90 protein-coding genes, 3 rRNA genes and 2 pseudogenes (2 of these 95 only partly in view) are annotated in these 115,343 nt (G+C 73.2%); 19 read left to right on the top strand and 76 right to left on the bottom strand.

Going from position 1 to position 115,343, the window contains the following annotated elements; genetic code table 11:
* On the bottom strand, nucleotides 1-217 hold the 5' portion of the coding sequence (eccD, locus tag ACFCLZ_RS13735; RefSeq protein WP_380285183.1) for a type VII secretion integral membrane protein EccD. 1,247 nt of this gene lie to the left of the window's left edge; 217 of the gene's 1,464 nt are visible here — the first part of the coding sequence; its start codon is at nucleotides 215-217; its stop codon lies beyond the left edge, outside the window.
* A gap of 384 nt (nucleotides 218-601) precedes the next feature.
* On the opposite strand from eccD, the gene eccCa reads away from it, so the two are divergent.
* Together eccCa and ACFCLZ_RS13745 are read left to right on the top strand one after the other, a co-directional pair.
* The gene (gene eccCa / locus ACFCLZ_RS13740; protein WP_380285184.1) at nucleotides 602-4,549 is read left to right on the top strand and encodes a type VII secretion protein EccCa; all 3,948 of its coding nucleotides are present in this window, start codon (nucleotides 602-604) and stop codon (nucleotides 4,547-4,549) included.
* 472 nt (nucleotides 4,550-5,021) lie between these two features.
* Nucleotides 5,022-6,434: an APC family permease gene (locus ACFCLZ_RS13745; protein WP_380285185.1), complete on the top strand. Its 1,413-nt coding sequence runs from the start codon at nucleotides 5,022-5,024 to the stop codon at nucleotides 6,432-6,434.
* Nucleotides 6,435-6,512: 78 nt separating this feature from the next.
* Here the strand turns inward: ACFCLZ_RS13745 and ACFCLZ_RS13750 are convergent, their stop codons facing one another.
* The 6 genes from ACFCLZ_RS13750 to ACFCLZ_RS13775 all read right to left on the bottom strand — a co-directional run bounded on the left by ACFCLZ_RS13750 (nucleotide 6,513) and on the right by ACFCLZ_RS13775 (nucleotide 12,396).
* Nucleotides 6,513-7,805: a hypothetical protein gene (locus ACFCLZ_RS13750; RefSeq protein ID WP_380285186.1), complete on the bottom strand. Its 1,293-nt coding sequence runs from the start codon at nucleotides 7,803-7,805 to the stop codon at nucleotides 6,513-6,515.
* A 75-nt stretch (nucleotides 7,806-7,880) separates the two neighbouring features.
* Nucleotides 7,881-8,423, bottom strand: a complete 543-nt coding sequence (locus ACFCLZ_RS13755; RefSeq protein WP_380285187.1) for a SigE family RNA polymerase sigma factor — start codon at nucleotides 8,421-8,423, stop codon at nucleotides 7,881-7,883.
* Between the two features lie 109 nt (nucleotides 8,424-8,532).
* Entirely contained in the window at nucleotides 8,533-9,768 is a 1,236-nt protein-coding gene (mycP, locus tag ACFCLZ_RS13760) for a type VII secretion-associated serine protease mycosin (protein ID WP_380285188.1), read from the bottom strand.
* A gap of 89 nt (nucleotides 9,769-9,857) precedes the next feature.
* The gene (locus ACFCLZ_RS13765) at nucleotides 9,858-10,151 is read right to left on the bottom strand and encodes a WXG100 family type VII secretion target (protein WP_380285189.1); all 294 of its coding nucleotides are present in this window, start codon (nucleotides 10,149-10,151) and stop codon (nucleotides 9,858-9,860) included.
* 77 nt (nucleotides 10,152-10,228) lie between these two features.
* Nucleotides 10,229-10,534, bottom strand: a complete 306-nt coding sequence (locus ACFCLZ_RS13770; RefSeq protein ID WP_380285190.1) for a WXG100 family type VII secretion target — start codon at nucleotides 10,532-10,534, stop codon at nucleotides 10,229-10,231.
* 185 nt (nucleotides 10,535-10,719) lie between these two features.
* Nucleotides 10,720-12,396, bottom strand: coding sequence for a type VII secretion protein EccB (locus tag ACFCLZ_RS13775; RefSeq protein ID WP_380285191.1), 1,677 nt, complete (start codon nucleotides 12,394-12,396; stop codon nucleotides 10,720-10,722).
* 332 nt (nucleotides 12,397-12,728) lie between these two features.
* On the opposite strand from ACFCLZ_RS13775, the gene eccE reads away from it, so the two are divergent.
* From eccE to ACFCLZ_RS13790, 3 genes are all read left to right on the top strand, one after another.
* On the top strand, nucleotides 12,729-13,982 hold the full coding sequence (gene eccE, locus ACFCLZ_RS13780) for a type VII secretion protein EccE (protein WP_380285192.1): 1,254 nt from the start codon (nucleotides 12,729-12,731) through the stop codon (nucleotides 13,980-13,982).
* Nucleotides 13,982-14,752 (top strand): hypothetical protein, encoded by a 771-nt coding sequence (locus ACFCLZ_RS13785; protein ID WP_380285193.1) that lies wholly within the window; start codon nucleotides 13,982-13,984, stop codon nucleotides 14,750-14,752. The genes eccE and ACFCLZ_RS13785 overlap by 1 nt, the downstream gene beginning before the upstream one ends.
* Nucleotides 14,753-15,476: 724 nt before the next feature.
* Nucleotides 15,477-17,234, top strand: coding sequence for a MinD/ParA family protein (locus tag ACFCLZ_RS13790; protein WP_380285194.1), 1,758 nt, complete (start codon nucleotides 15,477-15,479; stop codon nucleotides 17,232-17,234).
* 79 nt (nucleotides 17,235-17,313) lie between these two features.
* On the opposite strand, the gene ACFCLZ_RS13795 is transcribed toward ACFCLZ_RS13790, so the two are convergent.
* The 10 genes from ACFCLZ_RS13795 to rimP all read right to left on the bottom strand — a co-directional run bounded on the left by ACFCLZ_RS13795 (nucleotide 17,314) and on the right by rimP (nucleotide 30,727).
* A complete protein-coding gene (locus ACFCLZ_RS13795) occupies nucleotides 17,314-18,258 on the bottom strand; it encodes a bifunctional riboflavin kinase/FAD synthetase (protein ID WP_380285195.1) in 945 nt (314 codons plus the stop codon).
* A gap of 65 nt (nucleotides 18,259-18,323) precedes the next feature.
* Entirely contained in the window at nucleotides 18,324-22,040 is a 3,717-nt protein-coding gene (locus tag ACFCLZ_RS13800) for a serine protease (protein ID WP_380285196.1), read from the bottom strand.
* Nucleotides 22,041-22,230: 190 nt separating this feature from the next.
* Complete coding sequence (gene truB, locus ACFCLZ_RS13805) at nucleotides 22,231-23,172, bottom strand: tRNA pseudouridine(55) synthase TruB (RefSeq protein WP_380285197.1); 942 nt, start codon at nucleotides 23,170-23,172, stop codon at nucleotides 22,231-22,233.
* Nucleotides 23,173-23,239: 67 nt separating this feature from the next.
* The gene (locus ACFCLZ_RS13810; protein ID WP_380285198.1) at nucleotides 23,240-24,346 is read right to left on the bottom strand and encodes a bifunctional oligoribonuclease/PAP phosphatase NrnA; all 1,107 of its coding nucleotides are present in this window, start codon (nucleotides 24,344-24,346) and stop codon (nucleotides 23,240-23,242) included.
* 2 nt (nucleotides 24,347-24,348) lie between these two features.
* Entirely contained in the window at nucleotides 24,349-24,792 is a 444-nt protein-coding gene (gene rbfA / locus ACFCLZ_RS13815; RefSeq protein WP_355372127.1) for a 30S ribosome-binding factor RbfA, read from the bottom strand.
* 155 nt (nucleotides 24,793-24,947) lie between these two features.
* Complete coding sequence (locus tag ACFCLZ_RS13820; protein ID WP_030397729.1) at nucleotides 24,948-25,244, bottom strand: DUF503 domain-containing protein; 297 nt, start codon at nucleotides 25,242-25,244, stop codon at nucleotides 24,948-24,950.
* A gap of 134 nt (nucleotides 25,245-25,378) precedes the next feature.
* The gene (gene infB, locus ACFCLZ_RS13825; RefSeq protein WP_380285199.1) at nucleotides 25,379-28,561 is read right to left on the bottom strand and encodes a translation initiation factor IF-2; all 3,183 of its coding nucleotides are present in this window, start codon (nucleotides 28,559-28,561) and stop codon (nucleotides 25,379-25,381) included.
* A 212-nt stretch (nucleotides 28,562-28,773) separates the two neighbouring features.
* Nucleotides 28,774-29,019, bottom strand: coding sequence for a YlxR family protein (locus ACFCLZ_RS13830; RefSeq protein WP_380285200.1), 246 nt, complete (start codon nucleotides 29,017-29,019; stop codon nucleotides 28,774-28,776).
* Nucleotides 29,020-29,146: 127 nt separating this feature from the next.
* Complete coding sequence (gene nusA / locus ACFCLZ_RS13835; RefSeq protein ID WP_380285201.1) at nucleotides 29,147-30,148, bottom strand: transcription termination factor NusA; 1,002 nt, start codon at nucleotides 30,146-30,148, stop codon at nucleotides 29,147-29,149.
* 57 nt (nucleotides 30,149-30,205) lie between these two features.
* Nucleotides 30,206-30,727, bottom strand: a complete 522-nt coding sequence (gene rimP / locus ACFCLZ_RS13840; protein ID WP_380285202.1) for a ribosome maturation factor RimP — start codon at nucleotides 30,725-30,727, stop codon at nucleotides 30,206-30,208.
* 286 nt (nucleotides 30,728-31,013) lie between these two features.
* Here rimP and ACFCLZ_RS13845 point away from each other — a divergent pair, with 286 nt between their 5' ends.
* Together ACFCLZ_RS13845 and ACFCLZ_RS13850 are read left to right on the top strand one after the other, a co-directional pair.
* Nucleotides 31,014-32,069, top strand: a complete 1,056-nt coding sequence (locus ACFCLZ_RS13845) for a ferritin-like domain-containing protein (RefSeq protein WP_380285203.1) — start codon at nucleotides 31,014-31,016, stop codon at nucleotides 32,067-32,069.
* A 50-nt stretch (nucleotides 32,070-32,119) separates the two neighbouring features.
* Nucleotides 32,120-33,034, top strand: coding sequence for an aminoglycoside phosphotransferase family protein (locus tag ACFCLZ_RS13850; RefSeq protein WP_380285204.1), 915 nt, complete (start codon nucleotides 32,120-32,122; stop codon nucleotides 33,032-33,034).
* On the opposite strand, the gene ACFCLZ_RS13855 is transcribed toward ACFCLZ_RS13850, so the two are convergent.
* The 5 genes from ACFCLZ_RS13855 to dxr all read right to left on the bottom strand — a co-directional run bounded on the left by ACFCLZ_RS13855 (nucleotide 33,007) and on the right by dxr (nucleotide 38,557).
* Entirely contained in the window at nucleotides 33,007-33,591 is a 585-nt protein-coding gene (locus ACFCLZ_RS13855) for a GNAT family N-acetyltransferase (RefSeq protein WP_380285205.1), read from the bottom strand. The two genes, ACFCLZ_RS13850 and ACFCLZ_RS13855, sit on opposite strands and share 28 nt — an antisense overlap.
* A gap of 17 nt (nucleotides 33,592-33,608) precedes the next feature.
* Nucleotides 33,609-34,484: a GNAT family N-acetyltransferase gene (locus ACFCLZ_RS13860; RefSeq protein ID WP_380286159.1), complete on the bottom strand. Its 876-nt coding sequence runs from the start codon at nucleotides 34,482-34,484 to the stop codon at nucleotides 33,609-33,611.
* Between the two features lie 155 nt (nucleotides 34,485-34,639).
* Complete coding sequence (gene ispG, locus ACFCLZ_RS13865; RefSeq protein ID WP_380285206.1) at nucleotides 34,640-35,800, bottom strand: flavodoxin-dependent (E)-4-hydroxy-3-methylbut-2-enyl-diphosphate synthase; 1,161 nt, start codon at nucleotides 35,798-35,800, stop codon at nucleotides 34,640-34,642.
* Nucleotides 35,801-35,943: 143 nt separating this feature from the next.
* Entirely contained in the window at nucleotides 35,944-37,248 is a 1,305-nt protein-coding gene (locus ACFCLZ_RS13870; RefSeq protein ID WP_380285207.1) for a M50 family metallopeptidase, read from the bottom strand.
* A gap of 79 nt (nucleotides 37,249-37,327) precedes the next feature.
* A complete protein-coding gene (gene dxr, locus ACFCLZ_RS13875) occupies nucleotides 37,328-38,557 on the bottom strand; it encodes a 1-deoxy-D-xylulose-5-phosphate reductoisomerase (RefSeq protein WP_380285208.1) in 1,230 nt (409 codons plus the stop codon).
* A gap of 89 nt (nucleotides 38,558-38,646) precedes the next feature.
* Between dxr and ACFCLZ_RS13880 the strand changes: the two genes are divergently transcribed.
* Nucleotides 38,647-39,312 (top strand): NAD(P)H-binding protein, encoded by a 666-nt coding sequence (locus tag ACFCLZ_RS13880; protein WP_380285209.1) that lies wholly within the window; start codon nucleotides 38,647-38,649, stop codon nucleotides 39,310-39,312.
* Between the two features lie 60 nt (nucleotides 39,313-39,372).
* Here ACFCLZ_RS13880 and ACFCLZ_RS13885 read toward each other — a convergent pair whose 3' ends face one another.
* From ACFCLZ_RS13885 to ACFCLZ_RS13895, 3 genes are all read right to left on the bottom strand, one after another.
* Nucleotides 39,373-40,815 (bottom strand): aldehyde dehydrogenase family protein, encoded by a 1,443-nt coding sequence (locus ACFCLZ_RS13885; protein WP_380285210.1) that lies wholly within the window; start codon nucleotides 40,813-40,815, stop codon nucleotides 39,373-39,375.
* 153 nt (nucleotides 40,816-40,968) lie between these two features.
* Nucleotides 40,969-42,534 (bottom strand): PucR family transcriptional regulator, encoded by a 1,566-nt coding sequence (locus tag ACFCLZ_RS13890; RefSeq protein ID WP_380285211.1) that lies wholly within the window; start codon nucleotides 42,532-42,534, stop codon nucleotides 40,969-40,971.
* Nucleotides 42,535-42,682: 148 nt separating this feature from the next.
* A complete protein-coding gene (locus ACFCLZ_RS13895) occupies nucleotides 42,683-44,755 on the bottom strand; it encodes an ATP-binding protein (protein WP_380285212.1) in 2,073 nt (690 codons plus the stop codon).
* A 240-nt stretch (nucleotides 44,756-44,995) separates the two neighbouring features.
* Here ACFCLZ_RS13895 and gabT point away from each other — a divergent pair, with 240 nt between their 5' ends.
* Together gabT and ACFCLZ_RS13905 are read left to right on the top strand one after the other, a co-directional pair.
* Nucleotides 44,996-46,336, top strand: a complete 1,341-nt coding sequence (gabT, locus tag ACFCLZ_RS13900) for a 4-aminobutyrate--2-oxoglutarate transaminase (protein WP_380285213.1) — start codon at nucleotides 44,996-44,998, stop codon at nucleotides 46,334-46,336.
* Between the two features lie 457 nt (nucleotides 46,337-46,793).
* On the top strand, nucleotides 46,794-47,441 hold the full coding sequence (locus ACFCLZ_RS13905; RefSeq protein WP_380285214.1) for a phosphatase PAP2 family protein: 648 nt from the start codon (nucleotides 46,794-46,796) through the stop codon (nucleotides 47,439-47,441).
* On the opposite strand, the gene ACFCLZ_RS13910 is transcribed toward ACFCLZ_RS13905, so the two are convergent.
* The gene (locus ACFCLZ_RS13910; RefSeq protein ID WP_380285215.1) at nucleotides 47,438-47,776 is read right to left on the bottom strand and encodes a DUF2218 domain-containing protein; all 339 of its coding nucleotides are present in this window, start codon (nucleotides 47,774-47,776) and stop codon (nucleotides 47,438-47,440) included. The genes ACFCLZ_RS13905 and ACFCLZ_RS13910 overlap by 4 nt on opposite strands.
* Nucleotides 47,777-48,016: 240 nt before the next feature.
* Here ACFCLZ_RS13910 and ACFCLZ_RS13915 point away from each other — a divergent pair.
* Nucleotides 48,017-48,259 (top strand): annotated as a pseudogene (locus ACFCLZ_RS13915) (MarR family winged helix-turn-helix transcriptional regulator); the annotation flags it as partial.
* A gap of 103 nt (nucleotides 48,260-48,362) precedes the next feature.
* Here ACFCLZ_RS13915 and ACFCLZ_RS13920 read toward each other — a convergent pair.
* Nucleotides 48,363-49,316, bottom strand: coding sequence for an EamA family transporter (locus tag ACFCLZ_RS13920; protein ID WP_380286160.1), 954 nt, complete (start codon nucleotides 49,314-49,316; stop codon nucleotides 48,363-48,365).
* 121 nt (nucleotides 49,317-49,437) lie between these two features.
* On the opposite strand from ACFCLZ_RS13920, the gene ACFCLZ_RS13925 reads away from it, so the two are divergent.
* Entirely contained in the window at nucleotides 49,438-50,343 is a 906-nt protein-coding gene (locus ACFCLZ_RS13925) for a LysR family transcriptional regulator (protein ID WP_380285216.1), read from the top strand.
* Between the two features lie 37 nt (nucleotides 50,344-50,380).
* Here ACFCLZ_RS13925 and ACFCLZ_RS13930 read toward each other — a convergent pair whose 3' ends face one another.
* The 21 genes from ACFCLZ_RS13930 to ACFCLZ_RS14030 all read right to left on the bottom strand — a co-directional run bounded on the left by ACFCLZ_RS13930 (nucleotide 50,381) and on the right by ACFCLZ_RS14030 (nucleotide 77,744).
* A complete protein-coding gene (locus ACFCLZ_RS13930; protein WP_380286161.1) occupies nucleotides 50,381-51,133 on the bottom strand; it encodes a ZIP family metal transporter in 753 nt (250 codons plus the stop codon).
* A gap of 235 nt (nucleotides 51,134-51,368) precedes the next feature.
* The gene (locus tag ACFCLZ_RS13935) at nucleotides 51,369-53,024 is read right to left on the bottom strand and encodes a restriction endonuclease (RefSeq protein WP_380285217.1); all 1,656 of its coding nucleotides are present in this window, start codon (nucleotides 53,022-53,024) and stop codon (nucleotides 51,369-51,371) included.
* Nucleotides 53,025-53,150: 126 nt separating this feature from the next.
* Nucleotides 53,151-54,908, bottom strand: coding sequence for a hypothetical protein (locus ACFCLZ_RS13940; protein WP_380285218.1), 1,758 nt, complete (start codon nucleotides 54,906-54,908; stop codon nucleotides 53,151-53,153).
* A 230-nt stretch (nucleotides 54,909-55,138) separates the two neighbouring features.
* Nucleotides 55,139-55,453, bottom strand: a complete 315-nt coding sequence (locus tag ACFCLZ_RS13945; protein ID WP_380285219.1) for a cupin domain-containing protein — start codon at nucleotides 55,451-55,453, stop codon at nucleotides 55,139-55,141.
* Between the two features lie 151 nt (nucleotides 55,454-55,604).
* Complete coding sequence (locus ACFCLZ_RS13950; protein WP_380285220.1) at nucleotides 55,605-56,261, bottom strand: YigZ family protein; 657 nt, start codon at nucleotides 56,259-56,261, stop codon at nucleotides 55,605-55,607.
* 106 nt (nucleotides 56,262-56,367) lie between these two features.
* Nucleotides 56,368-57,660: a DUF6986 family protein gene (locus ACFCLZ_RS13955; RefSeq protein ID WP_380285221.1), complete on the bottom strand. Its 1,293-nt coding sequence runs from the start codon at nucleotides 57,658-57,660 to the stop codon at nucleotides 56,368-56,370.
* Nucleotides 57,661-57,789: 129 nt separating this feature from the next.
* Nucleotides 57,790-59,253 carry a DUF2637 domain-containing protein gene (locus ACFCLZ_RS13960; protein WP_380285222.1) on the bottom strand — a complete coding sequence of 488 codons (1,464 nt, stop codon included), beginning with the start codon at nucleotides 59,251-59,253 and terminating at the stop codon, nucleotides 57,790-57,792.
* A 181-nt stretch (nucleotides 59,254-59,434) separates the two neighbouring features.
* Nucleotides 59,435-60,100, bottom strand: coding sequence for a response regulator transcription factor (locus tag ACFCLZ_RS13965; protein ID WP_350571626.1), 666 nt, complete (start codon nucleotides 60,098-60,100; stop codon nucleotides 59,435-59,437).
* Nucleotides 60,052-61,464, bottom strand: coding sequence for a sensor histidine kinase (locus ACFCLZ_RS13970; RefSeq protein ID WP_380285223.1), 1,413 nt, complete (start codon nucleotides 61,462-61,464; stop codon nucleotides 60,052-60,054). The genes ACFCLZ_RS13965 and ACFCLZ_RS13970 overlap by 49 nt, the downstream gene beginning before the upstream one ends.
* 189 nt (nucleotides 61,465-61,653) lie before the next feature.
* Nucleotides 61,654-61,770, bottom strand: a 5S ribosomal RNA gene (gene rrf, locus ACFCLZ_RS13975).
* 87 nt (nucleotides 61,771-61,857) lie between these two features.
* Nucleotides 61,858-64,978, bottom strand: a 23S ribosomal RNA gene (locus tag ACFCLZ_RS13980).
* A gap of 255 nt (nucleotides 64,979-65,233) precedes the next feature.
* Nucleotides 65,234-66,757: ribosomal RNA gene (locus ACFCLZ_RS13985) — 16S ribosomal RNA — on the bottom strand.
* The 16S, 23S and 5S rRNA genes sit together here, the layout of an rRNA operon.
* Before the next feature lie 613 nt (nucleotides 66,758-67,370).
* Nucleotides 67,371-68,894: a CoA-acylating methylmalonate-semialdehyde dehydrogenase gene (locus ACFCLZ_RS13990; protein ID WP_380285224.1), complete on the bottom strand. Its 1,524-nt coding sequence runs from the start codon at nucleotides 68,892-68,894 to the stop codon at nucleotides 67,371-67,373.
* A gap of 231 nt (nucleotides 68,895-69,125) precedes the next feature.
* Nucleotides 69,126-69,890 (bottom strand): hypothetical protein, encoded by a 765-nt coding sequence (locus tag ACFCLZ_RS13995; RefSeq protein ID WP_380285225.1) that lies wholly within the window; start codon nucleotides 69,888-69,890, stop codon nucleotides 69,126-69,128.
* A gap of 71 nt (nucleotides 69,891-69,961) precedes the next feature.
* A complete protein-coding gene (locus ACFCLZ_RS14000) occupies nucleotides 69,962-70,393 on the bottom strand; it encodes a hypothetical protein (protein ID WP_380285226.1) in 432 nt (143 codons plus the stop codon).
* 147 nt (nucleotides 70,394-70,540) lie between these two features.
* Nucleotides 70,541-71,935: an NAD(P)/FAD-dependent oxidoreductase gene (locus ACFCLZ_RS14005; RefSeq protein ID WP_380285227.1), complete on the bottom strand. Its 1,395-nt coding sequence runs from the start codon at nucleotides 71,933-71,935 to the stop codon at nucleotides 70,541-70,543.
* 77 nt (nucleotides 71,936-72,012) lie between these two features.
* Nucleotides 72,013-72,816, bottom strand: a complete 804-nt coding sequence (locus ACFCLZ_RS14010; protein WP_380285228.1) for an ABC transporter permease — start codon at nucleotides 72,814-72,816, stop codon at nucleotides 72,013-72,015.
* Nucleotides 72,816-73,745, bottom strand: coding sequence for an ABC transporter permease (locus ACFCLZ_RS14015; protein WP_380285229.1), 930 nt, complete (start codon nucleotides 73,743-73,745; stop codon nucleotides 72,816-72,818). Before ACFCLZ_RS14015 ends, ACFCLZ_RS14010 begins: the two co-directional genes overlap by 1 nt.
* Entirely contained in the window at nucleotides 73,742-74,884 is a 1,143-nt protein-coding gene (locus ACFCLZ_RS14020) for an ABC transporter ATP-binding protein (protein ID WP_380285230.1), read from the bottom strand. The genes ACFCLZ_RS14015 and ACFCLZ_RS14020 overlap by 4 nt, the downstream gene beginning before the upstream one ends.
* Nucleotides 74,885-74,925: 41 nt before the next feature.
* Entirely contained in the window at nucleotides 74,926-76,182 is a 1,257-nt protein-coding gene (locus ACFCLZ_RS14025) for a PotD/PotF family extracellular solute-binding protein (RefSeq protein WP_380285231.1), read from the bottom strand.
* 50 nt (nucleotides 76,183-76,232) lie between these two features.
* Complete coding sequence (locus ACFCLZ_RS14030; RefSeq protein ID WP_380285232.1) at nucleotides 76,233-77,744, bottom strand: gamma-aminobutyraldehyde dehydrogenase; 1,512 nt, start codon at nucleotides 77,742-77,744, stop codon at nucleotides 76,233-76,235.
* A 346-nt stretch (nucleotides 77,745-78,090) separates the two neighbouring features.
* Between ACFCLZ_RS14030 and ACFCLZ_RS14035 the strand changes: the two genes are divergently transcribed.
* The gene (locus ACFCLZ_RS14035) at nucleotides 78,091-79,740 is read left to right on the top strand and encodes a PucR family transcriptional regulator (RefSeq protein ID WP_380285233.1); all 1,650 of its coding nucleotides are present in this window, start codon (nucleotides 78,091-78,093) and stop codon (nucleotides 79,738-79,740) included.
* Between the two features lie 21 nt (nucleotides 79,741-79,761).
* Here ACFCLZ_RS14035 and ACFCLZ_RS14040 read toward each other — a convergent pair whose 3' ends face one another.
* The 3 genes from ACFCLZ_RS14040 to ACFCLZ_RS14050 all read right to left on the bottom strand — a co-directional run bounded on the left by ACFCLZ_RS14040 (nucleotide 79,762) and on the right by ACFCLZ_RS14050 (nucleotide 84,073).
* Nucleotides 79,762-80,964, bottom strand: coding sequence for a spermidine/putrescine ABC transporter substrate-binding protein (locus ACFCLZ_RS14040; RefSeq protein ID WP_380285234.1), 1,203 nt, complete (start codon nucleotides 80,962-80,964; stop codon nucleotides 79,762-79,764).
* 70 nt (nucleotides 80,965-81,034) lie between these two features.
* Nucleotides 81,035-82,393: an aspartate aminotransferase family protein gene (locus ACFCLZ_RS14045; protein WP_380285235.1), complete on the bottom strand. Its 1,359-nt coding sequence runs from the start codon at nucleotides 82,391-82,393 to the stop codon at nucleotides 81,035-81,037.
* Between the two features lie 186 nt (nucleotides 82,394-82,579).
* A complete protein-coding gene (locus ACFCLZ_RS14050; RefSeq protein ID WP_380285236.1) occupies nucleotides 82,580-84,073 on the bottom strand; it encodes a gamma-aminobutyraldehyde dehydrogenase in 1,494 nt (497 codons plus the stop codon).
* A 253-nt stretch (nucleotides 84,074-84,326) separates the two neighbouring features.
* Here ACFCLZ_RS14050 and ACFCLZ_RS14055 point away from each other — a divergent pair, with 253 nt between their 5' ends.
* From ACFCLZ_RS14055 to ACFCLZ_RS14070, 4 genes are all read left to right on the top strand, one after another.
* Nucleotides 84,327-84,800, top strand: coding sequence for an Lrp/AsnC family transcriptional regulator (locus ACFCLZ_RS14055; RefSeq protein WP_030243538.1), 474 nt, complete (start codon nucleotides 84,327-84,329; stop codon nucleotides 84,798-84,800).
* Complete coding sequence (locus ACFCLZ_RS14060) at nucleotides 84,797-86,191, top strand: aspartate aminotransferase family protein (protein WP_380285237.1); 1,395 nt, start codon at nucleotides 84,797-84,799, stop codon at nucleotides 86,189-86,191. The genes ACFCLZ_RS14055 and ACFCLZ_RS14060 overlap by 4 nt, the downstream gene beginning before the upstream one ends.
* Nucleotides 86,192-86,401: 210 nt before the next feature.
* Nucleotides 86,402-87,157: an ABC transporter ATP-binding protein gene (locus ACFCLZ_RS14065; protein WP_380285238.1), complete on the top strand. Its 756-nt coding sequence runs from the start codon at nucleotides 86,402-86,404 to the stop codon at nucleotides 87,155-87,157.
* A gap of 10 nt (nucleotides 87,158-87,167) precedes the next feature.
* The gene (locus tag ACFCLZ_RS14070; RefSeq protein ID WP_380285239.1) at nucleotides 87,168-88,319 is read left to right on the top strand and encodes a hypothetical protein; all 1,152 of its coding nucleotides are present in this window, start codon (nucleotides 87,168-87,170) and stop codon (nucleotides 88,317-88,319) included.
* Nucleotides 88,320-88,328: 9 nt separating this feature from the next.
* Here ACFCLZ_RS14070 and rlmN read toward each other — a convergent pair whose 3' ends face one another.
* The 6 genes from rlmN to rpsB all read right to left on the bottom strand — a co-directional run bounded on the left by rlmN (nucleotide 88,329) and on the right by rpsB (nucleotide 94,433).
* Nucleotides 88,329-89,429, bottom strand: a complete 1,101-nt coding sequence (gene rlmN / locus ACFCLZ_RS14075) for a 23S rRNA (adenine(2503)-C(2))-methyltransferase RlmN (RefSeq protein WP_380285240.1) — start codon at nucleotides 89,427-89,429, stop codon at nucleotides 88,329-88,331.
* A gap of 76 nt (nucleotides 89,430-89,505) precedes the next feature.
* Nucleotides 89,506-90,645, bottom strand: a complete 1,140-nt coding sequence (locus ACFCLZ_RS14080) for a phosphatidate cytidylyltransferase (RefSeq protein WP_380285241.1) — start codon at nucleotides 90,643-90,645, stop codon at nucleotides 89,506-89,508.
* 251 nt (nucleotides 90,646-90,896) lie between these two features.
* On the bottom strand, nucleotides 90,897-91,454 hold the full coding sequence (gene frr, locus ACFCLZ_RS14085; protein ID WP_380285242.1) for a ribosome recycling factor: 558 nt from the start codon (nucleotides 91,452-91,454) through the stop codon (nucleotides 90,897-90,899).
* Between the two features lie 96 nt (nucleotides 91,455-91,550).
* On the bottom strand, nucleotides 91,551-92,315 hold the full coding sequence (gene pyrH / locus ACFCLZ_RS14090) for a UMP kinase (protein WP_380285243.1): 765 nt from the start codon (nucleotides 92,313-92,315) through the stop codon (nucleotides 91,551-91,553).
* Between the two features lie 261 nt (nucleotides 92,316-92,576).
* On the bottom strand, nucleotides 92,577-93,416 hold the full coding sequence (tsf, locus tag ACFCLZ_RS14095) for a translation elongation factor Ts (RefSeq protein ID WP_380285244.1): 840 nt from the start codon (nucleotides 93,414-93,416) through the stop codon (nucleotides 92,577-92,579).
* A gap of 129 nt (nucleotides 93,417-93,545) precedes the next feature.
* Nucleotides 93,546-94,433: a 30S ribosomal protein S2 gene (gene rpsB, locus ACFCLZ_RS14100; RefSeq protein ID WP_380285245.1), complete on the bottom strand. Its 888-nt coding sequence runs from the start codon at nucleotides 94,431-94,433 to the stop codon at nucleotides 93,546-93,548.
* 515 nt (nucleotides 94,434-94,948) lie between these two features.
* Between rpsB and ACFCLZ_RS14105 the strand changes: the two are divergent.
* Nucleotides 94,949-95,530, top strand: a pseudogene (locus tag ACFCLZ_RS14105) (peptidoglycan DD-metalloendopeptidase family protein); the annotation flags it as partial.
* 166 nt (nucleotides 95,531-95,696) lie between these two features.
* On the opposite strand, the gene ACFCLZ_RS14110 reads toward ACFCLZ_RS14105, so the two are convergent.
* From ACFCLZ_RS14110 to proS, 18 genes are all read right to left on the bottom strand, one after another.
* Nucleotides 95,697-96,269, bottom strand: a complete 573-nt coding sequence (locus ACFCLZ_RS14110; protein WP_376093970.1) for a TetR/AcrR family transcriptional regulator — start codon at nucleotides 96,267-96,269, stop codon at nucleotides 95,697-95,699.
* 164 nt (nucleotides 96,270-96,433) lie between these two features.
* A complete protein-coding gene (gene whiG, locus ACFCLZ_RS14115) occupies nucleotides 96,434-97,339 on the bottom strand; it encodes an RNA polymerase sigma factor WhiG (protein WP_380286162.1) in 906 nt (301 codons plus the stop codon).
* A gap of 369 nt (nucleotides 97,340-97,708) precedes the next feature.
* On the bottom strand, nucleotides 97,709-98,935 hold the full coding sequence (gene dprA, locus ACFCLZ_RS14120) for a DNA-processing protein DprA (protein WP_380285246.1): 1,227 nt from the start codon (nucleotides 98,933-98,935) through the stop codon (nucleotides 97,709-97,711).
* Nucleotides 98,932-100,686 (bottom strand): YifB family Mg chelatase-like AAA ATPase, encoded by a 1,755-nt coding sequence (locus tag ACFCLZ_RS14125; protein WP_380285247.1) that lies wholly within the window; start codon nucleotides 100,684-100,686, stop codon nucleotides 98,932-98,934. The genes dprA and ACFCLZ_RS14125 overlap by 4 nt, the downstream gene beginning before the upstream one ends.
* 1 nt (nucleotide 100,687) lies before the next feature.
* Nucleotides 100,688-101,230 (bottom strand): YraN family protein, encoded by a 543-nt coding sequence (locus ACFCLZ_RS14130; protein ID WP_380286163.1) that lies wholly within the window; start codon nucleotides 101,228-101,230, stop codon nucleotides 100,688-100,690.
* Between the two features lie 177 nt (nucleotides 101,231-101,407).
* Nucleotides 101,408-101,734 carry a DUF2469 domain-containing protein gene (locus ACFCLZ_RS14135; RefSeq protein ID WP_030056781.1) on the bottom strand — a complete coding sequence of 109 codons (327 nt, stop codon included), beginning with the start codon at nucleotides 101,732-101,734 and terminating at the stop codon, nucleotides 101,408-101,410.
* Between the two features lie 55 nt (nucleotides 101,735-101,789).
* Nucleotides 101,790-102,263, bottom strand: coding sequence for an NUDIX domain-containing protein (locus ACFCLZ_RS14140; RefSeq protein ID WP_380285248.1), 474 nt, complete (start codon nucleotides 102,261-102,263; stop codon nucleotides 101,790-101,792).
* 118 nt (nucleotides 102,264-102,381) lie between these two features.
* On the bottom strand, nucleotides 102,382-103,137 hold the full coding sequence (lepB, locus tag ACFCLZ_RS14145) for a signal peptidase I (RefSeq protein ID WP_380285249.1): 756 nt from the start codon (nucleotides 103,135-103,137) through the stop codon (nucleotides 102,382-102,384).
* Nucleotides 103,138-103,285: 148 nt separating this feature from the next.
* Nucleotides 103,286-104,290: a signal peptidase I gene (gene lepB, locus ACFCLZ_RS14150; protein ID WP_380285250.1), complete on the bottom strand. Its 1,005-nt coding sequence runs from the start codon at nucleotides 104,288-104,290 to the stop codon at nucleotides 103,286-103,288.
* A 246-nt stretch (nucleotides 104,291-104,536) separates the two neighbouring features.
* Nucleotides 104,537-105,532: a signal peptidase I gene (gene lepB / locus ACFCLZ_RS14155; protein ID WP_380285251.1), complete on the bottom strand. Its 996-nt coding sequence runs from the start codon at nucleotides 105,530-105,532 to the stop codon at nucleotides 104,537-104,539.
* The gene (gene lepB / locus ACFCLZ_RS14160; RefSeq protein WP_380285252.1) at nucleotides 105,516-106,442 is read right to left on the bottom strand and encodes a signal peptidase I; all 927 of its coding nucleotides are present in this window, start codon (nucleotides 106,440-106,442) and stop codon (nucleotides 105,516-105,518) included. The genes lepB (ACFCLZ_RS14155) and lepB (ACFCLZ_RS14160) overlap by 17 nt, the downstream gene beginning before the upstream one ends.
* Nucleotides 106,443-106,520: 78 nt before the next feature.
* A complete protein-coding gene (rplS, locus tag ACFCLZ_RS14165) occupies nucleotides 106,521-106,871 on the bottom strand; it encodes a 50S ribosomal protein L19 (RefSeq protein WP_030306736.1) in 351 nt (116 codons plus the stop codon).
* Nucleotides 106,872-107,025: 154 nt separating this feature from the next.
* Nucleotides 107,026-107,844 (bottom strand): tRNA (guanosine(37)-N1)-methyltransferase TrmD, encoded by an 819-nt coding sequence (gene trmD, locus ACFCLZ_RS14170; RefSeq protein ID WP_380286164.1) that lies wholly within the window; start codon nucleotides 107,842-107,844, stop codon nucleotides 107,026-107,028.
* 95 nt (nucleotides 107,845-107,939) lie between these two features.
* Nucleotides 107,940-108,530 (bottom strand): ribosome maturation factor RimM, encoded by a 591-nt coding sequence (gene rimM, locus ACFCLZ_RS14175; protein ID WP_380285253.1) that lies wholly within the window; start codon nucleotides 108,528-108,530, stop codon nucleotides 107,940-107,942.
* A 187-nt stretch (nucleotides 108,531-108,717) separates the two neighbouring features.
* Complete coding sequence (locus tag ACFCLZ_RS14180) at nucleotides 108,718-108,957, bottom strand: RNA-binding protein (protein ID WP_030056773.1); 240 nt, start codon at nucleotides 108,955-108,957, stop codon at nucleotides 108,718-108,720.
* Between the two features lie 2 nt (nucleotides 108,958-108,959).
* Nucleotides 108,960-109,388 (bottom strand): 30S ribosomal protein S16, encoded by a 429-nt coding sequence (gene rpsP / locus ACFCLZ_RS14185; RefSeq protein WP_344337896.1) that lies wholly within the window; start codon nucleotides 109,386-109,388, stop codon nucleotides 108,960-108,962.
* A 423-nt stretch (nucleotides 109,389-109,811) separates the two neighbouring features.
* The gene (locus ACFCLZ_RS14190; protein WP_380285254.1) at nucleotides 109,812-110,390 is read right to left on the bottom strand and encodes a hypothetical protein; all 579 of its coding nucleotides are present in this window, start codon (nucleotides 110,388-110,390) and stop codon (nucleotides 109,812-109,814) included.
* A 447-nt stretch (nucleotides 110,391-110,837) separates the two neighbouring features.
* Complete coding sequence (gene proS, locus ACFCLZ_RS14195) at nucleotides 110,838-112,250, bottom strand: proline--tRNA ligase (RefSeq protein ID WP_380285255.1); 1,413 nt, start codon at nucleotides 112,248-112,250, stop codon at nucleotides 110,838-110,840.
* A gap of 198 nt (nucleotides 112,251-112,448) precedes the next feature.
* Between proS and ACFCLZ_RS14200 the strand changes: the two genes are divergently transcribed.
* Nucleotides 112,449-113,249, top strand: coding sequence for a class I SAM-dependent methyltransferase (locus ACFCLZ_RS14200; RefSeq protein WP_380285256.1), 801 nt, complete (start codon nucleotides 112,449-112,451; stop codon nucleotides 113,247-113,249).
* Nucleotides 113,250-113,430: 181 nt separating this feature from the next.
* On the opposite strand, the gene ftsH is transcribed toward ACFCLZ_RS14200, so the two are convergent.
* Nucleotides 113,431-115,343, bottom strand: partial view of an ATP-dependent zinc metalloprotease FtsH gene (gene ftsH, locus ACFCLZ_RS14205; protein ID WP_380285257.1) — the 3' portion only. It continues 7 nt past the right edge of the window; the window shows 1,913 of its 1,920 coding nt (coding positions 8-1,920); the start codon falls outside the window, past its right edge; its stop codon occupies nucleotides 113,431-113,433.

Raw genomic sequence — 115,343 nt, forward strand, 5'->3', positions numbered from 1 at the left:
GGGCGGCGAGCGAGCGGCCGCCGTCGAGCACGGTGCCGTCGCGGCGGACCAGGTGGAACCCGGTGGGGACGCCGTCGGGCTGGGTCTGGCCGGAGAGCCGCAGCACCTCGGGGTAGACGTCCGCGAGCGGGACGTCCTCGGGCAGGGCGACGTCGATCCGGCTGTCCGGGGCGACGACGGTGACCCGGCAGAAGCCGGTGGTGACGGGCGTCGTCATGCCCGCACCTCGTTCGCTCGACGCACTGGGCGCTCCCCCTTGGTGACGGTGCCGCGGCACCGGCGGCTGGTCGGTCTGGCTGTCGCGCGGGCGCCGGCCGGACGGAACCGGCCCGGCGGGGCCACGAGTTGGCGCGGCGTTACCCTACCTGTTCGGTTCGTGTCCGGCCCCGTGGAGGGCGGGCGGGCCCGTCGGGGCGGGGCCCCAGTAGGATCAGCCCCCTGCGCAAGGCGGCGGGGGCGGCGAGCGCCTCCCCGGGTGCCTGCGGTCGGCGGAGCGGGGGCGGCGTCACACGGGGCGTCCTCACCCGTACGTATCCAGTTGCGTGAGGGCTGATGCCGTGGTGATCGAGCGAAGCGTTCGTGGTCGGAGGGTGGGGCGCGCATGGGCGTGATCACCGTCAAGCGGCCGCCCCGGGCCTACCCGCCCGCGGTGCCGGACGAGCCGGTGGAGCTGGTCCCCCCGCCCGAGCTGCCCCGTTCGGGCGGCGAGGACTGGGTGATGAGCATCCTGCCGATGCTCGGCATGGGCGGATCGGCGGTGTTCTTCTTCTCGCCGGGGGCCCAGGCCCCGATGAAGATCATGGGCGGTCTGATGATCGTCTCGACGGTCGGTATGGCGCTCGCGCAGATCGTCCGGGCCCGCAAGGGCGGCTCCTCGGCCACCGCGGACGAGCGGCGCGACTACCTCAAGTACCTCCAGCAGATGCGCCGCCAGGTACGCCGGACCGCCGAGCGCCAGCGCGGCGCGCAGCTGTTCCTGAACCCCGAGCCGGACCAGCTCTGGTCGATCGTCGCGGACGGCCGCCGGCTGTGGGAACGGCGGGCCGGGGACGCCGACTTCGCGCAGATCCGGGTCGGCCGCGGTCCGGTGCAGCTGTCCACCCCGCTGGTCGCGCCGCAGACCGCGCCGATGGACGAGCTGGAGCCGCTGTCGGCGGCCGCGATGCAGACCTTCCTGAAGGCCCACGGCACCCTCCAGGACCTGCCGTTGGCGATCTCGCTGCGCGCCTTCTACCACATCACGGTCTGCGGGGACCCGGACACCGTCTACGGCAACGTCCGGGCGATGATCGCCCAGTTGACCACCCTGCACTCGCCGGACGACCTGCTGGTGACGGTGGCGGCCGCGCCCGGCGCGGTGGACGAGTGGGAGTGGACCAAGTGGCTCCCGCACAACCAGCACCGCAAGGAGAGCGACGGCGCCGGGTCGCGCCGGCTGATCGCCACCGGCCTCGGCGAGCTGGAGCTGCTGCTCCAGGACGAACTCGCCGGCCGCCAGCGCTTCGTCCGGGACGCCGCGCCGACCGCCGACCAGCCGCACATCGTCGTCGTGATGGACGGCGCCTCGGTGCCGCACGACTCGCTGCTCGCCGGCGCCGAGGGCGTGCACGGGGTGACCATCGTCGAGGTGGTCCCGGGCGATCTCGACGAGCCGACCGGGCACCTGATCGTCACGGTCTCGCCGGACGAGCTGGCGCTGCGCTCGGCCTCCGGCGCCACCTACGCCGGCGCCCCGGACACCCTCTCCGCCTGGCAGTGCGAGGCGCTGGCCCGGCAGCTGGCGCCGTACCGGGCCTCGGCCGGCGGCGACGACGAACCGCTGCTGTCCAACCTGGACTTCACCGACCTGATGAACTCCGGCGACCCGGGCTCCTTCGACGTCGCCCGCAGCTGGCGGCAGCGGGCGCAGCACGAGCGGCTGCGGGTGCCGATCGGCGTCGGGGCCGGCGGCGAGCACGTGTACCTGGACATCAAGGAGGCCGCGCAGGAGGGCATGGGCCCGCACGGCCTGTGCGTCGGCGCGACCGGCTCCGGCAAGTCCGAGCTGCTGCGCACCCTGGTGCTGGGGCTGGCGATGACGCACTCCTCGGAGACGCTGAACTTCGTGCTCGCCGACTTCAAGGGCGGCGCGACCTTCGCGGGCATGGCGGACATGCCGCACACCTCCGCGGTGATCACCAACCTGGAGGGCCAGCTCACCCTGGTCGACCGCATGCGGGACGCCATCGAGGGCGAGCTGAACCGGCGCCAGGAGCTGCTGCACCGGGCCGGCAACTACGCGAACATCCACGAGTACGAGCGGGCCCGGGCGGCCGGCGCGGCGCTGGACCCGCTGCCGTCCCTGGTGCTGATCATCGACGAGTTCTCCGAACTCCTCACCGCCAAGCCCGACTTCATCGACATGTTCATCCAGATCGGCCGGATCGGCCGTTCCCTCGGGGTGCACCTGCTGCTGGCCTCGCAGCGCCTGGAGGAGGGCAAGCTGCGCGGCCTGGACACCTATCTCTCCTACCGGATCGGCCTGCGCACCTTCTCGGCGGCCGAGTCGCGGGCGGCGATCGGCGTCCCGGACGCCTACCACCTGCCGCCGGTGCCGGGTGTCGGCTACCTGAAGTTCGGCACCGACGTGATGGACCGGTTCAAGGCGGCGTACGTCTCCGGGCCGTACCGGGCGCCGGGGCAGCAGCGCTCGACCGGCGGCCGGCTGGTGACCGCGCGGCCGGTGCGGTTCACCGCGGCCGAGGTGGCGGTGACCGAGCCGCTGGTGCAGGAGGTCGAGCCGATCGTCGAGGAGCCGGACGACGCCCTGATGGACACCGTGCTGGACGTGTTCGTGCAGCGGATGGCGGGCCAGGGCCCGGCCGCGCACCAGGTGTGGCTGCCGCCGCTGGACGCCCCGCCGAGCGTGGACCAGCTGCTGCCGCCGCTCCAGGCGACCGCCGAGCGGGGGCTGACCGCGCCGCAGTACGCGGCGCTGGGCCGGCTGCGGGTGCCGGTCGGCATCGTCGACAAGCCGCGCGACCAGAAGCGCGACATCCTCGACCACGACTACTCGGGGGCGGCCGGCCACGGCCTGGTGGTCGGCGGTCCGCGCTCCGGCAAGTCGACGGTGATCCGCACCACGGTGGCCTCGTTCGCGCTCACCCACACCCCGCTGGAGGTGCAGTTCTACCTGCTGGACTTCGGCGGCGGCGGCTTCCAGTCGCTCCAGGACCTGCCGCAGGTCGGCGGGGTCGCCGGGCGGCTGGACGCCGAGAAGGTGCGCCGGATGGTCTCCGAGGTGCACGGCGTGCTGAACCGGCGCGAGGAGCTCTTCCGGGCCACCGGGATCGACTCGATCGGCACCTACCGGGCCCGCCGGGCCTCCGGTGCGCTGCCGGAGGAGCAGTTCGGCGACGTCTTCCTGGTGATCGACGGCTGGAACACCTTCAAGCAGGAGTTCGAGGCGCTGGAGCCGGTGATCGGCGACATCGCCCAGCGGGGCCTGGGCTACGGCATCCACCTGATCGTCACCGCGGCCCGCTACGCGGAGGTCCGCCCGGCGCTCAAGGACCTGCTGCAGAACCGGACCGAGCTGAAGCTCGGCGACTCCATGGAGTCCGAGGTGGACCGCCGGGTGGCGCAGAACGTGCCGGCCGTCCCGGGCCGCGGCGTCACCGCGGACCGGCTGCACTTCCTCACCGGTCTGCCGCGGCTGGACGGTTCCGGCTCGGTGGAGGACCTGCAGAACGGCGTGGCCGGACTGGTCTCGGCGGTCGCCGGGGCGTGGACCGGCCCGCGCGCTCCGCAGGTGCGGATGCTGCCGGCGGTGCTGGACGGGCACTCGCTGCCCAAGGGCTTCGAGCACCCGGAGCGCGGCGTCGCCTTCGGCGTGGACGAGGCGGAGCTGGCCCCGGCCTTCGTCAACTTCGAGACCGACCCGCTGTTCATCGTCTTCGGCGACACCGAGTCCGGGAAGTCCGCGCTGCTGCGGATGCTGGTCAAGCAGATCACCGAGCGGTACACCCCGGACCGGGCCGGCATCGTGGTCGGCGACTACCGGCGCGCGCTGCTCGGCGTCGTCCCGCCGGAGTACCTGGTGGAGTACGCGGCCGCGCAGCCGGCCATGTCGAGCGTGGTCGAGATGCTGCGCGGGGCCTGCGCGCGCCGGCTGCCCGGGCCGGACGTGACCGCCGAGCAGCTGCGCAACCGCAGCTGGTACAGCGGCAAGGACATGTTCGTGATCGTCGACGACTACGAGCTGGTGGCGACCTCCTCGGGCAATCCGCTGGCGGCGCTCGCGGAGTTCCTGCCGTTCGCGCGGGACATCGGCCTGCGGGTGATCGTCGCGCGCAGCGCGGGCGGCGCCGGGCGCTCGCTGTACGAGCCGTTCCTGCAGCGGATGCGCGAGCTGGGCGGCCAGGGCGTGATGCTCTCCGGCAACCGGGACGAGGGTCCGCTGCTGGGCACCGTGAAGCCGCAGGCGCTGCCGCCGGGCCGGGGCGTGTTCGTCTCGCGCCGGGTGACCGGCGGGCAGATGGTGCAGACGGGCTGGCTGCCGGCGCCGTAGCCGCCGGTTCTCGTCACGGAGCGTGTCGAAGGGGTCGGGTCCTCGGGATCCGGCCCCTTCCGCCGTCCCGGGTGCCGAAACGTTACCTAGATCTTTCCGCCGGAGGGCTGCGGTTCCCGTACCCGGCCCGGGGCCGGGCGGACGGCGCGGGAGCATCCGGACGACCTGCCTCCGCATTCGGGCGGCACCTTTGAATGGGTGCGTGCAATACGGCGTTCACCTTGGATTCAATCGCTATGTGGCGAAAGTAACAAGTCGGACATGCATAGTGATGACGTTAAGTGATCATCAGATCGCATGTCTATGCGTTCCGTGGCAACGGATTCCGAAGCAGTTCCGCCATTGACGCGATCGATACGGCCAAGGTTCCATGGCGGCCCAGGGAGCGACAGGACCAGAAACCGAGCCAGTCAGCCAGCGGAGGCGATACCGCTCCCTCTCCAGGACCAGCACAGAGCCGATCGGATGCCACATGACCGACACGCTTCGCCCGCCCGCCGCGGCCCCCGCCGCGACCGTCGCAGGCGCGCCCGACGCCCAGCAGCAGACGCTCAAGCGCTCGATCGGTGTCGTCGGCGGCACGCTGCTCACGCTGTCCTGCGTCACCCCGGCCTCCACACTCTTCGTGATCGTCCCGGAGCTGTTCTCCAGCATCGGCAGCGCCACCGCGCTGGCCATCGCGATCGGCTCGATCCTCTGTATCGCCGTCGCCTTCTGCTACTCCGAGCTCGGCACCCTGATCCCCAGCGCCGGCGGCGAGTACGCGATGGTCGGCACCCTGGCCGGGCGCCTGGCCGGCTGGCTGGTCTTCGTGCTCTCGCTGATCGTGGTGATGATCGTCCCCTCGGTCATCGCCCTCGGCACCGCCGACTACCTCGCCCCCGTGCTGCATGTCGACAAGCCGCTGGCCGGCGCCGCGGTGATGCTCGCCGCCACCCTGGCCGGCCTGCTGGACCTGCGCGCCAACGCCTGGATCACCGGCATCTTCCTGGTCCTGGAGGTCATCGCGGCCGGCGTCGTGTCGGTGCTCGGCTTCGCCCACGCCAACGGCGGGGCGCCCAGCATGCTGCACGGCGTGGTCACCGGCGAGGACGGCGTCACCACCACGGTGAGCATCGGCGCGATCATCGGCGCCCTCGGCATCGCGCTCTTCATCACCCAGGGCTTCTCCACCGCCGTCTACCTCTCCGAGGAGCTGGAGAACCCGCGCCGCAACGTCTCCCGCACCGTGCTGTGGACGCTGGGCATCTCCGCCGCGATCCTCCTCGTGCCGGTCGCCGCCATCACCATGGGCGCCCCCGACCTGGCGACGCTGAGCTCCGGCGACATCTCCGGCATGGTCACCGCCTGGAGCAACTCCGCGGTCGGCACCTTCATCAGCCTCTGCGTCGCGCTGGCCATCATCAACGCCGGCATCGTCATGGTCATCCAGAACTCCCGGGTGCTGTTCGCCTCGGCCCGCGACAAGGCCTGGCCCGGCCCGGTCAACAAGGCCTTCGGCACCCTGGGCCGGTTCGGCTCCCCGTGGATCGCCACCCTGGCCGTCGGCCTGCCGGGCGCCGCGCTCTGCTACGTCAAGGGCGCGCTGCTCAGCGAGATCACCGGCGTCGCCGTCACCGGGATGTACCTGCTGGTCGCGGTCGCCGCGCTGCTCTCCCGCCGCGACCAGCACAAGCACGCCGCCGCCTGGCGGATGCCGCTGTGGCCGGCCGTGCCGGTGCTGCTGATCGTCGTCCTGGGCTACGTCATCACCCAGCTGGACGTGGTGCCGCTGCTGTGGACCGGCGGCATCACCGCCGCCGCCACCCTCTACTGGCTGTTCTACCTGCGCCCCCGGCAGGACACCCACTGGGTGATCAGCCTCCCCGAGGACCAGCAGGCCTGATCCTCCCCGAACCCCCACCCTCCCCCACACGGCAGTGCCCGGGCTCCCCCTGGCCCGGGGCACTGCCGCGTTCGCGGGCTACTTCTTGAGCTTCCACTCCGGGCTGGTCGCGATCGCCTTCAGCTGCTCGACGGTCAGCGCCGGGGCGGTCCGGGACGCCGCCGCGTTCGGACCGCCGCTGTTGAGGGCGCCGACCGCCACCCGCAGGCCGTCCGGGTGCAGGGTGTCGACCACCCACCTCGCCGGGTTGCCCGGCACCTTGCGGACCTTCACCTGGGTCCCGTCGGGCAGCGTCTCCGTGCCGCCGAACGGCTCGCCCCGGTGGAGGCCCCAGTCGTCCACGTTCAGCTCCACCATGGACTTGCCCTTGCCGTCGTTCACCACGAAGTTGGCGTAGCCCTCGCTGCCGCCGGTCTCGGCCTGCTTCAGACCCGCCGGAAGCAGCTTCGCGGCGGTCGCGAGGATCTCCTCCTTGGTGTAAGGCGTGCTCCGGCGGCCCGGTGTCTGCGCGACCGGCTCCGGCAGGGCGGCGATCACCCGGTCCCAGGACTTGTCGGTGACGACCGCCTTGAGCTGCTCGGGGGTCAGCGGCGGGGTGGCCCGGGAGACCGGCTTGCCCTTCTCCTCGGGGGAGTTCCACTCGCTCAGCTCGATCCGCCGGCCGTCCTTGCCGGTCAGCTTGGCGTTCCACCACTTGGTGTCGGCCCGGCGGTCCGGGTACTCGTAACCCTGGAACACGGTCAGCCGCCCGCCGTCAGGCAGCGCGGTCGCCGTGCAGGCGTCGAAGGTGACGAGCTTTCTGTCGGGGCAGTCGTTGTCCGTCCGGCCCGGGTCGTCCTCGGCGATCCTGGAGAACGAGATCCCGATCCGGGCCTTGCCCTTGCCGTCGTCGAGGACCAGGCCGGCGCCGGACACCCCCGCGCCCGGCCGGCCGCTGGCATCGGTGCCGACGCCCCTGGCGTCACTGATCTGCCCCTGGGGCAGCAGCGCCTTGAAGGCGGCGAGCACCTCCTCGCCGCTGACCCCCGCGCCACCGGAGGGGGCGGCGGAGGTGGCCGGCGAGGACCCGGGCGTCGGCGAGGCGGAGCCCGCGCCGCTGCCGGAACTCGCGTCCGGGGTGGTCCCGGTGGCCGCCGGGGCCGGGCGCGAGGCGGCCGGGGAGCCGTCGGTGAGGTACACGGCGCCGGTGCCCACCAGGGCCAGCGCGGCCGCGCCGCTCACCGCGGCGGCGGCCGAGCGGCGGCGCCAGCGGCGGCGGCCGCGCTCCAGCCCGCCGGCCGCCAGTTCGGCCGGGCCCTGCGGGCGCAAGCCCTCGCCCGTACGGGTCATCGCGTGGAGCAGATCATCCTCGAAGCTGTCCGGTGCGGACATGCGTGATCACCGTTTCCTTCGGTCACGGGACGGGGTCGGTGGCGGACCCGCGCAGCAGGCGGTCGGGTCGTGCCGTCAGCGGGCGGCCAGCTCGGCCAGCGAGTCGCCGAGCTGCCCGCGCAACCGCGCCAGCGCCCGGGAGGTCCGGGTACGGACCGCGCCCGAGGACAGCCGCAGCACCTCGGCGCTCTCCTCGACGCTGCGGTCCTCCCAGTAGCGCAGCACCAGCACCGCCCGGTCCTGGACGGACAGCCGGCCGAGCGCGTCGAGCAGGGTCAGCCGCAGCGCCCCGTCCTGCTCCCGGCCCGCGGACTCGGGCAGCTGGTCGGTGGGGCGCTCGTCGCTGGAGCGGCGGCGCTTCTGGGCGAGGAACACGCGCACCATCACGGTGTGCGCGTAGGCGCCGGGGTTGTCGATCCGGTGGCGCCCGCCGGTCCACGCCTTGCGGCGCCACAGCACGTACATCCGGCCGAGGGCCTCCTGGACGAGGTCCTCCGCCTGGTGGGTGTCTCCGCCGGTGAGCAGGCAGGCCGAGCGGTACAGCCGTCCGGTGTGCCCCGAGACGAGTTCCAGGAACTCCGCGTCCTTCGCCCCGCGTCCGGCCCCGATCCGCCCCATCCCCCACGCCCTCCCTGTTCACCGCTGTCGACACTTGTTCGATGCGGTGACCGGGGCCGGATGTTACAAGCGGGCACGAAGTTTTCTCCGGGCCCGTCCGGGAGGCGGTTCAGGAACGCCGGCGGTGGTCGCGGAGCACCACGCCGCCGCCGATCAGCAGGACGACCAGCAGGGCGCCGACGCCCAGGACGTAGGTCGCGGTGCGGCCGTCGCGGTCGGCCTGGGTCTCACCGAGGCCGAGCGGGCGCGGCACGATCGGGGCGGAGGCCAGCTGCACCGGCGGGTCCTCCACCGGGCGCTCGGCCGGCGCGGCGGGCGCGGTGGTCACCGCCTTCACCGGGTCGACCACGCCCCAGCCGATGTACTCGTTCGCCCTGTGGTCGGTGCGCTGCGCGGTCTGCTCGATCCAGGCCCGCACCTGGCCGGGCCGCCAGTCCTTGTGCGCGCCGACCAGCAGCGCGGCCAGCCCGGCCACGTACGGCGCGGCGAAGCTGGTGCCGTTGTCCACGCACTGCCCGCCGCGCGGGACGGTGGAGAGCATGTCGACCCCGGGGGCCGCGACGTCCACGAAGTCGCCGTACTGGGAGAAGTAGGTGCGCTCGTTGTTGCGGTCGGAGGCGCCGACGGCGAGCACCGTGCGGAACGCCGCCGGGTAGGTGTCGCCCTTCTTGCCGTCGTTGCCGCTGGAGGCGACCACCACCACGCCGCGGTTCTCGGCGTTGTCGATCGCGGCCTTCAGCTCGTCGTAGCCGACGAACCGGGTGTCACCCGCGCCGCGCACGTCCTGCGAGATGTTGATGACCTTGGCGCCCTGCTGGACGGCCGAGTTGATGGCCTCGACCAGCGAGTGCACGTCGCCGTTGCCCTCGGCGTCGTTCTGGCGGATCGACAGGATGGAGGCCCCCGGGGCGATGCCGACGAAGCCGGTCTGCTCGCTGCGGGCGGCCGCGATGATGCCGGCCACCTTGGTGCCGTGGCCGACCACGTCGTCCTTGCCGCCGCCCTCGACCCGCTTGCCCTCCTTGTCCTTGAGCAGCGAGCCGCCGTCGACCACCTTGGTGGCGAGCTGCGGGTTCTGGTCGTCCACTCCGGTGTCGATGACCGCCACCAGCACCCCGGCGCCGGTGACCGCACCGCCCTGCCAGAGCTCGTCCAGCACCATCCGCTGGAGCGACCACGGCACGGCCTGCACGTTCTGGGCGTTCTTGCCGCACTCCCCCGCGGCCGCGATGCCCGGTCCGTCCGCCGCCGCCGGCACCGTCAGCGGGCCGCCGAGCAGCGCGAGCGCGGCCGCCGCCGCGGCCGCCGTCCGGAACCTGACCACCGGCACCCTGCCACCCCTCATGTCGTCCACCTGGTTGCTCGCTCGCGCGCCAAAGGCGGGCGCCCGCGAGGGGCACCCGCCCTTCGGCGCGCCGGGTCCGCTTCGAACCGTCAGCCGGTCCAGAGGGTGGCGTTGCGGTTCTCGGTGTTGTGGTAGCTGGTGGCCGCGTTGTCCAGCGACTTGGCGATCTGCTCCAGCACCTGCTGCAGGTGGAGGGCACGCTGGTCCCACTTGGCCTGGTGGGCCTGGTAGCCCTGCTGGGCGGCGCCCTCCCAGCTCCCGGCGATCTTGGTGACGCCGGTCTTCAGCTCGTCCAGCTGGTGCTGGATGGTCTGCGCGGTCCGACGGACCTCCGCGCTGGCGCTCTTGATGGTCTCGAAGTTGACCAGAATGTGGTCGGCCACGATGTCTCCTAGTCGAGGCTGCGAGGCACCCCGTCACCCGGGGTACGCGTCGCGGGGTGAACGGACAGAGCCGAAGATCAGGCGCCGGTGGCGGCGGACCCGAAGATCGCCTGCTGGTCGGCGTCGGCCTGCGAGTACTTCTGGGTCGTGATCTCGATCGCGTCCTTGATCGCGCGCAGCGACTTGTTCAGCTCCTGGGCGTCCGTGTTGAACTGGCCCTGGAGGTTGGTGTACGCCGTCGCGGCCTGGCCCTGCCATCCGCTGGTGATCGAACCCACCAGGTTGTTGAGGCCGTTGATCTCGGTGTTGATCTTGTTGATGACCTCATCCATGTGCTTGGCGAACGCCAGCATCTCCTGAGCGGTCGTCTTGAACTGACCCATGCTCTACCGTCCCCCATGAGACAGACCTTGTGACCGGGGGACGATTTCCGGCCCCCGGGCATCACCGGTGTGATGTCCTGCAGCACTGTAGTCGGCACACGCAGCTCACCCAACACCGGGCGACGGTCGGTTACCAAGCCATGACATCATGGCCAATTCCTTTGCGCCGCCCGGTCCAAGGCCCCTCAGGCGTTCTGCTGCTGCGCCGCGCTCTTCGCGTTGAGCGCCGGACCGGCCGGCACCAGGTTCGACCACTGCTGCGGCACCGGCGCCGGCTGCAGGCCCTGATAGCCCAGTCGGGCCTGGTTGCCACCCGCCTCCTCGGGCTGCGGCGGGCCGGACGGCGTCGCGGGCTGAGCGGTGGGGGTCTTCGACGCCCCGCCCTGGGCGGCCGGCTGACCGGGCTGGGCCGGCGCGGTGGTCTGGCCGCCCTTGCCGCCCTCGCTGCTGGTCGGCACCGCGTAGCGCAGCCCGGTCTCGGTGATGAGGAAGTCGGTGCCGGAGCCGTCCGCCGCGTTGTCCAGCGCGCGGTAGAAGAGGCCGTGACCCGGCGTCACATGCGCGGTGGCCGCGCCGTTGCTGTAGCGCACCGGGTAGTCGGGGCCGGCCCAGACGCTGCGCCTGGGCGTCCGGCCGTCCTCCGCCACCCCCTCGAAGGTGCTGCAGACCACCCGGCGCGCGTCCTTCGGCGCCTGCCAGGTGTTGGCCGGCGCGCCGGTCCTGGTGGGCCAGTCGGCGGCGCCCTCGGCCATCAGCGGCACATTGCTGTTGACGACGGCGTGCTCGGCCGGGGTCAGGTCGTCGATCCGCGGGCTCTTGTTGGCGTCCTGGTTGTACAGCGGCTGCAACAGCGGGTTCTGCCGGATGAGTTCCGCCTGGAACTGACTGATCAGCAGCAGCTGGTTCTTCCCCACCACGTAGTGCTTGTCGCCGAACTTGACGAGCCGGCCGATCTTGCGGTCCTCCGGGTTCTGCAGCGGCACCGTGGAGTTGGCGGTCCTGGTGTCCGGGACCAGCCCGTCGATCCTCGGGAAGACGATGTCGGCGCCCGGCGCCAGGGTCTCCAGCCAGTCCTTCTTCACCTTCTGCGGGACGGCGGTCGGCCCGAAGACCGCCCCCATCAGCTGGGTGCGGGTGGCGTCCGAGTCTTCCGGGCCGCCGATCGCGTGCCGGCGGCCCTTGTCGTCCACCAGGAACACCTTCAACTTCCCCTGGCCCGCCGCCTGGCCGGACGCGGTGACCTGCGGGTCGTCCGCCAGCTGCACCAGCAGCGCCTGGCCGACGTCCAGCTGCCGGTCCTTCGCGCCGAGCGCGTCCGCGTCCGCGCCGCCCGCCACGAACACCGCCTGGTCGACCGTGCCGCCCTGCTCGTCGCCCGGGCGGTCGCAGACCGCCCACTTCATCGGCCGGCTCGCGTTCTCCTTGCTCGGCAGCTTGTCCGGCGCGTACGGGATGCCGATCGTCGGACCGTGGTTGGGGTAGCGGTCCAGCACACCGTCGTCGACCACCACGACCTTGGAGTCCACCGGCAGCACCAGCCGCGCCGAGGCCATGTTCAGCACCTGGTGCAGCCGCTTGGTCCTCCCGTCCGGGTCGGTCAGCACCACGTACCGGGTGGTGCTCTGCTTGCCCTGGACAATGTACTTGCCCTCGTCCCAGCCCACCGGGGCGCTCGGCTTGAACACCCCCCAGAGGCCGAAGCCGCCGACCACCAGCACGCCCACGATCACGCTCGGCAGCACCGCCTTGACCGGCCGCGGCGCGTCCTCGTCGCTCCCTCCGCCGCCGGGCAGCAGAAAGGCCGCGACCGTGCGCTTGCGGGCGAAGGTGTAGGCGTTCAGCTCGTCCCGGCGCGATGCCATCCTCGTCGTCTCCCCTGTCAGACCGTCCTGCCCCGTGTCCCGCACCCCCCGGGCGAGAACGTGCTCGAACCCTCTACGATGCGGCAGCAGACGGTGAGTACGGTACGGGTACGGTTCACGCACCGGCCAGCCGGGCCGCGACAACCGAACCAGAGAGGGGCACTCGGGGGATGCCAGGCCAGACCGCTCCAGGGCGCCGGAGCACGGCACGGGACAGCGGTGCACGCCGCTCCGCACGACGCGGCCGGACCGACGGCGGCGGTTCCCCCGCCCCGGACCGCGCCGCGCGAACGACCCGCTCCGGCGGCTCCGGCGGCGCCGTCCCGGTCCGCGTGCACCCCCGGCCCGGGCTGCTCGGCGGGCGGCTGAGGCTGCAACAGCTCGTGCTGGTCGAGGTCGCGGTGGCGCTGGTCGCGGTCGGCTGGACGATCAGCCGGCCGGTCGCCGCCGGCTTCGGGGCGGTCGCCCTCGTGCTGGTCGTGCTCGCGCTCGTGCCGCTGCGCGGGCGCACCATCCCCGAGACGCTGCGGGTGCGCGCCGCGCTCAAGGCCCGCCGCAAGCGCGCCCGCGCGCACGTCCCGCCGCCCGGCACCGACCCGGCGCTCGCCCCCGCCCTGGAACTCGAACCCGCCCTGCGCACCTGCACCCACGCCACCGAGGCCGACCTCGGCGGCCGTCCGGTGCGCCGGGAGACCGGCATGGTCGGCGACGGCACCTTCCTCAGCGCCGTCCTGCTCGTCCAGGCCAAGGACCTGCCGCTGCGCCCGGCCCGCACCGCCCGGCCGCTGCCGCTGGACGTGCTCTGCTCGGCGCTGCGGGTCGACGACATCACCCTGGAGTCGGTCCAGCTCGTCCAGCACACCCAGCCTGCGCCCGCGCCGCACCTGCCCGAGCAGTCGCTGGCCGCCCGCGCCTACCGGGAGCTCGCGGACGGCACCGCCACCCCCGCGCTGCGGCTCACCTGGGTGGCGCTCAAGCTCGACCCGGAACGGGCGGCCACCGCGGTGCGCGCCCGCGGCGGCGGCGAGCAGGGCGCCCGCAAGGCGCTGCAGCGGGTCACCGACCAGCTCGCCGGGCGGCTGAACAGCGCCGGCTTCAACGTCACCGTGCTCGACGAACGCGAACTGATCGCCGCCCTCGCCATCTCCAGCTGCGTCAACCCGCTGGCCACGGCCGGCCGCCAGGGCACCGGCAGCGGCGGCGGCAGCGGACGGCGCACCCAGGAGACCAACCGGTTCTGGCGGGTCGACGACCGCTGGCACAGCACCTACTGGATCTCCCGCTGGCCGCAGCTCGGCCGCCCCGGCGGCGCCCCCGGCCGGATCGCCGCCCCCGACCTGGTCAACCTGGTCACCGGCGCCTCCGCGCTGGCCAGCACCTTCAGCCTGACCGCCGCTCACGGCACCGGCGGCTCGGTGGCCCTCAGCGGCCACGTCCGGGTGACCGGGCGCAGCGAGAGCGAGGCCGTCGACCTCGCCCGGCAGGTGGAGGCGCGGGCCCAGAGCACCGGGCTCGGCCTGACCCGGCTCGACCTGGAGCAGGCCCCCGGCGTCCTCGCCACCCTGCCCCTGGGAGGTGCTTCCTGATGGCGTACCCGACCCACCCCGCCGCCCCGCAGAGCGGCGCGGAGCCGCAGCCCCGGGTCCGGCCCCGGCTGCTGCCCGGCTTCGGGCTGCGCGGCCCGCGCCGGGAGAAGCACGTGCTGACCCTCGCGGAGCTGGAGGCGCTGTCCTTCCCGGTCGGCGACGACGGCGTGCTGATCGGCGAGGACGTGCACCAGGCGCGGCCCGCCGTCCTCGGCCTGTTCCGGCCCAGCGCCTACGAGCTGGTGCTGGTCGGCGGCCTGTGGACGGCTCAGGTCATCGCGCTGCGGGCGGCCGCCACCGGCGCGCGGATCGCCGTCGAGACCGCCCGCGCCCATCTGTGGGGCCCGATGGCGCAGGCCGCGGGCGGCGGACAGCCGTGCGTGACGGTCCACCAGCCCGGCCGGCTCGGCCCGCAGGGCGCCTCGGTCGGCTCGCCGGTGCTCGTGGTGCGCGACCTCGGCGCCCGGCCGCCGCGCAGCCGGCTCTCCGCCGCGCCCTGGCAGACCGTGCTGACGCTGGTGCCGCACCTGGGGCCGAACGCCGTCCGGGTGCTCAACTCGGCCGACCTGGTCGGGGTGCAGCGGGTGATGCCGGAGGAGGCCGAGCTGATCGGCCGGGTGCTCTCGCTCGGAGCGGGCGAGGTGGCCGCACTGCCCTCGCTGTCGGACGACCTGACGCTGTGGACGACCCGGATGAACCGTCAGTACGTGCGGATCGTGGCCGGCCAGGCGGAGCAGCAGGTCCTGGGCGGTCCGCGGCGCCTCGACTGACGCGCGCGGAGCCGGTCGCGGGCCGCGCGCGGCCCGTCCGCGGCACCTCTGCGGCCCGTTCGGAAGCCGTCCGGAGATTGCGGCACCGCCTTCAGCCGGGGGTGGCCCACGGCCTAGGCTGTGAGACGGCAACGGCACCGCGAACGTGCGGCGGCGAACACGAGGGAGCCTAGGTGAGCAGCGATCGGGACGGCGTCTACGTCGGCGACAACGCGGCGGAGGACGACGACGACTGGTCCGACGCGCCCGACTACACTCCCCCGTCCTGGTACGTGCAGACGGACGCCGCGGGTGCTCCGGCGCCGGGAGCGGCCGCGCCGGGCGCCCAGGTGACGCCGCCTCCGGGCGCGGCTGCGGCCACGCCCGCGGCCGCGCCCGTCCCGGCAGCGGAGCCCGCGCCTGCGCCCGCGCCGGATCCGGCGCGGGCCGTGGTGCCGCCCGCCGTTCCGGCCCAGGCGCAGGCGCCCGCCCAGGCCGCGCCGCTGCCGCCGGTCCCGCCACAGCCGGCCGAGGCCGCCGTGCCCCTTCCCGCACCCGCGCCGGTTCCCGTGCCTGCTCCGGGCGCCCCGGGGAGGCGCCGCACGCACCCGCCGCGGCGTCCGCCGTACCGCACACCGCCCCGGCCGCGCACGCCGCACCGGCCCCGGAGCCCGTCCCGGCTCCGGCCCCGGCGCCGGTTCCCGCACCGGTTCCCGCACCGGCTCCTGCCGCGGCTCCCGCACCGGTGGCGGGCCACGGCTGGCCGCCGGCCGACCCGTCGGCGCCCGCGCAGCCCTTCCCCGCCCAGCCGCAGGCCGCCGCCCCGGCGCCCCAGCCGTACCCGGCCCCCGCCCAGCCGCAGCCCTACCCGGCGCCGCCGGGCCAGCCGCAGCCCTACCCGCAGGACCCGGCCGCCTGGGCCGCCGCCCAGCAGGCGCAGCAGGCCCAGCCGCAGCCCGGCCAACCGCAGCACGGACAGCCGCAGCACGGACAGCCCGTGCCGCCCGCCGCCGCCGACCCCCGCGCGGGCGGCTGGCCGCAGCCCAACGCCTACCAGCAGCCCACGCAGCCCCAGCCCGGCCCCCCGCAGTGGGGCCAGCCGCCGGCCGCGCCCGCCGCGTTCCAGCAGGCCGGCGCCCCGCAGCAGACCGCGCACGGCGCGCCGCTCGGCTACACCGCCGCCGTCGAGCTGTCCTCGGACCGGCTGCTGCGCAGCCAGCCGAAGCAGCAGCGCCAGCAGCCGCGCTTCCAGTTCGGCGGCAAGGCGGCGGCCGCGGAGAAGTCCCGCAAGCTGGAGATCATCCGCACCCCGGTGCTCAGCTGCTACCGGATCGCCGTGATCAGCCTCAAGGGCGGCGTCGGCAAGACCACGACCACCACCGCCCTCGGCGCGACGCTGGCCAGCGAGCGCCAGGACAAGGTGATCGCGATCGACGCCAACCCGGACGCCGGCACCCTCGGCCGCCGGGTCAAGCGGCAGACCGGCGCCACCATCCGCGACCTGGTGACGGCCATCCCGCACCTGCGCAGCTACATGGACATCCGTCAGTTCACCTCGCAGGACCTCCACTCGGGCCTGGAGATCCTGGCGAACGACGTCGACCCGGCCGTGTCGACCACCTTCAACGACTCCGACTACCGCCAGGTCATCGACGTGCTGGGCCGCCAGTACCCGATCATCCTGACCGACTCCGGCACCGGTCTGCTGTACAGCGCGATGCGCGGGGTGCTGGACCTCGCCGATCAGCTGATCATCGTCTCCACCCCCAGCGTGGACGGCGCCTCGTCCGCCTCCACCACCCTGGACTGGCTCTCCGCGCACGGCTACGCCGATCTGGTGCAGCGGTCCATCACGGTGGTCTCCGGGGTCCGCGAGACGGCCAAGATGATCAAGGTGGAGGACATCGTCGCGCACTTCCAGACCCGCTGCCGGGGCGTGGTCGTGGTGCCGTTCGACGAGAGCCTGGCGGCCGGCGCCGAGGTCAACCTCGACATGATGCGGCCCAAGGTCCGCGAGGCGTACTTCGACCTGGCCACCCTGGTCGGCGAGGACATCGTCCGGGCCCAGCAGGCGGCCGCCCAGCACGCCGCCGCCCAGCAGGCGAGCTGGCAGCAGCCCCACCAGCAGGCCACCCACCAGCAGGCGGCCCACCAGCAGCCCCCGGCGCCGGGCTACCCGCAGCCCCAGCCCGGTCCGCAGGGCCAGCCGCCGTACGGCCAGCCCTACCCGTACGGCTACCCGCAGCAGCCCGGCGGGCCGAGCCCCCAGCCCGCGCCGGGCGCGCCCTGGGCCCAGCAGCCCGGCCAGACCCCGCCGCCCCCGGCCGGGTACGGCTACCCGCCGCAGCAGCCCGGTCCGCAGGGTCAGCCGCCCCAGCCGCCGGCCCCGGAGTGGCAGCAGCCGCCCGCCCCGCCGGCCCCCGGCTACGGCTACGCCCAGCCCGACGACAACCAGCCGCCGCCCGGCTACGGCTACCCGCCGCCCGCCCCGCCGCAGCAGTAGCGGCCCGCGCGGCGAACGGGCGAGGGCCCGCCGACCTCCCGGTCGGCGGGCCCTCCTGCCGTTCTCGCGGCGGCGCCGGTCAGCCGGCCTCGGTCAGCTCGCGGGCGCGCTTCACGTCGTCGGCCATCCGGTCCAGCAGCGCGTCGATGGAGTCGAACTTCTCCATCCCGCGCAGGTAGACCAGGAAGTCCACCGCCACGTGCAGTCCGTAGAGGTCCAGCCCGACCCGGTCGATGGCGTACGCCTCGACGGTGCGCGCGGTGCCGTCGAAGGTCGGGTTGGTGCCCACCGAGATCGCGGCCGGCATGCGCTCGCCGTCGGCCGTCAGCCAGCCCGCGTACACGCCGTCGGCCGGGACCGCGCTGTGCGGCACGGTCTCCACGTTGGCGGTCGGGTAGCCCAGCTCGCGGCCGCGCTGCGCGCCGCGCACCACCACGCCCTCCACCCGGTGCGGGCGGCCCAGCACCTCGGCCGCCCCGGCGACGTCGCCGGAGCCGACCAGCCGGCGGGTCAGCGTCGAGGAGAACGGCTCGCCGTCCCCCGCCGCGCCGCGCACCTGGAGGTCGACCACCTCGACGCCGCAGTCCGCGGCCCGGCCCAGCTCGGCCAGCAGGGCGACGTCGCCGGCCGCCCGGTGGCCGAAGCGGAAGTTCGGCCCCTCGACGACCAGGCAGGCGTGCAGCGCGTCCACCAGCACCTGCCGGAAGAACTCCTGCGGCGACTCCTTGGAGAACTCGGTGGTGAACGGCAGCACCAGCACGGCGTCCACGCCCAGCTCCTCGATGAGCTCCGCACGGCGCGGCTGCGGGGCGAGCAGCGGCGGGTGGCTGCCCGGGCGGACCACCTCACTCGGGTGCGGGTCGAACGTGACGACCACCGAGCGGACGCCCCGCTCGCGGGCGCGCTCGACCACCCGGTTGATGATCAGCTGGTGTCCGCGGTGCACTCCGTCGAACGAGCCGATGGTGACGACGCTGCGTCCCCAGTCATCGGGGATCTCCTCCAGGCCACGCCAGCGCTGCACCCGACCGCTCCTTGTTCCCTTCGGCGCGTACCGTCGGTACGCTCAAACGCTCAAAACCCGAACCCCTATAGCGTGCCATGCGCCTGTCCCGAGTTCGGCACCGGAAGGCAGGTTGGGCGCACCGCCGGGTGCCGGGGCCCGGCGGCGGGCGTCCGCGGCGCCCCGGAGCCGCCCGTGCGTTCGGCCTCCGCCGCCGCGTACTGCGGGTCCCGGCCGGCCGCCACCAGGGCGCGCAGCCGGTCCAGCCGCGGCCCCACGGGGCGGGCCGGGCGCTCGTCCCGCGGCCAGCGCGCCAGCAGCGCGGCGAAGGCCGCCGACCGGCCGGCGCAGCGCACCAGCAGCCCGTCGGCGTCCGGCAGCCCGGCCGCCGCCCGCACCAGCACCGCGCGGGCCCGTGCCGGCCGCTCGGCCGCGCAGTGCTCGGCCAGCCCGGCGACGGCGGCGGCCAGCACCTCCGGGTCCCCCTCGGTGGCCAGCAGGGTGTCCAGCAGCTCGCAGCGCAGCGCGTCCGCGACCGGGTCGGGCACCGGGCGCGACAGCACCTCGGCGAACGGCCGGCGGACGGCCACCGCGCGGGCCGCCAGGGCACTGCTCAGCAGCACCCGCAGCTCCAGCCGGGCCACCGCCCCCTCCACCGCCCCGTGCGCCAGCCGGCGGCCCAGGTAGTCGACGGCGACCGGCCCGGCCAGGACCGGCCGTTCGCGCAGCAGCCGGGCCGCCAGCTCGGCGCCGCGCCGGGCGGCCAGCGGCGCCCGGGCGTCGGCCATCACCCGCAGCGTCCCGGCCACCGGCGCACCGGCCGGGTCCGCGCCGCCCGGACCGTCCAGGCGGTCCGCCAGCGCCGCGAGGACCGGCTCCGGGTCGCTCTCCAGCGCCGGGGCCAGCGCCCGCGCGGTCAGGAACCGGTCGTCGCCGCGCCGGTACGCGGCCAGCGCCGCCGGAAGGTGCCCGGCCCGGCTCCGTCCGTCCCGCAGCAGCAGGGCCAGCGCGGCGCCGTGCAGGGCCGGCTCGTCCTCCCGGTCCAGCAGCGCCAGCGCCGTGAACCGCAGCAGTTCCGCCCCGGCGCCGCGCGCGTACGGCGCGGTGCGCAGCGCGTGCACCGCGGCGGCGACGTGCCGTTCGGGCCGGGGGTCGTGGCTCCAGCGGTCCACCGCGCGGCAGAGCGCCGAGGGCTCCTCGGCGGCCAGGACGGCCAGCAGCGCGTCCGCCCGGGGGTGCGCCGCCGCGGCCAGCGCCTCGGTCAACTCGTCCAGGGCCAGGCTCCGGTGGGCGAACAGCAGGTCGTGCGCGAGGTCGGCGACGGTGGCCCCGGGCCGGCCGGGCAGACCGCGCGGATCGTCGAACCAGGCGCACAGCAGCGGCAGCACGCCCGCCGGATCGGCGCGCAGCCGCCCGGCCGCCGCGGCGAGGAACCGCCGGTCCGGCCCGTCGGCGGCCACCAGCCTCCGCAGCAGTGCGAGTTCCCCCTCCACCGGCAGCCCCAGGGCGGCCCAGAACGCCGGCCCGAACCCGCCGAGCCCGTGCGCCGGCAGCCGTTCGAACCCGCCCGCGGCGGCCGACCGCTCGACGATCCGGTCGGCCAACTGCTCCAGCAGCGCCCGGTGTTCGCCGATGTCGGGACTTGCCGCGAGGCCCGCGGTGAGCAGCGCGCGGGCCCACCAGCCGGGCTCGCTGCCCGGCGGGCGCAGGTCCACGGCCCGCCAGAGCCGGTGCAGCCACGGGTCCAGTGCCGGCGCGCCCCAGGTCTCGCCGATCCGCCGGAGCGCGGCGGCCACCGGGCCGATCCGGTGCCGCGGCACAGTGGCGCGCGCACCGGGCGGCCGGGTCCCCTCGCCCCCGGTCGGCGGGCAGGGGGTGTCCTCGGCCTCGCCGAGCAGCAGCCGCAGCGCCGCGTCCAGGTCCAGGTGCAGGCCCTGCAGCCAGTCGGCGAACTCCCCGTGGGCGAAGCGGTGGCCGGACCCGGCCGGTACGAACAGCCCCTCCGCCAGCACGGCCGTCGCCCACCCGCCGGCCGCCGGGAACAGCTCCTCGAACGCGGCCCGGCCCAGGCCGCCCTCCCCGGCGCCGAGCATCCGCCGCGCCGCCTCGTGCACCCGGCCGGCCACCGCCGCCGCCGTCCGCCGCACCCGCCCGGCGCCCTCCCCCACCGGCCGGACGGCGCCCCGCCGGTGGGCCCCGGGCCGCCGGGAGCGGCCGTCCTCGGCGAGCCGCTGGGCCACCCGCAGGCAGCACAGGTCGAGACGGGCGGCGAACAGCTCGCTGCGGCGCACCGGCTCCCCGCGCAGTCCCTCCGCCCACAGCTCCCCCGCCAGCCGGACCGCCAAGGGGTGCCGGGCGTCCGCCGGCGCCGGCCACCCCGGCGGCAGCCCGTACCGCCGGCGCACCCGGTCCGCGGCCTCGGCGGGCAGCGGACCGAGCCGCCGGACCACCACCCGCACCGCCCCCGCCCGCGGCTCGGCGGCGCCGACCGGCACCAGGAACGCGCCGGCCTCCGCCGCGCCCGGCGCCAGCCCCTCCCAGGCCTCCTGCGCGCAGGCGGTCAGCATCCGCGCACCGGCCGCCGCCAGCCACCCCGCCGACACCCGCAGCCAGTCGGCGTCGAGCGGCACCGGCGACTCCTCCGGCCCGTCCAGTACCACCAGCAGCGGCCGCCCGGCCGCCGCGCAGAGCGCCGCCGCCTCCGTCGCCCCCGGCGGCGGCACCTCCAGTCCGGCCGCCGCCGAGGCGAGCGCCCGCTCCACCGCCCCCGCGAGCGAGAGGTCGGCGGCCGTCAGATCGGCCCCGCGCAGCCACACCGTGGGCCGTGGCCGCTGCCCGCCCCCGCGTCGCGCGGCCACGGCCGCAGCCTCGGTGCTGCGCCCCGTGCCGGCCGCTCCCACCAGCGCCACCACGCCGGCGTCCGCCGCCCCGCCCGCGCCCGCCGCGCCCCCGTCGGCCAGCAGGTCGGCCCACTCCGCGAGGCCGTCGGGGCGGTCCACCCGGTCGGCCGCCAGCGCGGCCACCCGGCCCGGGCCCGCGCCCGCCGCCGCGACCTGGGCGGCGGTGAGCCGCAGCACCCCGGCCAAGTTGAGCGCGCGCCCGTACGCGGGCACCTCGGCCGCGTTGCGCGCCAGCACCTGGGCGAGCTCCGGCTCGACCGCCCCGGCGCCCCGCACCGGGACGGCGGCCACCGGCCCCGACCACCCCGGGGCGCGCAGCCCGGGCGCGACCACGGCGACCACCGCACCGCTGCCGGCGTCCAGCACCGGCGTCCCGGCCGGCACCGCCGCCGCGTCCGCCGCCGAGGGCACGTCGAACAGCAGCACGCCGCCGATCGGACGGAAGCGGTCGGCCTGCGGGTCCACCGCCCCGGTGGTCCCGGCGGCGGCGCAGCGCAGCAGCGCCGTCCGCCCGTCCGCACGTCCCTCGCCCCGCACCGGGACGGGCAGCAGCAGCCCCTCGCCGCTCCCGGCCTCCGGCGGCGCCGCGAGGGGCAGCGGCGGGTCGGGCAGCCCGCCGGCCGGGTCGGTGCGCAGCAGGGCGAGCCCGTGCCCGGGCAGCGGCCGGACGTGGTCCGGGGCCACCACCCGGCTCTGCCCGCCGGAGAGGTGCAGGACGATCCCGTCGAGGCCCGCGACCACCTCGTGGGCGGTGAGGACGGTGCCCTGCCGGTCGACGACGAAGCCGAGCCCGCGCAGCCGTCCGTCCCGGTCGCGGATCCGCAGCACCGAACGGCCGGCGTCGCCGGCCGCCGCGGTGTCGTCCTCCCCCGGCCATCCCCTGAAGCCCCGCAGTCCCGGCATGCCCGCAGCCCTCCCCGCAGGGCCGGCCGGCCCTGGAGCGGACTCGTCGCGGCGACCTGCTCGCCGCCGGGGAGCCTGCCCGGCGCGACCGCGGACCGACCGCGCACGCGCCGTTCACGACCGCCGTTCACTTCGCGCGCTCCCCCGTACGGGTGAACTTCCCCCGCACCGGCCGTCGCCCGCGGCGCGGTCAGCCGACGAAAACGGCGACCGGCCGGGCCTGGCCGCCCTTCTCCTCCACCAGGGCCAGGAAGGTGCCGTCCGGCCCGAACACCGCGATCGGCCCGTCCACGCCCAGCCCGGGCGCCTTCAGCCGGGCGCCGTGCGAGAGCTGCTTGGCCTGGTCGGCGTCGAGGTCCCAGCGCGGGAAGGCGGCGGCCGCGGCCGCGCCGATCGGCAGCACCTCCAGCGGCGCGCCGGGGCCGCCGGAGGTTCCGCCGGTGACCGCCTCCTCCAGCTGCTCCAGGGTGCGCGCCGACTCCACCCCGTACGGCCCGACCTTGGTGCGCCGCAGCGCCGTCAGGTGGCCGCCGACGCCGAGCCCGGCGCCGAGGTCCCGGGCCAGCGCCCGGATGTAGGTGCCGGAGGAGCACTCCACGGTGACGTCGAGGTCGATCACCGGCGTGCCGTCCTCGGCCACCGCCGCGCGCTGCTCGTGCACGGTGAACGCGTGGACGGTGGTCGGCCGGGCGGCGAGCTCGAAGTCCTCGCCCTCGCGCACCCGCGCGTACGACCGCTTGCCGTCGATCTTGATCGCGCTGACCTTGGACGGCACCTGCATGATCTCGCCGGTGAGCGCCGCGATCCCGGCGTCGATCGCCTCGCGGCCCACCGCGTCGGCCGGGGCCGAGGAGGTGACCTCGCCCTCCCGGTCGTCGGTGACGGTGGTCTGGCCGAGCCGGATCGTCGCCTCGTAGGTCTTGGCCGTGAGCATCAGATGGCCGAGCAGCCGGGTGGCCCGCTCGACGCCGATCACCAGCACGCCGGTCGCCATCGGGTCGAGGGTGCCGGCGTGGCCGACCTTCCGCGTCCCGGCCAGCCACCGCAGCTTGGCGACCACCCCGTGCGAGGTGATGCCCTCCGGCTTGTCGACGATGACCAGGCCGTCCGGACCGGTGCCTTTGCGCTTCATCAAGTTCTCTCTGTCAAAGCCCTGCAAACATCAACCGCACCGCAAAGCTACCGAAACAGCGGCGCGGCTACCGAACCCGCAGTGCGGCCCGGAACCGCTCGACCACCACGGCGACATCCTCCCGGGTGGAGAATCCGGCCGCGAAGACGTGCCCGCCGCCGCCCAGCTCGGCGCAGGCGGCCGCCACGTCCACCGCGCCCTTGGAGCGCGAGGAGCCGCGCAGCGTACCGTCCGGGTCCTGCTTGAGCACCAGTGCCACCTCGGCCTCGGCCGGGCGACGCAGGATGTCGATCAGGCCCTCGATCTCCTCGACGGTCACGCTGAACAGCACCAGGTCCTGGTACGGCACCCAGGTCCACACCAGGCCCAGCCCGCCCGCCGCCGCGGGCTCGTAGACGGCCCGGTCGAGCGCGCCGGCCAGCACCTTGAGGTAGCCGAAGGAGGAGGTGTCCCACAGCTGCCGCGCGATGAGGTCGTGCCGGATGCCGGTGGCCAGCAGCCGCGCGGCGAGCTCGTGCGTCGCCGGGGTGGTGGCCCGGTACTTGAACGAGCCGGTGTCGGTGGCGACGCCGGTGTAGAGGCAGGTCGCCAGGTCCTGGTCCAGCTCCACGCCGAGCCGGCGCAGCAGCTCGTCCACCAGCACGGCGGTGGCCGGGGCGGTCGGGTCGATCAGCTGGTGGGTGCCGAAGCCGGGGTTGGAGGCGTGGTGGTCGAGGACCGCCAGCACCGGCGCGGCGAAGGCCTTGTCGCGCAGCAGGCCGAGCCGGCTCTCCGCCGCGACGTCGAAGCAGAGCACCAGCTCGGGGATGTCGGGCACCGCCGCGGCCGGCACGATCAGCTCCTGGCCGGGCAGGAAGGCCAGCGACTCGGGGACGATCTGCGGGTCGTCGCCGAAGGAGACCCGGACCTCCTTGCCGAGGCCACGCAGGGCCAGCGCGGCCGCCAGCGCGGAGCCGAGCGCGTCGCCGTCCGGGCAGATGTGGCAGATCAGGTCGACCGAGCGGGCCCGCCCGACCTCCGCGACCACCTGCTGCCAGACCAGCTCGGCCCCGCTCTCCTCGGCGCGCGGTCCGGGAAGCACCGCGAGGGCGCCCTCCACCGTGTCGGTGGAGGACGCCCCCGTGGTCGAGCCGGTACCGGCCGCCGAACCGGCAGCCGCCGGCTCACCCGCCATGACTACTCGTCCTCGTCGTCACGCTCGGCCGCCGGAACCTTGTACGGGTCCGCGTCACCGGCGTAGGTCGCGCCCGCGGCGGTGGTGCGCACCGCAGCGTCGATGGCCCGGGCCCGGTCGAGCAGGTCGTCGATGTTCCGGGCGTTCTCCGGCAGGGCGTCCGCGACGAAGGTCAGCGTCGGGGTGAAGCGCACCCCGGTCTGCTTGCCGACCTCGGAGCGGAGCACGCCCTTGGCGCTCTCCAGCGCGGCGGCCGTGGCCTCACGCTCGGTGTCGTCGCCGAAGACGGTGTAGAAGACGGTGGCCTCGCGCAGGTCCCCGGTCACCCGTGCGTCGGTGATGGTCACGAACCCCAGTCGCGGGTCCTTGATCCGGCGCTCCAGGGTCTGGGCGACGACCACCTGGATGCGGTCGGCGAGCTTGCGCGCCCTTGCGGTGTCGGTCACGTTGCCTCCTCGTGCAGTGGGCCGGGTACTCGGGCGTGCTGCGCGCCCGTCGGGGCCCCTGCCCCAAAGTACCGGCCCGCGCCCAGCCTTGTGGGCGCTCTCGGTCCTGATCCGTGTGAGAACGGCGACTCTCGCGCCGCCCTGCTCCACAGCTCTCATTCGTCGTCGTCGTTGTGGTAGCGCCTCCTGGCGGAGAGCAGCTGTACCTCGGGGCGGCCGGCGACCAACCGCTCACAGCTGTCCAGGATCTCGGTGACGTACCCGGCCTCGCCGGACACCACCGCCAGACCGATCTCGGCCCGGCGGTGCAGATCCTGGTTCCCGGTCTCGGCAGCGCACACGCTGTACTTGCGCTGCAGTTCGGCCACGATGGGCCGCACGATCGACCGTTTCTCCTTGAGCGAGTGGACGTCGCCCAGCAGCAGGTCGAAGGTGAGTGTTCCCACGAACATGTGTGACAGGTCAAGCCGACCTGGAAGGCCTCGGGGAGCGGCCCTGAACCGGACCGCTCCCCGGACCCTACACAGCAGGACCGGGGCCGGTCGACGGAAATACCACCCGTCGACCGGCCCCGGCAGCCACTCGCTTACGCGCGCGGCTTCTCGCGCATCTCGTAGGTCTCGATGATGTCCTCGACCTTGATGTCGTTGAACGAACCCAGGGTCACACCGGCCTCGAAGCCCTCGCGGACCTCGGTCGCGTCGTCCTTGAAGCGGCGCAGACCCTCGATGGTGAGGCTCTCCGCCACGACCTTGCCGTCGCGCAGCAGGCGGGCCTTGGTGTTGCGGCGGATGATTCCGTCGCGGACCAGGACACCGGCGATGTTGCCGAACTTGGAGGAGCGGAAGACCTCGCGGATCTCCGCGGCGCCGAGGCGCACCTCCTCGTACTCCGGCTTGAGCTTGCCCTTGAGGGCGTTCTCGATCTCCTCGATCGCCTGGTAGATGACCGAGTAGTACCGGACGTCCACGCCTTCCTTGTCGGCCGCGGCGCGCGCACGGCCTTCGGCGCGCACGTTGAAGCCGATGATGATGGCGTCCGAGCCCATCGCCAGGTCCACGTCGGACTCGGTGATGGCACCCACACCGCGGTGCAGGACCCGGAGCTCGACCTCCTCGCCCACGTCCAGCTTGACGAGGGCGTCCTCGAGGGCTTCCACCGAACCGGAGACGTCACCCTTGATGATGAGGTTGAGCTGCTCGATGGAGCCGGCGGCGATGGCCTTGTCCAGGTCCTCCAGGGACACCCGGACCCGACGCTGCGCGAAGGCGGCGTTGCGGTCGCGGGCCGAGCGCTTCTCGGCGATCTGGCGGGCGGTGCGGTCCTCGTCGACGACGATGAAGCTGTCGCCGGCGCGGGGCACCGAGGTCAGACCGAGCAGCAGCACCGGGCGGGACGGGCCGGCCTCGGCGAGGCTGTTGCCGTTCTCGTCCAGCATCGCGCGGACGCGGCCGTAGGCGTCGCCGACCACGATCGAGTCACCGACGCGGAGGGTACCGCGCTGCACGAGGACGGTCGCCATGGCACCGCGGCCCTTGTCGAGGTGGGCCTCGATGGCGATACCCTGCGCGTCCTGCTCGGGGTTGGCCCGAAGGTCGAGCGAGGCGTCCGCGGTCAGGACCACGGCCTCCAGCAGCTGCTCGATGTTGAGGCCCTGGCGCGCGGAGATGTCGACGAACATGGTGTCGCCGCCGTACTCCTCCGCCACCAGACCGAACTCGGTCAGCTGACCGCGGACCTTGGTCGGGTCGGCGCCCTCGACGTCGATCTTGTTGACGGCGACCACGATCGGCACACCCGCGGCCTTGGCGTGGTTGAGCGCCTCGACCGTCTGCGGCATGACACCGTCGTTGGCCGCGACCACCAGGATCGCGATGTCGGTGGACTTGGCACCACGGGCACGCATGGCGGAGAACGCCTCGTGACCCGGGGTGTCGAGGAAGGTGATCGGGCGCTGCTCGCCGTTCACCTCGGTGACCACCTGGTACGCACCGATGTGCTGGGTGATGCCACCGGCCTCGCCGGCCACCACGTTGGACTTGCGGATGGCGTCCAGCAGGCGGGTCTTACCGTGGTCGACGTGACCCATGACGGTGACGACCGGCGGGCGCGGGGCCAGCTGGTCCTCGTCGCCCTCGTTGGCGCCGAAGTCGATGTCGAACGACTCCAGCAGCTCGCGGTCCTCGTCGTCCCGGCTGACGATCTCGAGCTGGAAGCCCATCTCGTCGGCCAGCAGCTGCAGCGTCGCGTCGGAGACCGACTGCGTCGCGGTGACCATCTCGCCGAGGTTGAACATGACGGAGACGAGCGCGGCCGGGTTGGCGTTGATCTTCTCCGCGAAGTCCATCAGCGAGGCGCCGCTCGACAGGCGAACGGTCTGGCCGTTGCCGCGAGGCAGCATCACACCGCCGACGGACGGGGCCTGCATGGCCTCGTACTCCTGGCGCTTCGCCCGCTTCGACTTGCGACCACGGGCCGGACGGCCACCGGGGCCACGGCCGAAGGCACCCTGCGTGCCACCACGGGCACCCGGGCCACCGGGACGGCCGCCGAAGCCGCCCGGACGCGGACCGAAGCCGCCGCCGCCACCCGGGGCACCGCCACCGGGACGGGGGCCGCCGAAGCCGCCACCGGCCGGACGCGAGCCCGGACCGGCCGGACGGCCCTGGAAGCCCGGACGGGCGCCACCGGCACCCGGACCACCCGGACGGCCACCGGGGCCACCCGGACCACGGCCACCCGGGCCGGGACGCGGGCCCGGACCGGCCGGACGCTGCGGCATCATGCCCGGGTTCGGACGCGGCATGCCCGACGGGGTCGGACGCGGGCCGGCCGGACGCGGCATGCCGTCGGGGCGCGGAGCACCGGCACCCGGGGCACCCGGGGCGCCCGGACGCGGACGGTCGCCACCCGGACGGGGGGCACCGGCGCCGGGGGCACCCTGGCCACCCGGACGGGGACGGTCGCCACCCGGACGCGGACGGTCGCCACCCGGACGGGGGGCACCGGCGCCGGGGGCACCCTGGCCACCCGGACGGGGACGGTCGCCACCCGGACGCGGACGGTCGCCACCCTGGCCGGCCGGAGCACCCGGACGCGCACCCGGCGCGCCGGGACGGCGGTCGCCGGGACGCGCCATACCGGTGGCGCTGCCCGAGGTGAACGGGTTGTTGCCCGGACGCGGGCCGGCCGGACGCGGGCCCGGACGGGCGCCGCCGCCGGCGGCGGGGCCGGCCGGACGCGCCGCCTGAGCGGGCTGAGCAGCCTGGGCCGGCTGAGCGGCCTGGGCGGCCGGGCGCGGGGCCTGGGTCTCACCGGTCACGGGGGCCGGCGAGGAGAACTCGGCCGCGGGGGCGGCCGGAGTCGCGGGGCGCGGGGCCGGGCGCGGGCCCGGCGTCGGGCCGGACGCCTTGGGCGCGGCCTGGGCGGCCGGCGCCGGGGCGGCGGCCGCGGGGCCTGCCGCCGGGGTGGGACGGGGACCGGGGGCCGCGGGGCGCGGACCCGGGGTCGGGGCACCCGGCCTGGGTGCACCCGCGGCCGAACCGGCCGCGGGCTGGGGCGCCGCGGGCTTCCGCGGGCCCGGCTTGGCAGCGGAACCACCACCGGTGGGGGACACACCAAGCGCGTCAGTCAACTTGCGTACGACCGGCGCCTCGATCGTCGAGGACGCCGAACGGACGAACTCGCCCAGCTCGGTCAGCTTGGCCATGACGGCCTTGCTCTCCAAACCGAGCTCCTTGGCGAGCTCGTAAACCCGGACCTTAGCCACTTCACTCCTGTCTATGAGTCCGGGGGTCTCGTCCGCCGGACTGTCGCTACTTCATGGGCGTACCCATCGCGTACTCATCGCGTACTCATCGAGTGCTCATCGCAATCTCGACCTACTTCCACATCGCGAGGTACCTGACTGGTGGCACGGCGTACGGCTGCCCGTGTGCCGTGCTTGTTGCGGTGGTTCTCCGCCGCGCGAGCGGCGAGCCGTCACGGGGAGCTGTCGCTCACCCGCTCCTCGATGAACTCGCGGAGCCGCCCGGTGTCGAGCGCGCCCTGGAGCCGGAAGGCCCGGGGGAACGCCCGTCGGCGGACCGCGAGGTCGAGGCAGGCCGGATCGGGATGCAGGTGTGCGCCCCGGCCCGGCAGTGCGCCACGGGGATCAGGGACGCAGACGCCCTCGACCGCCGTGACACGCAACAGCTGGTGCTTGGCCGCGCGCTTGCGGCAGCCCACGCAGGTGCGTTCCGGGCGTGCTCGGACATGCGTCCAGCCAGACGAAGGCAAGTCTACCCCTCCGAAGGGACATGGCGCCGCCCCGCCGACCCCGAGGGGAACGGCGGGGACAACCGGACAACAACGACTACTGGGCCGCGGATTCCTGCTCGCCGCCCTCGGTGTCCGGCCGGATGTCGATCCGCCACCCGGTGAGACGGGCCGCGAGGCGGGCGTTCTGCCCCTCCTTGCCGATCGCCAGCGAGAGCTGGTAGTCCGGCACGATCACCCGTGCGGAGCGCTGCAGGGCGTCGACGATCTCCACGCTGGTCACCCGGGCGGGGGACAGCGCGGCGGCGACCATCTCGCGCGGGTCCTCCGACCAGTCGACGATGTCGATCTTCTCGCCGTGCAGCTCGCCCATCACCGCGCGCACCCGGGAGCCCATCGGACCGATGCAGGCGCCCTTGGCGTTCAGCCCCTGGCGGCGCGACCAGACCGCGATCTTGGTCCGGTGGCCGGCCTCACGGGCGATCGCCGCGATCTCCACGCTGCCGTCCGCGATCTCCGGGACCTCCAGCGCGAACAGCTTCTTCACCAGGCTGGGGTGGGTGCGCGACAGCGTCACCGACGCCCCGCGCACGCCCCGGCGCACGGCCACGACGTAGCACTTCAGCCGGGTGCCGTGCCGGTAGTCCTCGCCCGGGACCTGCTCCTGCGGCGGGAGGATGGCCTCCAGCTTGCCGATGTCGACCAGCACGTTCTTCGGGTCGTTGCCCTGCTGGACGACACCGGTGACGATGTCGCCCTCCTTGCCCGCGTACTCGCCGAAGGTCTGGTCGTCGGCGGCGTCGCGCAGCCGCTGCATCATGACCTGCATGCCGATGCTGGAGGCGATCCGGCCGAAACCGCTCGGGGTGTCGTCGAACTCCTTCGGCTCGACGCCCTCCTCCAGCTCCGACGCGTCCTCGGTCGCCCAGACGGTCACATGGCCGCTCTTGCGGTCCAGCTCGACCCGGGCGCGGCGGCGCGAGCCCTCGGTGCGGTGGTACGCGGTGAGGAGGGCCGACTCGATCGACTCGACCACGAGGCCGAAGGGGATGTTCTTCTCGCTGACCAGCGTGCGCAGGGCACTCATGTCGATGTCCACGGCTACGCCTCCTCGTCTTTCGTCACGTTCATCATGGTGCGGTCGGTGCGCAGGTCCTCACTCCGCACCGTCGTCCCCCTCGTCGAGCAGCAGCTCGTCGTCCTTGCGGTTGAACTCCACCTGGACCCGCGCACGGGCGACCTCGCCGTACTCCAGACGGCGCTCCTTGGGCCGGCCACGGCCCTTCACCGGCTGCACCTCGACCAGCGCGCCGTCCTCGTCCGCCTCCAGCACCCGCGCGACGATCTCCCCGCCGTCGACCAGGTGGATCTTGGCCAGCCGGCCCTCGGCGCGGACCCAGTGCCGCGGCACGCCCAGCGGACGCTCGGCGCCCGGCGAACCGACCTCCAGGACGTACGCCCCGGAACCCATCACGTCCGACTCGTCGAGGGCCTCGCCGACCACCCGGCTGAACTCCGCGATGGCGTCCAGATCCACGCCGCCGTCGGCGTCCACGTCGATCTGCACCTGGCGGCGGCTGCCCGCCTGGGTGACCTTGACGTCCTCCAGGTCCAGGCCCGCCTGCGCGGCCAGCGGCTCCAGCAACGCGCGCAGCCGGTCGATGTGGGTGGTGCTCATCCGGGTGGACTCCTCGGCCGCGTCTGCTGTTGTCGGAAGGTCGCGCCGCACCCCCGGCGCCGGTACGGCGCACGGCCGGGTCGCGGCAGCTCGGCCCAAAGCCTAGCCGGTGAACCCCCCAACCACCGATTCCGGCCCCGGCCCCTGCTCACCCGGTGCGAGCAAGCTCACACAGCTCGGCCGCGAACCCCAACCGCGCCCGCGGACGTGAGGATTCTGTAATCATTCACGCCAACGAGGGCAGGCGGGCAGGCCGTCCTCCCGTACACGCCCCGGAGTGACACCCATGCAGCCGCCCAGCCGACGGACCCTTCTGACCTTCGGGCTGCTCCTCACCGCCGGCGCGACCCTCACCGCCTGCACCGGCGGGAGCGGCACCGACCCCGCCACCTCTGCCGGCCACCGCCGCCCCGACCCCGACGAGCCCATCCGCCTGCGCGCCGTCGCCGCCACCGACACCCTCCTCGCCGGCTACGACGCCCTCCTCCCCCAGGCCCCCCAGCTCCAGTCGCTGCGCGCCGAGGTCGCCCAGCACCGCGCCGCCCTCCAGCCCTCCACCACCATTCCCCCCACCACCCCGGCCACCACCCCGGCCACCACCGCCCCCACCACCCTCCCCGCCCTGGCCGCGCTCGAACGCCAGACCGCCCAGTCCCGCCTCGCCGACCTCGGCGCCGCCTCCCCGCAGCTGGCCCGCCTGCTGGCCTCCGTCTCCGCCGCCGGCATCCTGCACGCCGCAGCCCTCGGCGACCCCGCCCCGACCACCAGCCCCACTCCCACCCCCACCGCGTCCCCCACCCCCGCCGCCGGCGAAGCGGCCACCCCCTTCCAGGACGCCCTGAGCGCCGAACACGCCGCCATCTACGGCTACGGCGTGGTCGGTGCCCGCCTCCCCGACGACCAGCAGCGCACCGACGCCCGCACCGCCCTGGCCGCCCACCAGTCCCGCCGCGACGCCTGGCAGCGCCTCCTCACCGGCACCGGCGCCACCCCCACCGCCGCGGCCGCCGGCTACCAGCTCCCCTTCCCGGTCGCCGACGCCCCCGCCGCCACCCGCCTGGCCGCCCACCTGGAAACCCGCCTCACCACCGTCTACGCCGACCTGGTCGCCTCCGCCCCCGCCCCCACCCGCCCCCTCGCCGCCGACGCCCTGCGCGAATGCGCCCTCCGCGCCACCCACTGGGGCGCCGCCCCCACCCCCTTCCCCGGCATCCCCAACACCCCCACCGTCACCCCCACCCCTGACCGGGCGCGAGGCGAAGCCGCGCGCCCGCCAGACCCCGCCCGCGCCACACCCGCCCACCCCCGCCCCGCGCCGCTGACCCACCTCATCCCCCCATAACGGACAATGGACCCGTACCACTCCAGGTCACCCGCGACCGGAAGGCCGGCATGTCGGCACCCGCCCCAGGACAGATCACCGCCCCCGACTGGCTCACGCACAGCATCACCGCCGCCCACCCCGCCGAGGCGGCCGGCTGGCTGGCCGACCTGCCCGCCCTCGTCGCCGCCCAGCTCACCCGCCTCGACCTCACCCTGGACCGCGTCCTGGACCCCGGCGGCACCCTGAGCCTCGTCGCCTACGTGCACCGCAACGACGACCTCACCCCGGCCGCCCTCAAGGTCTCCCTCCGCACCCCCGCGACCGCCCACGAGCCCGAGGCCCTCACCACCTGGGCCGGCCGCGGCGCCGTGCTCCTCCTCGACGCCCACCGGACCCCCACCTCCGGCGTCCTCCTCCTGGAGCGCCTGCACGGCGAGGTCCCCCTGCGCTCCCTCGCCGAGCCCAAGGCCATGCTGGAAGCCACCAGCCTCCTCCACCGCCTCTGGCTCCCGCTCCCCGATCCCCCCGGCCCCGCCCTCCCCGAGGCCGCCCTCACCCTCCCCGAGACCGCCCCCGCCCTCCCCGAAGCCACCCCCCTCCTCACCGAGGCCCGGGAAACCGCCACCGCCCTCACCGCCTCCGCCACCGAGCGGTTCCTGCTCCACGGCGACTTCCACCACGGCAACGTCCTCGCCGCCGACCGCGCCCCCTGGCTGGCGATCGCCCCGCGCCCCCTGGTCGGCGAACGCGCCTACGACCTGGCCCGCCTCGCCCTCGACCGCGCGGACACCCTCGTCGGCTCCCCCGGCGTCCCCGCCGCCGTCCGCCGCCGCCTGCACCAGCTCGCCGAGGCCCTGGACGTCGACCGCGACCGCCTCCGCGGCTGGACCCTGGTCCGCGCCGTCGACCTCGCCCTGACCGCCCTCGCCGCGAACCGCCGCCCCGAGGCCGAGCTCTACCTGGAGTTCGCCGGCGCGCTGTGAGCCGAACCGGCCCCGCCCGCCCCCCGCAACGGCAACGACGCCCCCATCACCGCGTACCGCCGCTCCGTGTTCGGAAAGTGCACGGCCCGCGCGAGATCCCGGTACCCCAGCGCCCGGTAGAGCCGCCGGGCCGGCGTCTCGGCGTCGATCGCGGAGAGGATGCTGCGGTCCATCCCGGACCGCCCGGTCAGCGTGCGGATCAGCGCCGAGCCGACGCCCCGCCCCTGGAACTCCGGCAGCACGTGCAGTTCGGTGACCGCGAAGACGCCGTCCAGCCAGTCCCCGTGCCCCCGGGCGACCAGGTAGGGCTCGATCACCGTGCTCCACCAGTGCTCACGGTGGTTGGGCATGCCGTACCCGAACCCGATCAGCCGCCCGCCGCCGAACGCCCCGAACGCGATCACCCCGGGCTGCTGGGCGTGCCGCCCGACGATGTGCAGCCGGACCATGACCTCCTCCGGCGTGAGCCCGAACGCCACGGCCTGCACGTCGAGCGCCTGCGGAGCCCACGCCGCGAGGTCAATGGCCTCGATCACCACTCCGGCCACCCGGCCCATGTCCCGTCCCCCGCCCCTCAGAACAGCACGCTCATGAACGCCCCGACCTCCCGGAACCCCACCCGCCGGTACGCGGCCCGCGCCCGCAGGTTGTAGTCGTTGACGTACAGCGAGACCACCGGCGCCACCTCCCGCAGCGCGATGTCCAGCACGGCCGCCATCCCGGTCTCGGAGAGCCCCTGCCCCCGGTGCTCGGGCGCCACCCAGACCCCCTGGATCTGGCAGGCGCCCGCCGTGACGGCCCCGATCTCCGCCTTGAACACGACCTTCCCGTCCTCCCCGAACCGGGCGAACGAGCGCCCGGTGGAGACGAGTTCGGCGACCCGGGCCTGGTAGAGCAGCCCCCCGTCGCCGGCCAGCGGGGAGACCCCGACCTCCTCGGTGAACATCGCCACGCAGGCCGGCATCAGGATGTCGATCTCGCCCCGGCGCACCCGCCGCACCAGCGGATCCGGCCCGATCTCGGCGGACGGCACGCTCGTCGAGAGCAGCGGCTGGTGGGCCCGTACCTCCCTGGCCGGCCCCCAGCTGCGCTCCAGCAGCGCCCACAGCGCCGCGGTGGGCCCGGCCGGGCCCACGATGGACGAGCAGCGGCGCCCCTGCCGGCGGGCACGCTCGGCGAAGGCCTGGACGGCCTGCGGACCGGCGTCGACCAGCACCAGGTTGGCCCCCGCGTAGCAGAGCGCGTCGAGTTCGCCCTGCTCGTCGTACCAGCCCCACATCTCGCCGCCGAGCCGCCAGGGGTCGAGGCCGACGGCCTCCACCCGGGTGGCGACGAAGGCGTTGGTGACCGGGTCGCGGTGGAGGACGGCGAGGGCGTCGGCCAGGTCCGGCGGTTCCAGCACGCGGGTGGTCGCCAGGGCGCGGGCGGCCTGGAACGAGCTGGGGAGCATCACACCTCGATCGAGCATCGAGACAGCACCTTACTGAGACGACTCTGGCCGCACCCTACTCCCCGGCCCCACCCGCACACGGCCGCGGGGCCGCCCGCGCACGGACGGCCCCGCTTCCGGAAGAACTGCGCGGACCTACCCGACACCGGGGTGGGTCACTCGCCGGCGGTGACGGTCGGCGCGCCGGACTCGACGCCCTCGGCCTCCAGCTGCTCGGCGATCTTGAACGCCTCCTCGATCAGGGTCTCCACGATCTTCGACTCGGGGACGGTCTTGATGACCTCGCCCTTGACGAAGATCTGGCCCTTGCCGTTGCCGGAGGCGACGCCGAGGTCGGCCTCGCGGGCCTCGCCCGGGCCGTTGACGACGCAGCCCATGACGGCGACGCGCAGCGGCACGTTCATGCCCTCCAGGCCGGCCGTGACCTCCTCGGCGAGCTTGTAGACGTCGACCTGGGCGCGGCCGCAGGACGGGCAGGAGACGATCTCCAGACCGCGCTGGCGCAGGCCGAGCGACTCCAGGATCTGGTTGCCGACCTTGATCTCCTCGGCCGGCGGGGCGGAGAGCGAGACCCGGATGGTGTCGCCGATGCCCTCGGCGAGCAGCGCGCCGAAGGCCACCGCGGACTTGATGGTGCCCTGGAAGGCGGGGCCGGCCTCGGTGACGCCGAGGTGCAGCGGGTAGTCGCAGGCGGCGGCGAGCTGGCGGTAGGCGTTGATCATCACGACCGGGTCGTTGTGCTTGACCGAGATCTTGATGTCGCGGAAGTCGTGCTCCTCGAACAGCGAGCACTCCCAGAGCGCGGACTCGACCAGCGCCTCGGGGGTGGCCCGGCCGTACTTCTCCAGCAGGCGCTTGTCGAGCGAGCCGGCGTTGACGCCGATCCGGATCGGCACCCCGGCGTCCTTGGCGGCCTTGGCGATCTCGCCGACCTTGTCGTCGAAGGCCTTGATGTTGCCCGGGTTGACGCGGACCGCGGCGCAGCCGGCGTCGATGGCCGCGAAGACGTACTTCGGCTGGAAGTGGATGTCGGCGATCACCGGGATCTGCGACTTCCTGGCGATGATCGGCAGCGCGTCGGCGTCGTCCTGGGAGGGGACGGCGACCCGCACGATCTGGCAGCCGGAGGCGGTGAGCTCCGCGATCTGCTGCAGCGTGGCGTTGATGTCCGAGGTCACCGTGGTCGTCATGGACTGCACCGAGACCGGGGCGTCGCCGCCGACCGGCACGTTGCCGACCATGATCTGACGGGAGACCCGGCGCTTGGCGAGCGGCTTGAGCGGCAGAGACGGAATACCGAGCGAGATCGCGGTCATGTGCGCAGGGTTCCCCGGGGTTGAGGTGTGGTCGGTGCGGCCGCCGCTGGGACGGCCGAGCCCGGGCGCGCCGACGTTCGCGCGCCCGGGCTCCAACGGTACGGCACGGGAACGGGCGCCCGCGCACCCGCCGTCCCGCCGGTCTAACTGATCTTGACCGGGTTCACCAGGTCGGCCACCATCACCAGCAGCGTGAAGCCGATGAACACGCTGGCCACGACGTAGGCGACCGGCATCAGCCGGGCCACGTCGAACGGGCCGGGGTCGGGCCGGCGGAACAGCCGGGCGAAGCGGCGGCGCACCGACTCCCAGAGCGCGCCCGCGATGTGGCCGCCGTCCAGCGGCAGCAGCGGCAGCATGTTGAAGAGGAACAGCGAGAGGTTGATCCCGGCGAGCAGGTTGACGAAGTAGGCGACCCGCTGGCTGCCCGGGATGTCCAGTGCGAACACCTCGCCGCTGACCCGGGCCGCGCCGACCATGCCGATCGGCGAGTCGGCCTCGCGCGGGGTGCCGTCCACCACCGAGTGCCAGAGGCCGGGGATCTTGCCGGGCAGCGCGGCGAGCGACTTCACGCCGTTCTCCGCCATGTCGTACATCCGGTCGAGGGACTGGCCGAAGCCGAGCTGGACCACGCCGCTGGTCGGGGTGAAGCCGAGGAAGCCGGCCCGCACCGTCTCGCCCTTGACGGGCATCCCGTCGGCGTCGTACTTCTGCACGTCGTTGACGGCGATGGTGGGGGTGAGGGTGAGCTGCTGCCCGCCGCGCTCGACCACCAGGTCGACCCTCTTCCCGGCCGACCTGCGGATGTCGCCCTGGAGCTGCTCGTAGGTGGTGATCCGGTCGCCGTCGAAGGAGACCACCTTGTCGCCCGGCTTCAGCCCGGCCTGGAAGGCGGGCGCCGCGGGCGCGTCCGCGGGGCAGGTGTCGGTCGGCCGGCCGGCCTTGACGACGCACTCCGAGACGGTGCCGATGGTCGGCACCGACATCGGGACGCCGAAGCCCATCAGCACCGTCAGGAAGAGCCCGAAGGAGAGGATCAGGTTCATGAACGGCCCGGCGAACATGACGATCACGCGCTTCCACGGCTTGCGCGTGTAGAAGAGCCGGTGCCCGTCCCCCTCCTTGACCTCCTCGTAGGAGGCCTCCCGGGCGTCCTCGATCATGGTCCGCCAGGGCGAGGTGGAGCGCTGGGTGATCCGCCCGTCGGCGCCGGGCGGGAACATCCCGATCATCCGGATGTAGCCGCCCAGCGGGACGGCCTTGAGGCCGTACTCGGTGTCGCCCTTCTTCCGCGACCAGATCGTCGGGCCGAAGCCGACCATGTACTGCGGCACCCGGATGCCGAACAGCTTGGCCGTGGAGAGGTGGCCGAGCTCGTGCCAGGCGATCGAGAAGAGCAGTCCCAGTACGAAGACCAGGATGCCGACCACCGTCATCACCGTTGCCACCGCTGCTCCTCCGTCATGCCACTCCGCTCATCCTGTCGTCGTACCGGTCGTCCGGCGGTGCCGTCCGGGCGGCCCCGGATCAGCCCGCGGCCAGCTCGCGGGCCCGGGCGCGCGCCCAGTCCTCCGCGTGCAGGACGTCCTCCACCGTCAGCGAAGTTCCCGCCGCGGGGCTGCCGTGCTCCGCCACGACCTTCGCCACAGTGTCCACGATCCCGGTGAAGGCGAGGCGGCCGTTCAGGAAGGCCTCCACACACTCCTCATTGGCCGCGTTGAACACCGCCGGGGCGGTGCCGCCCAGCGTGCCGACCTCGCGGGCCAGCTCGACCGCCGGGAAGGCGTCGTTGTCCAGCGGGAAGAACTCCCAGGTCGCCGCCTTGGTCCAGTCGCAGGCGGGGGCCGCGTCCGGTACCCGGTCCGGCCAGCCCAGGCCCAGCGCGATCGGCATCCGCATGTCCGGCGGGCTCGCCTGCGCCAGCGTGGAACCGTCCGTGAACTCCACCATCGAGTGGACGACCGACTGCGGATGGACCACGACCTCGATCCGGTCGAACGGCACGTCGTACAGCAGGTGCGCCTCGATCACCTCCAGGCCCTTGTTCACCAGGGTGGCCGAGTTGATCGTGACGACCGGGCCCATCGCCCAGGTCGGGTGCGCCAGCGCGTCCGCCGGGGTGACGCCCGCCAGCTCGGCGCGGCCGCGGTTGCGGAACGGGCCGCCGCTCGCGGTCACCACCAGCTTGCGGACCTCGGCCCGGGTGCCGCCCGCCAGCGCCTGGAACAGCGCGGCGTGCTCGGAGTCCACCGGCACGATCTGCCCCGGCTTCGCGACCGCCTTCACCAGCGGACCGCCGACGATCAGCGACTCCTTGTTGGCCAGCACCAGCACCCGGCCGGCCCGCAGCGCCGCCAGCGTCGGGCGCAGGCCGATCGAGCCGGTGATGCCGTTCAGCACCGAGTGGCACTCCGTCGCGGCCAGCTCGGTCGCCGCGTCCGGGCCGGTCAGCACGGCCGGCAGCGCACGGCCCGCCGCCTTCGCGGCCAGCGCCTCGCGCAGCGCCGGCCCGGCCGCCGGATCGGCCACCGCCACGGTGTGCACACCCAGCCGCAGCGCCTGCTCGGCCAGCAGTTCCACCCGGCCGCCGGCGGCCGACAGGGCCACCACCCGGAACCGGTCCGGGTGGCGCAGGACCACGTCGATGGCCTGGGTGCCGATCGAGCCGGTGGAGCCGAGGATCACCAACTCCCGGGGGCCGGAGGGGGTGTTCACCTCGGGGGTGAACCGCAGCTGCGGGTGGGCGAGCGAAGTCATGCGCCCATTGTGTCCTGCCCGGCCGTCCGCCCGGCACCACGGGACCGCTCCCGGGGCGCCGGGCGCGCTCCCGGGCTACCGTCGGAGCCATGCGCATCGTCATCGCCGGGGGCCACGGACAGATCGCCCTACGGCTGGAACGGCTGCTCGCCGACCGCGGCGACCGCCCCGCCGGGATCGTCCGCCGCCCCGAACAGGCCGAGGACCTCGTCGCCGCCGGGGCCGAACCGCTGCTGCTCGACCTGGAGGCGGCCGCCCCGCCCGAACTCGCCCGGCTGGTCGAGGGCGCCGACGCCGTGGTGTTCGCGGCCGGCGCCGGAGCGGGCAGCGGGGCCGCCCGCAAGCTCACCGTCGACCGGGACGCCGCCGTGCTGCTCGCCGACGCCGCCGCACTGGCCGGCGTGCGCCGCTACCTCATCGTCTCCTCGATGGGCGCCGACGCCCGGGCCCGGTACCCGTCCGACGAGGTGTTCGAGACCTATCTGCGGGCCAAGGGCGCCGCCGACGACGCCGTCCGGGCCCGTACCTCGCTGGACTGGACGGTGCTGCGCCCCGGGCGCCTCACCGACGGCCCGGGCACCGGCCTGGTCCGGCTCGCGCCGAGCGTGCCGCGCGGGTCGGTCGACCGGCAGGACGTCGCCGCCGTGCTCGCCGCGCTGCTGCACGAGCCCGGCACCGCCGGGCAGACCCTGGAACTGGTCGGCGGCGACGCCACCGTGGCCGAGGCCGTCGCGGCCGCCGGCGGCCACGCCTGACCCCGCGCACGCGCGAGGGCCCGGCCGCACGACGCGGCCGGGCCCTCGCTCAGGTCACCCTCAGAGGGCGAGGCCGGTGAGGACCAGGACCTTCTCGACGGTGTAGTCGTCCATCGCGTACCGGACGCCCTCGCGGCCGACGCCGGAGTCCTTGACGCCGCCGTACGGCATCTGGTCGGCGCGGTAGGACGGCGCGTCGCCGATGATCACACCGCCGACCTCCAGCTCCTGGTGGGCACGGAAGGCGGTCTGCACGTCGTGCGTGAACACGCCCGCCTGCAGGCCGAACAGCGAGTCGTTGACGGCCGCGAAGGCCTCGTCCACGCCGTCCACCTTGTGCAGCGACAGGACCGGGCCGAACACCTCGGAGGTGGCGAGGATCGCGTCGGCCGGCAGCTCCGCCAGCACGGTCGGGGCGTAGGTCGCGCCCTCGCGGGTGCCGCCGGTCAGCAGCTTCGCACCCTTGGCGACCGCGTCGTCCACCCAGGACTCCACCCGCTTGGCGGCGTTCTCGTCGACCAGCGGGCCGACGTCCGTCGCGTCGTCGTTCGGGTCACCGGTGACCTGGGCCCGCACCTTGGCGACGACCTTCTCCGCCAGCGCGTCGTACACCGAGGCGTCGGCGATCACCCGCTGCACCGAGATGCAGGACTGGCCGCCCTGGTAGTTGGCGAACATCGCGATCCGGGTGGCCGCCCAGTCCAGGTCCGCCTCGGAGGACCAGTCGGCGAGCACCACGGCCGCGGCGTTGCCGCCCAGCTCCAGGGTGGTGTGCTTGCGCGGCACCGAGTCCATGATCTGGTAGCCGACCTTGTCCGAACCGGTGAAGGAGATCACCGGCAGACGCGGGTCCTGCACCAGGGCCGGCATCCGGTCGTTCGGCACCGGCAGGACGCTCCAGGAACCGGCCGGCAGGTCGGTCTCGGCCAGGATCTCGCCCAGCACCATGGCCGACAGCGGGGTGGCCGGGGCCGGCTTGAGGATGATCGGCGCGCCGACCGCGATCGCCGGGGCGATCTTGTGGGCGACCAGGTTCAGCGGGAAGTTGAAGGGGGCGATGCCCAGCACCACGCCGCGCGGGAAGCGCCGCACCACCGCGAAGCGGCCCGTGCCGCCGGGGTCGGTGTCCAGCCGCATGGTCTCGCCGTTGGTCCGGCGGGCCTCCTCGGCCGCCCAGCGGAACACCGAGACGGCGCGGCCGATCTCACCGCGGGCCCACTTGATCGGCTTGCCGTTCTCGGCGGTGATCAGCTGGGCGAGCTCCTCGGTGCGCTCGGTCAGCCGCCGGGCCACGTGGTCCAGGGCGGCGGTGCGCACGTGCGCGGGGGTCGCGGCGAACACCGGCAGCGCGGCGACGGCGGCCTCCAGGGCCTCCTCGACCTGCGCCTCGGTGGGGATGCTCACCTTGCCGACCAGACGGCCGTCCCAGCTGTTGTGCACCTCGAAGTCGGCGTCGCCGCTCGCCCGGCGGCCGGCCAGCCAGAAATCGTACGTGGTGGTCACCGTGGTACCGGCCCTCTCCTCGTCGTCCTCACGACCCCACGGACGTGGAGCCAGAACCGAGGGTAGGACGGGCGACGCGCCGACCGGATTGGACACCGAGTAGCGTTCGCCCCCGCCGCCACTCCACCGCGTCCAGCCCCGAGGGGCCTTTGCTCACTCCTCGCCGGAGCGCAGCGCCAGCCAGAGCTCCATCCGGACGTCCGTGTCGTCCAGCGACCGCCCCAGCAACTCCTCCACCCGCCGCATCCGGTACCGCAGGGTGTGCCGGTGCACCCCGAGGTCGGCCGCCGCCGCGTCCCACTGCCCGTGCCGCGACAGCCACGCCCGCAGCGAGGCCACCAGATCGCCGCGCGCCGTCCGGTCGTGATCCCGCAGCGGCCGCAGCAGGCCCTCCGCGAAGGCGGTCACGGCGTCCTCGCCCAGCAGCGGCAGCAGCGAGCCCGCGCCGACCTCCTCGTGGTCCACCGACCGCCGCCCGCCGCGCAGCGCCACCGCCAGCGCCCGCTCGGCCTGCGCGTGCGCCGTCCCGGCGTCCTCCAGCGCGGCCGGCGCCGACACACCCAGCGACAGGCCCTCGTGCTCCTCCACCGCCCCCAGGCACGCCCGGTGCACCGCGCCGTTGTCCAGCGCCAGCAGCATCAGCCGCGCCCCGTGCGCGCCCTCCTCCCGCGCCACCAGCAGCTTCTCGCCGACCCGCGACCCGGCCTGCTCGGCCCGGTCGCCCAGCTCGCCCAGCGCCTCCCCGGCGTCCGCCCCCTGGGCCGCCCCGGCCACCAGCACCCGGACGGTCCCCTCCGGCAGCCCCCCGAACAGACCCGCCGCCACCTGCCGCGCGGTCGCCACCTCACCGGCCAGCACCATCCGCAGCAGCGCGGCGCCCATCTTCTCCTCGGCCTGCCGCAGCTCCCGCGACCGCTCCAGGGTCAGCGTCAGCAGCGCCACCGCCGCGTTCAGCACGTACCGCTCGGTCGGCGTGATCCGGTCCTCGGTACCCACCGCCAGGAAACCCCGGGCCCGCCGGTCCGCCCCCAGCGACTGGACCACCACGTAGTCCTCGTCCGCCGTGTCTATCCCCGGTGCGCGCCCCTGCAGCGCGGCACTCGACGGCGCCGGGCGCCGGCGCAGCCGGTCCACCTCCGCCGCCAGCCGCCCGGCCCGGCGCGCCGCCCAGTCCGGCGCCACCACCGACAGCGCACCCGACCCGTCGTACAGCGCCGCCCAGCCGCCCAGCCGGGCCGCCAGCCGCCGCACCACCGCCGTGGTGCCGTCCTTGCCCAGCGCGGCCCGGGTCAGCTCCTCCTGCGCCTCGAAGCTGGTCGTCACCGCCTCGTACTGCTCGGCGGCCAGCGCCGCCGACACCACCTTGCTGATCGCGATGAACGGCGTCGGCTCCGGCACCCGCAGCAGCGGCAGGCCGCGCTGCGCCGCCGCGTCCACCAGCGGCTGCGGCACCTCGGTGTGCGACAGGCCCACCCCCAGTCCGAGCCCGACCACCCCCGCGTCGGCCAGCCGGTGCACGTACGCCTGCAACCGGGCGGCCGTACGGCCCAGCTTGATCCCGGTGGTGAGCAGCAGCTCGCCACCTTCCAGGAACGGCGTCGGGTCGTCCAGTTCGCTGGTGTGCACCCAGCGGACCGGCCGCTCCAAGTGGTCCGCACCGGCGAGGACCGTCAGATGGAGCGAGGTGTTGCGGACGACGGAGGCAAGTGTGGGGGGCATGGCACCTTCGGGGGAACGACCCGACCGCGCCGTTGCGGCCGGGCGAGAGAGGGCTGGGGGTCCTGGGGGGAATCCCACCTCTCATTATGGACGCCCCGGACAAGCCGCACTGCCGAATCCACCTCGAAGGCGAGCTTCGTTCGCGGCCTCAGCCCCGGAGGTCCACCAGCAGCGGCGGCACCTGCTCCCCCGACACCGCCGTCAGCGACAGCACCGCGTGCCCGGCCGGCAGCGCGTGCGCCAGGTCCGAGGGGGACCACCGCAGCCGCTCCACCTCCCGGGTGGTCACCGACTCCGTCTGCGCGGTCGTGCCCGACAGCGCCTTGCGCCCCATCCGCCCGGCCCGCCGCACGATCCCGCCCGAGGTGTCCGGGGCCAGCGTCACCGCCGTCTCCCGCACCAGGTGCGTGCCCCAGGCCTCCGAGAACAGCCGGCCGTCCCACGGCGCGATGCCCGGGAACGCCGCCCGACAGCCAACCGCCCCGAACAGCGGCGCCCGCAGCGCCTCCGGCAGGTCGACCAGCGTCCGCAGCAGCAGCACCACCCCGGCGTTCGCCCCGCGCAGCCGCTGCAGCCCGCGCACGGTCCCGGCGTCCAGCGCCGCCGAGGCGTCGTCCACCACCAGCCCGGCGAACAGCGACCGGTCCCCGCGGACCCCGGCGGCCTGCACGAACTGGCCCACCAGCAGCCGCGACAGCATCCGCGCCGCCTCCGGGTGACTGCGCTCCGGCAGCTTCACCCGCACCCGCAGCGGATGGTCCAGCGCCCGCATCGCGAACGGCGGAAGGCCCGTGCCGTCGGTCGCGAACACCCCCTCGAAGGCCGGCCGGTCCAGCAGCGCCAGCCGGTCGGCCAGCAGCGCCCCCGGATCGTCCGCCCGGCCGCGCTGGCGCTCCCGGTACTCCAGGTCCCGCTCGTACGAGCCCAGCCGGCCCGCCGCCCGCAGCCCCTTCACCAGGGACTCCGACGACTCCGGCTCCCCGGCGAGCAGCGCCCGCAGCTCGCGCACCCCCGGATAGCGGCCGAACGCGGCATGGAAGGGGCCCACCGTCTGCTGCAGCGCCGTCCGCGCCGTCTCCGCGCGCGCCGTCAGCTCGTCCGGCAGCAGCGCCTCCGCCAGCCGGGCCGCCGCCTCGTCCGGGTCCTGCGCCGCGCCGTACAGGTCCAGCCCGTAGCGGGACGCGGCGTGGCCCGGGGCGATCACCACGTCGTACCAGTCGTCCGGCCCCAGGTCCGCCTCCGCCGACCCGATCACCACCGCGCACGCCGTCCCGGCCAGCGCCTGCAGGCACAGGGCCTCCGCCACCGGACGGGCCAGCCGCGCCGTCTTCCCCGTCCCGGCCGGGCCCACCGCCAGCAGCGAGGTGCCCAGCACCGCCGGATCCAGCGCGAAGCCCGCCGCCCGGTGGGTCAGCGGGTTCTTCGGTACGTCCTGCGCGGTCCCGAGCCGCACCTGGCCCAGCAGCAGGTCGTGCCGCTCCGCCCGCCCGGGCAGCTCCCGCGCCTCCGACGGGTGCGCGAACGCCGCCGCGCCGCGCAGCGACACCTGCTCGGCGAAGGCCGGCAGGAAGGCCCGGTCCGCCTGGGCCGACTCCCACGCCCGCTGGATCCGCACGTAGTCGACGTCCCCGACCGCCTCGCCGTCCAGCCGTCCGGCCGCGACCGCCGCCCCACCCTGCCGCAGCACCGCCCACGGATCCCGCTGCCGCACCGTCTCCGCCTGCTCCTCCACGGACGCGGGCTCCTCCTCCGTCACCGTCCGCGACAGCAACGGCAGCGCGAACCGCCGCCACACCTCCACCCACCGGCCCATCCGGCCGAAGACCTTGATGACGACGGCCGCGACCAGCACGTTGAGAGTGAGCACGACCGAGACGGCGACGAAGGCCGAACGTGTCGGCAGGACGCCGATCAGCGTCGTCCCGTACTTGGCCAGCTCGACCCCGTAGACGTACGCCAGCCACCCCACCACCGCGTTCAGGCCCGCGCGCAGGAGAAGGGGCCAGGTCGGGACCTTGGCGGCCTCCGCACGGTCGGGGTCGATCTGCCGGTAGCCCTGCCGGAAGACGCCCGGGGCGGCCTCCGGGCGGGGGGCGGCGACCCAGGCGGCGAGGTCGAAGGGCGCACGGGCCGGGGGGCGGGGGTGCGGCATCGCGGTGGGCGGGTGATGAGGGGTGGCGGTGGTCCGCTCACTGTGGCTCCGTGCCCCGTCCAGTCCCATCTACGGCCCCGCTCCCTCGCCCGCCGGCCCGACCGCCGTCGGTGCCGCCCATACCCATGCCGCCGCCCCGGCGACACGCCCGCGCTCAATGTAGTGGAGCGGAGCCCGCCGGTCGTGGCGTCGATCGCGCTGGCCGCCCCGGACAAGTCGGACGGCCCAGTGCTACCGAGTGGCGCATGCCTGCCCGGGGAACGCCGCCGTAGCCTGCGAACTACCGAGCCGAGAAGTCTGGAGAAACCCATGAGCGCCGCAACGCCGCTCCCGCAGGAGCGCCGTCTGGTCACCGCGATCCCCGGTCCGAAGTCGCAGGAGCTGCACGCCCGCAAGCTGGGTGCGGTGGCGGCCGGTGTCGGCACCACCCTGCCGGTGTACGTGTCCCGCGCCAACGGCGGTGTGCTGGAGGACGTGGACGGCAACTCGCTGATCGACTTCGGCTCCGGCATCGCCGTGACCAACGTCGGCAACAGCGCCGAGGCCGTGGTGGCGAAGACGACCGAGCAGCTGGCCGCCTTCACCCACACCTGTTTCATGGTGACCCCGTACGAGGGCTACGTGGCCGTGGCCGAGCAGCTGAACGAGCTGACCCCGGGTGACCACGAGAAGCGCACCGCGCTGTTCAACTCGGGCTCCGAGGCCGTCGAGAACGCGGTGAAGATCGCCCGCGCCCACACCAAGCGCCAGGCCGTCGTGGTGTTCGACCACGGCTACCACGGCCGCACCAACCTCACCCTGGCGCTGACGGCGAAGAACATGCCGTACAAGCAGGGCTTCGGTCCGTTCGCCCCCGAGGTCTACCGGGTGCCGGTCGCCTACCCCTACCGCTGGCTGACCGGTGCGGAGAACTGCGCCGCCGAGGCCGCCGCCCAGGCGATCGACACCATCAACAAGCAGATCGGCGCCGAGAACGTCGCCGCGATCATCATCGAGCCGATCCAGGGCGAGGGCGGCTTCATCGAGCCGGCCAAGGGCTTCCTGCCGGCGATCGTGGAGTTCGCGAAGGCGAACGGGATCGTGTTCGTCGCCGACGAGATCCAGACCGGCTTCTGCCGCACCGGCCAGTGGTTCGCCTGCGAGGACGAGGGCATCGTCCCGGACCTGATCACCACCGCCAAGGGCATCGCCGGCGGTCTGCCGCTGTCCGCGCTGACCGGCCGCGCCGAGATCATGGACGCCGCGCAGACCGGTGGCCTGGGCGGCACCTACGGCGGCAACCCGGTGGCCTGCGCCGCCGCGCTGGGCGCCATCGAGACCATGAAGGAGCAGGACCTCGTCGGCAAGGCGCAGCGGATCGGCGAGATCATGCTGGGCCGCCTGCGGGCCATGCAGGAGAAGTTCGAGATCATCGGCGAGGTCCGCGGCCGCGGCGCGATGATCGCCGTCGAGCTGGTGAAGCCGGGCAGCAAGGAGCCGAACACGGAGGCCACCGCGGCCATCGCCAAGGCCTGCCACGCCGAGGGCCTGGTCGTCCTGACCGCCGGCACCTACGGCAACGTGCTGCGCTTCCTCCCGCCGCTGGTGATGCCGGAGCACCTGCTGAACGAGGGCCTGGACATCCTCGAGGGCGCGTTCGCCGCCCTCTGAGCCGGCCCGCCGGCGCGGCAGCGGCCGGCGCGGCACCGAAGACCCGCCGGAGGGATGTCCGGACAGCGCCGAACGGCCCGTGGGGACCTCGTCCCCACGGGCCGTTCGGTTCGAACCCGGCGTGACGCCACCGGCGCGGACGGTGAAGATGGTGTGCGGAATCGCTGAAGCTCCTCGGCCCCGCAAGGAGCTTGACGTAGTGTCATCACGGATGGACAGCGAGCCCCAGCCATGGGCGGATCCGTCCGCGGCACCGCCCTCCGGGACGGCTCCGCGCGAGGGCCGCGAGGACAACCAGGCCGTCCCGCCAGGGGCGGTGCACACCGAAAGCCGATCGACCGGCCGTCCGACCCACACCCCCCGGGGCGCACGGAGCGGCGATCATCAGGGCCGCCCCGGAGCTCTCCCCCCTGCTCCGGGGCGGCTGCCTCGCGTCCTGGGCCACCCGGCGGTGCCGGTGGTTCTCGGGGTGGTCCTGCTGCTGGTGTCCTGGCAGGTCGCGGTGGACGGGCCGCTGCTGGGCCTGGACCGCTGGGCCCGGCACGCCGTCCGGGAGACCCGCCACACGTTGCACAGCACGCCGCTCAACCACCTCGGCAAGGCGTTCTCCGACCTGGGCGGGGGCTCGGTGGCCGTGCCGGTGCTGCTCCTCGGCGCCGCGGTGGCGGCCCGGCGGGAGTTCCGGGCGGGCTTCGCGCGCTGGTGGCTGCCGGTGCCGGTGGCGGTGCTGACGGCCGGGCTGATCCCGCTGCTGGTCGTACCGGCGAAGGCGTGGTTCGCGCGGCCCGGCCCGTTCGGGCTGCCGCTGGCGGCGGACCAGTGGGGCTGGTACCCGTCCGGCCACACCGCGACCGCCACGCTCGGGTACGGGGTGGCGGCACTGCTGCTGGCCCGGACGGCCGGCCCCCGGTCCCGGCGGGTGCTCGCCGCCGGGACGGCGCTGCTGGTGGCGGGCGTCGGACTCGGCCTGGTGTGGAGCGACTACCACTGGCTGCTGGACGTGGTGGCCAGCTGGTGCCTGGGCGGCCTGCTCCTGTGGGCCCTCGCCCGGTGGCCGCTCACCGCCCGCCCGGGCGCCCGCCGGCCACCGCGCCCGGGGGACTAACCCTCGGCCGGGGCCTCGTCGTTGCGGTGGACGTGGCCGGGCTCGCCGTTGTCGCGGTGCCACTCGACGACCAGCTCGTCGCGGGCGCCGAAGCGGACCAGGTGGCGGCCGACGACGTCCTCCAGGCCGGGCAGGTTGTCGCGCTCGCCCTCGACGGCGAGCAGCAGGGCGTCGGGGGCGGCTTCCAGGGTGGCGGTGCCGGCGCCGAAGACGAGGGTGCCGCGGCCGGTCTCCTCGGACCAGTCGGCCTGGATCTTGCGGCCCATGTGGGCGGCGAGCTGCTTGGCGTAGCGGGCGGACCGGTCGGTGGCGACGCGGGCTTCGGAGCGGGGCACGGGCCCTCCAGGGTCAGGGGAGGGAACTTAGGGTGCCCTCACTCGCTGTCTACGCTAACCCAGATACTGAGCCTTGCTCAACACTTTTCCGGGCGCCTCCGGACCGGCCGATACCCTGGGTCGGACACCTGCCGAGGAGAGCCGCCCATGACCACCACGCCGACCGACGACGCGGCGAGCTCCTCCCCCGCCCCGGACCCGGCGGCCGCCCCGGACACCGCCGCCGAGCTGGCCGACGCGATGACCCGGGCGATCAAGCGGATCCGCCGCCGCACCAGTGAGCGGCTGGAGCCCTACGGCATCACCCCCGGCCAGGGCCGCGCCCTGCGGGCCCTCGCGCACGCCCCCGGCTGCGAGCTCCCCGACCGCGCGATGCGGCTGAGCGACCTGGCCGACCGGCTGCACATCGCCCCGCGCTCGGCCACCACGGTGGTCGACGCCCTGGAGGAGGCCGGCCTGGTCGAGCGGGCCCCGGACCCGGCCGACCGCCGCGCGGTGCGGATCCTGCTGACCGCGGCCGGCCGGTCGGCGGTGGAGCGGATCGGGCAGGTCCGGCACGAGGTCGCCCAGGAGTACTTCGGCCCGGTCAGCCCCGCCGAGCAGGAGGCGCTGCTGGGAGCGCTGCGGACCGCCGAGTCCGCGTACGCGGCGACCGCCGCGCCCACCGCCGCACCGCGCCGGACAGCGTCCCCGGGCGCAGCGCGGTGATCCCGATCCCGGCGACCACCAGGACCGCGGCGACGGCGGCCGCCGGTCCGACCGGCTCGCCGAGCAGCAGCCACGCCGAGGACATCCCGAACACCGGCACCAGCAGCGAGTAGGGCGCGACGGCGGTGGCGTCGTAGGTGCGCAGCAGGTAGCTCCAGGCGACGAAGCCGAACAGGGTGGACACCAGCCCGACGTAGCCGATCGCGCCGACTCCGGCGAGGCCGATCCCGCGCAGTGCCCGCAGGTCGGCCTCCGGGCCCTCGACCAGCAGCGAGAGGCCGAGCAGCGGCAGCGGCGGCACGGCGCTGACCCAGACCATCCAGCGCAGCGCGTCCGGCGGGGCGGCCTTGCGGGTCAGCACGTTGGACAGGCCCCAGGCGGCCGCGGAGAGGACGAGCAGGGCGAAGGCGCCGAGCGGTCCGCCGAGGCCGCGGTCAAGGGCGCTCAGGCCGATCCCGGCGAAGGCGACGGCCAGGCCGAACAGCCTCTGCCCGCCGGGCCGCTCGCCCAGCAGGACGCCGGCGAACAGCGCGGTGAAGACGGCCTGCCCCTGGAGCACCAGGGAGGAGAGGCCCGCCGGCATCCCGGCGTGCATGCCGAGGAAGAGCAGGCCGAACTTGACCACCCCGAGCACCACGCCGACCGCGAGCACCCATCGCAGGGCGACCTTCGGCGGGCCGACGAGGAAGACCGCCGGGACGGCGACCACCGCGAACCGCAGGGCGCCGAAGAGCAGCGGGGGGAAGTTCTCCAGGCCGACGTGGATGAGGACGAAGTTGAGGCCCCAGACGGCGGCCACCAGGACGGCCAGGGCGATGTGACGCGGCCTCATGCCGCCGTTCGTGCCGCCGCCCGGGGCGGCCTGCGGGGATGCGCTCATGGGACGAGGATGGCCGCCGGTCACCGTGCAGCACCAGCGATGAATGCTGAAGGTGACGCTTTAGCATGGCTTCATGATGGATCTGGGGCGCCTGCGGGCGCTGCACGCGGTGGCGGTGCACGGCTCGGTCGGCGGGGCGGCCGCGGCCCTCGGCTTCACCCCGTCCGCCGTCTCCCAGCAGATCGCCAAGCTGGAGCGGGAGACCAGGACCGTGCTGCTGGAGCGCCAGGGCCGCGGGGTGGTGCTGACGGACGCGGCGCGCGAACTGGCCGGCACCGCGCAGGCGGTGCTGGGCCTGGTGGAGCGGGCCGAGGTGCGGCTGGAGGAGCAGCGCGGCCAGGCGGTCGGACGCCTGCTGGTGGCCGCCTTCGCGACCGGCGCGCGGGGGCTGATGCCGGGCGTGCTGGCCGACCTGCGCGAGCGCTGCCCCGACCTGGACGTGCGGCTGCTGGAGAGCGACCCGTACCCGGCGGCCGAGCTGGTGGCGCGCGGCGAGGTCGACCTGGCGCTCGTCCAGGACTGGCCGACGGTGCCGCTGCCGGTCCAGGACGGGCTGTCCCGGATGGAGCTCGGCGAGGACCCGGTGGACCTGCTGGTGCCGGCCGACCACCCGCTGGCCGGGCTCGCGACGGTGCCGGAGGCGCGGCTGCGCGGGCAGCGGTGGACGAGCGTGCCGCCGGGCAACATCTGCCACGACTGGCTGGTCCGGACGCTGCGCGAGGCCGGCGAGGAGCCGGACGTGCGCTACCAGGTCGGCGAGTTCGAGACGCAGATCGCGCTGATCGCGGCGGGGCTGGGCGTCGGACTGGTGCCCCGGCTGGGCCGGGGCGCGCTGCCGCCGGGGGTGGTCGCCCGGCCGGTGCTGCCGGAGCCGGCCCGGCGGGTGTTCGCGCTCTGGCGCTCCCAGGCCTCGCGGCGCCCGGCGATCACCGAGGCGCTGGGCGCGATCCGGGCCCGGTGGGACGCCCGGAGCAGTTGACGGACCGGAGCGGCCGGCGGACCGGACCGGCGCGGCGTCAGCCGGCGAGGCCGATCACCAGCCACATGAAGCCCACCCCGCCAAGGGTGCAGAGCAGCGTGGTCCGCGAGGGGTGCGGGCTGTGCGCCTCGGGCAGGATGTCGGAGGTCGCCAGGTAGAGCAGGAACCCGGCGAAGAACCCCAGGTAGAGGCCGAGCAGGTGCTCGGAGATGGTGAACAGCAGGGTGATCGCGGCGCCGGTGACCGGCGCGATCGCGTCCGCCGCGAGCAGGGTCAGCGCCCGCCGCCTGTTGTTCCCGTAGAGCCTGGTGATCGTGTACGTGTTGAAGCCGTCGGCGAAGTCGTGCGCGACCACGGCGATCGCCACCACCGTCCCGACCGTCGTCCCGGCCTGGAAGGCCGCGCCGATCGCGAAGCCGTCCATGACGCTGTGGCCGACCAGGGCGACGGCGGCGGTCAGGCCGACGCCCTGGTGCCCGTCGACGCCGGACCGGGTGCGGCCGTGGGCGTGCTCCTGGGCGGGCCGCTGGCCGTGGGTGTGCGCGGCGTACTCCGCCTCGTGGCCGCGGTGGATGGCCACCGCCCGCTCGACGATGTGGATGGCCAGGAAGCCGGCCGCGAACATCAGCAGCGCCTGCGGCACCCCGTGGACCTCCTCGGGGGCCTGGTGCAGCGCCTCCGGGAGGAGGTCGAAGGCGACCACCCCGAGCATCAGCCCGGCGGCGAAGCCGAGCACCAGGTGACGGCGGTCCCCGGTGCGCTGCGCGACCCAGCCGCCGATCAGCGTCATCAGGAACGCGCCCGCGGCCACCAGGACCGCGGTCACCGCTCCGCCCCCGTGACGGACCGTCTGTTCACTCGTTTCCCCCGTGTTCCGCCGTCCCCGGGCCGGTCGTCGACCGGAGCCGGACGGCCGTGTCCCCCAGCGTCGTGCAGCCCGCGCACCGACGCCCGCCGGACGGGCCGTCGGGGTGATCCGGCCGGGTGGTGCCGCCCGGCCGACGGCGCAGCGCCGGGCCGACGGCTCAGCGCCCGGCGGCGAGCGGCAGGCCGAGGTGGGTGCGCGCCAGCTCGCGCACGCCGTCCCCGTCGACCAGGTGGATGTGCCGGAGCCCGTCCTCGCCGGTGAGGTCGAGCGCCCCGTCGGTGAAGTGGCCGGTGGTCAGCCGCAGGCCGCGTTCGGCGGACTCCTCGCGGACCGCCTCCGCCAGCGTGCGGATCTCCTCCTCCCCCACCGGTCCGACGCCCCGCGAGGCCCAGACCACCCAGCGACCGGGCAGCGCGCTGCCGGTCGGCCCCTCACCGGTGGCCACCAGCCCGGCCGGGCCGCGCAGCCGCACGCTCCACTGGCCGAGCCCGCCCCGGGTGAGCAGTTCGCGCACCAGCTCGGCGAACTCGTTCGCCGACAGGTCGGGCGCGGCCGGGACGGTGGCGGTCGCCTGCGCGGCCGGCTCGACACCCGCCCGGTCGTACGGGTCGGGGCTGACGGCGGCGCCCAGCTGGCGCAGCCGGACCAGGGCCTCGTCCTGTTCGGCGTCCGCGTAGACGCCCTCGCCGTCGGGCTGCTCGTCGGGGTCGGCGGGCGGCAGCAGCCTGGTGCGGGCCAGGGCGTCGCGGTCCGCGTCCACGCTCACCAGGCAGAGCGGCTCGGCCCCGCCGGGTTCGCGCAGCCAGCCGTTGAGCACGACCCCGGCGAGGATCTCGTCGGTGTCGACGGCGTCGGCGGCCTGCAGGGCGCGCAGGGCGAGCCGGGCGACCAGCCGCAGGTAGTCGGCGGCCCGGTCGGCCGGCGGGCGCGGCACGGGGAGGATCCCGCCGTCCGCGCCGAGCCGGTAGCCGGTCAGCGAGGGCACCACGTCGAGGGCCGGCAGGTCGAGGTCGAGCACCGCGGTACGGGTCAGCGGCCGGTAGACGGCGCGGCAGGGCGCCGGAAGGTCCTGGGTATGGGTCTCGGCGGCGGCCAGGGCGCGCTCCAGCAGCGACTCGACGGCGGCCGGCTCGGCCAGCCGGTAGGCCCGGCGGCACTCCTCCAGGGACTCGTTGTACTCCTGGACCGCGCGTGCCCGGGCCTGTTCGGCCTGGTCGTGGGCGCGCCGGGACTCGTCGGCGACCGGGTCGGCGGCGGGGGCCTGCCGGGTGCGCCATTCGCGCAGGGCGCGCTGGTGGGCGAGCCGGGCCGTGGCGAGTTCGCGCTGGTAGCCGGAGTCGAGCAGCCGGCGGGCCGGACCCTCGTCGGGCGCGGCGGCGGGCGGCTCGGCGGGCGCGAAGTCCTCCCAGCGCGGCTCCGGGTCGGCGCCGGCCGCCGCGGCGGCCGGCCCGTCGGCCGGGTAGGGGCGCGGCTCGTAGCTGCGCAGCTGGCTCTCGAAGTCCATGGCCGAGACGGGCAGCGCGGCCCGCCGGAGCAGGTCGGCCAGCCGCTCCAGCTCGGCCTGGACGGTGACGGTGCGGTGGTGGGTGAGCGCGGCGGCCCGGGCGTGGGCGGCGACGGCCTCGTCGCCGCCCGCGCCCGGCGGACCGTCGGGTGACGGGCCGTCCGGAGCGCCGTCCGGGGCGCCGGAGGGACGGCCGGACGGGCCGTCGTCCTCCGGCTCGACCCCGAGGTCACGGAAGACCGAGGCCAGGAAGCCCGGCTGGGGGGCCGTGACAGCGCCGTCGGACTGGCCGTCTGCTGAGTACTGCATCGGTGGTCGTTCCCCCATGCTCGTCCGGCGGCTGCCCGGGGGCGGTCGGCAACCCGACGGCCACCCCGAGGCCCGCCCCCTTCCGGACATTGTCCACCGAACGGGCGCACCGGTCAGCCAGGCCTCTCAGTTGGTCCGGGTGTTGGTCAGGTGCAGTCCGATGTAGCCGACATAGATCCGGCCACTGCCCGAACAGTCGTCGAGGTAGTGCAGCCGGGGCGCGGTGCGGCCACCGCCGATCCGCAGGTGGGCGCCCATGAAGGCGCGCCGGGACGCGTCCACGCACTCGGGCACCGGGAGCATCCGCTCGCGTTTCCACTTGGCGTGGCTGTGCACCGTCCGGGACTCGCCGCGCACCGCCTTGCGGGGCGGGAAGCGGTGGCAGCCGGCCGGGGTCCGCTCGCACCACTGCTTGAAGTCGCCGCCCGCCTGGCCGCGCACGGCCGCCTCGGCGTACTCCTGGAGCGCGGTGAGGCCGTCCCAGGTGAGCCGGGCCCAGCCGCCGCCCGCGCAGCGCAGCTCGTCGAGGGCGAGCGCGGCCTTCTGGTCGCCGGTGAAGGTGAGCAGCGGGAACTCGCCGAGCCGGGCCATCAGTTCGGTGAAGCTGAGCGGGATGCCGCCGCGGCCGCCGGACGGTCCGGCGCGCCGCCGCCCGGCTCTGCGGGCGGGTGCGATCGGGGCGGTGGCGGCGCCCGCACCGCCCGGCGCGGCGCAGAGCCGGCCGACCGACACGCGCCCCTGGCCGGAACCGGCCGCCCGTCCGGTGGCCGCTCCGGCCGGCAGGGCCTTGGCCTTCGGCCGCTCGCGGTGGTGCTCCCGACGGCCCTCGTGCCGGCCCGGGTGCGCGATCCGCTCCCGCTCCTCCCGCCCGTGGGCGGGCGCCGGGGCGGCGGGCAGCGGTTCCGGGACCGGGGCGGAGCGGGACACCCGCAGGGCCGGGACGCCCGCCAGCACGGGCGGCAGCGGCCGTTCGGCGGCGAGCCGGCGCGGCTCGCGGGACAGCAGGGCGGCCGCGCGCCGCAGGTCCTCCTCGATCCGGTTCCGTGCCAGCACGGGGTGGCGGCGGCCGTCCCAGCGCGACGCCGGGTCGACCTCGGGCAGATAGGTGCGCACCGCGCCGCCGTAGACGGCGTGGTACTCGAGGGCGACGTTGAACCTGGTCCGGGCGTCCGCGTCGAGGACGTACAGGCCGGCCAGACCGGGCAGCTGGTCGCAGAGCGGGCCGACGACGTCCGCGAGCCACGGCACGGTGCCGAGGCCGGCCGGGACGCTGGCCACCACGGTGGGCATCCGGCGGTCCGGGTCGCAGAGCTCGTCGACGAGCCGGTCGACCCCGGCCGCGGTCAGCACCCGGGGCGCGGCCGGCACCGCGGCCGGGCCGTCGTAGGCGTCCAGCAGGGGCAGCAGGGCGCGGACCACCTCGGGCACCGGCACCCGTCCGGGCGTGCGCACACCGCTGCCGGCGGGTTGGGTCGCGGCTTCCAGCCGGAGCCAGGTCGGGCCGGCCGTCCCGGTCGCCACGGTCAGGGTGAGCCGGTCGGTGCCGTGCGGGGCGGGGGTGCGCACCCGGCGGCGGTCGTAGCGGCCGCCGCGGGGCGGGCCGTCGAGCGGTCCGCCGTCACGGTCCAGCAGGACGCGCTCACCGAGCCGGAACCGTTCGGCGAGGGGCGCGCCCGCGACGGGGGGAGCGGCGGGTTCGGGGGGTGGGGGTTCCTCGCACCATTCCTGTTTCAGCCAGGTGGCGAGGCACTGGTCGGCCAGGGCGAGGGCGTCGGCGTGCGGGAGGGCGGTGGTGACGGTCATCCGATAGGGCGTCGCGAGGCCTCCGGGGCCGGAGGGACCGGCCTGGGCGGGCAGCGACGACGAGGAGCGTTCCGAAGTCATGCACATACCTCCGGGTTCGGTGGTGGGGTCCCGTGTCCTCCATCGATGGGTCATTGGTCCGGTTCGCCGGACCTGTGCCCAGGAAACGCCATGGCCCGGAGCGGAAGTTCCAACTCCGGGCCACGTCACTACATTCGGGTGAATCTGCTCAAGCCGCCCGTCGCCGACGACGAGGATCTGCTGGGCCCGCCGGTCCTGGCCGTCCGTCCCCGGCCGCTCGCGCGGCCGCGTCAGTCGGCGCGCCGCCCGGCGCCGCTGCGGCTCCACCCGGGCACCGGCACGCAAACGGCGAGCGGGCGGCCCGCCGGCGCCTCGTAGCGGGCGACCAGGACCACCGGGACGCTCCCGTGGTTGTGGCCGACGTGGACGTACCCCGGCCCGGCGTGCTCCACCAGGCAGTCGCCGGCCCGGCTGACCTCCACCCGGCCGTCGTGCAGGGTCCGGGTGAGCGTGCCGGCGAGCACCACGACGTCGACCCGGCCCGGGTGGTAGTGCCAGCCGGTGCTGTCCCCCGGTCCCAGGGTGATGGTCCGGACGACGGGCATCACGGTGTCGGCTCCCTGCTCGGCGGAATCCGACCAGGCTAGGCAGGGCGTCGCGGCCCCGAAACCGGGCGGCCGGAAACCGGCCGAAAAGCTGTCCGGAACCGGCGTTCCGGTCCAACCGCCCCCACCCGCCGGGCGGGCCGCCGCCCGCTCAGACCGGGACCTCGACGTAGGTGCGGCCCGCCGCCACCGCGGCCGCCGTCCCGCCGGTCGCCTCGGCCAGCCAGGTGTGGAAGGCCGCGACCTCAGGCTCCGGTACCCCGATCTCGATCCGCACCCCGGCCGCCTCGTACGCCAGGTCGCTCACGGTGAACCCGGCCGCCCGCAGGTCGTTCTCCACCCGCCCGGCCCGGGTGTGGTCCGCCGTCACCGCGAGCAGCGCGACCGGCCGCCGCTCCAGCAGTCCGACCTCGTCCAGCGCCTCCGACACCGCGCTGCCGTACGCCCGCACCAGACCGCCCGCGCCGAGCTTGATCCCGCCGAAGTACCGGGTCACCACCGCCACCGTGTCGGTGATGCCGCGCCGGCGCAGCACCTCCAGCATCGGCACGCCCGCCGTCCCGCCGGGCTCGCCGTCGTCGCTGGAGCGCTCGCGGCGCTGCTCGTCGCCGACCACGAAGGCGGTGCAGTTGTGCCGGGCGTCCCAGTACCGCTTGCGGATGCCCGCGATGAACGCCTGGGCCTCCTCCTCGTCGGTGACCCGGGCGAGGTGGCAGATGAACCGGGACTTCTTGATCTCCAGCTCGTGCGTGCCCGCGCCCCGGATGGTCAGGTACGGCCTGGGGGTCGGCTCCGGTGTGGCGGACATGGCGCGGCGGTTCTCCCGGACGGCGACGAGGGGCGGACGGTGCGGCCCGCGCCGGGTGACTGCTCGCCCGGGGACCGCTCCGCCAGCCTAACCCCCGGCCGGTCGCTCAGCGGCGGCCCGCGAGCGCCTCCAGTCGGGCGCGGTCCAGGCCGGTCGCGTCGCCGACCTCGGCCGGGTCGACCGCCCCGCAGTCCAGCCCGCGCAGCAGGTACCCGCTGAGTGCCCGGGCGGTCGCCGGCTCGTCCAGGACGTCCCCGCCCGCCTTGGCCAGGTACCCGGAGAGCCGCGCGGCGGCCGGGGCGAGGCCCTCCCGGTAGAAGGAGTAGACCGCGGCGTACCGGGTCGGCAGGTGCGCCGGGTGCATGTCCCAGCCCTGGTGGTAGGCGCGGGCGAGCGAGCGGCGGACCAGGTCGTGGTGGAGCCTCCAGGCGGCGTGCACCTGGGCGGTGGTCCCGGCCGGGACCACGTTGGTGGAGCCGTCGGAGAGCCGGACCCCGGTCCCGGCGGCGGCCACCTGCATCACCGCCTTGGCGTGGTCGGCGACCGGGTGGTCCAAGCCCTGGTGGGCGGGGGCGACCCCGCACGCGGCGCTGTAGTCGAAGGTGCCGTAGTGCAGGCCGGTGGCCCGCCCCTCGGCCGCCCCGATCATCCGGGCGACGGTGGCCCGCCCGTCGGGGCCCAGGATCGCCTGGGTGGTCTCGATCTGGATCTCGAAGCCGAGCCGTCCGGCCGGCAGCCCGGCGGCGCGCTCGAAGTCCTCCAGCAGCCGGACCAGTGCGGTGACCTGCTCGGCGTAGGTCACCTTGGGCAGGGTGAGCACCAGCCCGTCGGGCAGTCCGCCGCGGGCCAGCAGGGTGGTGAGGAAGAGTTCCAGGGTGCGGATGCCCCGGTCCCGGACGGCCGCCTCCATGCACTTGACCCGGATGCCGACGTACGGCGGGGCGCTGCCGTCGGCGACCGCGGCGGCGACCAGCCCGGCGGCCCGGACGGCGGCCGCGTCCTCCTCGGCGTCGGGCCGCGGACCGTAGCCGTCCTCGAAGTCGATCCGCAGGTCCTCGACCGGCTCGCGCTCCAGTTTGGCCCGCACCCGGCGGTGCACCTCGGCGAGCAGGGCGTCGTCCGGTACGCCGAGTGCGCGGGCCAGCTCGGCCGGGGTCGCGGCGTGGGCGTCGAAGGCCTCCAGGGCCTGCCGGCCCCAGGTCCGGACGGTGTCGGCGGCGAAGGCGTCGGCCGGCACGTAGACGGTGTGGACCGGCTGGCGGCTGCCCGGATCGCCCGGGTAGCGGCGGGCCAGGTCGGCGTCGACGGGCGCCAGCAGCGCGTCCACGGCGGCCCGGGCGGCGGCGGAGAACCCCGCCGCGCCCGTCGGCCCGCTCCCGCCCGTCTCGACCTGCGACATCCGTCACTCCTCACGCAAGCATGCGCGCGCGGCCCGCGCCAAGCCAACGCTTCAACAGCTTGTCGACGCGAAGGTAGAGGGGCCGCGCCCGGGCGTCAATGGCCGGGAGCGCGGCCGGACGGACCTGCGTCAGTCCCGCCCGGAGGCGGCGTAGCGGTCGCGCAGTTCGGGGATGAGCCGGTCCACGTCCTTCGGGTGCACCGACCCGTCCGACCGGCTGCCGCTCGCACCGAACTCCCGGGTCAGCCAGTCCGCGAGCCGCTCCGCGTTGGGCTGCTGCCCTTCGTGGCTGTCGAGGTAGCTGACCAGCCCCTGGTAGGCCAGCTCCGGGTCCAGCCGGTGCGGCCCCGGCCGCAGCGGGCGCTCGGCCGCCACCGCCTCCTGCGGGAACTCCGGCGGAGCGTCGAAGTCCGGCTCCTGCGGGAACTCCTCCTCCGGGTACTCGGCGTACGGCGGCGCCTGCGGATCCTCCGCATCCGTCGGGCGCGGCGGCTTGAACCACGGCGAGGCCTGACCCGGCACCCGGCCGCCCGGAGCGGCGTCGTTCGAGTGGCCGGTGGTCCGCACGGCACGCTCGGTCCAGACGTTCAGCTCGTCCCTCGGCTGCGGCGGGACCACGTCCTCGTCCTCGGGCTCCTGTGCCGCCCGCAGCCGGACCTGGGCGAGCTTGGCGAGCATCGGCGCCGCGACCTCCGCGGGCAGCGGCTCCGGCCCGGCCGGCGCCGGCTCGGTCCGGGGCTGCGGCTGAGGCTCAGGCTGTTCCTCCGGCCGTGCCGGCTCCTGCGCCCCGGCCGGCACGAGGGCGGCCGCCGCACGGCTCTCCGCCAGGGCCCGGGCCTCCTGCGCGGCCAGCGCCTCCGCACGGGCCGCGGCCTCGGCCTCCCGGGCCGCCTTCGCCTCGCGCGTCGCCTCGGTCTCCTCGTCCATCCGGTCGAACACCGCCGGGTCCAGCGGCACCCCGTACTTGGCCAGCTTGAGCGGCAGCAGCGCCTGGATCGGCGCCGAACGACGCCACCCCCGCCCGTACCGGAACCGCAGCTGCGCCCGGTAGACCAGCCGGTTCTGCTCCAGCCGCACGACCTCGTCGTACGAGCGCAGCTCCCACAGCTTCATCCGCCGCCAGAGCCGGAAGGTCGGCACCGGGGACAGCACCCAGCGCATCAGCCGGACCGACTCCATGTGCCGGTCCGCCGTGATCGCCGCGATCCGGCCGACCGCGTGCCGGGAGGCCTCGACCACCACGACGAACAGCAGCGGGATGACCGCGTGCATGCCCATCCCGAGCGGGTCTCCCCAGGAGGCCGCCGCGTTGAAGGCGATCGTCGCGACGGTCAGCAGCCAGGCCGTCTGCCGCAGCAGCGGGAAGGGTATCCGCAGCCAGGTCAGCACCAGGTCCAGCGCGAGCAGCACCACGATGCCCGCGTCCACGCCGATCGGGAAGGCGTAGGAGAAGGTGCCGAACCCCTTCTCCTCGGCCAGCTCCCTGACCGCGTTGTACGAGCCGGCGAAACCGATACCCGAGATGACACAGGCCCCGGCGGCGACCATGCCGAGCAGGCCCCGATGGGCCTTGGTGAGCGATGGGCGTGCCATAACGTCTATCAACCCCTGGATGTCGGCCGCGGCCGTACGCTGCCCCGGCTGCCGGTTCCCGCGTATCGGGGCGCCGGACGGCTGAGGCACCTCCGGGCTCGGCCCACCGGAGTTTACTCGTACACCTGTCCCAGCGTTCTCGCAGCCCGGACCGTCACAGCCCCCGCGAACGGGCGGCCGGTCAGGCGGCCCGCCCGGCCGTGCCGTTGAGGTACGCGAGGACGGCCATCACCCGGCGGTTCGCGTCCTCCGCCGGGGCCAGCTCGAGCTTGGTGAAGATATTGGCGATGTGCTTGGCGACCGCGCCGTCGCTCACCGTCAGCCGGGCGGCGATCGCCGAGTTCGAGCAGCCCTCCGCCATCAGCTCCAGCACCTCCCGCTCCCGGGGCGACAACCGCTGCAGCGGGCCCGGACGACGGGAGGTGGTCTGCATCAGCTTGGCGATGACGTCCGGATCCATCGCGGTACCGCCGGCCGCCACCCGGCGGACCGCGTCGATGAACTGGTCGGCGGCGAAGACCCGGTCCTTCAGCAGGTAGCCGATCCCACCCGTGCCGTCGGCCAGCAACTCCCGTGCGTAGAGCTGCTGGACGTGCTGCGACAGCACCAGCACCGGCAGTCCGGGGATCTCCCGTCGCGCCTTGAGCGCCGCCTGCAGACCCTCGTCGGTGAGCGTCGGCGGCAGCCGGACGTCGACCACGGCGACGTCCGGGCGGTGTGTCAGCAGCGCGTCCAACAGCTCCGGTCCGGTCTCGACGGCGGCGGCGATCGTGAAGCCGTGCGCTTCCAGCAGCCGGATCAGACCTTCTCGAAGGAGGTAGAGGTCCTCTGCGAGGACAACTCGCACGGCAGCTCCAAGGTGATGGTGGTCGGACCGCCCGACGTGCTGTCGATGGCGAGGACACCGTCGAAGGTACCCAATCGCCGTTCGATCCCGCGCAGGCCGGTCCCCCGGCTGGGATCCGCCACGCCGACCCCGTCGTCCGTCACCGTGACCCGCAGCCGACCGGCCCGGTACAGGATGTCCACCCAGACCTGCTCGGCGCCCGAATGCTTGGCCGCGTTCGCCAGCAGCTCGCAGATGCTGAAGTACGCCGTGGCCTCCACCGGCGCCGGCGGCCGGTCCGGCAGGCTCACGCACACCTCGGTCGGCAGCGCGCAGTCCAGCGCCAGCGCCCGCACCGCGTCGCCGAGCCCCCGCTCCGCCAGCACCGGCGGGTGGATGCCGCGGACCAGGTCGCGCAGCTCCTGGAGCGCCCGCGCCGAGGACTGCCGGGCCTCGGAGAGCAGCCCGCGCGCCGCCGCCGGATCGGTCTCCATGAGGTGCTCGATCGTGCCCAGCGTCATCCCGATCGCGACCAGCCGCGCCTGCGCGCCGTCGTGCAGGTCCCGCTCGATCCGCCGCAGCTCCGCCGCCTGGCTGCCGACCGCGTCGGCGCGGGTCTCCGTCAGCTCCGCCACCCGGCGGGTCAGCTGGGCGTGCGTGGCCCGGCCGTCCTGGTCGAGCACCCGCCGTGCCACCTCCGCGTACAGGCGCACCGCGTACGGCGCCAGCAGCACGCCGGCGGTGATCAGTGCCAGCCCCAGCAGGGCGGACAGCAGCGCCGTCGCCGCACCCGTGGAGGTCGGACCGTAGGACTCGTAGCTCAGCACCGCCACGACCAGGTACACCACCCCTCCGGCCACCAGCCCGAACATCACCACCCCGAGCGCGACCACGAGCGGCGGGCTGACCACCAGCCAGAGCATCTCCGACCGCGTCGCGCGGTCCCGCAGCGACCAGTGCAGCAGCTGCGCGAGCCGGGCCACGTTGTGGGAACGGTGGTACGAGTAGCCCGTCCACCAGTGGCCGCGCGCATCCGCCTCCAGCGCCGGCCGCGGAGTGTACGAGACGGGCAGTCGGACCCCGTACCAGTCGCCGAGCCGCGCCCGCGTCCGACGCGCACACGGCCGCACGAACAGCCCGGCCAGTGTGAGGCCCGCGAGCACCGCGGCGACCACGGCGAACAACGCCGCCGGGTAGTACGCATCGAGCATCCACGCGACGGTGGCACCCGCGAAGACCGTCCCGAAGGCCGGCACCGCCACGGTCGGGACCACGCCCAGCACCAGCAGCGACAACCGGGCCAGCCCGAGACCGCCCGCCGTGAGTGCCGCCTCGGCCCGGACACGCACGGCGCCACCCCCGCTGATCCGACTCTCCGTTGCCACGAGCACTCCTGTTGCCGGTCCCGATCGTCCTGACCAGTCTTCCCCGCGCCCCCGTCGGGCGCACTGGCCGTCCCACCCGACTTCGAGGTGGTGTTAGGTCCACCCCTGCCCCGGGGCTCTGCTTCCCAGGACGTGCAGAAATGCAAGAAGCCCCTGCCGGTTCCCCGGCAGGGGCTTCTCATAAGAATTGTTCGGCGGCGTCCTACTCTCCCACAGGGTCCCCCCTGCAGTACCATCGGCGCTGTAAGGCTTAGCTTCCGGGTTCGGAATGTAACCGGGCGTTTCCCTCACGCTATGACCACCGAAACACTATGAAACTGTCAACCGCACCCACACCGTGACCAGACGTGTGGGGGTCGTTGTTTCAGAACAACACAGTGGACGCGAGCAACTGAGGACAAGCCCTCGGCCTATTAGTACCGGTCAACTCCACCCCTCACAGGGCTTCCATATCCGGCCTATCAACCCAGTCGTCTACTGGGAGCCTTACCCTCTCAAGGAGGTGGGAGTGCTCATCTCGAAGCAGGCTTCCCGCTTAGATGCTTTCAGCGGTTATCCCTCCCGAACGTAGCCAACCAGCCATGCCCTTGGCAGAACAACTGGCACACCAGAGGTTCGTCCGTCCCGGTCCTCTCGTACTAGGGACAGCCCTTCTCAACACTCCTACGCGCACAGCGGATAGGGACCGAACTGTCTCACGACGTTCTAAACCCAGCTCGCGTACCGCTTTAATGGGCGAACAGCCCAACCCTTGGGACCTACTCCAGCCCCAGGATGCGACGAGCCGACATCGAGGTGCCAAACCATCCCGTCGATATGGACTCTTGGGGAAGATCAGCCTGTTATCCCCGGGGTACCTTTTATCCGTTGAGCGACGGCGCTTCCACAAGCCACCGCCGGATCACTAGTCCCTACTTTCGTACCTGCTCGACCCGTCAGTCTCACAGTCAAGCTCCCTTGTGCACTTACACTCAACACCTGATTGCCAACCAGGCTGAGGGAACCTTTGGGCGCCTCCGTTACTCTTTAGGAGGCAACCGCCCCAGTTAAACTACCCACCAGACACTGTCCCTGATCCGGATCACGGACCCAGGTTAGACATCCAGCACGACCAGAGTGGTATTTCAACGACGACTCCACCATGACTGGCGTCACGGCTTCAAAGTCTCCCACCTATCCTACACAAGCCGAACCGAACACCAATATCAAGCTATAGTAAAGGTCCCGGGGTCTTTCCGTCCTGCTGCGCGAAACGAGCATCTTTACTCGTAATGCAATTTCACCGGGCCTATGGTTGAGACAGTCGAGAAGTCGTTACGCCATTCGTGCAGGTCGGAACTTACCCGACAAGGAATTTCGCTACCTTAGGATGGTTATAGTTACCACCGCCGTTTACTGGCGCTTAAGTTCTCAGCTTCGCCCCACCGAAATGGAGCTAACCGGTCCCCTTAACGTTCCAGCACCGGGCAGGCGTCAGTCCGTATACATCGCCTTACGGCTTCGCACGGACCTGTGTTTTTAGTAAACAGTCGCTTCTCGCTGGTCTCTGCGGCCACCCCCAGCTCGGAGTGCAAGACTCGTCACCAGGAATGGCCCCCCTTCTCCCGAAGTTACGGGGGCATTTTGCCGAGTTCCTTAACCATAGTTCACCCGAACGCCTCGGTATTCTCTACCTGACCACCTGAGTCGGTTTGGGGTACGGGCCGCCATGAAACTCGCTAGAGGCTTTTCTCGACAGCATAGGATCATCCACTTCACCACAATCGGCTCGGCATCAGGTCTCAGACTATGTGTTGCGCGGATTTGCCTACGCAACGTCCTACACCCTTACCCCGGGACAACCACCGCCCGGGCTGGACTACCTTCCTGCGTCACCCCATCGCTCACCTAATACGAGGTTGGATCGCCGGCTCCACCACGTCCCTTTGTCCGAAGACTCCGGGCCGGTTTCACGGGCTTAGCATCACTCGGTTCAGCGTTGGCGCTTCAAAGCGGGTACGGGAATATCAACCCGTTGTCCATCGACTACGCCTGTCGGCCTCGCCTTAGGTCCCGACTTACCCTGGGCAGATCAGCTTGACCCAGGAACCCTTGGTCAATCGGCGCAAGAGTTTCCCACTCTTGTATCGCTACTCATGCCTGCATTCTCACTCGTATACCGTCCACGACTGGTTTCCACCGCCGCTTCACCCGGCACACGACGCTCCCCTACCCATCACAGCAGGCGTTGGCCCTTCATGCTGCAATGACACGACTTCGGTGATGTGCTTGAGCCCCGCTACATTGTCGGCGCGGAATCACTTGACCAGTGAGCTATTACGCACTCTTTCAAGGGTGGCTGCTTCTAAGCCAACCTCCTGGTTGTCTCTGCGACTCCACATCCTTTCCCACTTAGCACACGCTTAGGGACCTTAGTCGGTGTTCTGGGCTGTTTCCCTCTCGACCATGGAGCTTATCCCCCACAGTCTCACTGCCACGCTCTCACTTACCGGCATTCGGAGTTTGGCTAAGGTCAGTAACCCGGTGAGGCCCATCGCCTATCCAGTGCTCTACCTCCGGCAAGAAACACGTGACGCTGCACCTAAATGCATTTCGGGGAGAACCAGCTATCACGGAGTTTGATTGGCCTTTCACCCCTAACCACAGGTCATCCCCCAGGTTTTCAACCCTGGTGGGTTCGGTCCTCCACGAAGTCTTACCTCCGCTTCAACCTGCCCATGGCTAGATCACTCCGCTTCGGGTCTTGGGCATGCAACTCAAACGCCCTATTCGGACTCGCTTTCGCTACGGCTACCCCACACGGGTTAACCTCGCTACACACCGCAAACTCGCAGGCTCATTCTTCAAAAGGCACGCAGTCACGGCCCACCAGCAAGCTGATGAACGACGCTCCCACGGCTTGTAGGCACACGGTTTCAGGTACTATTTCACTCCGCTCCCGCGGTACTTTTCACCATTCCCTCACGGTACTATCCGCTATCGGTCACCAGGGAATATTTAGGCTTAGCGGGTGGTCCCGCCAGATTCACACGGGATTTCTCGGGCCCCGTGCTACTTGGGAGTTCTTCAAACGAGCCGTACAGATTTCGCCTACGGGGGTCTTACCCTCTACGCCGGACCTTTCGCATGTCCTTCGACTATCCATACGGTTTCTGACTCGCCGACCGGCCGGCAGACCGATCAAGAAAAATCCCACGACCCCATCAGCGCAACCCCTGCCGGGTCTCACACGCTCATGGTTTAGCCTCATCCGGTTTCGCTCGCCACTACTCCCGGAATCACGGTTGTTTTCTCTTCCTGCGGGTACTGAGATGTTTCACTTCCCCGCGTTCCCTCCACATACCCTATGTGTTCAGGTATGGGTGACAGCCCATGACGACTGCCGGGTTTCCCCATTCGGAAACCCCCGGATCAAAGCCTGGTTGACGGCTCCCCGGGGACTATCGTGGCCTCCCACGTCCTTCATCGGTTCCTGGTGCCAAGGCATCCACCGTGCGCCCTTAAAAACTTGGCCACAGATGCTCGCGTCCACTGTGCAGTTCTCAAACAACGACCAGACACCCACCTCAACAAGCATGGGACCGGCATCACTGAGGTACGTTTCCGTTCCCTCAGGACCCAACAACGTGCCCGACACACCAGACAGTGAACTGTTTTCCACGCCGAAGCAGTACTAACAGGACCCAAGCCCAGTGTGCCGAATAGTCAACGTTCCACCCATGAGCAACCGTGCAGGACATTCGCCTGCAACCGGCATATTGCTCCTTAGAAAGGAGGTGATCCAGCCGCACCTTCCGGTACGGCTACCTTGTTACGACTTCGTCCCAATCGCTGGTCCCACCTTCGACGGCTCCTCCCCTTACGGGTTAGGCCACCGGCTTCGGGTGTTACCGACTTTCGTGACGTGACGGGCGGTGTGTACAAGGCCCGGGAACGTATTCACCGCAGCATGCTGATCTGCGATTACTAGCAACTCCAACTTCATGGGGTCGAGTTGCAGACCCCAATCCGAACTGAGGCCGGCTTTTTGGGATTCGCTCCGCCTCACGGCATCGCAGCCCTTTGTACCGACCATTGTAGCACGTGTGCAGCCCAAGACATAAGGGGCATGATGATTTGACGTCGTCCCCACCTTCCTCCGAGTTGACCCCGGCAGTCTCCTGTGAGTCCCCATCACCCCGAAAGGCATGCTGGCAACACAGAACAAGGGTTGCGCTCGTTGCGGGACTTAACCCAACATCTCACGACACGAGCTGACGACAACCATGCACCACCTGTATACCGACCACAAGGGGGCGACTATCTCTAGCCGTTTCCGGTATATGTCAAGCCTTGGTAAGGTTCTTCGCGTTGCGTCGAATTAAGCCACATGCTCCGCTGCTTGTGCGGGCCCCCGTCAATTCCTTTGAGTTTTAGCCTTGCGGCCGTACTCCCCAGGCGGGGAACTTAATGCGTTAGCTGCGGCACCGACGACGTGGAATGTCGCCAACACCTAGTTCCCAACGTTTACGGCGTGGACTACCAGGGTATCTAATCCTGTTCGCTCCCCACGCTTTCGCTCCTCAGCGTCAGTAATGGCCCAGAGATCCGCCTTCGCCACCGGTGTTCCTCCTGATATCTGCGCATTTCACCGCTACACCAGGAATTCCGATCTCCCCTACCACACTCTAGCCTGCCCGTATCGAATGCAGACCCGGGGTTAAGCCCCGGGCTTTCACATCCGACGCGACAGGCCGCCTACGAGCTCTTTACGCCCAATAATTCCGGACAACGCTCGCACCCTACGTATTACCGCGGCTGCTGGCACGTAGTTAGCCGGTGCTTCTTCTGCAGGTACCGTCACTTGCGCTTCTTCCCTGCTGAAAGAGGTTTACAACCCGAAGGCCGTCATCCCTCACGCGGCGTCGCTGCATCAGGCTTTCGCCCATTGTGCAATATTCCCCACTGCTGCCTCCCGTAGGAGTCTGGGCCGTGTCTCAGTCCCAGTGTGGCCGGTCGCCCTCTCAGGCCGGCTACCCGTCGTCGCCTTGGTAGGCCATTACCCCACCAACAAGCTGATAGGCCGCGGGCTCATCCTGCACCGCCGGAGCTTTACACCCAGGACCATGCGGTCCCAGGTCATATCCGGTATTAGACCCCGTTTCCAGGGCTTGTCCCAGAGTGCAGGGCAGATTGCCCACGTGTTACTCACCCGTTCGCCACTGATCCACCCCGAAGGGCTTCACCGTTCGACTTGCATGTGTTAAGCACGCCGCCAGCGTTCGTCCTGAGCCAGGATCAAACTCTCCGTGAATGATTACCCGTAATCGGGTTCACACCCGCGTTGAGCGGCACGGCAACCACCGGAATTAGGCGGCCCCGCGCACTGCGTCCTCGCTAGTGTTATTTCAAAAGGAATCTCCAACCCCAGAGAATCTGAGGCCGGGGATGTCAACATATCTGGCGTTGACTTTTGGCACGCTGTTGAGTTCTCAAGGAACGGACGCTTCCATCAGGCGGCTTTCACACCGGCCCTCCGGGCGCTTCGTTCTTTCGTGTTTCCAGCTTACCAGATGTTTTCCGTGCCGTTCCCGGCGCTTCCTTCATCCAACTCGCTGGCGTCTTCTGCGGCTTGACGCCCCGTCCGACGTTTCAAACTCTAGCCGATCCCCGCTCCGAAAAGCGAATCCGGCCGCAATCCCCAGAAATGCACACGCCGAATAAACCCCATGCCGGGGAGGCGTTGGTATTTCCAGAGGATTGGCCGCTCCGGGACCGTCCGCGCCAGTGCGTGTCCGGTGCTCCCTGCCGAGCGACTAGGGAACACTACGCCCGTTCTCGGCCGAAGGCAAACACCGGGCGAACACCCGGACACGCCGCAGGCCGGCCCGCACACCTGCGGGCCGGCCTGGGGTGGTGGTGCGGACTCAGCTGTTGGTCGGGAAGCCGAGGTTGATGCCGCCGTGCGACGGGTCCAGCCAGCGCTGGGTGACGGCCTTGCCGCGGGTGAAGAACTGCACGCCGTCCTGGCCGTACGCGTGGGCGTCGCCGAACAGCGAGGCCTTCCAGCCGCCGAAGGAGTAGTAGGCGACCGGAACCGGGATCGGCACGTTGATGCCGACCATGCCGACCTCGACCTCGTACTGGAAGCGCCGGGCCGCGCCGCCGTCGTTGGTGAAGATGGCGGTGCCGTTGCCGTACGGGTTGGCGTTGATGAGGGCGAGGCCCTCCTCGTAGGAGGCGACCCGCACCACGGAGAGGATCGGGCCGAAGATCTCGTCGGTGTAGACGGACATGCCGGGCTTCACGTGGTCGAACAGCGTGGGGCCGAGCCAGAAGCCGTCCGCGGTCGGGGTGCCGTCGCGGTCCTCGGCGGTGACCGGATGCTTGCGGCCGTCGACGGCCAGCTCGGCGCCGTCGGCGAGGCCGGACTCCACGTAGGAGGTGACCTTGTCCCGGTGCTGGCCGGTGACCAGCGGGCCCATCTCGGACTCGCCGTTGCAGCCGGGGCCGACGGTGAGGGTGGCCACCCGCTGCTTGATCTTCTCGACCAGCTCGTCGCCGATCGGGTCGACGGCGACCAGGACGGAGACGGCCATGCAGCGCTCGCCGGCCGCGCCGAAGCCGGCGTTGACGGCGGCGTCGGCGCTCAGGTCGAGGTCGGCGTCGGGCAGGACCAGCATGTGGTTCTTGGCCCCGCCGAGGGCCTGGACGCGCTTGCCGTAGCGGGTGCCGGTCTCGTAGACGTAGCGGGCGATCGGGGTGGAGCCGACGAAGCTGACCGACTTGATGTCGGGGTGCTCCAGCAGGCGGTCCACCGCGACCTTGTCCCCGTGCACGACGTTGAAGACGCCGTCGGGCAGGCCGGCCTCCTTCCACAGCTCGGCGAGGAAGTTGGCGGCGGACGGGTCCTTCTCGGACGGCTTGACGACCACGGTGTTGCCGGCCGCGATGGCGATCGGGAAGAACCACATCGGCACCATGGCCGGGAAGTTGAACGGCGAGATGATCGCGACCGGGCCGAGCGGCTGGCGGATCGAGTAGACGTCGATGCCGGTCGAGGCCTGCTCGGTGAAGCCGCCCTTGAGCAGCTGCGGGATGCCACAGGCGTACTCGACGACCTCGAGGCCTCGGGCGATCTCGCCGAGCGCGTCCGAGTGCACCTTGCCGTGCTCGGCGACGATGATCGCCGCCAGCTCGTCCTTGCGGGCGTTGAGCAGCTCGCGGAAGGAGAAGAGCACGGTGGCACGCTTGGCGACCGAGGCGGTGCGCCACTCGGCGAAGGCGGAGGCGGCCGCGGCGACCGCCTGGTCGACCTCCACGACCTCCGCGAAGTCGACCTGGCCCGTGACCTGGCCGGTGGCCGGGTCGAAGATGTCACCGCGGCGGGGCGCGGCACCGGCGGTGGCGACCGGGCGGCCGCCGATCCAGTGGGTGATGTGCTTGCTCAAGGTCCGTCTGCCTCCGAAGTCGGGGCGGCCTGACGCCACCGGTCCCTGGTGTCGCGCCGCCCGTACGGGACGGGGCAGCGGGGTCACGGCGGGGCTACCGCGCTCACCGTCCAGTCTGCTGGCCGGTCCGGGCGGTCTCAACGAACAGGCTGACGGGGATCAGGGATTCAGCCTTACAGGTCGTCGGCCGGGTCCGCCCTCCCGGGTGAACCCACCGTGGGCGGGGACGGCTCAGGCGTCCTCCTGGTCCTCCAGATAGGGGTCGTGCAGACCGTCCGCCGCCTCCTGGGTCTCCAGCAGGTCCAGCCGCAGGTCCTGGGCCCAGGCCAGTGCCCACCGCTTCAGCTCGTCGACGTCCCCGGCGGGCAGGCCGCGGGCCCGGAACCGGCCGTCGGCGGCCTCGGCCAGCGTCTCCAGCCGCTCGGCGAGCGCGGTGGGCTGGAAGTCGGCGTCCAGCCCGGTGGCCAGCGCGAGGAGTTCGCCCTCGCGGTAGCAGGCGGTGAGCGCGTGCACGTCGATGAGGTCGCGGGGCAGCGCGCGGTCGACGAGCAGCGCGGTGGTGAGGGCGGCGGCGTCCTCCAGGGCCACGGCGGTCACCGCCAGCGGGGTGCCGGACGGCCCGCCGAGGTCGACCCGGACCGGGCGGTGGCCCAGCGGTTCCTTGCGCAGTTCGACGGTGTGCGCCCGTCCGCCCAGGACGAGCCGGACGGAGAGCTGCTCCAGCCTGGGTGTGCCGGGGCGCTCCGCGACGCCGCCGCCCGCCGTCCGGTAGGCGGTGGTCAGGTCGGCGGCGGCCTGCGGCAGATCGGTGGCGCCGTCGGCGACCAGGGTGAGCCCGTCCTGGTCGCAGGCCGGGACGCCGTGGGCGCGCAGCGCGTGCCCACCGGCGAGGGAGAGCCCGTGCCGGTCGCAGACGGGCCGGGCCAGTTCGGCGAGGCGCAGCTGGGCCTCGCCCGGGTGGAGGGAGGGGCCGACGGCGTCCGGGGCGGTGGTCACCCCTCCAGTCTGGCGCGCCGTCGTCGGCGGCGCGCCCGGCGGACCGGCCCGGACCGGCGCGGACCGGGTGGTCACCAGTCGCCGAGTACGGCGGCCGCCTCGTGCAGGGCGAGCTCCAGGCGGACCGGGTCGTTGAGCCGTCCGGTGCCGTCGGGCGGGACGAGCCAGCGCACCCCCCGGCCGCGGCGGTCGGGGCGCGGGACGACGACCCAGGCGCCCTCCCCCGCGCAGCGCACGCCGGTGCCGATCCAGCGGGCGGCGGTGCCGACGGGCACCAGGAAGCCGATGTGCTCGTCGCCGAAGTCGGCGAGGACCGGCCCGCAGGCGCCGACGCCGAAGAGCTCGAAGGCCGGGCGGCCGAGCCGGCCGGGGACGGAGAGGACGTCCCACCGCCGCCCGGCCGGGAGCAGTACCAGGCCGAGGCCGCTGCGCTCCCACTGCTCCCGGAAGGCCGCCGGGTCGGGTGCGGCCTGGGCCAGCCAGTCCAGTCCGGTGATCTCCATGTGCTGTCCCCGCTCTGCGCGTCGGTGCGTTCGGTGGCGGCGGGACACGCTGAGACCCGCCGTCACCAACGAGAGGCGGACGGCGGGTCTCTCTTACACGGTTCCTTGCACGGTTCGCGCGATCGCCGCACGCGTGGCGGCGGGGGTTCAGCTGTCGAAGCCGAGTCCCATCCGGTCGAGGGTGCGCAGCCAGAGGTTGCGCCGCCCGCCGGTGCGGTCGGCGTGCTCCAGCGAGCGGGTGGTGATCTCGATGCCGGCCCAGCGGACCGGCTCGGGCGGGAACGGCAGCGGCTTGCGGCGGACCATCTCCAGTTCGGTGCGCTCGGTGCGCTCCCCCGCGAGCAGGTCGAGCATGACCTCGGCGCCGAACCGGGTGGCGCCGACGCCGAGGCCGGTGTAGCCGGCGGCGTACGCGACCCGGCCGTGGTGGGCGGTGTCGAAGAAGGCGGAGAACCTGCTGCAGGTGTCGATCGCGCCGCCCCAGGCGTTGGTGAAGCGGATGCCCTCCAGCTGGGGGAAGCACTGGAAGAAGTTCCGCGCCAGGGTGCGGAAGGTCTCCGGTCGCTGGTCGTACTCGTGCCGGACGTGTCCGCCGAAGCGGTAGACGGCGTCGTAGCCGCCCCAGAGGATCCGGTTGTCCGCGGAGAGCCGGAAGTAGTGGAACTTGTTGGCGCTGTCGCTGAGGCCCTGGCGGCCGCGCCAGCCGATGGCCGCGAGCTGCTCGGCGGTGAGCGGCTCGGTCATCAGCGCGTAGTCGTACACCGGGACGATGTACGGGCGGACCCGCTTGAGCAGGGACGGGAAGGCGTTGGTGCCGAGCGCGACCTTGCGGGCGAGGACCCGCCCGTAGGGGGTGCGCACGGCCATGCCGGCGCCGTGCTCGCGCAGGCCGTTCGCCGGGGTGTGCTCGTAGATCCGCACGCCCTGGCCCAGGCAGGCCTGCTTGAGGCCCCAGGCCAGCTTGGCGGGGTGGAGCATGGCCACGCCGTCCTTGTCCCAGATCCCGCCGAGGAAGGTCGGCGAGTCGACCTGGGCACGCAGTTCGTCGCGGTCGAGCACGGTGATGTCGAGGCCGTACCGGGTGACGGCGTCGGCGACCTCCTGGAGTTCGTCGAGCTGGTGCGGCTGGGTGGCGATGTCGATCTCGCCGGTGCGCTCCCACTCGGCGTCGATGCCGTAGCGCTCCAGGGTGGCCCCGATGCCGTCCAGGTTGGCGGCACCGAGGCGCTCCAGCTGTCCGAGTTCGGCGGGCCAGCGCTGCAGGCCGTTGCCGAAGCCGTGGGTCAGGCTGGCCGCGCAGAACCCGCCGTTGCGCCCGGACGCGGCCCACCCCGCCTCCTTGCCCTCGACCAGGACGACGTCCAGCGAGGGGTCGCGCTCCTTGGCGACGAGGGCGGTCCAGAGGCCGGAGTAGCCGCCGCCGACGACCAGCAGGTCGCAGCTGGTGTCGCCGACCAGGGCGGGCAGTGCCGCCGGCCGGCCCGGGTCCTCCAGCCAGAAGGGGGTGGGCCTGGCGTCACTGAGTGCGCGGGCGGAATCCATGCATTATCAGCCACTTTCTACACATTGGTGATGGTCGGCCGCCTCCCGACAGTACGGCGGGCCGGCGGCCGGGTCGGTCAGGCGGTGGCCTTGCGGCGGTTCCCGAGCCATTGACCGGCGACGGTGAGCGCGACGGCGGCGATGAACATCGCGGTGCCGATGACGTTCACCTGGACCGGGATGCCGCGCTGCGAGGCGCCCCAGACGAACATCGGGAAGGTGACCGTGGTCGGGCCCGAGTTGAACTGGGTGATGATGAAGTCGTCGAAGGAGAGCGCGAAGCTGAGCAGCGCGCCGGCCGCGATGCCGGGGGCGGCGAGCGGCAGGGTGACCCGCAGGAAGGTCTGGGTGGGGGTCGCGTAGAGGTCCTGGGCGGCCTGTTCGAGCCTCGGGTCCATGCTCATCACACGGGCCTTGACCGCCGTCACCACGAAGCTGAGGCAGAACATGATGTGCGCGATGAGGATGGTGGTGAAGCCGAACGGGATGCGCATGTTGAGGAAGAGGGTGCCCAGCGAGGCGGCCATCACGACCTCGGGCATCGCCATCGGCAGGAAGATCATCGCACTGGTGGCGGCCTTGCCGCGGAAGCGGTAGCGGGCCAGGGCGAAGGCGACCATGGTGCCGAGGACGGTGGCGCCGATGGTGGCGGCGACCGCGATCCGCAGGCTGAGCGAGAGCGACTGGCACATGTCGGCCACGCCGCAGGGGTCGGTCCAGGCGTCGGTGGAGAACTCGTTCCACTCGTAGTTGAACTTGCCGACCGGCTTGTTGAAGGAGAAGGCGAGCACGACGAGGTTGGGGAGCACCAGGTAGCCGAGGGCCAGCAGGCCTGCCAGCACCACCAGGTTGCGTCGCACCCAGGCGATCACTCGGGACATCAGACCAGTTCCTCCGTCCCGGCCTTGCGCATGTAGACCGTCACGATGCCCAGGATCAGGGCCATCAGGATGAAGCTCAGCGCGGCCGCGGTGGGGTAGTCGAGCACGTTCAGGAACTGCTTCTGGATGCCGTTGCCGACCATCTGCTCGCTCGGCGAGCCCAGCAGCTGGGCGTTGATGTAGTCGCCGGAGGCGGGGATGAAGGTGAGCAGGGTGCCGGCGACCACGCCGGGCAGCGAGATCGGGAAGGTCACCTTGCGGAAGGTGGTGAACGGGCGGGCGTAGAGGTCGCCGGCGGCCTCGTGCAGGCGCGGGTCGATCCGCTCCAGCGAGGTGTACAGCGGCAGGATCATGAACGGCAGGAAGTTGTAGGTGAGGCCGCAGACCACGGCGAGCGGGGTGGCGAGCACCCGGTCCCCCTCGGTGAGGCCGAGGGCGGCCGTGACGTCCAGGACGTGCAGGGCGTCGAGCGCGCCGACCACCGGGCCGCCGTCCGAGAGGATGGTCTTCCAGGCGAGGGTGCGGATCAGGAAGCTGGTGAAGAACGGCGCGATGACCAGGATCAGCATGACGTTGCGCCAGCGCCGGTTCACCTTGAAGGCGATGGTGTAGGCGAGCGGGTAGCCGATGGCGATGCAGAGCACGGTCGCGGTGGCGGCGTAGCCGAACGAGCGGACGAAGTGCCACTTGTACTCGACCAGGGCGTCCCAGTAGGTGGCGAGGTGCCAGGTGACGCGGAAGCCGTCCTCCAGCGAGCCGGTCTGCAGCGAGGTGGAGGCCTGGTAGACCATCGGCACCGCGAAGAAGACGACCAGCCAGGCGATGCCGGGCAGCAGCAGCCAGTACGGGGTGAGCCGGCGCCGGGGCCTGGGGGCGGCCGCGGGCAGGGGGACGACCTGCGGCGGCGAGGCCGGGGTGGTGGTGGTCATGCCGCGTCCTCCCCGGTGCCCGCGTCGATCGCCTGGGCGGCGTCCAGGGCGAAGGAGTGGGCCGGGTTCCAATGCAGGACGACCGGGGCGCCGGGGACGATCCGGGCGTCGCGCTCCATGTTCTGCTCGAAGACGGTGACCTCCTGGCCGCCGTCGGTGCGGACCAGGTACTGGGTGGAGACGCCGATGAAGCTGGAGTCGACGACGGTGCCGGCGAGCCGGTTGCGGCTGTCGGCGACCTCGGCGGAGCCGTGCTCGATGGTGATCTTCTCCGGCCGCACGCCGAGGTGGACCCGGGTGGCGCCGGTGGCGCAGCGGGCCCTGGGGACGGTGAGCCGGGTGCCGGCGGCGGTGAGCAGCAGTTCCTCGCCGGCGCCGCCGGTGACCTCGGCGGCGAGCAGGTTGGACTGGCCGAGGAAGTTGGCCACGAAGGTGGTGGCGGGGTTCTCGTAGAGCTCGGCGGGGGCGCCGAGCTGTTCGACCCGGCCGCCGTTCATCACCGCGATGGTGTCGGCCATGGTCATGGCCTCCTCCTGGTCGTGGGTGACGTGCACGAAGGTGATGCCGACCTCGGTCTGGATCCGCTTGAGCTCCAGCTGCATCTGGCGGCGGAGCTTGAGGTCGAGGGCGCCGAGCGGCTCGTCGAGGAGCAGCACCTGGGGGTGGTTGATGAGCGCGCGGGCGACGGCGACGCGCTGCTGCTGGCCGCCGGAGAGCTGGTGCGGCTTGCGCCGGGCGTACTGGCCGAGCTCGACCAGTTCGAGCATCTCGTCGACCTGCTTCTTGACGTCCTTCCTGCCGCGGCGGCGCAGGCCGAAGGCGACGTTCTCGAAGATGTCGAGGTGCGGGAAGAGCGCGTAGCTCTGGAAGACGGTGTTGACCGGCCGCTTGTACGGGGGGAGCCTCGTGACGTCCTGGCCGCCGATCAGGACGGTGCCGGCGGTGGGCTCCTCCAGGCCGGCGATCATCCGCAGGGTGGTGGTCTTGCCGCAGCCGGAGGCGCCGAGCAGGGCGAAGAAGGAGCCCTGGGGGACGGTCAGGTCCAGCGGGTGGACGGCGGTGAAGGAGCCGTAGGTCTTGCCGATGCCGGTGAGGCGGACGTCGCCGCCGGCGGCCGCGGAGCTCTGCTGCTCTGTCATGGGTGGTGTCTCTCTGGGTTTCTCTACCGACGATGGGGGGGTCAGGCGCCGATGAGCTTGGAGAACTTCTCCTCGAAGTCGCTCTCCTCGGTCTCGGTGAGGGTCCGGAAGACGTGCGCCTTGGCCGCCATCTCGGGGGTGGGGACGACCAGCGGGTTGGCCGCGCTGTCCGGGGCGATGGCGGCCAGTTCCTCCTTCACGCCGGTGACGGCGGAGACGAAGCCGATGCCGGCGGTCAGCTGCGCCGCGATCTTCGGCTGATAGTAGAAGTCGATCAGCTTCTCGGCGTTCGTCTTGTGCTGGGCCTTGGCCGGGACCAGCAGGTTGTCGGTGCTGCTCACGAAGCCCTTCTCGGGAATGGCGAACTCGATGTCGGGGTTGTCGGCGCGCAGCTGGATCAGGTCGCCGCCCCAGGCGACGCAGGCGGCGATGTCGCCGGAGGAGAGCTCCTGGCCGTAGTCGTTGCCGGTGAAGCGGCGGATCTGCTTGTTGTCGACGGCCTTCTGCAGCCGGGCGACGGCCGCCCCGTAGTCGTCGGCGGTGAACTTCGCCGGGTCCTTGCCCATGTCCAGCAGGGTGATGCCGATGCTGTCGCGCATCTCGGAGAGGAAGGTCACCCGGCCCTTGAGGTCGGGGTCCTCCAGCAGCTGGGCGACGCTGGTGACCTCCTTCCCCTTGGTGGCCTTCCGGTTGTAGGCGACGACCACCTGGATGCCGGCCCACGGGTAGCTGTAGAGCCGGCCCGGGTCCCAGTCCGGGGCGCGGAAGCGGGACTCGACGGTGGTGATGGCGGTGGTGACGTTGGCCGGGTTGAGCTTCTGCGCCCAGCCGAGCCGGATCATCCGGGCCGCCATCCAGTCGGTGAGCACCATCAGGTCGCGGCCGGTGTCCTGGCCGGCCGCGAGCTGGGGCTTGACCTTGCCGAAGAACTCGACGTTGTCGTTGACGTCCTCGGTGTACCTGACCTTGATCCCGGTGGCGGCGGTGAAGGCCTCCAGGGTGCCGTGCTTCTCCTTGTCGTTCTCGTCGGTGTCGACGTAGAGCGGCCAGTTGGAGAAGTTCACCTCCCGCTCGCTGTCCGAGAGGTCCTTGGCGGCGTTCGCGGTGGAGTCGCCGGTCCCGTTGACGGTCCTGGCCGGCGGGATGCCGCAGGCGGCCAGTGAGCCCGCGCCGGCGGTGAGGGCGGCGGCACGCAGCACGGCGCGCCGGCTGAGGGCGGCCCGGCCACTGGTCAGACTGCGTTCCCAGGCCTTGCGGACCGGTTCCGACAGTCCGTCGGTGAGCTCGTTGAACGCCATGGGACGGGCCTCCTGGGGGCGAGGGGGGTGTGGGGGACCACCCGGTCCGGTTATCTGTCTCCGAAGACGGTGCGGTGCCAGTCCTTGCGGGCGACCGCGGTGGTGTCGAACATGACGTGCTTGGCCTGGGTGTACTCGTCCAGCGAGTACTGCGACATGTCCTTGCCGTAGCCGGAGGACTTGTAGCCGCCGTGCGGCATCTCGCTGATGATCGGGATGTGGTCGTTGACCCAGACGCAGCCCGCCGCGATCTCGCGGGTGGCGCGCAGCGCGCGGTGCACGTTGCCGGTCCAGGCGGAGGCGGCCAGGCCGTAGGGGGTGTCGTTGGCCAGCCGCAGGCCCTCGTCGTCGCCGTCGAAGGGCAGCACGACCAGGACGGGGCCGAAGATCTCGCCCTGGACGACCTCGCTGTCCTGGGCGGCGCCGGTGATCAGGGTGGGGCGGTAGTAGGCCCCGCGGGTGAGGTCGGTGCCGTCGTGGCCCCGCTCGGGGGCGCCGCCGCCGGTGACCACGGTCGCGTAGCCGCGGGCGCGCTCGACGAAGCCCGCCACCCGGTCGCGGTGGGTGAAGGAGACCAGCGGGCCGAGGTCGGTCCGCGGGTCGAGCGGGTCGCCCAGCCGGATCGCGCCGTACAGCTCGGCCACGCCGGCCACGAAGGCGTCGTAGAGCGGCCGCTGGACGTAGGCGCGGGTGGCCGCGGTGCAGTCCTGGCCGCCGTTGATCAGCGAGGCGGCGACCGCGCCGTGCACGGCGGCGTCCAGGTCGGCGTCGTCGAAGACCACGAACGGTGCCTTGCCGCCGAGCTCCAGGTGGGTGCGCTTGACGGTCGCGGTGGCGAGTTCGGCGACCCGCTTGCCGACCGCGGTGGAGCCGGTGAAGGAGACCATCGCGACGTCCGGGTGCGCGACCAGGTGCTCCCCGGCGCCCCGCCCCGCGCCGGTGACGACGTTGACCACGCCGTCCGGGATGCCGGCCAGGGTGCAGGCCCGGGCGAACATCAGCGAGGTCAGCGGGGTCAGCTCGGCCGGCTTGAGGACGATGGTGTTGCCCGCCGCGATCGCCGGCAGGATCTTCCACGCGGCCATCTGCAGCGGGTAGTTCCACGGCGAGATCGAGCCGACCACGCCGATCGCCTCGCGCCGCACGTACGAGGTGTGGTCGCCCGAGTACTCGCCCGCCGCCTTGCCCTCCAGGTTGCGGGCGGCCCCGGCGAAGAAGGCGGCGTTGTCGATGGTGCCGGGCACGTCGAACTCGGTGGAGAGCTTGACCGGCTTGCCGGTCTGCGCGGTCTCGACCCGGGCGAGGTCGGCGGCCGCGTCGGTGAGGACGGCGGCCAGCCGGGTCAGCGCCTCGGAGCGGGCGCCGGGGGTGGCGCCGGCCCACTCGGGCAGGGCGGCCCGGGCGGCGGCCACGGCCTCGTCGACCTGCTCGGTGGAGGCGAGGGTGACCTCCTCGACCACGCTGCCGTCGGCCGGGTTGACGACCTGGAAGGGGGCGCCGCTCCCCCGGCTCCAGCGGCCCGCGATGTACTGCGCGCCCGCGCCGAAGTCGGTCAGGTCCATGTCTTCCTCCAAGTCCCGGTGGTTCAGGTGCCGCGCGGACGGCCTCGCCCACCCCGCCGTGCTGCACGCGCCGGCGGGCCGAGGGGCCGCACCGGCGCCCGGTGACCGGTGACCGGTCGTCGCGGGGCGCGGGGTGCGGCGCGGGGCATCCGTTCGTCGATCACCGATGATGTCCGGATCTCGCCACAGCCGACCCGCTGACCATGCCCGCTGCCGCCGGGGCGTGACAAGGGTCACTGCGACAACCTCGGCGTGAAGCGCCTTACAGGGTGCAAAGCTTCGGCCAGGGCAACAGGTCGTCGCCGTGATGAATGATTGCCTGACACTCTGAACCCTGGAGGCCGCGATGCTCCCCACCGTCGCCCATGTGCTCGACCTGGAGGTGATGCGCCGCGGCCTGCCCCAGGTGGTGGCCGGCGCCGACCACCTGGAACGCCCGGTCCGCTGGGTGCACGTCAGCGAGCTGCCCGACGTCGCGGGCATGCTGCAGGGCGGCGAGCTGGTGCTGAGCACCGGCATCGCCCTGCCCGAGGACCGCGAGGGCCTGGCCCGGTACGTGCGCGAGCTCGCCGACATCGGGGTGGCCGGGCTGGTCATCGAGTACGGCCGGCGCTACTTCGACACCCTGCCGCGCGCCCTGGTGCACGCCGCCGAGCAGCGCGGCCTGCCGCTGATCGCGCTCCGCCGCGAGCTGCGCTTCGTCGCCGTCACCGAGGCGGTGCACGCCCTGGTGGTCAACGCCCAGCTGGAGCAGCTGCGCACCTCCGAGGCGATCCACCAGGTCTTCAACGAGCTGGTCGTGGAGGGCGCCGAGCCGGCCGAGGTGGTCCGCCAGGTGGCCCGGATCGCGGGCGCCCCGGTCGTCCTGGAGAACCTCGCCCACCAGGTGCTGACGCACGACCCCGCCGGGCGGCCCGAGGCCGAGCTGCTGGAGGACTGGGAGCGCCGCTCGCGCGGGGTCCGCCCGCCCGGGCGCACCGGGCACGACCCGCGCACCGGCTGGCTGGTCACCACGGTCGGCGCCCGCGGCCAGGACTGGGGGCGGCTGGTGCTGGTGCAGGAACCGGGACCGCTGCCGGAGAGCGGCCCGCACCCCTCCACCATGCTGCTGGAGCGCGGCGCCTCCGCGCTGGCGCTCAACCGGCTGGTGGTCCGCGACCGGGAGAGTCTGGAGCGGCAGACCCATCGCACCCTGCTCGCCGGCATCCTCACCCACGCGCTGACCGTCTCCGAGGTCGCGCTGCGCGCCCAGGCGCTCGGCGTCCCGCTGGAGGGACGGCGGCTGGTCGGCGCGGTGCTGCGCCAGCGGCGCGGCCCGATCCCCGCCGCGCTGGAGGCGCAGGCCCGGCTGCGCGACTTCACCGAACTGGCGGCGAGCGCCGTCCGCGCCTGCCGGCTCTCCGCGCTGGTCGGCGCGCTGGACGACGAGGGCGTCGGCGTGCTGATCGCGCTCGGCCCCCAGCAGGACGAGCACGCCGCGCTGGACGCCTTCGCCGCGGCGCTGCGCCGGCTGGCCGCCGAGGCGGCCCGGGACCCCGCCGCGCCGGCGCCGGTGGTCGCGGCCGGCTCCTCGGTCGGCTCGGTCCGCGACGCCCGGCGCACCCTGCTGGAGGCCACCCAGGTCGCCGACGCCGCGCTGCACGACGGACCCGGCGGCCGGACGGCGTCCTACTACCGGCTGCCCGACGTACGACTGCGCGGCCTGCTGCACCTGCTGCGCGACGACGCCCGGCTGCAGACCTACGTGGAACGCGAACTGGGCCCGCTGCTCGCCTTCGACGCCGAGCACAACAGCCAGCTGGTGCAGATGCTGCGGATCTACCTGGAGCAGGGCCGGAACAAGTCCGCGGCCGCGGACGCCGCGCACCTGTCCCGGCCGTCCTTCTACGACCGGCTGCACAAGGTCGAGCGGATCCTCGGGGTCGACCTCGACCAGGTCGAGTCCTGCCTCTCCCTGCACGTCGCCCTGCTCGCGCTGGACGCCGTGCGCCGGTAGCCGCGCCCCGGCGGAGCGCCGTCAGACACCGGTGATGCGGCTCCAGACCTTGTGCAGGGCGGGCCGCTCGGCGGAGGTGACGTCGCGCATGGTGTGCAGCCGGGCGCGCATCTCCTCGGTCGGGAAGACCAGCGGGTGCTCCGCCAGCTCGGCCTTCTCCCGGTCCCCGCTGGCCGCCAGCACCTCACGGGCGGCTGGCACCGGGCAGATGTACTGCACGGCGGCGGCCAGCTCGGCGGCCACCTCGGGCTGGTAGTAGTGGTCGATCAGCAGCTCGGCGTTGCGCTTGTGCACGGCCCGGTTGGGGATCAGCAGGCTCTCGGCCCAGAGCTCGCCGCCCTCCTCGGGCACCACGAAGGCGATGTCCGGGTTCTCGGCCGTGAGCTGGACGGCGTCGCCGGAGTACGCCTGGCAGGCCAGCGCGGCGCCGGACGCCAGGTCGCTGGTGTAGTCGTTGCCGGTGAACCGGCGGACGTGCCGGCTGTCGACCATCCGCTGCACCAGGTCCATCGCCCGGTTCGCGTCGTCCTCGGTGAAGGCCGCGATGTCGGCGCCGTGGGAGAGCATCAGCAGGCCGAGCGCCTCGTCCAGGCCGGCGAACAGGGTGACCCGGCCCTTCAGGTCGGGTGCCCACAGGTCGGAGACCGACTTCAGCTCGCGGCCGAGCTCCTTGCGGTTGTAGGCGATGCCGGTGATCCCGGACTGCCAGGGCACGCTGTGCCGGCGCCCGGGGTCGACCGCCGGGTCGGCCAGCTGCGGGTCCAGCTGCGCCGTGACGTTGGGCAGGTTGGCCCGGTCCACGGCCTGCACCCAGCCGAGCCCGATGTAGCGGCCGACCATCCAGTCGCTGACCACCATCAGGTCGCGCCCGGGGTCGGTGCCCTGGGTGAGCACCGGCCCCATCTTGCCGAAGAACTCGTCGTTGTCGTTGATGTCCTCGGTGTAGGTGACCTTGATCCCGGTCCGCTCGGTGAACTCGTCCAGGGTCGGGCGCCCGCCGTCGTCGTCGACGTCGATGTACTGGGTCCAGTTGGAGAAGCCCAGCCGCTTCTCGCCCTCCGAGCGGTCGGGGGCGGAACGGCGGTCCTCGTCCACGTAGGCGGACGGGATGCCGCAGCCGGTCAGGGCGGTGGTCCCGAACAGTCCGGCGGTGGCGCCGAGCACCCGGCGGCGGGTCGGACGGCGGAGCCCGCTCGGGCGGCGGGTCGGGGTGGTGCTGGGCATGGTGGGCCTCCGGGGCGTGGAACGGCCCCGGGCGCACGGGGGGAGCGCCCGGGGCCGTCCTGTCGGTGTGTCAGACGGTGTGCGCGTCGGTCAGCGACAGCACCTCGTCGAGGACGGCGAGGCCGGTCTTCGCCTCCTCCTCGGTGACGGTGCACGGCGGGACGACGTGGAAGCGGTTCATGTTGACGAACGGCCACAGCCCGCGCTGCTTGCAGGCGGCGGCCAGCTCGGCCATCGGCGCGTTGGCGGCGCCGACCGCGTTGTACGCCACCAGCGGCTCACGGGTGGCGCGGTCGCGGACCAGGTCGAGCGCCCAGAAGACGCCGAGCCCGCGCACCTCGCCGACGGACGGGTGGCGCTCGGCCAGCTCGCGCAGGCCGGGGCCGAGCACGCTCTCGCCGATGTGCCTGGCATTCTCGACGATGCCCTCCTCCGCCATCGTGTTGATGGTCGCCACCGCGGAGGCGCAGGCCAGCGGGTGGCCCGAGTAGGTGAGGCCGCCGGGGAACGCCCGCTCGGCGAAGGTGGCCGCGATCTCGGCGCTGATCGCCACGCCGCCGAGCGGGACGTAGCCCGAGTTGACGCCCTTGGCGAAGGTGAGCAGGTCGGGGGTGACGCCCCAGTGGTCGGCGGCGAACCACTCGCCGGTGCGGCCGAAGCCGGCCATCACCTCGTCGAGGATGAAGACGATGCCGTAGCGGTCGCAGATCTCCCGGACGCCCGCCAGGTAGCCGGGCGGCGGGACGAGGATGCCCGCGGTGCCGACCACGGTCTCCAGGATGACCGCCGCGACGGTGCCGGGGCCCTCGAAGGCGATGACCTGCTCCAGGTGGGCGAGCGCGCGCTCGCACTCCTGCGCCTCGTTCTCGGCGTGGAAGTTGGAGCGGTAGGCGTACGGGCCCCAGAAGTGCACGATGCCGGAGACGCCGGCCTCGTTGGCCCAGCGGCGCGGGTCACCGGTCAGGGCGATCGCGTTGGCGGTGGCGCCGTGGTACGAGCGGTAGGTGGAGAGCACCTTGTGCCGGCCAGTGTGCAGCCGGGCCAACCGGATGGCGTTCTCGTTGGCCTCGGCGCCGCCGTTGGTGAAGAAGATCTTGTCGAGGTCGCCCGGGGTGCGCTCGGCGATCAGCCGGGCGGCCTCGCTGCGCGACTCCACCGCGAAGCCGGGGGCGATGGTGCAGAGCTTCGCCGCCTGCTCCTGGATCGCCGCGACGACCTTGGGGTGCTGGTGCCCGATGTTGGTGTTGACCAGCTGGGAGGAGAAGTCGAGGTAGCGGTTGCCGTCGTAGTCCCAGAAGTACGAGCCCTCGGCGCCGGCCACCGCGAGGGGGTCGATCAGCGCCTGGGCGGACCACGAGTGGAAGACGTGCGCGCGGTCGGCGGCCTTGACGGCCTGGCCGGCGGCTGAGTCAGCGGTGGGGATGCTCATGCGGAAAGGCTAGGGACTCGTCGGGCCGAAATGGAGGTCCATCCTGTCAGCCGGTCGCACCCGGGGCCGACAGGGTGCAAAGACACAGGGCCCGGGTCACGAGAACCCGGGCCCATGGTCAGATCACACGATCATCGGAGCACGGCTCAGATCGCGGTCATCCTGCGCCCGACGGTCACGACCCGCTCAGATCGCGGTCATGACGTGCTTCACCCGGGTGTAGTCCTCGAAGCCGTAGGACGAGAGGTCCTTGCCGTAGCCCGACTTCTTGAAGCCACCGTGCGGCATCTCGGCGACCAGCGGGATGTGGGTGTTGATCCAGACGCAGCCGAAGTCCAGGCGGCGCGACATCCGCATGGCGCGGGCGTGGTCCTTGGTCCACACCGAGGAGGCCAGCGCGAACTCCACACCGTTGGCGTAGCCGACGGCCTGCTCCTCGTCGGAGAACTTCTGCACCGTGATGACCGGGCCGAAGACCTCGTTCTGGATGATCTCGTCGTCCTGCTGCAGGCCGGAGACGACGGTCGGGGCGTAGAAGAAGCCCTTGTCGCCGACCCGGCGGCCGCCGGCCTCGACCTTGGCGTGCTCCGGCAGGCGCTCGATGAAGCCGGAGACCTGCTTCAGCTGGTTGATGTTGTTCAGCGGGCCGTACAGCACGTCCTCGTCGTCCACGCCACCGGTCTTGGTCTCGGCGGCGGCCTTGGCCAGCGCCTCGACGAAGGCGTCGTGGATCGACTCGTGCACCAGCACGCGGGTGGCGGCGGTGCAGTCCTGGCCGGCGTTGAAGAAGCCCGCCACCGAGATGCCCTCGACGGCCTCGGCGATGTCGGCGTCCTCGAAGACCACGACCGGGGCCTTGCCGCCCAGCTCCAGGTGGACGCGCTTGACGTCCTTGGACGCCGACTCGGCGACCTGGATGCCGGCGCGCACCGAACCGGTGATGGAGGCCATCGCCGGCGTCCTGTGCTCGACCATCAGACGGCCGGTCTCGCGGTCGCCGCAGATCACGTTGAAGACGCCGGCCGGCAGCTCCAGCTCGCCCAGCACGCCGCCGATGATCTCGGCCAGCAGCACGGTGGAGGCCGGGGTGGTGTCCGAGGGCTTCAGCACCACGGTGTTGCCGGCGGCGATGGCCGGGGCGAACTTCCAGACCGCCATCATCATCGGGTAGTTCCACGGCGCGACCTGGGCGCAGACACCGACCGGCTCGCGGCGGACGATCGAGGTCATGCCATCCATGTACTCACCGGCGGCCTTGCCCTCCAGCAGACGGGCGGCACCGGCGAAGAACCGGATCTGGTCGACCATCGGGCCGATCTCCTCGGAGAGGGTCAGCGCCCGCGGCTTGCCGGTGTTGCGACACTCGGCGTCCACCAGCTCGTCGGCGCGGGCCTCGACCGCGTCGGCGACCTTGAGCAGCACCTTCTGCCGGGTGCTCGGGGTGGTGTCCCGCCAGATCGGGAACGCGGCCGCGGCGGCGGCCATGGCGGCGTCGACGTCGGAGGCGCCGGACAGCGGGGACGTCGCGTAGACCTCGCCGGTGGTGGGGTCGACGATGTCGAGCGTGCGGCCGTCGGCCGCATCGACGAACTCACCGTTGATGTAGTTGCGCAGCGTGCGAAGGTCGCTCACGGGTCTCTCCTCGGTCTCGGCCTGCGGCGTTGCAGATTCCGGCGCCATGGTACGTCGGCCGGTCGGGCCGACGAAGGGCGCCGAGTGGCCGCGTCGCAAGCGCCGCGGTCCACTGGATTGGCGGAATGCACGCGGCGCTGCGGGGCCGCGCGCGTACCGCTGCCAGGGTAGCCCGACAACTGCCGGTATCGACAGGCCGACGGCGCGCCGACGATGAAATCCGTATCTGTTTTTCAAGATCACGACGAAATCAGCAGCTTCCGCGCTTGCGAACACGGGATCGATCAGGCACAGTGGCGGCGTGGCCAACCGCGACCGGAACGCCAGCGTTCCCCTCGACGCCGCCTCCAAGGCGATCATCGAGCAGCTCCAGGAGGACGGGCGCCGCCCGTACGCCGCCATCGGCAAGGCCGTCGGCCTGTCCGAGGCTGCCGTGCGGCAGCGCGTCCAGAAGCTGCTCGACCAGGGCGTGATGCAGATCGTCGCCGTCACGGACCCGCTCACCGTCGGCTTCACCCGCCAGGCGATGGTCGGAATCCGGGTCGAGGGCGACATCGAACCCGTCGCCGACGCGCTGGCCGCCCTCGACGAGGTCGACTACGTCGTCTGCACCGCGGGCTCGTTCGACCTCCTGGCCGAACTGGTCTGCGAGGACGACGAGCACCTGCTCGAACTGATCAACAAGCGCATCCGCGCGCTTCCCGGCGTGCGGAGCACCGAGAGCTTCGTTTACCTGAAGCTCCGGAAACAGACCTACACCTGGGGCACCCGATGACAGCCGACCCGGCGCAGAAGGACCTTTCCAAGACCGCCTACGACCACCTGTGGATGCACTTCACCCGCATGTCGTCGTACGAGAACTCCCCCGTGCCGACGATCGTCAAGGGCGAGGGCACCTACGTCTGGGACGACAAGGGACGCAAGTACCTCGACGGCCTCGCCGGCCTGTTCGTCGTCCAGGCCGGCCACGGCCGTGAGGAGCTCGCCGAGGCCGCCGCCAAGCAGGCCAAGGAGCTCGCCTTCTTCCCGGTGTGGAGCTACGCCCACCCGAAGGCCGTCGAGCTGGCCGAGCGTCTGGCCAACTACGCCCCGGGCGACCTGAACAAGGTCTTCTTCTCCACCGGTGGCGGCGAGGCCGTCGAGACCGCCTGGAAGCTCGCCAAGCAGTACTTCAAGCTGACCGGCAAGCCGACCAAGTACAAGGTCATCTCGCGCGCCGTCGCCTACCACGGCACCCCGCAGGGCGCCCTGTCCATCACCGGCCTGCCGGGCCTGAAGGCCCCGTTCGAGCCGCTGGTGCCGGGCACCCACAAGGCGCCGAACACCAACATCTACCGCGCCCCGGCCTTCCTCGCCGGCCCCGACGGCACGGTCGACCCCGAGGCCTACGGCCGCTGGTGCGCCGACGAGATCGAGGTGGCCATCCTCAACGAGGGCGCCGAGACCGTCGCCGCCGTCTTCGTCGAGCCGGTGCAGAACGCCGGCGGCTGCTTCCCGCCGCCGCCCGGGTACTTCCAGCGCCTGCGCGAGATCTGCGACCGCCACGACGTGCTGCTGGTCTCGGACGAGGTCATCTGCGCCTTCGGCCGCCTGGGCACCATGTTCGGCGCCGACAAGTTCGGCTACCAGCCCGACATGATCACCTGCGCCAAGGGCATGACCTCGGGCTACTCCCCGATCGGCGCCACGATCATCTCGGACCGCCTCGCCGAGCCGTTCTACAAGGGCGACAACACCTTCCTGCACGGCTACACCTTCGGTGGCCACCCGGTCTCCTCCGCGGTGGCGCTGGCCAACCTCGACATCTTCGAGCGCGAGGGCCTGAACCAGCACGTGCTCGACAACGAGGCCGCCTTCCTGGGCACCCTGAGCAAGCTGCGCGACCTGCCGATCGTCGGCGACGTCCGCGGCAACGGGTACTTCTACGGCATCGAGCTCGTGAAGGACAAGGTCACCAAGGAGTCGTTCAACGACGACGAGGTCGAGCGCGTCCTCTACGGCTTCCTGTCGAAGGCCCTCTTCGACAACGGCCTGTACTGCCGCGCCGACGACCGTGGCGACCCGGTCGTCCAGCTGGCCCCGCCGCTGATCTCCGACCAGTCGACCTTCGACGAGATCGAGCAGATCCTGCGGACCAGCCTCACCGACGCGTGGGCGAAGCTCTGATCCCCTGACATTCCGCCCCACCCTCCGTCACAGGGCGGTCCCGCTTCGGCGGGGCCGCCCTGCGGCGTTCCTCCGGACCGCTCTTCGGATCAAACACGCCTGATTGCGGGCGATTTGCCCCGAATGGCGCAGTGTGCCGCGCCCGCGCCCAGGCCCGATCGTTCTAATCTGACGACTGTCATATCCCTGCGGCCCCCAGGACGGAACCTCATGGCAGCGGCCCCTCCTGACAACGACGTGCTGTGGGCCCGGGGGATCGTCAAGTCCCATCACGGCACCCCCGCGCTGCGCGGCGTCTCGCTCGGGGTCCGGGAGGGCGAGGTCCTCGCCGTCACCGGCCCGCGCGGCTCCGGCAAGAGCACCCTGCTCGGCTGCCTCTCCGCCCTGCTCCCCGTCGACGAGGGCGAGGTCTGGTTCAACAGCGCCCCCGTGCACACCCTGGGCCGGGCCGGCCGGGAACGGCTGCGCCGCGACCGCTTCGGCTTCGTCGGCTCCGAACCGCACCTGGTGCCCGAACTGACCGCCCGGGAGAACGTCGCCCTGCCGCTGCTGCTGGCCGGCGCCGGCGGCAAGGCCGCCCACACCGCCGCCGACGAGTGGCTGGAGCGCCTGGACATCGGCGAGATCGCCAAGGTCCGGCCCGACCGGCTGGTGCAGAGCCAGCGCCAGCGGATCGCCGTCGCCCGGGCCCTCGCCCCGCTCCCCCCGGTCGTCTTCGCCGACGACCCCACCGCGCCGCTGCACCGCGAGACCGCCGAGCAGGTCCTGCGGATACTGACCAGCGCGGCCCGCTCCCACCAGCTCACCCTCGTGCTGGCCACCCACGACCCCGAGCTCGTCCGGTACGCGGACCGCGCCGTCGCCCTCGTCGACGGACGCCTCACCGGCCCCGTCACGCCCGTGCCGCGCGGCATCGCCGCCCCCGGCACGGCCGGAGCCGCCACCGTCCCGGCCGCCGGCCGCTGAGGGGGGCGACGTGTTCTATCTCCGGCTGGCCCGCGGCTACCGGGCCCTCGACCTCGGCCGCTGGCTGCTGACCGCCCTGGCCGGCGCCGTCGTGGCCGCCTTCCTGCTGCGCGCCCTCGGCCGGGCGATGAGCGATCCGGCCGCCGGCTCCGACGCGCTCGTCCGGCTGCTCTGGTGCCTGCCGCCACTGGCCGCGGTCGCCTGGTTCGCCGCCGTCGCCGCCCGCGCCCTGCCCGCCCGGCGGGCCGAGCGGATCACCGGCCTCACCACCGCCGGCGCCGGGGCCGGCCGGATCCGCGCCCTGATCGCCGGTGAGGTCGCGCTCGCCTGCGGCACCGGCGCCGGCCTCACCCTGCTGCTCTTCCTGGTCCTGCGCAACGACATCGCCGGCCCCGCGCTCGCCGACGAACTCGGCATGGGCGTGGCCCTCCCGGCCGCCGCCCCGGTCGCCCTGCTCGCGCTCGTCCCGCTCACCGCCGGCCTCGCCGCGGCCGGCGCCGTCCCGCACGCCGAGACCCTGCCCGGCCGCCGCCGGCCCGAGCCGACCGGCTTCGGCCCGTGGCGGCTGGCCCTGCCGATCGGCCTCGCCGTCATCGGCCTGGCCCTGGAACTCATCGCGCTGCGGCCAGGCGCCGCGGTCGACGGCCGCCCGATCCACCTGCCGGCCGGGCTCGGCACCACCAGCACCGCCGCGCTCGGCGGCTGGGCCGCCTCCGCGCTCGGCCTCGCCCTGCTCACCGGCCCGCTGCTCGGCTGGGCCGGCCGGCTGCTGGCGCTCGGCCGGCCGACCCCGCTGCGGCTGCTCGCCGGACGCGGCCTCACCGCGCAGGCCCGCCGGCTCGGGGCACCGCTGGCCGTACTCGCCCTGGCGGTCGCGGTGGTGCTCACCACCATCCGCTACTGGCTCGGCGAGCCCGGCAGCGCCGATGTGCTGCCCGCGATCGAGGCCACCCTGGTCCTGGGCTGCGCGGCGGGCGCGGTGGCCGTCCGGCTGGCCGAGCTGCGCACCGCCCGCCGGGGCGTCGCCGAGGCGCTGCTGCGGCTCGGCGCGGCGCCCCGGCTGCTGTTCGGCGCCGTCGTGCTGCGGACCCTGATGGCCGGCACCGTCCTGCTGGTCACCGGCGGGGCGACCGCGGCCCTGGCCGCCGCCGGACTGCGCTGACCCGTACGGTCAGCCGGCCGCCGCGAGCTGGCCGCAGGCGCCGTCGATCTCCTGGCCGCGGGTGTCGCGGACCGTGGTCGGCACACCGTGCGACAGGAGCCGCCGGACGAACTCGCGCTCGTCCTCGGGCCGGGAGGCCGTCCACTTGGAGCCCGGGGTCGGGTTCAGCGGGATCAGGTTGACGTGCACCCGGTGGTTCCTGATCAGCCGGCCGAGCAGGTCGGCCCGCCACGCCTGGTCGTTGATGTCCTTGATCAGCGCGTACTCGATGGAGATCCGGCGGCCGGACTTCTCGGCGTAGTTCCACGCCGCGTCCAGCACCTCGGCGACCTTCCAGCGGGTGTTGACCGGCACCAGCTCGTCGCGCAGCTCGTCGTCCGGCGCGTGCAGCGACAGGGCCAGCCGGCAGCTGAGACCCTCGTCCGCGAACCGGTTCATCGCCGGCACCAGGCCGACGGTGGAGACGGTGATGCCGCGCTGGGAGAGGCCGAAGCCGTCCGGCGCCGGGTCGGTCAGCCGGCGGATCGCGGCCAGCACCCGGTTGTAGTTGGCCAGCGGCTCGCCCATGCCCATGAAGACCACGTTGGACAGCCGGGCCTCGCCGCCCGGGATCTCGCCGGCCTTCAGCGAGCGCATCCCGGCGGCGATCTGCTCGACGATCTCGCCGGTGGACAGGTTGCGGGTCAGCCCCGCCTGGCCGGTGGCGCAGAACGGGCAGTTCATGCCGCACCCGGCCTGCGAGCTGATGCACATGGTGACCCGGTCCGGGTAGCGCATCAGCACCGACTCGACGAGCGTGCCGTCGAACAGCTTCCAGAGCGTCTTGCGGGTGGCGTCGTCGTCGCAGGACACGTGCCGCACCACCGACATCAGCTCGGGCAGCAGGCTCCCGGTGAGCTTCTCCCGGCTGGCGGCGGGGATGTCCGTCCAGCTCGCCGGGTCGTTCGACATCCGGCCGAAGTAGTGGTTGGAGAGCTGCTTCGCGCGGAACGGCTGCTCGCCCAGCTCGGCGACGGCCTCCTTGCGCTCGGCGGGGCTCAGGTCGGCGAGGTGTCGCGGGGGCTTGGCGCCACGCGGCGCGACAAAGGTGAGTTCTCCGGGCTTAGGCATGGTCCGTCCAGTGTCGCAGACGCGCGGAGGCCCCGGACGCCGGGCGTCCGGGGCCCCTGTGCGCGGGGGCGGCGGCTCAGCTGCCGACGAAGGCCGCCAGCAGCAGCCACACCACCGGGGCGGTCGGCAGCAGCGAGTCCAGCCGGTCCATGATGCCGCCGTGGCCGGGCAGCAGCGTGCCCATGTCCTTGATGCCCAGGTCGCGCTTGATCATCGACTCGCCCAGGTCGCCCAGGGTCGCGGTGACCGCCGCGCAGCCGCCCAGGATCAGGCCCTGCCACCAGCTGCCGCCGTCGATGATCAGCTCCATCAGCAGCGCGCCCGCCAGCATCGACAGGCCGATGCCGCCGGCCAGGCCCTCGCGGGTCTTGCCCGGGCTGATCGTCGGCGCCAGCTTGTTCCTGCCGAACTTGTAGCCCACCGCGTACGCCCCGGTGTCGCTGCACACCGTGACGATGAGGAAGAGCACGATCCGCTGCGGACCGTCGTCGGCCGCCAGCATCATCGCCACGAAGGTGGCCAGGAACGGGACGTAGAAGGCGGTGAAGATGCCCGCCGTTATGTCCCGCAGGTAGTTCTCGGGCGGCTCGGCCATCCGCCAGACCATCACCGCGAGCCCGGTGAGCGCGAGCGAGGCCGCCGCCCACTGGATCCCCGACCAGTAGCCGGTGGCGAGCATCGCGACACCGCCGACGACCAGCGGGACCAGCGGCGCCTTGATCTCCTTGCGCTCGGCCAGCCGGCTGGTCAGCTCCCAGACGCCGACCGACACCGCCGCGATCACCACGACCAGGAACAGGGCCTTGACGACGAACAGCGAGGCGACGATCACCGCGCCGAGGCCGACGCCCACGCCTATCGCGGCCTGGAGGTTGCGACCACCGCGCTGTTTGCGCTGCGGCGGCTGAGGCTGCGGATCGGCCTGGGCCACGGGTGTCTCCTGCCCTGGGTGGGACGACGGCACGAGGAAGGGCTGCCCCGCCGCCGGTCCGCCCGGCGCGCCGGGGTACGGCCCGCCCGCGGGGGCCGGCGGGGCGTCGTCGGTGATCGCGCGCAGCACGAGCGTCTCCGACGCACCCGGCTCCGACGCTCCGGGCCGCTCGTCGCGGAACAGCGGTCCGCTCAGCCGACCCGCCTCCCGGGCCAGCCCCTCGGCGGGGTCGGCCCCGGACGGGGGCACGGGCTGCGGGCCCGGGTCGGCCGGTACGGGAGGCATGACCTGAGTCTCCTCCGCGTCCGGGTCCCAGTACACCGGAGGCTGCTGGGAGTGACCCGTTCGGTGGCCGGGGTCGTTCGCGCCGTACGGCCCGTACGGCGCGGGCCGGCCGGCCTGCTGCGCCGGGTGTCCGGGTATGCCGCCGGCCTGCGCAGGAGCGGCGGGTCCCTGCGCAGGCGGGTACGGCGGGTACGGCTGGTACTGCTGATCGGACGGGCCCCAGTAGCCAGGGGCGTCAGGGGCGTCGTTCATCAGACCTCGAGCAGCTCGGCTTCCTTGTGCTTCAGCAGCTCGTCGACGGAGGCCACGTACTTGGCCGTGGTGTCGTCGAGCTCCTTCTCGGCGCGGCGGCCGTCGTCCTCGCCGACCTCGCCGTCCTTCACCAGCTTGTCGATGGCGTCCTTGGCCTTGCGGCGCACGGCGCGGATCGAGACCTTGGCGTCCTCGCCCTTGCCGCGGGCGATCTTGATGAACTCCCGGCGGCGCTCCTCGGTGAGCTCGGGGAGCACGACCCGGATGATGGAGCCGTCGTTCGACGGGTTGACGCCCAGGTCGGAGTCGCGGATCGCCTGCTCGATGGCCTTCAGCGCGGTCTTGTCGAACGGCGAGACGACCGCCATCCGGGGCTCCGGCACGGAGAAGGAGGCCAGCTGGTTGATCGGCGTCACCGTCCCGTAGTACTCCGCGACGATCTTGGCGAACATCGCCGGGTGCGCACGGCCGGTGCGGATGGCGGCGAAGTCGTCCTTCGCGTGGGCGACGGCCTTCTCCATCTTCTCCTCGGCGTCGAGGAGGGTCTCTTCGATCACTGTGATCTCCCTGTCCGGTTCATCTGCTGTTGTCCCGACCGGTGTCGGCGCCGGGGCCTCACGGCGGCGGCGCCGTCCGGTGCGGCTGGTTGCTGCTCAGGCCCGGACAGAATCCTGGCTGATGAGTGTGCCGATCTTCTCACTCTTCACCGCCCGCGCGATATTGCCCTCCGCGAGCAGCTCGAAGACCAGCATCGGGAGGTTGTTGTCCTTGCACAGCGTGATCGCGGTGAGGTCGGCGACCTTGAGGTCGCGCGCGATGACCTCGGAGTACTCCAGCGCGTCGAACTTGACCGCGTCCGGGTTGGTCCGGGGATCGGCGTCGTAGACGCCGTCCACCCCGTTCTTGCCCATCAGCAGGATGTCGGCGTGGATCTCCAGGGCCCGCTGCACGGCGGTGGTGTCGGTGGAGAAGTAGGGCATGCCCATACCGGCACCGAAGATCACCACACGGCCCTTCTCCAGGTGCCGGACGGCGCGCAGCGGCAGGTACGGCTCGGCGACCTGGCCCATCGTGATGGCGGTCTGGACCCGGGTCTCGATGCCCTCCTTGACCAGGAAGTCCTGGAGCGCGAGGCAGTTCATGACCGTGCCGAGCATGCCCATGTAGTCCGAGCGGGCCCGGTCCATGCCGCGCACCTGGAGTTCGGCGCCGCGGAAGAAGTTGCCGCCGCCGATCACCACGGCGACCTCGGTGCCCGCGCGGACCACCGTGGCGATCTCGCGGGCGATCGCGTGCACGACGTCCGGATCGACGCCGAGCCCGCCGCCGCCGGCGAAGGCCTCACCGGACAGCTTCAGCAGCACCCGGCGGCGCGCGCCGTCGGGGGTGTCCTGCGCGGTCTCCTGCGTCTCCTGCATGGACTTCTCCTTCTACACCTACTGGTTCACAGGCGCGGACGTGCGGATACCCGGCCTGCGCGTACACGCGAGGAGGCCACTGCCGCGGGAACCGGTTCGGTGTCCTGCACGGCAATGGCCTCCTCGTCGTTCATGCTGCCGACGCGGCTCGCCCATGGACGGATGGCGCTGGGTGAGCCCGTACGGCGCGTTCCCTGCCGCCCTGGTCAGCGGGCGGGGACGGTTTCCAGCCTACGGCCGGAAGCCCGGATGGAACGTGGCTCAGGCGCCGACGCGGAAGCGGGCGAAGCGCTTGAGGGCGACGCCGTTCTCCTCGAGCACCTTGGCGACGGTCTTCTTGTTGTCCTTCGCGAAGGCCTGCTCCAGGACGGAGTTCTCCTTCACGAAGCCGGTGACGCGGCCCTCGACGATCTTCGGCAGGGCGGCCTCCGGCTTGCCCTCCTCGCGAGCGGTGGCCTCGGCGACGCGGCGCTCGTTCTCGATGTCCTCGGCCGGGATGTCCTCGCGGGACAGGAACTTCGGCGCGAAGGCGGCGATGTGCTGCGCGACGTCCTTGGCGACCTCGGCGTTCTCCTTGTCCAGCTCGACCAGGACGCCGACGGCCGGCGGCAGGTCGGGGCTGGTCTTGTGCAGGTAGACCGCGACGAAGCCGTCACCGTCGAACTGCGCGAAGCGGCGGAAGACGATCTTCTCGCCCAGGGTCGCGTTGGCCTCGTCGACGAACTGCTGGACGGTCTTGCCGGCCTCGATCTCGGAGGCGAGGGCGGCGTCCAGGTCGGCCGGGGCGGTGGCGGCGACGTGGGTGGCGATCGCGTCGGCGACCTTGACGAAGTTGTCACCCTTGGCGACGAAGTCGGTCTCGCAGTTCAGCTCGACCAGGACGCCGGACTTCTTGTCCTCGGCGATCAGCGCGGCGACGGCACCGTTGGAGGCGTCGCGGCCCTCACGCTTGGCAACGCCCTTCTGGCCCTTGATGCGAAGGATCTCGACGGCCTTCTCGACGTTGCCCTCGGCCTCGTCCAGGGCCTTCTTGCAGTCCATCATGCCGGCGCCGGTGAGCTCACGGAGCTTCTTGACGTCCGCGGCGGTGAAGTTCGCCATGGTGTGAATCTCTTCTCGCGTCTCGCGTGTCTGCGTGGGGTGGCAGCCGGGCCGGTGGTTCGGCCCAGGCACGGGAGAGAGGGGCACCGACCGGTGTCGTACCGGTGGGTGCCCCTCACCCTTGGTACGTCAGGCCTGCTCGGCCGGAGCCTCGGTGGCCGGGGCCTCGGCGGCGGGGGCCTCGGCCTCGGCGGCCGGAGCCTCGGCGGCGGGCGCCTCGGCGGGGGCCTCGGCGGCCTTCTTCTCGCCCTCCAGGATGTCCTTCTCCCAGTCGGCCAGCGGCTGGTCGGCGCCCGGCTCGGCCTTGACGTCGCCCTTGGCGACACCCGCGCGGGACTTGAGGCCCTCGGCGACGGCGTCGGCGATCACACGGGTCAGCAGGGTGACGGAGCGGATCGCGTCGTCGTTGCCCGGGATCTTGTAGTCGACCTCGTCGGGGTCGCAGTTGGTGTCGAGGATGGCGACGACCGGGATGTTGAGCTTCCGGGCCTCGCCGACCGCGATGTGCTCCTTCTTGGTGTCCACGATCCAGACGGCGCTGGGAACGCGCTGCATGTCGCGGATACCGCCGAGGGTCTTCTCCAGCTTGTCGTGCTCGCGCTGGAGGACCAGGAGCTCCTTCTTGGTGAGGCCGGAGCCGGCCACGTCCGAGAAGTCCAGCTCGCCGAGCTCCTTGAGGCGCTGCAGGCGCTTGTAGACGGTCGAGAAGTTGGTCAGCATGCCGCCGAGCCAGCGCTGGTTCACGTAGGGCATGCCCACGCGGGTGGCCTGCTCGGCGATGGCCTCCTGGGCCTGCTTCTTCGTGCCGACGAAGAGGACGCTGCCGCCGTGGGCAACGGTCTCCTTGATGAACTCGAAGGCGCGGTCGATGTAGTTCAGCGACTGCAGGAGGTCGATGATGTAGATGCCGTTGCGCTCGGTGATGATGAAGCGCTTCATCTTCGGGTTCCAGCGACGGGTCTGGTGACCGAAGTGGACGCCGCTCTCCAGCAGCTCCCGCATCGTGACGACGGCCATGGCCGTGCTCCTCAGGTGTTACGCCCGGCTCCGGCGCAGCGGTGTCGCGGTCGGCGCACGGTGGCGCTCCCCGCTCGGCGCGTGCGAACGGCCGGGTCAGGCTCGGTTTGTCCGTGGCGGCCAGGTGACAGCCACGCCTGACGCCCCGAACGTGCCGAGCCGCTTCCACCCGGCGGTCCTGGGACCGGCCGGGCTCGGCGGACCGAGCGGCACTCGCACCTGGCGGAGGTGGCGGCGAGGCCGCTTCCGTCCACCGGTGGCGGGGCGTGCGAAGTCGACCCGGCGGACCGGGTCGCGTGTGAAGTGTACGGGAAGCGCCGAGCGCGGGGCGACTCCGTGGCGGACGGGCCGCCGGGGACACGCCTGGTCCGGGGCTCCCGGGCGGCTGTGTGGGGCCCCGTAGACCCGGAGGGGTACACCCGTTGGGGGGACGGCCGTGGTCCACAGGGGCCGGTTTTCCACAGGAACCGGGGCGGGGGTGGCCGGGTCGGCGCGGGCCGGGGAGCCTCGGCGGCATGAGTGCTGTTGCCCGGGTTCCGGCCGGCCCCGGGGGGCCGGGTGCGTGGTGCCGGTCGTCGTGCGGAGCGTCGTGCCGTTGGTTGCGCTGTTCGTCGTGCTGTTCGTCGTGGCGGCTGCTGGTGGTCGTGCTGGTGGTGCTGGTCGCGCTGCTGCCGGGCGGGCGGGCCGGGGCGCTCGGGCACGCGGCGGGCGGCGGCGCGCGCGGTGGCGTCAGGGGTGACGGCGGGGGTGGTGGTGTCGGCGACGGGCGGGCGTGGCCGGTGGACGGTCCGGGCGGCGGGCCGGGCGCCGTGGTCCGCCACTTCGAGGCACCGGCGCGGCCGTGGGGCGCGGGGCACCGGGGTGTCGACCTGGCCGCCGCTCCCGGCGCCGAGGTCCGGGCGGCGGCTTCCGGGGTGGTGACGTTCGCCGGGCCGGTAGCCGGACGGCCGGTGGTCACCGTCACCCATACGACGGCGGGCACTCCCCCGGCGCCCCCGCTACGGACCACCTACCTGCCAGTGGTCGGCACCGTCGCGGTGGGCACCGCGGTGGCGGCGGGCCGGGTGATCGGACGGCTCGCCGACGGGACCGGCCACTGCGCCGACGGCGTCTGCCTGCACTGGGGCCTGCTGCGCGGGCGGCGCTACCTCGATCCGCCGGCCCTGTTCGGCACCGGCCGGGCCCGGCTGCTGCCGCTCACCGAGCAGCCTCCCCGGGACCCGATCCCGCAGGACCCTCCTCCTCGGGACCCGGTACGGCGGGTCAGCTCGGGCCGAGGCCGTGCAGGGCGAGGGCGACGGCGGCGTCCGCGATCACCTCGGGGCTCTCGGCCCGGCCGCCCGCCGCCCGCTGCTCGGACTGCCGGACGGCCGCCTCGACGATGCCCTGGAGCAGCGCGGCGGCCAGCCGGGGCTGTTCGTGGCCGAGGTCCTCCAGGGCCTGGACCACCAGCCCGACCAGCGTCCCGTGCGCCGCCCGGATGCGCTCGCGGGCCGCGTCGTCCAGTTCCAGCGCGGAGATCGCGGCGACCGCCCGGTGGCGCGGGTCGGCGGCCAGCGCGAGCTGGCCCCGGACGTAGGCCTCGATCCGCTCGGCCGCGGTGTCCCCGCTCGCCATCCCGGCCTCGATCTCGGCGGCCCACAGCGGGAAGTCGGTCTCGCAGAGCGCCTCGACCACGGCCGCCCGCGAGCGGAAGTACTCGTACACCGAGGACCGCGCGAGCCCCGTGCGCGCCGCGAGCGCGGGGAAGGTCAGGGCCTCCATGCCTCCCTCGGTGAGGAGACTGCGGGCAGCGTCGAGGAGGGCTGCCCGCTGCATCTGACGGTGCTCGGCCACACTGGCCGCTCGGATCTTCGGCACGCACTCCACTGTACGGAGCCCTACATCCCGCCGGTACGGTGCCGCGCACCGCCGCGATGCGGAGGGTTGCGTACCGGGGCGCGGGGCACGGGCCGGGTGTGCGCGGCGCACCCCGGCAGGGGTCCCGCAGCGCCGGGCCGCTACCGGATGTCCGACAGCTTGGCGCGCAGCTGGAGGACCGACTTGGTGTGGATCTGGCTGACCCGGCTCTCCGTCACCCCGAGCACCTGGCCGATCTCGGCGAGGGTCAGGCCCTCGTAGTAGTAGAGCGTGACCACGGTCTTCTCCCGCTCGGGGAGGGTGTTCACGGCCTGCGCCAGCAGCCGGCGCAGCTCCCGGTCCTCGGCCACCTCCACCGGGTCGTCGGCGCCGTGGTCCTCCAGGGTGTCCATCAGGCTGAGCCGGTCGCCACCCTCGCCGACGGGGTGCAGCAGTTCGTCGAGCGCCACCACGTTGGCGAGCGAGAGCTGGCTGAAGATGGCGTGCAGGTCCTCGATGGCGATGCCCATCTCGGCCGCCACCTCGGGCTCGTTCGGCGTCCGCCGCAGCCGGGCCTCCAGCGTCGCGTACGTCCGCTCGACGGCCTTCGCCTTCTGCCGCACCGAGCGCGGGATCCAGTCCAGCGCCCGCAGCTCGTCGATGATCGCGCCGCGGATCCGGCTGATGGCGTACGTCTCGAACTTGATGGCGCGTTCGATGTCGAACTTCTCGATCGCGTCGATCAGCCCGAAGACCCCGGAGGAGACGAAGTCGGCCTGCTCGACGTTGGAGGGCAGGCCGACCCCGACCCGGCCCGCCACGTACTTGACGAGCGGCGAGTAGTGCAGGATCAGCTGCTCCCGCAGCCGCTGGTCGGCCGTCTCCTTGTAGGCGCGCCAGAGCTCTTCGAGCGCCGTGCGGTCCCGGCCGGCCGCCTCCCGGCGGGGGCCCGGCGCCTCGGCCGGCGCGGGGGCGGCCGCTTCGGCGGAAGCGCCGGGCGCGTCCGGCCGGTCGTCGTGCGCCCCCGGGTACGCCGGACGGCCGCCCTGCCGTGCGAGGGCCCCCATCCCGCCCGTGGCCTTGGGCGGGAACTCGGTCACGGTGCGCCGCTCGGTGCGCGGCCCTCCCGAGGACCGGGCGCCACCGGTCACTCGGTGTCCGGGAATGTGTGTGGGCATACGTTGGTCTGCGCCGTTCTGCCGAGTCATGTGCTGATAGGGAAGGCATGGCGAGCGTAGCGTGACCGACTCGCTGCACAGTGCTACCGCCACCCGGTCGTCCCCCGATCCGGTGGCGTTCGTGTCACCGCCCCGGGGTACCCGGGACGGACGAACCGGATGCCGGGCCCGGCCGCACCCGCCCGGTCCGTCAATCCCCGTTCCTCCTCCCACTCGTCCGGGTGGCCGTCCCGCGCCGCCGGCCCTGCGGAGCCGCCGTCACCTCCTGCGCACCAGGCGCCAGTGCGCGCCGTGCCGTTCGACATGGCCGAGCGAGCCCAGCTCGTAGAGCCGCTGGAGCACCTCGTCCGGCGGCAGCCCGGACTGCCGGGCCAGCCGCTCCACCGGCGCGCCGTCCGGGGTGGCGGGCACCGCTTCCAGGACCCGGGCCGCCGCCGGTTCCAGGAGGTCCCTGGGCAGCACCGGCCCGCTGCGCTGCGGCGCGAGGTCGTCGCCGATCGCGCCGATCAGCTCGGCGACCTCGGCCGCGTCGGTGACGACGGTGGCGGCGCCGCTGCGGATCAGGGCGTGCACTCCGGCGGACAGCTCCGAGGTCACCGGTCCGGGCACGCCCATGGTGTGCCGGTTGAGGTCGCGGGCGCGTCTGGCGGTGCTGAGCGCCCCGCTGCGCAGCGCCGCCTCGACCACCACGGTGCCGCGGGTCAGTGCCGCGATCACCCGGTTGCGCAGCACGAAGCGGAACCTGGTCGGGTGCTCCCCCGGCGGGAGTTCGCTCAGCAGCAGCCCCTGCTCGCCGATCCGGCGGATCAGCCCGGTGTTGCCCCTCGGGTAGGCCACGTCCACCCCGCAGGCGAGGACGGCGACGGTCGGGCCGCCGACCGCCAGTGCGCCCCGGTGGGCGGCCGCGTCGATGCCGTAGGCCCCGCCGGAGACGACCACCCAGCCGCGTTCGGCGAGCTGGGCGGCGAGGTCCCCGGCGACGTGCGCGCCGTACGCCGTGCAGGCCCGGGCGCCCACCACCGCGACCGAGCGCAGTGCGAGCAGCCGCAGCGAGCCGGTGCCGACCACCCAGAGGCCGGTGGGCCGGCTCTCGCCGAGGTCGTCCAGCTGGCTCGGCCACTCCGTGTCGCCCGGAATGATGAAGCGGCCACCGGCCACCCGCACCCGTTCCAGGTCGGCGACCGGGTCGAGGCCGGTCAGCCGGGCCCGGTAGGCCGCCAGCCGGGCATCGTCCGGTCCCGGTCGGCCGGGGGCCGTGCCGTCCCGGATCGCCCGGACCACCGCGAGGGCGTCGGCTCGGGCGAGCCAGCGGCCGAGCGCGGCGTCCCCGGGTTCGCCGATCCGACTGAGCGCCGCGCGGGCGAGGCGCTCGGGTTCGGGCTGGGGCTGTGGCTGGGGCGTCGGCTCGGGCGGCGCCCCGGGCCGAGGGGCGGTCCCCGCTGCGGCGGGCGGGCCGTGGGCGAGGTCGTTCGCGGTGCGGCTCACGGGGCGGCCTCCTCGGGTTCGGGATCGGGTTGCGGATCGGCGCTCCGGCGGGCGGACCGGGAGCGGGCCGGGCGCGGCTCGGCCCCGGCCCCGGCCGACCGGTAGCGGTCGCCCGTCCGCTCCGCGGCGGTGTCCGCCCGGCCGAAGAATTGCTCCGTCAGCGGGAGCCCCTGCTCGACGCCGGTGCGCAGGACGAGGGCCGTCCGGATGTCGCGCTGTTCCGGGCGGTCCCGGCCGGCCAGGTCGGCGACCGTCCAGGCGACCCGCAGCACCCGGTCCAGACCGCGGGCGGTCAGCAGACCCCGTTCGAGCTGGCGCGCGGCGTCGTTCAGCGCGCCCGACGCCAGCTGCCAGCGGGTGCGCAGCTCGTGGCCGGGGACCTCGGCGTTGGTCCGCCACGGCGTGTCGGTCAGCCGGGCCGCCGCGCGTTCGCGGGCCGCCAGCACCCGGGCCGCGACGACCGCGGTGGTCTCCGCCGAGCTGTCGCGCTGCATCAGCTCGGCCCTGGTCACCGGGGCGACCTGGACCTGGAGGTCGACCCGGTCGAGCAGCGGCCCGGAGAGCCGGCCCTGGTACCGGCTGACCATGGCGGGCGTGCACTCGCAGCCCTCGCCCCGTCGCGAGTGCCGCCCGCACGGGCACGGGTTGGCGGCCAGGCAGAGCAGGAACCGGGCCGGCAGCCGCATCGATCCGGCCGACCGGGCGATCACCACCTCGCCCGATTCGAGCGGTTGGCGCAGCGCGTCCAGCACCCGGACGGGGAACTCCGGCGCCTCGTCGAGGAACAGGACGCCCCGGTGGGCCAGCGAGACCGCACCCGGTCTCGGCAGCCCGCTGCCTCCGCCGACGATCGCCGGCATGGTGGTCGAGTGGTGCGGGGCGCAGTAGGGCGCCCGGTCGACCAGCGGCCGCCCGGCCGGGAGCAGCCCCGCCACCGAGTGGACCGCGGTGACCTCCAAGGCCTCCTTCTGGGTGAGCGGCGGGAGCAACGACGGCAGCCGCTCCGCCAGCATGGTCTTGCCCGCGCCGGGCGGTCCCTTGAGGTAGAGGTGGTGACCGCCGGCGGCGGCGATCTCCAGCGCCCGGCGGGCCTCGTACTGCCCGGCCACATCGGCGAGGTCCATCCGGGCGGCGGCCTCGTCGGGCAGGCCGCGCACCCCCGCGCTGGGGAGCATCAGGCCCGCCATCAGCGGATCCGGCCGGCCGGCGGAGCGATCGGCGGGCTCCTCCGGTTCGGGGGCGCCGGTGAGCACGGCCACCAGCTGGCGCAGGCTGCGCACGCCGAGCACGGTCACCCCGGGGACCAGCTCGGCCTCGGCGGCGGTCTGGTCGGCGACCACGACGCGCCGGTAGCCGGCGTCGGCGGCGGCCAGCACCGACGGGAGCACCCCGCGCACCGGGCGCACCCGCCCGTCCAGCCCGAGTTCGCCGATGAGCAGCAGGTCGGCGATCGAGGACGGGTCGAGCCGTTCGGCGGCCGCCAGCACGGCGCAGGCCACCGCGAGGTCGAAGCCGCTCCCGCTCTTGGGCACCGAGGCCGGGCTCAGCCCGACGGTCAGCTTCCGCTGCGGCCAGGCCTCGCCGCTGTTGACGATCGCCGCGCGCACCCGGTCGCGGGCCTCGGAAAGTGCTTTGTCGGGCAGACCGACCAGGGTGAACGCCGCCACCCCCGGCTCCAGATCGGCCTGGACCTCGACGATCACCCCGTCGACGCCGACCAGGGCCACCGAGCACGTCCTGGCGAAGGCCATCTCAGACCACCCCCCGCAGGTGGTCGACCGAGGCGGCGCCACGGGCCCGGTTGATGACGGCGACCAGGTCGATCCGGACGCCGCCGGGTGGTACCGGCGCCCACGGCGGGTCGGTGGAGCCGGGCCGGTACTCGGGGCCGGCCAGTCGGGCGAAGTGGCCGGGCCAGCGCTCGGCCATCCAGCGCTCGGCCAGTCGGCGCAACCGGTCCGCCTTGGTCGGGCCGATGGCCTCGCTGGGCTGCTGGAAGCCCCGCTCGGAGCGGGTCTTGACCTCGCAGACCGCCACGGTGTCGCCGTCGAGGGCGACGATGTCCAGCTCGCCCTCGACGCAGCGCCAGTTGCGGTCGAGGATGCGCAGCCCGTCCTCGGTGAGCCGGCGGGCGGCGACCTGCTCGCCGTAGCGGCCGAGGCCGGTGTTGGTCGGTCGCTCCGGTCCCGGCGCGCCCGCCGGGGGCGGGCCGCCCGACCGGACCCGCGTCGTCCTCCGGCGCGGCTGCCCGTCCTGCCGGGCCTTCGCCGTCTGCTTGCGCGTGGCGCGCTCGATCTCCTGCACGGTGACCACCTCCGCCGGGGAGGTTGCCGTGCGGTCCCGGTTCGGACCGGAGAGTTGTCCTTCCCTGTGGACAACTCGGGCCTGTGGATAACTCCTGTCACCCTCGGGAGTGATAATCGCCGAATACCCGGAATTCCCCTGGACATCCGGGGACCGGGCGGTCCACCGTCAGTTCCCGAAGCCGGACTCGTCCGAGGGCAGCTCCAGGTCGCTCTTCGCGAGTTCCTCGATGTTCACGTCCTTGAAGGTCAGCACCCGGACCTTGCGGACGAACCGGGCCGGCCGGTACATGTCCCAGACCCACGCATCCGCCATCGACACCTCGAAGAACACCTCGCCCTGGACCGAGTGCACCTGCAGCTCGTAGTCATTGGTGAGGTAGAACCGTCGCTCGGTCTCGATCACGTACTTAAACAGGCCGACGACGTCCCGGTACTCCCGGTAGAGCTTGAGCTCCATCTCGGTCTCGTACTTTTCGAGATCTTCGGCACTCATCCAGGCGTCCCCTCAACTTGTCACGTCCACCCATTGTGGACCACCGCACTCACCCTCAGAGCCTTACCGGGACGGCCGGCGGCCCCTCGGCCAACAGCCGCTCCAGAAAGTCCACCAACCCGACCGGATAGACCGTCTCGGCGGTGGCCCGCAATTCCCCGACCGTCCACCAGCGTGCCGCGAGCAGTTGGGCGTGCTCGTCCTCGCCCATGCCCGAGTGGTCCAGCACCGTCTCCGACGTGCGGGCCAGGTGGAACCACTGCTCCTGCTCGTAGCGCCGCCCCCGATAGGAGAACGAAGCCTTGCCGTACGCCACCACCGGTCCCAGTTCCACGCCGCGCAACCCGGTCTCCTCCCGGAGCTCGCGCTCGGCGGCCTCGCGGGTGCCCTCCCCCGGCTCCAAGCCGCCGCCGGGGGTGAACCACCAGGTGACGCCGGGGACCGCCGGGTCCGAACCGTGGAAGAGCAGCAGCCGGTCCTGCCCGTCGAGCAGCAGGATCCGCGAAGCCCTGCGCCGCTGTGCCGCCATGACGAGCCTCCACGCTCCCTTCGTCCGCCCCGGTCGCTCCCCCGATCCTGCCACCCGGCGCGGTCGTGCGGGGCGAGGTTGGGCAGAGCGGTCCCGGCGCGAACCGCGCCGGGCGGGGTCAGGCCGCGCGTCGGCGACGGCGCGCCAGCCCCGCCACCCCGCTCACCGCCGTGGTCACGAGGATCGTCGCCGCGCCTACAACGCTCGCCCAGAACGCGGGCTCCAGCGGTCCCGGGCCGGCCGGACGGTCCCCGCCGACCACCTCGAACGCCGAGGTGCCGGCCAGCAGGCCCGACCTGCCGAGCGGAAGCACGGTGGCCTCGACCCTGGCCTGCACCTCGGTGGCCGGGACGGTCCCGCCGTCGACCTCCAGGTGGACGCGGGAGTCGAGCGAGCCGAGCCGGTTGTCACCGAGCAGGAAGAGGCGGCCGGGCGGCACCTCCACGCTGAAGGCCGCGCCCTGGGCGCCCTGCGCCGCGAGGTACGGCTCGTCCACCGGCTTGCCGTTGACGGTCAGCCGCTGGTCGCCGGTGCCGACCGCGACGGTGTCGCCGCCGATCGCGACCACGCGCTTGACCATGAGCCGGCCGCCCCAGGCCTGGTCGCGGAAGACCACCACGTCGCCGCGCCGGACGTCCGCGCCGTCGGTCTTCCGGGCGAGGACGGTGTCCCCGGCCCGGACGGTGGGCTCCATCGAGGCGGTCGGGATGCCGTAGGGCCGGTAGCTCACCGCGATCACCGCGAAGCCGCCGATCAGCAGGACGAGCCCGAGGGCGAGCAGCACGCCCTGGACGACGGCCCCGACCCCGGGCCCGCGCCGGGGGCGGACGGTGGTCGGCGGATCCTCGGCCGTCCGTTCCACGACACCGCTCATCGACACCGTCCAACCCCTGACCGACCCGGAAACGCTCACGGCGGCGCGCCGGGGCCAGGGGCGGAAAACCCGGCGGGCCGTGGCACGTCCGAGCAGATTACTCGTCGGTACCACGGCCCGCGCAAGACCCGGGAGCCCCCGGTACGGCTCAGGACCGCCGGTCGCGGTCCGGCCGGTTGCGCAGCCGGCGGACCAGCGGGAGCAGGGCGACGGCGCCCACGGCACCGGCCGCGGCCGGCACCGCCGGCACGGCCGCCGCCAGGCCCTTCTGGTCGAAGGTGTCCGGCACCGGCAGCGTCGACCAGCGGTTGACCGGCCAGGCCACCACGAAGGCCCGCCCGATCACGTCGTCCACCGGAACGGCGCCGCCGCCCGGCTGGTCCATGTGGAAGCGCGAGTCGAGCGAGTCCGCACGGTGGTCGCCCATCACCCAGATCCGGCCGTCGGGGACCTTCAACGGACCGAACGGCTTCGTCCCGCAGGGAGTGTTGCCGGCGTAGATGTAGGGCTCGTCGAGCGCGACCCCGTTGACCTTCACCGGGCCCTCGCCCTCGCACTCGACGGTGTCCCCGCCGACCGCGATGACCCGCTTGATGAGGTCCTTCTCGTTGTCGGAGGGCATCAGGCCGACGAAGCTCAGCACGTCCTGGACGCCCCGGACGAAGGCGTTGCTGCTCTCCGTGGTGGGCTCGTCGCCCAGCCAGCCGCCCGGATCGTGGAACACCACGACCTCGCCGCGCTCGGGCTCGGCGCCGAACCACGGGGTGAGCTTGTCCACCAGGACCCGGTCACCGACCTGCAGCGTGTTCTGCATCGATTCGGACGGAATGGAGAACGCCTGGACGAAGAACGTCTTGATCACCAGCGCCAGGACGAGGGCGATGCCGATGAGGATCGGCAGCTCCTTCCAGAACGAACGCGGCTTGCGCTCGTTCCGCGGCGGCTGCTCCTCGGTGCCGTCCGCCGGCCCGGGGTCTCCGGGGAGGGGCGGCGGGGCGTCACCCGTGCCGTCGCCGTGCCCGTCCGCGGACTGGGCCGCCGCGTCCTCGGCCGAGGCCGAGGGCACCGCGGTCTCCGCGGACCGGGCCGCCCGGCCGCCGGTGCCCTCGGGCTCGCCGGCGCCTGAGCGGGCGCCGATCACCAAATCCCCCACAACGTCTCCTCCCTGCTGTGCGGACGCCTGTACGTCCGCGCTCACAGTGCCGCACAGCGGGCACCACGCTCCACCACGGCCGTACCCGCCAGGTCCGGCCCCGGACGGGTCCGCCTGACACCGGCACAGCCTTCGGGCACGGCCCCTCGGCAGGAGTCGGCCGCACCCAGCACTTCTCTATCACTCCCGGACATCCGGCTCGCGGTCCCACACGCGCGGTCCGACCGTCCGCCGGCCCTTCCGGGCCTACAGCCGGGCCGGCTCCGCCCGGCGGCCGATGAGCGGAAGGATGCCCAACACACCCATAACGAGCGGAGGTTCCTCAGGGACCGGCCCCCCGCCCACCGACTTCGGCGCGGTTCCGCCGCCCGCCGGAGCCCGCGCCACCGAGGAGAGTGAAACCGGCACCCCAAGTTGATGAACCCGGCCCGGCGGCCAGGCGATCATGAACGCCCTTCCCACCACACCACTCACCGGGATGGTGCCCTGCCCCGGGTTGCCCATGTGGAAACGGGAGTCGGCGGAAACGTCCCGGTGGTCGCCCATCACCCAGAGCCGCCCCGGCGGCACCTTCACCTTGAACGGCTGCCGGGACGGCGGGTTGCCCGGTGCCAGGTAGGGCTCGTCCAGCGGGCTGCCGTTGAGGCTGACCCTGCCCTGGTCGTCGCAGCACTCGACGCTGTCGCCGCCGACCCCGATCACCCGCTTGATGAGGTCCTGCTCGCTGTCGGAGGGCAGCAGCCCGACGAAGGTCAGCACCTGCTTGGCCGCGCGCAGGACCGGCCCGTCAGTCGACGGCCCGTGCTCGCTCTCCAGCCAGCCGCCCGGATCCTTGAACACCACCACCTCGCCGCGCTCCGGCTCGGCGCCGAACCAGGGGGTGAACTTGTCCACCAGCACCCGGTCCCCGACCTGGATGGTCTGCTCCATCGAGCCGGAGGGGATCACGAAGACCTGCACCAGGAAGGTCTTCATCACCAGTGCCACGACCAGCGCCACCACGACGATCAGCGGGATCTCGCGCAGGCGGGAGCGCCGACGGCGGCGAGCGGCCCGGCGGGCGGTGCGCCTGCGCTCGGCGCGCCCGCGCACCGCAGGAGCGGGGCCGGGGCCGGGGTCCAGGGCGGGAACCGCGTCCTCCTCCACCCCGGTCGCGGGGCCGGCTGCGGGGCCGGGCGGGGCGTCCGGGGCGGGTCCGGCGGGCGGGCGGTCGGCGAGCCGCCCCCTACCTCTGGTCCCCATGGCCACCGGTCCCCCCTGTCGCGGCAAAGGCCGCCGACCGGTCCACGGCGGCCCAGTGGCCGACCGGGTAGACCACCCAGGCGGCCCGGCCGATCACCTTGGACTCGGGGACGAACCCGCCGCCCGGGTCGCCGAGGTGGTCGCGGGAGTCCCGGGAGGCGCTGCGGTGGTCGCCCAGCACGAAGAGCTTGCCGGAGGGCACCACGACGTCGAAGGCCACCGCGGACGGCTCGTCCCCGGGGAAGAGGTAGCCGGACTCGTCGACCGGCACACCGTTGACGGTGATCGGGTGCCCCGGTCCGGCGCTGGTGACCCGGTCGCCGCCGACGCCGATCACCCGCTTCACGTAGACCGAGTCACCGGCCGGGACCAGCCCGACGTCACGGCCGAAGGAGCGCAGCGAGGTCCAGAGGCCGTCGCGCTCCAGCGGCTTGCGCAGGAAGGAGCCCGTACCGTCGAACACCACCACGTCACCGCGCCGGGGGTGGCCGCCGAAGGCGTAGGACAACTGGTTCACGACCAGGCGGTCACCCGGACGCAGGGTGTTCTCCATCGAGCCGGAGGGCACCGAGAACGGGCGCGCCACGAAGGCGTTGACCAGCAGCAGCACGGACAGGCAGATCCCGGCGAGCAGCAACAGGTCCCGCGAGCGCGAGCGCCCACCCGCCTGCTCCGCGTCACCGGCTTCCGTGTCACCGGTCTCCGCAGCACGGGCGTCCGTACCGTCGGCCTCCGCGGCACGAGCGTCCTCGGAGTCGGCCGCAGGACCGCTCTCGGAGTCGGCGTCGGCGTCGGGCTCGGGGTCCGCCCCGGAGCCTTCCGCGGAAACGACCGCGGACCGCATCGGCGAGTCCGCACCGGTGGGTGCGGGACGGCCGTCGCGGTCCGCGGGTGGTTCGTGCGTGCTCATCGGGGGCTGAGCTTACCGTGCGGCAGCCCGGCCCCCCCAGAGCGATCCGATCCCCCGGCGATGCCGGGGGCCGGTGGATCAGCGGTCGCGCTTCTCCTTGATCTTCGCGGCCTTGCCGCGGAGGTCACGCAGGTAGTACAGCTTGGCGCGGCGAACCGCACCGCGGGTCACGACCTCGATCTTCTCGACGACCGGGGTGTGCACCGGGAAGGTGCGCTCGACACCGACGTTGAAGCTGACCTTGCGAACGGTGAAGGTCTCACCGATGCCGGCGCCGTGGCGGCGGATGACGACGCCCTGGAAGACCTGGACACGGGAGCGGTTGCCCTCGATGACCCGGACGTGCACCTTCAGGGTGTCACCGGCGCGGAAGGCCGGGATGTCGCTACGCAGCGAGGCCGCGTCGACAGCAGCGAGCTTGTTGCTCATGTTGCTCTCCATCGCAAGCGCCACGGGCCGCTCACGGAAGTCGTCACAAATGGGGTCTGCTGCGGGCCGCACCGGCGACCGGCGTTCCCCCCGTGGCGGGGGCGCCGAACCACGTGACCCCTACGGGAGGGGCCCAGCGACAGACAGCAGCGGCCTATTCTTCCACACCACCGGCCGCGGACCGAAATCGACCGAGTCCCTCGTCCCAGGCGAGGCCGAGCACGTCGAGCGCCGCACGGTCCTTCTTGTCGAAGTCCGCGTGCCGCCAGCGCGCCACCAGGTCCGGCCGGTTGGCCAGGGTGCGGGCGAAGGCCTGCTCGCGGCGCCAGCGGGCGATCTTGCCGTGGTTCCCGCTCAGCAGGATGTCCGGCACGGTACGGCCGCGCCACTCGGCGGGCTTGGTGTAGACCGGGCCCTCCAGCAGATCGGCCATCGCGCCGGGCGCGAAGGAGTCGTCGCGGTGGGACTCGGCGTTGCCGAGCACGCCGGGCAGCAGTCGGGCGATCGCCTCGACCATGACCAGCACCGCGACCTCGCCGCCGGCCAGCACGTAATCGCCGATCGACGCCTCGACCACCGGCATCCGGGTGGCCGCCTCCTCGATCACCCGCCGGTCGATGCCCTCGTACCGGGCCGGGGTGAACGCCAGCCACGGCCGGCCGGCCAGCTCCTGCGCGAGTTCCTGGGTGAACGGCCGGCCGCTGGGCGTGGGCACCACCAGGGTCGGCACCTCCCCCTCCGGCCCTGCGGCGAGCACCGCGTCGAGGGCCTCGCCCCACGGCTCGGGCTTCATCACCATGCCCGGGCCGCCACCGTACGGGCTGTCGTCGACGGTCCGGTGCACGTCGTACGTCCAGTCGCGCAGATCGTGGACGTGCACGTCGAGCTGGCCACGGGCGCGCGCCTTGCCGACCAGCGAGATGTTCAGCGGCTCCAGGTACTCGGGGAAGATCGACACGACGTCGATCCGCATCCCGTGCCGGACGGCGGCGGCCTCCGCGGCCTGCGCCGACTGCGCCGTCTCTACCGGCTCCACCGACTCCTCGGCCCCCACGGCCTCCACGGAGCTCACTGCGAGTCCTCCGCGCCGTCCGCCTCGTCGCCGTCGCCCGCGCCCGGCTCGGCCTCGCCGCGCACCACCTCGGCCTGCTCCGGGTCGATCAGCCCGGCCGGCGGGTCGATGACGGCGCGCTGGTTCTCCAGGTCGATGGTCGGCACGATCCTGGTGACGAAGGGCACCAGCACGTCCGTCCCGTCCGGCCTCCGCACGGTGAGCAGGTCCTGGTAGGGCAGGTGGATCACCTCGGTGAGCTCGCCGACCGGGGTGCCGTCGAGCAGGACCACGTCCAGGCCGATCAGCTGGTGGTCGTAGTACTCCTCCGGGTCGTCCGGACGCTCCTCCGGGTCGACCTCGGCGATCAGGAGCGTGCCGCGCAGCGCCTCGGCGCCGTTGCGGTCCTTGACGCCGGCGAACCGCAGCAGCAGCCGCCCGCTGTGCACCTTGCCGGACTCGACGGTCAGCGGTCCGGCCGAGGCCGGGTCGGTCAGCAGGACGGCACCGGGGCCGAGCCGGAGCTCCGGCTCGTCGGTGCGCACCTCGACGCTGACGTCCCCCCTGATGCCGTGGGCGCGGCCGATCCTGCCGACGACGAGCTGCACGGTGATCGTTCTCCTGGTGAGTGCTGCCGAGTGTTACGGAGTGCTGCGAAACCGCTGCGGAACTGCCGCAGGGTGCCGCGAAGACGCCGGTGAGCGGCGGGACGCCGCCGAGAACGGCGAAGGCCGGCCGGGACGACATGCGTCCCGACCGGCCTCGAAAACCCTGACGGCTGAACGAGCAGCCTGGTCAGCGAATGTTGTCCACGTCGACCAGGTCGACCCGGACGTTGCGACCGCCGAGGGCGCCGACCACGGTGCGCAGAGCGCGCGCCGTACGGCCACCACGGCCGATCACCTTGCCGAGGTCATCGGGGTGCACCCGCACCTCGATGGTGTTGCCCCGACGCAGGTTGCGCGAGCGCACCTGCACCTCGTCGGGGTGCTCGACGATGCCCTTCACCAAGTGGTCGAGGGCGTCCTCGATCACGCTCAGGCCTCGGCGGCGGCGTCGGCCTCAGCCTCGGCCTTGTCCGACTTCTTGGCCTTCGGAGTGATGGCGACACCGGTGGTGGCGTCCTCGAAGCCGGCGACGGCCTTGGCGAACAGGTGCGAGAAGTCCTCGACCTTCGGCTCGGCGACCTTCAGCGGCTCCGGAGCCGGCAGGCCCTTGAACTTCTGCCAGTCGCCGGTCAGCTTGAGGATGGCGAGCACCGGCTCGGTCGGCTGGGCGCCGACGGACAGCCAGTACTGGGCGCGGTCGCCGTCGACCTCGATCTTCGAGGGGTTGTAGGTCGGCTGGTAGATGCCGATCTCCTCGATCGCGCGACCGTCACGCTTGGTGCGGGCGTCGGCGACGATGATGCGGTAGTGCGGGGAGCGAATCTTGCCGAGACGCTTCAGCTTGATCTTGACTGCCACGGGAGTGGAATCTCCTGGAGTTGACGTGGGTGAGCGGCCCCGCCCTCGCGTGGGGTTGCGCGGTGGGCCGTTCAAGGGACACGCCAGCCGAAGGAGAGAGGGGTCCTGCCCGGCTGCCGAGTACTCAGCGGTCCATTCTGCCACACGGGGCGCCGACCCCCGAAAACAGGTCGACCGGGAGCCCCCGCTCCCGGTCAGCCCAACACGCGCACCTTCGCGGTGCACCTCACTGGCAAATCATCGGTGTGGATCGGTGTGGATCAATGCGGATCAGTGGTGCATCAGTGCGGATCGGCGGTGGACCGGTGGTGGATCGGCGGTGGACCGCTCCGGCCGGGCCACTGCCCGCACAGCCGCCCGCCGGCCCCCTCGGCTCCCCGAGCCGCGAGGCTCCCCGAGGTATGCGACGGGACGCGAGCCGAACTACGCGATCTTGAACGGCTGCTGGCACGCGCCGCAGACGATGGACGCCTGCGCGAGCACCGACGGCACGACCCGGACGTTGCGCCCGCAGCCGCAGACCGCCTTGACCCGGACGCCGCCCCCGGAGGAGCCGTGCCGGGCCGCCGGACCACGGAAGGCGCGCGAGGCCCCCTCACCGGTCACCGCTTCCTGGTGCGCGCCGAGGGCGCGGTCCAGGCGCTCGATGGTCTCGGCGTACCGCTCCCGGGTCTCCTTGAGCATGGTCACCTGGGAGAAGCCGCTGCTGGCGTGCGGCTCGACCGGGTGCGCCAGGCCCAGCTCTGAGGCCAGGAGCAGGAAGCGCCGGTTGTGGTAGCGGCCGGCCCGCGAGGTGTCCCGGATGTCCCGGGCCGCGGCCAGACCATGGGCAGCCTCGTGGAGGAGCCGCTCGAAACCGAGCCGGGTGCCACAGGCCGAGGAGGACTCGCCGATCAGCGCCTCGGGCGAGGCGAGGTCGGGGAGGTCCTGATGGTAGGCCTGGATGTCACTCCAGGCGGCGGCCAGTTCGGCCGCGAGAACGAGGGGCTGTGTCGTGCTCACGCTAGACCAACGATGGAGTAGGAGCTGATGTTCCGCGTGTTCAGGTTCCCCGGGAATTCCCAGGAAGCTCTCAGGAATGTGCGGCCACGCGCGAAATGCGCGTTCCGGATCTGACGCAAGACCAACCCCCTGCAGGTTTGGGCCCGCCGGCGCGGCGGGCTCGTCAATTCCGTCCGGGGGCGGGCTGTCGCCCCCAGGACGTACGGCCCGTGGTCCTGTCGAGTTGACAGGGCCACGGGCCGTACACCGTACCGCTATTCCGTTAATACCGGCAGTTGACCGACCAGTAGGGATGTCGGCATGTGAGACATGCTCGGAACAACACCGGTCACCGGGCGTCCGAATTTCCCGTCGGGCAGGTCGACAACCGTCAGAACGCGTCGCCGGACCTCGTTTTACGGCAACATCCTTCGTGACCGTCCGTTGCCCGGGGAGGCCACCGAACGGTCAGTAGGCGCGCGCGACGAGCGCGACGTTGCCCTCCTGGTCGTCCGTCTGCGGCACCGAGCCGTCGGCGGCCACGATGCAGCGCACCGACACGCTCTGCTCGGCCAGCTTGGCCTCGCCCTCCGGGCCCAGCTCGGCCCAGGAGATCCGGCCCCAGCCGGTGGCGGCGGCCTCGACGGCCTCGTCGATGGTCGTCACGTCGACCGTGCGGGACTCGCGGCGCTCGCGCGACTGACGCAGCAGCAGGGCCTGGTCCTCGTCCAGGATGCCGGGCAGGGTCGCGACCAGGGCGTCGATCGAGACCGGCTCCTTGCCGCCCGGGATCCGGCGGGCCAGCATCGCGGTGCCGTTCTCCAGGTCGCGCGGGCCGACCTCGATCCGCAGCGGCACGCCCTTCAGCTCCCAGTCGACGGCCCGGCGGCCGAACGGGGTGTCGGTGCGGTCGTCGACGACCACGCGGATGCCGGCGGCCTCCAGCGCGGCGCCGATCTCGCGGACCTTGGCGATCACCGCGTCGTCGCCCTTGATGGCGAGGACGACGGCCTGGACGGCGGCCAGCCGCGGCGGGACGCGCAGGCCGTTGTCGTCGCCGTGGGACATGATCAGGCCGCCGACCATGCGGGTCGAGACGCCCCAGGAGGTCTGCCAGACGTACTCGCGCTCGGCGCCCTGCAGCTGGTAGGTGGTGTTGAACGCCTTGGCGAAGTTCTGGCCCAGCTCGTGGCTGGTGCCCATCTGCAGGGCCTTGCCGTCGCCCATCATGCCCTCGAGGGTGAGGGTGTTGATGGCGCCGGCGAAGCGCTCCTTGGCGGTCTTGCGGCCGAGCACCACGTCGATGCCGAGCACGTTGGTCATGAAGTCGCCGTAGACCTGGGTGTGGATCATCGAGGCGTAGTCACGGGCGTCCTCGTAGGTGGCGTGGGCGGTGTGGCCCTCCTGCCAGAGGAACTCGGTGGTGCGCAGGAACACGCGCGGGCGCAGCTCCCAGCGGACCACGTTGGCCCACTGGTTGATCAGCAGCGGCAGGTCGCGGTGGCTCTGCACCCACTTCGAGAAGTACTCGTTGATGATCGTCTCGGAGGTCGGCCGGACGACGACCGGCTCGTCCAGCTGCTTGCCGCCGCCGTGCGTGACCACCGCGAGCTCGGGGGCGAAGCCCTCGACGTGCTCCGCCTCCTTGGTCAGGTAGGACTGCGGGATGAACATCGGGAAGTAGGCGTTCTGGGCGCCGGCCTTCTTGATCCGGGCGTCCATCTCCTGCTGCATCCGCTCCCACAGACCGTAGCCGTACGGTCGGATGACCATGGTGCCGCGCACCGGACCGTTGTCGGCCAGCTCGGCCTTGTTGATGAGGTCCTGGTACCAGCGCGGGAAGTCTTCCGCCTGGGGGGTGAGAACGGGTGCCTTAGCCATGGGCGAATCGTACGGGGAGCGGACCTCCGACTTCGAATCCATTGCGGCCGGCGGCCCGCCCGGGGCGCACGCCCCCGACACGCGCGCACCACCCCGCACCCCTCTGGACGCCGCGCCCGAGCCGCTGTTCGCTGGAGTGGGGGCGGGACGTCGAGGGGGGTCGGAGCAGCACACCGAAGGACCGGATGGGAGGCCGCGATGGCTTCAGCGCGGGTGACCGGCACGACCGCAGCACCCCCCGGCACGGGGCGGGCCACCGCCCGGGCCCGGGACTGGGCGGAGATCCAGGAGCGGATGCTGGTGCCGCTCTACGAGGCCGTCCACGACCGCCTGGAGGTCGGTCCGGCGACGAGCGTGCTGGGCCTGGGCTGCCGCTCGGGCCTCGCCCTGCTGCTGGCCGCCGGCCGGGGCGCGCAGGTGGCCGGTCTCGAGCCGGACGACGCGCTGCGCGGGCTGGCCCGGGAGCGCCGGCTGCGGGTCGGCGCGGACCGTCCGCCGGAGGCGGACGTCGCCCGCTCGGCCTATTCGCTGGTCACCGTTTTCGAGCAGCCGCCGCCGGGCACCGAACCGCGGCGGACGGTGGCCGGGGCGGCCCGGCTGGTCCTGCCCGGCGGGCACGTGGTGCTGGCCGCCTGGGGACCGCGCGAGCGCTGCGAGAGCGCGGCCGTGCTGGACGTCGCCCGGCGGATGGCGCGGCGCAGCGGGGCGCGCGACCCGTTCGAGCTGAGCCCGCCCGGGGCGCTGGAGGACCTGCTCGCCGGGACCGGCCTGCGCCCGGCCGGCGGCGGCCGGGTCGGCTGCCCGTTCGCCTACCCGGACCTGGAGAGCGCGCTGCGCGGGCTGCTCGCCACCGGGCTGTACGACGCGGCGGCGGAGTTCTCCGGGCCGGCGCTGGTGACGAAGGAGCTGGAGGAGGCGCTGCAGCCGTATCTGCGACCGGACGGCACGGTGCGGATGACGAACGTCTTCCGCTATCTGATCGCCGAACGGCCTCGCTGAACCCGGCCCCCGCCGCCCGACCCCTGTCCGCCCGCCGCCGAGAACCCGCCGGGGACCCGACGGGGACCCGACGGGGACCCGACGAGAACCTACCGAGAACCGGCCGCAGCACGGGACGGCGAAGGGGCGCGTGCCACCAAGGCACGCGCCCCTTCGCAGCAGCCCGGCGGCCCCGCCGCCCTCAGGCCTGGTCGAGCGTCTTCCGGGGCACCCCCGCCGCCCGGTACGCCTCCTCCTCGTCCAGCGTCTCCGCCTCCAGCAGCGCCGCCGCCAGCGCGTCCAGCCGGTCCCGCTCCTCGGTCAGCAGCCGCACCGCCTCGTCGTAGCACTCCGCAACGATCCGCCGGGCCTCCTCGTCCACCGCGTCCAGCGTGGTCGGCGCCGCGGAGAGCCCGTACGCGCCCTGCGAGTCGGACGGGACGGCGGTGAGCCGGCCGACCCGCTCGCTCATGCCCCACCGCCCGGCCATGCCGCGGGCGATGTTGGTGACCTGCTCCAGGTCGCTCTCGGCACCGGTGGTGATGACCCCGTAGACGACCTGCTCGGCGGCCATCCCGCCGAGCGCGCCGATGATCCGGCCGCGCAGGTAGGGCTCGGTGTAGGAGTACCGGTCGGCCTCCGGGGTGGAGAGGGTGACGCCGAGGGCGCGGCCGCGCGGCACGATGGTGACCTTGCGGACCGGGTCGGCGCCGGGCTGGAGCATGCCGAGCAGGGCGTGGCCGCTCTCGTGGTACGCGGTCCGCTCCCGCTCGGCGTGCGGGATCACCAGCGGCCGGACGGCGCCGAGCTGGACCTTCTCCAGCGCGTCCGAGAGGTCCCGCTCGTTCACCGCGTCCTGGCGGCGCTTGACCGCGAGCAGGGCGGCCTCGTTGACCAGGTTGGCCAGTTCGGCGCCGGTCATCCCGGGGGTGACCTTGGCGAGCCGGTTCAGGTCGGTGTCGCCGGCCAGCGGGACGTCCCGGGAGTGGATGCGCAGGATGGCCGCGCGGCCGTCGCGGTCCGGCGGGCTGACGGTGATCCGCCGGTCGAAGCGGCCGGGGCGCAGCAGCGCCGGGTCGAGCACGTCGGCCCGGTTGGTGGCGGCGATGACGATGACGCCCTCGGAGCCGGTGAAGCCGTCCATCTCGGTGAGGATCTGGTTGAGCGTCTGCTCGCGCTCGTCGTGGCCGCCCATGCCGCCGCCGCTGCCGCGCTGGCGGCCGATGGTGTCGATCTCGTCGATGAAGATGATCGCCGGGGCGACCTTGCGGGCCTCGGCGAACAGCTCGCGCACCCGGCTGGCGCCGACGCCGACGATCATCTCGATGAACTCGGAGGCGGAGGCGGAGAAGAACGGCACGTCCGCCTCGCCGGCGACGGCCCGGGCCAGCAGGGTCTTGCCGGTGCCGGGCGGGCCGCTGAGCAGCACGCCGCGCGGCATCTTGGCGCCGAGCCGGCGGTACTGCTGCGGGTTCTTCAGGAAGTCGACCACCTCGGTGAGCTCGGCCTCGACCTCGTCGATGCCGGCCACGTCGGCGAAGGTGGTGCGCCGGCCCGCCTCCGCGGTGACCGGCTTGGGCGGGGCCTTGCGGCCGAGCGCCCCGCCGCCGAGCCCGCCGGCCATCCGACGGGCCAGCAGGACCCAGACCAGGACCAGCAGCAGCATCGGGGCCAGCGAGATCAGCAGGTTGGCGAGGAAGCTGCGCTGCTGGACGACCGGTTCGGCGGTGACCTCGACGCCCTGCTGCTGGAGGGTGGTCCAGAGGTTGTCCCCGGCGAAGACCGGCCGCTGGGTCTCGAAGTCGGTGTACGTCCCCTTGCCGCCGTCCGGCTTCGGCTCGGCGTTCTTGAGGGTGCCCTCGATCGAGTCGCCCTTGGAGTAGATCTTGGTGACGTTGCCCTTGTTCAGCTGGTTGTTGAACTCGGTGTAGGAGATCGTGGTGGCGCCGCCGGGGCCGAAGAAGGACAGCAGCACGTCGCTGATCAGGAACACCACGAGGGCGGTGAGGACGAGGCCCAGCCAGCCGCCGGGCATCTTGCGCCGCGGGGGCGGCGGGGGTGGGGCGCCCTCGGATCGCCACGGCTGGTCGGGGGTCTGGCGCGGTGGCACGGGAT

It is taken from the genome of Kitasatospora purpeofusca (assembly GCF_042691725.1).
Taxonomy (GTDB): domain Bacteria; phylum Actinomycetota; class Actinomycetes; order Streptomycetales; family Streptomycetaceae; genus Kitasatospora; species Kitasatospora purpeofusca_B.

Bases quoted from the DNA above. Each gene is read 5' to 3' on its own strand.
- pyrH (WP_380285243.1), bottom strand. From the start codon at position 92,315: ATGCAGGAGACGCAGGAGACCGCGCAGGACACCCCCGACGGCGCGCGC.
- ACFCLZ_RS14080 (WP_380285241.1), bottom strand. From the start codon at position 90,645: ATGCCTCCCGTACCGGCCGACCCGGGCCCGCAGCCCGTGCCCCCGTCC.
- ACFCLZ_RS13935 (WP_380285217.1), bottom strand. From the start codon at position 53,024: ATGCAGTACTCAGCAGACGGCCAGTCCGACGGCGCTGTCACGGCCCCC.
- ACFCLZ_RS13880 (WP_380285209.1), top strand. From the start codon at position 38,647: ATGCGCATCGTCATCGCCGGGGGCCACGGACAGATCGCCCTACGGCTG.
- gabT (WP_380285213.1), top strand. From the start codon at position 44,996: ATGAGCGCCGCAACGCCGCTCCCGCAGGAGCGCCGTCTGGTCACCGCG.
- rplS (WP_030306736.1), bottom strand. From the start codon at position 106,871: ATGAGCAACAAGCTCGCTGCTGTCGACGCGGCCTCGCTGCGTAGCGAC.
- ACFCLZ_RS14005 (WP_380285227.1), bottom strand. From the start codon at position 71,935: ATGGATTCCGCCCGCGCACTCAGTGACGCCAGGCCCACCCCCTTCTGG.
- rpsB (WP_380285245.1), bottom strand. From the start codon at position 94,433: ATGGCCGTCGTCACGATGCGGGAGCTGCTGGAGAGCGGCGTCCACTTC.
- ACFCLZ_RS14015 (WP_380285229.1), bottom strand. From the start codon at position 73,745: ATGACCACCACCACCCCGGCCTCGCCGCCGCAGGTCGTCCCCCTGCCC.
- ACFCLZ_RS14000 (WP_380285226.1), bottom strand. From the start codon at position 70,393: ATGGAGATCACCGGACTGGACTGGCTGGCCCAGGCCGCACCCGACCCG.
- ACFCLZ_RS13920 (WP_380286160.1), bottom strand. From the start codon at position 49,316: ATGAGGCCGCGTCACATCGCCCTGGCCGTCCTGGTGGCCGCCGTCTGG.
- ACFCLZ_RS13930 (WP_380286161.1), bottom strand. From the start codon at position 51,133: ATGACGCTGATCGGCGGCTGGGTCGCGCAGCGCACCGGGGACCGCCGT.
- rlmN (WP_380285240.1), bottom strand. From the start codon at position 89,429: ATGCCTAAGCCCGGAGAACTCACCTTTGTCGCGCCGCGTGGCGCCAAG.
- tsf (WP_380285244.1), bottom strand. From the start codon at position 93,416: ATGGCGAACTTCACCGCCGCGGACGTCAAGAAGCTCCGTGAGCTCACC.
- ACFCLZ_RS13945 (WP_380285219.1), bottom strand. From the start codon at position 55,453: ATGCCCGTCGTCCGGACCATCACCCTGGGACCGGGGGACAGCACCGGC.
- ACFCLZ_RS14010 (WP_380285228.1), bottom strand. From the start codon at position 72,816: ATGTCCCGAGTGATCGCCTGGGTGCGACGCAACCTGGTGGTGCTGGCA.
- truB (WP_380285197.1), bottom strand. From the start codon at position 23,172: ATGAAGCGCAAAGGCACCGGTCCGGACGGCCTGGTCATCGTCGACAAG.
- ACFCLZ_RS14050 (WP_380285236.1), bottom strand. From the start codon at position 84,073: ATGGCGCCGGAATCTGCAACGCCGCAGGCCGAGACCGAGGAGAGACCC.
- ispG (WP_380285206.1), bottom strand. From the start codon at position 35,800: ATGACCGCGATCTCGCTCGGTATTCCGTCTCTGCCGCTCAAGCCGCTC.
- lepB (WP_380285252.1), bottom strand. From the start codon at position 106,442: ATGAGCACGCACGAACCACCCGCGGACCGCGACGGCCGTCCCGCACCC.
- ACFCLZ_RS13960 (WP_380285222.1), bottom strand. From the start codon at position 59,253: ATGGCACGCCCATCGCTCACCAAGGCCCATCGGGGCCTGCTCGGCATG.
- ACFCLZ_RS14030 (WP_380285232.1), bottom strand. From the start codon at position 77,744: ATGGACCTGACCGACTTCGGCGCGGGCGCGCAGTACATCGCGGGCCGC.
- rimP (WP_380285202.1), bottom strand. From the start codon at position 30,727: ATGAGCACCACCCACATCGACCGGCTGCGCGCGTTGCTGGAGCCGCTG.
- ACFCLZ_RS13775 (WP_380285191.1), bottom strand. From the start codon at position 12,396: ATGGCATCGCGCCGGGACGAGCTGAACGCCTACACCTTCGCCCGCAAG.
- ACFCLZ_RS14020 (WP_380285230.1), bottom strand. From the start codon at position 74,884: ATGACAGAGCAGCAGAGCTCCGCGGCCGCCGGCGGCGACGTCCGCCTC.
- dxr (WP_380285208.1), bottom strand. From the start codon at position 38,557: ATGACTTCGCTCGCCCACCCGCAGCTGCGGTTCACCCCCGAGGTGAAC.
- ACFCLZ_RS13750 (WP_380285186.1), bottom strand. From the start codon at position 7,805: ATGTCCGCACCGGACAGCTTCGAGGATGATCTGCTCCACGCGATGACC.
- ACFCLZ_RS13800 (WP_380285196.1), bottom strand. From the start codon at position 22,040: ATGCCGGGACTGCGGGGCTTCAGGGGATGGCCGGGGGAGGACGACACC.
- ACFCLZ_RS14045 (WP_380285235.1), bottom strand. From the start codon at position 82,393: ATGAGCATCCCCACCGCTGACTCAGCCGCCGGCCAGGCCGTCAAGGCC.
- ACFCLZ_RS14065 (WP_380285238.1), top strand. From the start codon at position 86,402: ATGGCAGCGGCCCCTCCTGACAACGACGTGCTGTGGGCCCGGGGGATC.
- ACFCLZ_RS13940 (WP_380285218.1), bottom strand. From the start codon at position 54,908: ATGACTTCGGAACGCTCCTCGTCGTCGCTGCCCGCCCAGGCCGGTCCC.
- ACFCLZ_RS14200 (WP_380285256.1), top strand. From the start codon at position 112,449: ATGGCTTCAGCGCGGGTGACCGGCACGACCGCAGCACCCCCCGGCACG.
- mycP (WP_380285188.1), bottom strand. From the start codon at position 9,768: ATGAGGGGTGGCAGGGTGCCGGTGGTCAGGTTCCGGACGGCGGCCGCG.
- ACFCLZ_RS13950 (WP_380285220.1), bottom strand. From the start codon at position 56,261: ATGTCCGCCACACCGGAGCCGACCCCCAGGCCGTACCTGACCATCCGG.
- trmD (WP_380286164.1), bottom strand. From the start codon at position 107,844: ATGCGGATCGACGTCGTGTCGATCTTCCCCGAGTACCTGGAGCCGCTG.
- ACFCLZ_RS14060 (WP_380285237.1), top strand. From the start codon at position 84,797: ATGACAGCCGACCCGGCGCAGAAGGACCTTTCCAAGACCGCCTACGAC.
- ACFCLZ_RS13845 (WP_380285203.1), top strand. From the start codon at position 31,014: ATGCAGCCGCCCAGCCGACGGACCCTTCTGACCTTCGGGCTGCTCCTC.
- ACFCLZ_RS13860 (WP_380286159.1), bottom strand. From the start codon at position 34,484: ATGCTCCCCAGCTCGTTCCAGGCCGCCCGCGCCCTGGCGACCACCCGC.
- lepB (WP_380285249.1), bottom strand. From the start codon at position 103,137: ATGAGCGGTGTCGTGGAACGGACGGCCGAGGATCCGCCGACCACCGTC.
- proS (WP_380285255.1), bottom strand. From the start codon at position 112,250: ATGGCTAAGGCACCCGTTCTCACCCCCCAGGCGGAAGACTTCCCGCGC.
- ACFCLZ_RS14135 (WP_030056781.1), bottom strand. From the start codon at position 101,734: ATGAGTGCCGAAGATCTCGAAAAGTACGAGACCGAGATGGAGCTCAAG.
- ACFCLZ_RS13770 (WP_380285190.1), bottom strand. From the start codon at position 10,534: ATGGGTCAGTTCAAGACGACCGCTCAGGAGATGCTGGCGTTCGCCAAG.
- ACFCLZ_RS13895 (WP_380285212.1), bottom strand. From the start codon at position 44,755: ATGGGACTGGACGGGGCACGGAGCCACAGTGAGCGGACCACCGCCACC.
- ACFCLZ_RS13850 (WP_380285204.1), top strand. From the start codon at position 32,120: ATGTCGGCACCCGCCCCAGGACAGATCACCGCCCCCGACTGGCTCACG.
- ACFCLZ_RS14025 (WP_380285231.1), bottom strand. From the start codon at position 76,182: ATGGCGTTCAACGAGCTCACCGACGGACTGTCGGAACCGGTCCGCAAG.
- ACFCLZ_RS13745 (WP_380285185.1), top strand. From the start codon at position 5,022: ATGACCGACACGCTTCGCCCGCCCGCCGCGGCCCCCGCCGCGACCGTC.
- ACFCLZ_RS13810 (WP_380285198.1), bottom strand. From the start codon at position 24,346: ATGGCGGGTGAGCCGGCGGCTGCCGGTTCGGCGGCCGGTACCGGCTCG.
- ACFCLZ_RS13955 (WP_380285221.1), bottom strand. From the start codon at position 57,660: ATGTCGCAGGTCGAGACGGGCGGGAGCGGGCCGACGGGCGCGGCGGGG.
- ACFCLZ_RS13785 (WP_380285193.1), top strand. From the start codon at position 13,982: ATGGCGTACCCGACCCACCCCGCCGCCCCGCAGAGCGGCGCGGAGCCG.
- ACFCLZ_RS14140 (WP_380285248.1), bottom strand. From the start codon at position 102,263: ATGGCGGCACAGCGGCGCAGGGCTTCGCGGATCCTGCTGCTCGACGGG.
- ACFCLZ_RS14040 (WP_380285234.1), bottom strand. From the start codon at position 80,964: ATGCCCAGCACCACCCCGACCCGCCGCCCGAGCGGGCTCCGCCGTCCG.
- ACFCLZ_RS13925 (WP_380285216.1), top strand. From the start codon at position 49,438: ATGATGGATCTGGGGCGCCTGCGGGCGCTGCACGCGGTGGCGGTGCAC.
- ACFCLZ_RS13755 (WP_380285187.1), bottom strand. From the start codon at position 8,423: ATGGGGCGGATCGGGGCCGGACGCGGGGCGAAGGACGCGGAGTTCCTG.
- ACFCLZ_RS13890 (WP_380285211.1), bottom strand. From the start codon at position 42,534: ATGCCCCCCACACTTGCCTCCGTCGTCCGCAACACCTCGCTCCATCTG.
- whiG (WP_380286162.1), bottom strand. From the start codon at position 97,339: ATGGGGGCCCTCGCACGGCAGGGCGGCCGTCCGGCGTACCCGGGGGCG.
- lepB (WP_380285251.1), bottom strand. From the start codon at position 105,532: ATGGGGACCAGAGGTAGGGGGCGGCTCGCCGACCGCCCGCCCGCCGGA.
- ACFCLZ_RS13820 (WP_030397729.1), bottom strand. From the start codon at position 25,244: ATGTTCGTGGGAACACTCACCTTCGACCTGCTGCTGGGCGACGTCCAC.
- ACFCLZ_RS14035 (WP_380285233.1), top strand. From the start codon at position 78,091: ATGCTCCCCACCGTCGCCCATGTGCTCGACCTGGAGGTGATGCGCCGC.
- eccCa (WP_380285184.1), top strand. From the start codon at position 602: ATGGGCGTGATCACCGTCAAGCGGCCGCCCCGGGCCTACCCGCCCGCG.
- ACFCLZ_RS13855 (WP_380285205.1), bottom strand. From the start codon at position 33,591: ATGGGCCGGGTGGCCGGAGTGGTGATCGAGGCCATTGACCTCGCGGCG.
- ACFCLZ_RS14125 (WP_380285247.1), bottom strand. From the start codon at position 100,686: ATGGCCTTCGCCAGGACGTGCTCGGTGGCCCTGGTCGGCGTCGACGGG.